The organism is Myxococcus sp. CA051A (genome assembly GCF_013336705.1).
Classification (GTDB): Bacteria; Myxococcota; Myxococcia; order Myxococcales; family Myxococcaceae; genus Myxococcus; species Myxococcus llanfairpwllgwyngyllgogerychwyrndrobwllllantysiliogogogochensis.
Window position 1 is genome coordinate 436606 of the sequence record NZ_JABUMS010000005.1, and the last position, 115343, is coordinate 551948.

Consider the following 115343-nt stretch of genomic DNA (forward strand, 5'->3'; position numbering starts at 1 on the left):
CGCTCGCCGCCGGTTGCGGGGCATCCCACTCCCACGTCACGTGGGCGGACTCCCAGCCTCGCGAGGATGCCCCACTCACCCCGAAGGCCGCGGAGGCGCCGCCGCCCAGCGCGTCCGCCGACCCCAAGGCCTTCGCCGCGCGCTACCCCAATCCGGCGCTGTGTGAAGCCGCCGCGCGCAGGCTCCAGGCGGAGTCGCGGGACGAAGGCTGGGCGGGTCTCAAGGCCTGCATCGAGCTGACGCCCTTCACCCAGATTCGCGCGCTGCTGAGCGGCGCCTGGTCGGAGGACCTGCGCGTGCGTCCCGAGGCCGCCTCGCTCATCGCCCGGGTCGTGGCCCAGCGCGGAGGCAGCGTGTCCGGCGAGCTCCAGTACCTCCAGGAGCGGAAGATCCCCATCTTCTCGCTCGCGTCCGCGGTCGAGCGTCCCGACACGTACAAGGGTCGCTACGTGCTGCTGCGCGCCCGCGTGGCGGACCAGCGCTCCGAAGGGGAGAAGCCCACCGTGTGGCTCGTGGAGCACACGCTGGCCTCGGTGGAGACGAATGCGCCGGTGGGTTATGGCGAGAGCTACGACACCACCACCACGACGTCGGGAGACCTGGGCGGGCAGACGCAGCTCACCGGGCCGGGCCGGCTGGGCGGCAGCGTGAGCACGCGGGAGCGCGGCAACAGCTCCACGACGCGCAAGCACTACGACAACATCTCCGACGAGACGGGCCAGGAGGCCCTGGGGCGGCTGCAGGGCGCGGATCCATTCCTGGAGGCCCGCCGCGACTACGTGTTCCTGGCGCGGTTCGACGGTGTGAGGCTCACGTCGGGAGGCACCGATGACGATGCCGAGGCGCCCCGCATCCCGGTGCTGACCATCGTCAGCTACCACTCGCCCCAGCCGCTCGTCGTCTACTGAGCCGCTGTCGCTTCGAGCGCGGATAAAAAACGAGGCGCCGGGAACATGTCCCGACGCCTCGCCTGGGGAGCTGGCCCCGCGCCAACCCCACCTGATTCGAAAACCCTCGGAGAAAATCTGGGCCTTCAGGCGGGAGACCTCCGCCCCCGGGGAACGGCCACGCTGCACGTGGATTTTTCCTTCCCACGTGAGGGCCGTGCCCGGAGTCCCTGTGGGCAGGGGTAGGCGCGGGAGTGTTCGCGGGGCCTACTGGGGCTGGGCGCCACTCACGACGAAGGCCTGGGTGCTGTCGCGGCCGGAGGCGAGCTGCACCGTCACCGGGTCACCGGGCGTGGTGGAGATGCTCACGCTCGCCGGGGACTCCACGTCCACCTGGAACGTGCCCGGGATGAGGAACTTGAAGGTGGCCTCGAAGGTGCCGTCCGCGTTTTCATCGGTCAGCGGAAGCGTCTCGCGGCTGCCCGCGTCGTTGATGAGCACCGCGTGGAAGTCCGCGAGCGTCACCGCGGTTCCTTCCACCGTGGGGAGCACCACGCCGGCGCCGAGCTTCACCTCGACGGTGATGCTCGCGGACGCCGTCACCTCGGCCGCCTTGATGACGGGGCTCATCACCCAGCGGCCGGAGTTGCCCGCCTCCTTGCCAAAGCTCTGCGCCACGTCGAAGTCGACCAGGAGGATCTTCTGCTCGCCCTCGATGGTCAGCTTCTCGTCGAACTTCACCTTCAGCCCGGACGAGCCGTAGCTCGGCATGTGGAGCTGGCCGGCGACGACGGCGCCCTCGGGAAGTCCCGCGTAGTTGTTGGAGGTGGCGAAGATGGACGTGGAGCCATCCGCGTTCTTCGTCTCCAGGTAGCCGCCGGTGATGACGAAGCGGAGCTGGGAGTAGTCCCCGTCGGGAACGACGGCCTCGGAGACGAGCTCGGAGGTCGAGTTGGCCAGGTCCAACAGGCTGACGGTGACGGGCTCGTCGCGCAGGACAACGCGGCCGCCTTCCTCGTCGCCACCCTGGAGATAGATCTGCGAGATGGTGACCACCGCGGTCTCCACGCCGTCGCCGGGTGCATCGGTCAGCAGGATGGAGACTTTTCCGTCTCCGTCACCACAGCCCATCAGTGGCAGCAGCAATGCGATGGCGAACCCCGCGATGAGGTTCGCACGGCGAGCATGAGTCAACATGGGGGGCTTGCTCCGGCAGGGGGCCGTGAAGACAACGGGCCGTTTCGACCGAAAATGACTCACGCCGGCGCCCATCGGCCACACGCGGAATTTCAGCCTTGGCTGCCCGCAGGGGCTGTAGGTGGAGAATTCCGGGATGTCCTGGGCAGGCGAGTCCTCAGGCTCACCCACCGTGGAGCCAGGGCTCACGGTGGGCGAGAGTCGCCCGTCGACTCAGGGGCCGCCCGATTCGAGCCCGTGCTTGCGGAGCAGCTTGCGCAGATAGACGCGATCAATCCCCGCCTCGCGTGCGGCGCGCGACACGTTGCCCTCGCAGCGCTCGACGAGGTTGCGCAGGTAGTCGCGCTCGAAGCCCTCGATGAGCCGCTCCTTGGCTTCCTTGAACGGCAGGTCGAGCGCCAACGACTGGGTCGACTCGGAGTCGTCCTCCGGAGGTGGCACGGGCGCGGGCACGTCCGGAATGTCCGGCAGGGCCTCTTCACCCAGGCTCACCACGCGGTCCACCACGTTGCGCAGCTCGCGCACGTTGCCGGGCCACGGGTACTGCGTCAGCAGCGCGCGGGTGACGTCCGACAGCGCGCTGGGAGGCTTGCCCAGTCGCGCCAGCACGGTGTCGATGAGGAGCGGGATGTCGTCGGGCCGCTCGCGCAGGGGCGGCAGGACGACGCGCAGCACCGCGAGCCGGTGGAACAAGTCGCCGCGAAAGCGGCCCTGCTTCACCGCGCCCTCCAGGTCCTGATGCGTGGCGGCCACGACGCGCACGTGGAAGGTGCGGTAGTCATTGGCGCCCACGCGCTTCACCTGTCGGCGCTCCAGCACGCGCAGGAGGCGAGGCTGGACTTCCAGCGGAAGCTCTCCGACTTCGTCCAGGAAGAGGGTGCCGCCGTGGGCCCGCTCGAAGGCGCCGGCGCGATCACCGTGCGCCCCCGTGAAGGCTCCCTTCACATGGCCAAACAGTTCGCTTTCGAGCAGCTGCGGTGGAATCCCCGCCAGGTCGGCGATGACGAAGGGGCCCTTGCTGCGCATGCCATGTGTGTGGATGGCCTCCGCGCACAGCTCCTTGCCAGTGCCCGTTTCGCCCTGGATGAGCACGTCCGACTCGCCCTGGGCCAGCCGCTCCAGCAGCGTGAAGACCTCCCGCATGCGTCGGCTGTTGCCCACCAGCCCCCCGAAGCTGCTGCGGGAGGAGAGGGGGAGGGCTCTCGTCTTCTCTCCCTCCGGAACCAGCTTCAGCTCGGTGGTACCCAGGGTCAGAGTTGCCCCTGGACGAACCTCCAACTCGGAGAAGCGCATGCCCTCGCAGAAGGAGCCGTTGCGTGATCCAGGGTCCACCGCGCGCACGCCATCCTCGCGGACCTCCAGGACGAGGTGCTGCCTGGACACGGAGCGATCCGGCAGGACGATGTCCGACGTCGCTTCGGAGCCCACGCGATAGCGCCCGGGCGCCAGCGGGTACGTCTTTCCTGCGTCCGGCCCCGACAGCACCGCCAGTTTCACCCTGAAGCGGGGGCTCCTGAGTGCCGGTAGGGCATCGGTTCGAACCAGCGCGTCATCCCCGTCCTCGTCTCCCAGACTTGCCACGGTGCACAACATAGCACGGGGAGACCCAGGAAGTTCGGGCTCCCAGGATTCTGCGGTAGGTTCCGGATTGATATGGCCTTGCAGCCCGGCGACAGGTTCGGCCGATACGAGCTGGTGTCATGGCTTGGTCGGGGGGGAATGGCGGAGACGTGGCGGGCCCGGTGGATGGGCGACGCTGGCGTCACCAAGTCCGTCCTCATCAAGAAAGTGCTTCCGGAGTTCGTGGCGGACGACGCCTTCGTGTCGATGTTCATCAACGAGGCGCGCATCTCCGCCACGCTGTCCCATGGCTGCATTGCCCAGGTCTTCGACTTTGGTCGGGTGGAAGGCCAGTACTATCTGGCCATGGAGTTGGTGGATGGGCAGCCGCTCCACCACGTCCTGAAGCGCGCGCTGAAGACGGGCCTGTCGCGGATGCCCATTCCCCTGGCGACGTACATCACGTTGGAGATGTGCCGGGGGTTGCACTACGCGCACACGCGCACGGATGACAAGGGCAAGCCCCTGGGCATCGTCCATCGCGACATCTCTCCGGACAATGTCCTCATCAGCTACGAGGGTCAGGTCAAGATCGTCGACTTCGGCATCGCCAAGGCGCAGCTGGCGCGCAACTTCATGACGGAGCCCGGGGTGGTGAAGGGCAAGTACCTGTACTTCTCTCCCGAGCAGGCGAGGGGATACGAGGTGGACGCCCGCTCCGATGTCTGGTCGACGGGCCTGGTGCTGTACGAGATGTTGTGCGGGCAGCCCCCCGTCAGCGGCACACCGGCGGCGGTGATGATGCGCATGGCGCATGGGGAGTTTCCCTCGCCACGGGAGGTGCGCGAGGACCTGCCTGTCGAACTGGATGAGCTTGTCATGAGGGCGCTGTCGGTGGACCTGTCGGCCCGGTATGAGTCCGCGAATGCGTTCGCGGATGCGCTGGCGGCGTTCCTCTATTCCCACGCCCCGCGGTTCTCGACGATGAATCTGGCGTACCTGGTCCGGGTGCTGTTCCGGGGAGACATGGCGGTGGAGGGGAGGGAGCTGTCCGTTCCGGCCTCGTTCATCGATGAGCTGACCTTGTGGCGGGCGAGTGGGGCGCCGCCGGAGGTGCCGCCGAAGAAGGAGCGAGGGAAGAAGACCGCGTCGCGGGCCGAGACGGAGATGGACCTGGACCTGCGGTCCAATCAGCAACGGACGACGCGAAGGCTGTTGCCCGCCATGGGAGTGGGCTCCACCCATGCCACGGAGGAGACTCCGGAGACCCATGTGCCGGAGGTGCCCGCCCCGTCCAGCGGAGGCCTTTGGGGTTGGGGGCTGATGCTGGGAATCGCAGCGGTGCTGGTGGTCGGGACCGTGGCGTTTCCCGAGTACTACATCGCGGCCCGGTCGACGGTGATGCCGAATTCGAACCCAATGTCTGACCCCGGAACATTGGCTCCGTACCGCCCCCTTGAGGTGTATCCCCCGGGCGCGACGAAGGCTGACGTGCTCCACGCAGGAGTCCTGCTCGACAGGGGGGATTTTCCGAAGGCGTCCTCCCTGGCGGAGAAGTGCCTGGAGGTCGCGCCGAATCATCCAGACTGTCTGTGGATCGCGGGGGCCAGCATGGCCCGCCTCAAGCAATTGCCCGAGGCCGAGGTGTACTTCAAACGCCTTCTCACGGAGCACCGCGACCACTCTCGAGCCGAGACGGCACGCGCGATGATGTCGGAGATGAAGTCCGAGCGGAAAGACAAAGCTCCGTCTGCCCCGACACCCGGCCCGTCCTCCGAGAGCACCCGAGTGACTTCAGTGAGTGCCATGCGCGCCGAGGAGTGGGCCAAGAAGTCGGCGGCGCTCATCAAGCAACAGAGGTTCCGAGAGGCGCTGGCGGCGGCCCAGCGCTGTATCGCCATCGCGCCCGAGGATCCCGACTGCCATTTGATGATGGGCATCACCCTGGCTCGCTTGGATGAGTTTGACACCGGGGCCGCGCACTATCGACGTTTTCTCAAGCTGGCACCTTCGGATCATCCGTACCGGAGAGGTGTCGAGTCCCAACTCCAGGACTACGACAGCCGATCCGGTTCCCGATGACCTGATTCCCACCGTCTGCCGTCAGGACATCCGACGACTCCAGTCATGGCCCAGGACCGCAACGCACGCTTCGGTCGGTACGAGCTCCTGGCCCTGCTGGGGCGTGGAGGCATGGCCGAGACGTGGCGCGCGAGGCTGGTCGGCGCGGCGGGCGTCACCAAGCCCGTCCTCATCAAGAAGGTCCTCCTCGAGCACGTGAACAACGAGGACTTCATCTCGATGTTCGTCCGCGAGGCCCGCATCTCCTCCACGCTGTCCCACGGCATCATCGCCCAGGTCTTCGAGTTCGGCCGGGTGGACGGCCAGTACTTCCTCGCCATGGAACTGGTGGATGGCCAGCCCCTCCACCGCGTCCAGAAGCGCGCGGCGAAGCTGGGCCTGTCCCAGTTGCCGGTGCCCCTGGCCACGTACATCGCCCTGGAGATGTGCCGGGGGCTGCACTACGCGCACACGCGCACGGACGACAAGGGCGCGCCGCTGAACATCGTCCACCGGGACATCTCCCCCGACAACGTCCTCATCAGCTACGAGGGCCAGGTCAAGATCGTCGACTTCGGCATCGCCAAGGCGCGCATGTCGCGCAGCTTCAAGACCGAGCCCGGCATCGTGAGAGGGAAGTACCTGTACTTCTCCCCGGAGCAGGCGAAGGGGCGCGAGGTGGACGCCCGCTCCGATGTCTGGTCCACCGGCCTCGTGCTGTACGAGATGCTCTGTGGACAGCCGCCCATCACCGGCACGCAGGCCTCGGTGATGCTGCGCATGGCCTATGGCGAGTTCCCCTCCCCACGGCAGGTGCGCGGAGATCTTCCCGTCGCGCTGGATGAGCTGATCATGAAGGCGCTGTCGGTGGAGCTGTCGACCCGCTACGAGTCCGCGAATGCCTTCGCCGACGCGCTGGCTGGCTTCCTGTATTCGGTCTCTCCACCGTTCTCGACCATGGACCTGGCGCAGTTGGTCCGGGTGCTGTTCCAGGAAGACCTCGCCGAAGAGGGCCGCGCGCTGTCCGTGACAAGCGCCTTCCACGAGGAACTCGAGGTCTGGCGCTCCCACGCCGCCAGGGTCCGCCCACCCCCGAAGCCGCCCCCCGTTCAAACCGAGGAGCTTCCTTCGGCCCGAGACGCCACGCCTCAGGATCCGGCTCGCAAGCGGAGGCGCTCCGAGGTCGTGATTCCCCTGTCGGAGCGGCCCACCCAGTTGCTCGACAGCGCCACGGAGCTCTTCCTCCCCAGCATCCCCCAGCAGCGAAACTGGAAGCGGGTCGCGGGCATCGCCGGCGGCGTCGTGGTCGTCGCGGCCTGCGTGGGGCTCGCCCTTTCCACGCGGCGCCCGGCCACGTCCGGTGCCATGCCCGCGCCCGAAGCCCGACCCCGGCTTGACTCCGGCACCCTGCGTCCGCCCACCTTCGTCCAGTACCCCGTGACGGAGTTCCTGCTCGAGGCAGACCGCGACGTCATCATCGTCCCCCGGACCTTCAAGGCGTTTGGACCGCTCGCCCCGGAGCGCTCCTTCGTGCTCGTCGACACGACCTCTCCCGGCCGGGGTGCGCCCTTCATCCTCAGTCCGTCCCAGGGCCTCCCTCCAACGGTCTTCTTCCTGTTGTCCGGCGACGCCTCGCTCCTCCCCGAGACGGCCCGTCTGGGGGAACTCGCGGGCGAGCCCCAAGCCATCGAGAAGGCCCGCGATATCTCGCTCTTCCGTCTCGGACCTGGCAGCAAGGAGTCGATCCCCGAGCGGCTCATCCAGCTGTCCGGTGCGAGCGTCGCGGCATCGAAGCCCTTCGTCTTCCGCCCTGACGCGGAGGGGCTGCTGCTGAAGCGCGGACTCGTCCTCAAGGGGCTCGATCCGATGACGACCTACGCGCTGAACCTGGAGGCGACGCCCCAGGGCGCATTCCTTCATGGTCGCGGCGCGGGCCCCGCCACCACGGTCATCTGTGCCCAGTGGGTGCCACCGCCCGAAGAGAACCCCTCGCCGCGCGGAGTCTCCCGGGACAAGGAGGTCTTGCCCCTCCAGTTCCTGCTCCGACAAGGCGAGGAGCGCCGCGTGCGAGGCGTCCTCGGACTGGTGTGTGGCTTCGTCGATGACGGCGCCGACGGCAACGAGGGGGCGCTCCGGATGCGCATCGACGCGGAGGCCGCCCTCAAGCGTCCGCCCGCCAAGAAGCCTCGCACCCCGGACGTCACTCAGCTGCTCAAGGACCTGAAGCAACACCTTCGCGAGAAGAAGTACGAGGAGGCCGTGGCCGTGGGGGAGAAATGCCTGGCCTTGATTCCCAGCCACCCCGAATGCCTGCTCCTGTCAGGCACGGCGCTGGGCTACGCGGGCCGGACGGAAGAGGGCGCGCGACTGTACCAACGCTTTCACCAGCTCTATCCGGAACACACACAAGCGAACATCGTGGAGGGGCTCCTGATGGAAATCGAGGGCGCCTCGGCCCCGAAATGACGGCGCCACCGCGACATGATTTGCGCGCCCGCCACGGGTTACCCCCATGACCCACGATCCGCATGAGCACCTTGGACGCTACGAGCTCCTCACCCAGTTGGGTCGAGGAGGCATGGCGGAGACGTGGCGCGCGCGGTTGGTCGGCGCCGCGGGCGTCACCAAGCCGGTCCTCATCAAGAAGGTGTTGCCGGAGTTCGCCAACGACGAGGCATTCGTCTCCATGTTCATCAGCGAGGCGCGCATCTCCGCCACGCTGTCGCACGGGAACATCGCCCAGGTCTTCGACTTTGGACGGATGGATGGACAGTACTTCCTGGCCATGGAGCTGGTGGATGGTCAGCCGCTCCACCGACTCCTGAGGCGCGCGGCGAAGACGGGCCTGCAGCAGATGCCCATTCCCCTGGCGACGTACATCGCCTTGGAGATGTGCCGGGGGCTTCACTATGCCCACACGCGCACGGACGAGAAGGGCGCGCCCCTGCACATCGTCCACCGGGACATCTCTCCGGACAATGTCCTCATCAGCTACGAGGGTCAGGTCAAGATCGTCGACTTCGGCATCGCCAAGGCGCGCATGCTGCGCAACTTCAACACCGAACCCGGCGTCGTGAGAGGGAAGTACCTGTATTTCTCTCCCGAGCAGGCCCGAGGCCGCGAGGTGGATGCCCGCACGGATGTCTGGGCAACGGGCCTGGTGCTCTACGAGATGCTGTGTGGACAGCTCCCCGTCACCGGCACGCAGGCGGCGGTGATGTCTCGGATGGTGCATGGGGAGTTCTCCTCGCCCCGGGAGGTGCGCAAGGAGCTGCCGTCCGCGCTGAATGAGATTGTGATGCGAGCGCTGTCCGTGGATGCCTCGATTCGCTACGAGTCGGCGAATGCGTTTGGCGACGCGCTGGCCTCGTTCCTCTATCCGTTCGCGCCTCGGTTCTCGACCATGAACCTGGCGTATCTCGTCCGGGAGCTGTTCAAGCCGGACCTGCTCCAGGAGGGCCGCGAGCTGACCGTGCCGCCCTCGTTCCTCGAGGAGCTGGCCGCCTGGCGTGGAACGGACGCACCTCCGCCCCGTCCCCAAGCACGGCCACCGACGCCAGGGCCCGCGCCCGTGTCCAAGGTGTCTTCCCCGAGGCGCGGCGCACACAATGCCCCCACCGTGCGCACGCCTTCGGTCGCGGGTCCCTCGAAGTTCCCCAAGTGGGGTCGACTGGGGCTGGTCGCGGGCACAGGACTCCTCGCGCTCTGGGGGACCCTTCACTGGCTGCGGCCGGCGAGGGAACTCGAGGTAGCGGACGTCCCTTCCCATTCGTCGCGGCTCGCGCACTACCCGGAGCCCGGCGACGCGGGGGGCGCGGTGTCGCGCTCCGCTCCAGATGCCTCGACCCCGCGGGCCGCCCAGCAGGTGGCGCTGGACGCGTCCAGTCCGGAGACCGGCTCCGAGGACTCCGTCGAGTCCGAGCCCGTCCCGGAGTATCCCGCCGCGACGGCCTTCCGTCTGGACTCCCGACGACATGTCCTGCGCGTACCGCTGGACCTGGTCGCCTTCCCTCGTCTGGATTCGACCGTCACCTACCGCCTCTGGGGCTCGAGCCCGTCTGATGGGTTTGCCCACCCGGCCGTCCTGGAACCCGCGCCGCGCCGGGAGCCTCCCGTCTTCTTCCTGCTCTCGGGCGAGGCGGTCAGACCGGAGGTTCGCGAGGGCGTCGTCGGTCGCCGTCCCATCTCGATAGAGGGCGTCCGAGCCGTCGCGCTGTTCACGCTGGGAGAGCCGACCCAGGATGACCTCGCCTACCAGTCGGTGTACCTCAAGCAAGAGGATGCGGCCGTCGAGCAGCGCTTCACCTTCCACCCCGAGCCCATGCGCGTCTCCGCCAGCAAGGGGCTTCTGATTCGAGGCCTGGATGCCCGGCAGACCTATACCCTGTCGCTGAATCCGGTCGGGGAGGGTGTCTTCCTGAGAGGAAGGGCCTACGCGCCGATGAGCCAGGTGGCCTGCATCGAGTGGTCCGAGCTTCCCTCCACCCTCGAGCCCGTCCGGAAGGTCGACGGGTATGCCGAGCAGCCGCTGCAGTTCCTCCTGCCGGAGTGGCGCGAGGTGAGGGTCCGCGGCATCCAGGGCCTGCGCTGTGGCTTCATCGACGATGCCGTCTTCGACAACGAAGGCGAGGCCGAGGTGCGCATCTCGCAGTGGGACCCCAAGCGCCCCAAGGCTCCCCCGGTGGAGGATGCCCGCGTGGGGGAGGCCACGAGGCTGGCCACACAAGGGCAGCGGCTGGCGCGTGCCGGACAGTTCTACGATGCCTTCCTGCTGGCCGAGGATTGCCTCTCCACCGTCCCGGAACAGCCGGACTGCCTGGTCCTCTCGGGGGTCATGCAGGCGCGGCTCGGTCGGATGGACGGCGCCCTCGAGCGCTATCGGACCTTCCTCCGGCGCTACCCGAGCCACCCCAAGGCCGCCACCGTGAAGGAACTCCTCTCGGGCCATGGGCAGACCCGACCCGCGTCCACCCCCTAGCGGCGGGAATCCTGACATTGAGACCCGCATTCACTGACGACCCTTTTTGATCGGAATCCCTCGCGATACCCTACGGCCCAATGGCGAATGAGCAGCACGAACAGTTTGGCCGGTACGAACTCCAATCCCGAATTGGCCGGGGAGGGATGGCGGAGACGTGGCGGGCGCAGCTTCTGGGGGCCGCGGGCGTCACCAAGCCAGTCCTCATCAAGAAGGTGTTGCCAGAGTTCGCCAACGACGAGGCGTTCGTCTCCATGTTCATCAGCGAGGCGCGCATCTCCGCCACGCTGTCGCATGGGGCCATCGCGCAGGTCTTCGACTTCGGGCAGGTGGATGGCGAGTACTTCCTGGCCATGGAGTACGTGGACGGGCAGCCGCTCAACCGCATCATGAAGCGGGCGCTGCGCTCCAACTTCGCCAGCCTTCCGGTGCCCATCGCCACGTACATCGCCCTGGAGATGTGCCGGGGGCTGCACTACGCGCACACGCGCGCGGACGACAAGGGCGAGCCGCTGAACATCGTCCACCGGGACATCTCCCCCGACAACGTCCTCATCAGCTACGAGGGCCAGGTCAAGATCGTCGACTTCGGCATCGCGAAGGCACGCTCGCTGCGCAGCTTCGACACCGCGCCGGGCGTCGTGAAGGGCAAGTACCTCTTCTTCTCTCCGGAGCAGGCGCGGGGCGAGGACGTGGATGCGCGCACGGACGTCTGGGCCACGGCCGTGGTGCTCTTCGAGATGGTGTGTGGCCGGCTCCCGTTGGAGGGGCCGGAGTACGTGGTGATGCACAAGCTGCACACGCGTCAGCCGTTGCCGCGTCCGCGCGACATCAAGCCGGACCTGCCGGTGCGACTGGAGGCCATCCTCCAGAAGGCGCTCGCGGTGAAGAAGGAGGACCGCTTCGAGTCCGCGCATGCCTTCGGGGATGCGCTGGCGGGGTTTCTCTTCAAGGCCGCGCCGCGCTTCTCCGCGATGTCGGCGGCCTATCTCCTGAGGGAGCTGTTCCGCCCCGACCTGACGGAGATGGGCAAGGACACCAAGGTTCCGCCCTCGTTCGTGGAGGAGCTGTCCGTCTGGCGTGCCACCAACAGCCTCCTGCCCAAGCCGACGGAGCTCTCGGCGATGGAGCTGCGCACGGAGCCGCAGACCATCGAGAGCCATCCAGGAGAGCTGCCGGATGGAGGGGAGGGGCTGGACGGCGAAGACGAGGATGAGGACGGCAACTCTCCGGACCGGGGAGGCTTCTTCGAGAACGGCTTCCGCATCTCCACGCACCACGTCGTGGTGGCCGTGGGACTGCTTGTGCTCGCGGGGTTCATGTGGTCGGCGTTCGACAAGCTCAAGTCGGACTGGGTCCCGCCGAAGACCTCGTCGAGCGGGCCGGCCCGGCCACCGCTGCCCACGCCTCCGCTCAAGGACGCGGATGCCCGCCGACCAACGGACGCACCTCCGCGGCAGCAGCCCTCGCAGGTGGCCGCGGGCAAGCCGCCCGAGGCGATGGACACCGTGCACATGCCCATGGAGTCTTTCCGGCTGGATGCACGGCGGCACCTGTTCGGCGTCTCGTCCGGGCGTGCGGCGCTGGGGACGCTGAACCCGGATGTGACCTATCGCATCTCCGAGTCGGGGGTCTTGTCCCCGGCGGATCGCGGCAAGCCCATGCCGAGCATCTTCTTCCTGCTGTCGGGGAAGAACGTCGCGGCGGACGCGGCGGTGGGCCTCGTGACGCGCAAGCCGGAGCCGTTCCGGGGCGCATCGGCGGTGATGTTCTTCACGGTGGGGGCGCCCACGCCCCAGGATGACCTGCCCGAGCGCATCGTCACGGTGACGAACACTCGGACGAACGAGGAGCGCCGCCACACCATCCATCTGGAGTGGATGACCACGGACCTGAGCAGGAGCCTCTTCGTGGACGGCCTGGACCCCATGGAGGTGTACACGCTGTTGCTGGAGCCGGTGGAGGGTGGAGCCTTCACGCGAGGAAGAGATCAAGGGCCGGTGGTGACGGTGGCGTGCGTGCAGCAGGTGTCGGTGGAGCGTGATGGTCCGAGCACGCCTCCGGCCCGGGCGCAGCGCTTCCTCCTGTCGCGGGGCGAGGACGTGAAGCTCAGCGGCGTCCACGGGTTGTACTGCGGCTTCATCGACGATGACCCGACGGACAACCAGGGCGCGGTGTCGGTCCGCATCGAAACGGCCCGAGCCACCGCGGAGCGCGCCGCCGCGGCCGCCGAGCGTGCCGAGGCCGAAAACGTCGAGGTCGAGGTCGAGTCCGCCAACATCGGGCACGAGGATGCGGGAGCGCGTCCTGGGGGACATGTGTCGACGGGGACGCGTACGACCACGAGCAAGCCGGCGACATCCGGCAAGCAGCAGGAAATCGTGGTGGAGCCGGAGGAGTCGCCGGAAGCGAGTCGAGGCGAGCTGGCGCTCGAACAGGCCAAGGCCCTGTTCAAGTCAAAGCAGTTCGAGTCCGCGAGGACCCGGGCGCGCGAGTGCGTCGCGATGGAGCCGGAGAACTTCGAGTGCCACCTGTTCCTGGGCTCGGTGGCGGCGCGGCTCGGCCGCAAGGAGGAGGGTGCGAAGCACTACCGCCTCTTCCTCGACCTGGCCCCGTCATCTCATGCGCAGGCGAGCAAGGTGCTGCGCGTGCTGGAGGAGTACGAGTCCATGCAGGGCTCACCTTCCGAGCCGTAGCGCGACTGGCTCGGACGTTCGAGGGCCAGGGGGCTTGCTCCGAGCCGTAGCGCGACTGGCTCGGACGTTCGAGGGCCAGGGGGCTTGCTCCGAGCCGTCGCGACACCGGCTCGGAGATGCACGGCCTCACTTCGTCGGCTGGCCAAGGGCCTGGGCGCTGACATTCGGCGAAGGGGAAGCGAGGGCCCCGAGCAGCGCACGCGCCCGCTCCAACTGTCTCGGTGGAAGCGGTGGGAAACCTCGCAGCGCCGCGTCCAGGTGAAGCCGGGCCTCATCCCGGGCCCCGTCCGCCGAGGCCACGAGTCCCGCGACATACTCCAGCCTCGCGTTGCGAGTCCCCAGCCGCAGCGCGGCCTCCGCCAGGGGGCGCGCCTCGTCCAGCTTGCCGGCGCTGACGAGCGCATAGGCCAGCACCGCCTGCGTGAAGACGTCCTGACGGCGTGTCAGCTCACGCCGCGCGAGCACCTCCGCCTGGGCCACGTCTCGTCCCAGGTCCAGGAGCAGCCGCGCCTGCTCCCTCGCGTCCTGGGCCGTGTCCTGGAACGCCTGGGTGTATTCGGCCTGGGCCTCCTGCTCGCGCCCCGCGGCCATGAGCGCGTCGGCCAGAAAGGCCCGATGTCCCGACTTGGGACGAGCGGTCATCGCCGCCCGGTATTCCACCGCCGCCGCGTCGGGGAGTCCTCGCATGCGCAGCACATGCCCCCGTCCCGCGTGCGCGCGGTCCAGGCCGGGCGCATGTGAGAGCGCCACGGTGAAGTACTCGATGGCCGTGTCCGGCTCGCCGCGCGCGAGGTACGCATCGCCCAGCTCACACAAGGCCCGAGCCACCGTGTCGCCATCCCGAGGGTCCGCCGACGTCGCCGCCAGCTTGAGGACGGAGATGGCCCCATCCACGTCTCCGCGCATGAGGCGCAAATAGCCCACGCGGGTGTACGTCGCATGCGAGGGCTTCAAGTCCATCATCCGCGCGTAGGCCGTCTCCGCCTCGTCGTAGCGCCCCAGCTCCAGCTCCGCATCTCCAAGCAGCCCCTGGAAGAAGGCGTCGTGGGGAAACAACTCCGTCAGTCGTCGCGAGGCGTCGCGAAGATCCTGGAACTGATGGTCGTGGTGGAGCAGGAGCAGCTCCACCTTGAGGGCATCCACGCGCTCGGGGTCCACCAGCAACGCGCGTCGTGCGGCGACACGCGCATGCAGGAGGTGTTGCTCATCCCCCGAGCGGAGCCCCTCCCGCATCCACTCCGTGGCGAGTCGGGCCTGGGCCGGGGCATCGTCCAGCGAGGCTTCGCGCTGCATCCGAGCCAGTCGCTCCCCCGTGGATTCGGACGCCCGCGAGCCCGGGGGCGTCTGCCGTGCGGGCGCGAGCCACCACCGCGTGAGCCCGCCCGCGGAGATCGCCACCACCGCGACACCGAGGGCGAGCAGTTGTCGAGAGGCCATGGCGCGCGGGCTCAGGGGGTCGGGTCGCCGGAGTGGGGAGGCGCCAGGTACGGGAAGGTCGTGAGGAAGGCCTTGTCGTTGGCCGCCACGCCATCACTGAGCCCGGCGGCCGCCGCGGCGAAGGTGCCGCCTCCGTCGGGAAGAATGGCGGGACCGCCGTCCGCGAAGGTCGTGAAGAAGGCGCCGCCCACCGCCTTGAGCGCCACGTCCGTCACGTCGTCGGTCAGCAGCCGCCCGTTGGGGAACGTGGAGTCCGTGCCCGTGTTGATGTGGAGCATCTCGCCCGTGGGCTTGCCCTGGGTGTTGCGAGTGAAGATGGTGGCCAGGTCCGTGCGCGGCGCGGGCGGGGCCAGGGGAATGAAGCCCTTGGCCTGGAGGAGCTGCGGCAGCTCCGGGTTGGAGATGATGGCGACGATGGCCGGCGTGGACAGGTCGTTCTGCGGCTTGGAGGCGTTGAAGAAGTCCTTGAACTTCATCGGGACGACCACCTCGTTCACCAGCGGATTGCCCAGGCGGGACACCTGGACCCACGAGCCGCTCGTGTCCACACCGCCATCCGTGCGGCGCGTCGTGACCTTCGGCCGGCTGGACGTGGTCCAGATTCCGAGGTGCGGTGAGCTGAACTCCGTCAGCGGCAGCTCGATGACGAGCGACAGCACGTTGAGCCCCGCCAGGTCATCGCGGTTCGGCTTGCCGTCGTAGTTGAGGAAGTCGAACGTCTTCGAGAGGTTGACGAAGAACGGGTCGTCCCGAGGGCCCGCGAAGATCTTGTACTTGGCCGCGGTGCCCAGCCCCGTCTGGATGGCGCTCTGGGTGATGGGGTCCAGCACGGAGGCCCCCGCGGTCTGCGGATAGGCGGGCGTCGTCAGTCGCCCCACGTTGTTGGGGGCCACCGGTGCGTCCCGGATGATGACCTGCTGCGAGCCGCCCACGACCTTGGTGAGCGTGTACGTCTGGTAGCGGAGGATCTCCGGGGCCGTGGCCGTCTTCACGCCCGCGAAGGCATAGAGGAAGGAGTCCTTGTACGCGTTATAGCCCGCCACCACGCCCACGGAGGGCAGGGGGCTGGGACGAATCTGCGTGCGGAAGCGGAACTGGAAGCGCACGTCGGGCGCGCCGTCTCCCGACTGGTCGACCTGGATTTCGTAGAGGACGTTGTCGTCGAACAGGTAGTAGTTGGGGCCGCCGTAGGGAATGCCAATGGGGTAGTAGTTGGCGACCAGCACCAGGTTGCCGCCCTGCTTCCAGGCGTACATGTCCGTCCCGTCCGCCGCCGGGTCGTTGCTGATGAGCGGGGCCTCGCGATGGCTGGACGCCACCGCGACGCTGGCTGCGAGGAACAGCGGAACCGCGAGGAGATGCCACGCCGGATTGGGAGCTCTCATTCGTTTTCCTGTGAGGGGGAAACCACGAGGGCGGGCGCGGGACGAAGCTGCGGGCTCGTTCGCCAGGGCCCCCTCCGTACCCGGCAGGTTGGGTCCCTGGCTCCTGTCCCAAGGTGCCGAATGGCCTCCAGTGTCCGGTGGGCATCAGCCCTGTGTGTCGCGGTGAGTCAAAAAGCTGGCGGAGGGGGGCTTGGAAAAGCGAGGGGCCCTCCCGTAGAAAGGCAGCCGCATGACGCACTCCCGCATCGTCCGTTCGCTCGCGCTTCCGGTGTTGCTCCTCTCCGCGGCTTGCGGTGACTCCGAGGACTCGATTCCCGTCCGGACCTGCGAGGTGGCGCTGACGTACGCGCCCCAGCAGTCACTCCAGGGCGCGGTGTCCGTCACGGGCGAATGGAATGGCTTCTCCGCCACGTCCGCGCGCATGGCGGACCGGGGTGACGGCGTGTTCACCGCGCGCCTGGAAGGACTGGAGCCGCGCGACTACGGCTACCGCTTCGTGGTGGGCAAGCAGGAGCTGTTGGACCCGCAGAATCCGTACTCCCGCTGGGTGCGCACGGAGGAGTACTCGCGCCTGACGGTGCCGGACTGCCGCGAGCCCGTGCTGGAGCTGCGGCGCTTCGTGTCGACGCCAGAAGGCTCGCTCGACGTGGACGTCGCGTACGTCGACGGAACCGACGAGGTGGGGCCAGCCACCGACAAGGTGATGCTGTCCCTCGACGGGGAGGAGAAGCCCGGCACCTTCGACGCGGGAACGGGGCGCTTCCGCTTGCAGGTCCAGGGACTGGCCCAGGGCAAGCACCACGTGAAGGTGGTGGCCGTGGACGCGTCCGGCCGCGCGGCGCCGCCGCTCTACCTGCCGTTCTGGGTGGAGCCCCAGAAGTTCCGGTGGGAGTCGGGGCTGATGTACTTCGCCTTCACGGACCGCTTCCTCAACGCGCGCTCGGAGAATGACGGGGCCGTGGCGGACGTGGACCCCATCGCCAACTACCAGGGCGGCGACTTCGCCGGCATCACCCAGAAGATAGAGGACGGCTACTTCGACGCGCTCGGCGTGCGCACGCTGTGGATCTCCCCGGTGGACCAGAACCCCGAGGGGCGCTTCATCGGCACGGGCGGCAAGTACTACGCCGGCTACCACGGCTACTGGCCCTCCCAGCCGCGCGCGACGCAGCACCGCTTCGGTTCCATCGAGGACCTGCGCGCCCTCACCGCCGCGGCCCATCGCAAGGGCATCCGCGTCATCGCCGACCTGGTGCTCAACCACGTCCATGAGGAGCACCCGTACTGGGTGAGCCACCGGAACGACGACTGGTTCAACACCTCCGCCAGCTGCGTGTGCGGCACCCAGGACTGTGACTGGGAAGAGAAGCGGCTGACGTGCAAGTTCACCAACTACCTGCCGGACTTCAACTGGCGCTCGTCGAACATGGTGGACCAGTTCATCGACGACACGCTGTGGTGGCTGGAGGCGGCGGACTTCGACGGCTTCCGCATGGACGCCGTGAAGCACATGGACCAGGTGGCGGGCCGCACCCTGCGCGGTCGCCTGCGGGACATCACCGCGATGACGGGCACCGAGTTCTACCTGGTGGGTGAGACCTTCGTCGGCGCGGATGGCCGCTCGCAGATCGCCCGCTACATCAGCCCCCGCGAGTTGGATGGTCAGTTCGACTTCCCCCTGTACTGGCCGGTGCGCGAGGCCTTCGCGGACGGCCAGGGCCTGGAGCGCGTGGACCAGGCGGTGCGGGAGAACGAGGTCTTCTACGCGCCGGGCACCATCAACTCGCCCTTCATCGGCAACCACGACGTGGCGCGCTTCATCTCCCAGGCGGCGAAGCAGCTGGACGGGGAGGGGGGAGACCCCTGGAGCAGCTCGCGCCCCTCGGCCTCGGTGACGGACGCGGCGGCCTTCGAGAAGGCGAAGTTCGCCTTCACCTTCGTGCTGACGCAGCCGGGCGTGCCGCTCGTCTATTACGGGGACGAGGTGGGCCTGCCGGGCGCGGGGGATCCGGACAACCGCCGGCTGATGCGCTTTGGCTCCACGCTCACCCCGCTGGAGGCGGAGCTGCTCGCCGTCGTCCAGAAGCTGGGGCAGACGCGCCTGGCCCATCCCGCGCTCCAGACCGGAGCCCGGCACACGCTGCGAATTGAGAGGGACTTGTACATCTTCCAGCGCTCGCTGCCGGACGGGCAGGGCGCGGTGATCGCCATCAACCGGAGCGACGTGGAGCGCCCGCTGGTGGTGGAGCCCCTGGGAAGCCTCGCGGCGAGCAGTGCCACGTACGAGGACGTCTTCAGTGGGCGGACGCTCCAGCTCGCCGGGACGGAGACCGTGATGGTGGTCCCGCCGCGCAGCGTCGCCGTGTACGTGCCTCGCACCGAGTAGTGCTTCCGCGGGATTGAGGGAAGGGGAGAGGCCGCCCCCTTCCCACCGCGGCCCCGCGAACTACGGCTGCTGCGGAGGGGGCTGCTGCGCCGTCTTGTGCTTGTAGAAGAGCACGAGGGTGTAGCAGTGGAATTCGTTATCGGACGACTGGGCCACCACGCGATCCACGATCTCCAGATCGGAGTTGCTCTTCATCCAACGGGTGACGTTCTCACCCAGCTCCTCGCGCTCCTTCGCCTTGGTGGCGGAGAAGACCTTCACGCCCGTGAACATCGCCAGCCACTCCTTGTGCGGTCCCGACACAGGACAAGGGGGCGTTATCGCACGGGGTGTTCAGAGGTGTCAAAAACCCGGCTTCCTGGAGGGTAGGGCGTTGCTGGCCTCGTGACGGGGGTTTGCACGCGAAAGCGCGTGCTTAGTTTGCCCAAGTCGCACCCGTTTGGGGGCGCTCGAGGCAGGGGGCCACGAGTGGCGGCGTGTTGGGGAAGGGGGCAGGCCCGTGGACGTGAAGACCAAGAAGGATCTGGCGGTTGATTTCATCAACACCATCCGGACGATGGAGCCCACCGCGCTGAATGCGCTCATCGTCAAGGAGGCGGGGGAGGAATTGGCGCAGTTCTTCCTGAACTACAGCGCCAATCTCATCTCCAAGGACCCGTCCCGGGTGCTGGAGAACACGTCCTCGCTGATGCTGATGGGGTACCTCATCCGCACCTACGAGGAGAAGAACACGCAGGCCAAGCAGGGGACCTTCCAGTCCTACGCCTTCGCCTGAGGGACGCAGGGGGGCAGCGCGGGCTCGACAGGCCCAGGGGAGCCTGTTAGGGAGTGGCGCCCATGCTCATCGACCTGCACGCCCATTCCCACCTGTCCAAGGGGTGCGAGTTGGACCCTCGCGCCGTGTTGGAACGGGCCGCGCTGTTCGGCCTGGACGGGGTGGCCTTCACGGAAACCAATACCCAGGACGGCTGTGACGAGCTGTTCGAGATTGGCGCCAAGTCGAAGGTGAAGGTGTTCGTCGGGTTGGAGCTGGTGACGGACCGTGGCCAATACCTGTGCTTCTTCCCGAAGCCGGAGCTTGCCCCCGAGCCCGTGCAGATGTGGGGCAGCAACCGCGAGAAGCCCTGGAGCGCCGCGGAGTGTCTGCCCAAGGTGAAGGCGATGGGCGCCGCCATCATCGCGGCGCGGCCCTTCGACAGGGACTCTCCCAACCCGGCCATGGACTACGTGCGCTCGCTCAACGTGCTGAGCGCGGTGGAGGGCTACAACGCCCGGGTGAAGCAGACCGCCAACGACCTGGCCGTGGAGGCCGCGGAGGCGCTCAAGCTGCCGTGCACCGGTGGCAGCGACGTGCGCGGCTCCCTGGACGAGATGGGCCGGGGCGCCACGTTCTTCAAGCGCCCCGTGGCGACGCAGGCCCAACTGGTGGCCGAGCTGCTCAAGGGCGAGTTCTGGCCGGTGATGGCCGGGGAGCTGCCCCGCCTCACGCGCCCGGGCGAGGCCCAGGCGGCTCGCAAGCAGGGCGGTGGCGGTGGCGGCGGTGGGAAGCGCCGCCGCGGCGGTGGCGGCGGCGGGCGTCGGTAGTCCGCCGAGCGGTCAAGGCAGGACGGAAGCGCCTGCCTCTTCAGCGCGAGCGAGCCGGCCATCCGTGATGAAGGCCTTGCGGCGGCCTCCCGGATACGTCCACTCCTCGTTCTTCGCGGTGCCCTCCAGCGTGCGCCGCACCAGCTCCGGCGGCCCCCAGGCCATGCGCACCGCGTCCGCGGACATGTTGGCCACCAGACGCTTCTCGCGCACGGCATCGCGCACGGGCGGCGCCAGGGCCTCCAGCTGGGACTTGGGATTCTGGGCGGAGAGGTACTTCTCCACCTCCGCGCGGAAGTCGTTGGGCTGCTCCAGGTTGGGCGGGAGCACCAGCACGAGCGGCGGCGCGTCCGGCTTGCCTTCCTCGGCCAGGTAGACCCACGGCCAGGTGCGCGGCGTGTAGAGGACGCGCTCGGCGACGACCCAGGCGGTGGGGAACTCCACCTTGGTGATGCGCAGCTTCGTGCCCACGGGGAGCGTGCGCTCCACGGCGCCGGGGTTGATGGGCTTGCCGTTGCTGTCGTCCAGGAGGCGCACGTCGTCCGGCGCGTAGGGCGTGAGCAGCCGCTTGGAGCCGTCCCCGAAGAAGGGGATGACGTTGCCGGAGATGCGCAGGTACTGCTCCGCGTCCGGCCCCGTGAGGGTGCGCTGGAGCGACGTGCGGGCCTCCGGCGCCATGCGGGTGTAGTTGCCACAGCCGACCGCGAACGCGGCCAGCACGAGGAGGGACAGCGAGGGAAGGGGGCGTCGAGCGAGCATCGGGGCACCTCCGCGACAGGCACGCGCGGGAGCTCCCTGCTTAGCTCAGCGCGATGCCTGCGTCAGCGTTGACGGGGAGGAGGCTTCCCGCTTGCCGCCACGGCAGCCTCGCTGCGACGGACACACCGGCCCCCGTCCAGCCGGGTCCGGCACGAGCAGGAAGCGGCCGAGCCCGCGCGCATCCGTGAGCTCCGGGTGACCGCACAGAGCACATTGGCGGGGAGGACGCTTGGAGGGAGGGAAGGGCACGGGGAGCGAGTGTGCGTCGCTCCCGGACCCCGCGCGAATTTTCCGCCCCCTCCGCGTCCGACTACTTCTTGTCGCCCGACGCCGCGGCCGGCGCGGGGGCGCTGCTCGTCGAGGCCGCGGCGGGCGTCGACGGAGTGGACGACGTGCTGCTCGAGGAGGAGCTGCTGCTCGACGACGAACCCGAGGAGGAGGACGACGAGCCGTCCTTCTTCGTGGAGCTGTACAGGTCGGAGTACCAGCCGCCGCCCTTGAGGACGAAGCTGGAGCGGCTGAGCATCTTGGTCAGCGGGCCCTCCGCGCCACACGTGGCGCACGTGGCGGGCGGAGGATCCGAGAACTTCTGCAGCACGTCGATGATCTTTCCACAGCTCTGACAGGCGTACTCGTAGATGGGCATGGGTGCGGTGCCTTTTCAGGGAGTTGAGGGAGGGACGCCGGGGTGCAGCTGCTTGCGCAGCCCCTCGGCGAGCCCCAGGCGCTCGATGGCGCGGAAGACCAGCTCGCTGGGCGAGCCATACTTGCGGCCCACGGCATCACTGAGTCCGTGAAGATCCGTGGCGCCGGGGAGTTCATCGCGCAGCAGCCGCTCCAGGTCCTTGCGGAGCGACTCGTTGAACTTGCGCTGGATGCCCAGGTCCGCGAGGTACTTCTCACGGCCCAGCAGATCCAACCGGTGCGTCAGGTGCGAGGTGGCCAGCGCCTCGCGACGGAAGCGCTCGCGCAGGGCCTCCACGTCCTCGGTCAATCCGCAGGAGGCCACCAGCCGCTGCAGCTCCGGAGGACTCACGCCCAGCGCCCAGCCGACCCGGCCCGTCGCACCACGCTGCTGGGTGTAGGCGTCCAGGAGCTGGAGTCGCTCCTTCTCCTTCAGCGCGTCGAGCAGGCCGTGATCGCGCAGCACCGTCTCCAGGTCCACCAGGGTCAAATCCCCGCGCGAGCCGTTGAACCGGTGCGACATGTTGCGCAGCAGGGCGAAGCGGTGCTCGGAGCCCTCCAGCAACGCCTCCAGGACTTCCTTGCCCGAGGCCCGTGTCAGCTCCACGAAGGGTGTGCGGGGCGCTTCCACGCGGGTGAAGCGGCCCCGGGGACGGGGCAGGTCGCGGCGCAGGAAGCTCGGCCCGTCATCCAGGGCCGCCAGCTCCTGCTCGGAGGGAGAGGTCGTCTCCTCGTCCACCAGGGTGGAGCGCTTCTTCGGGGCGATGCGCTCCAGGACGGTGGCCTCATCCGCCTTGGCGCCCTTCTTCGCCTTGCCGGAGGATTCTCCAGCGGGCTTGGCGGCGGGCAGGGCGAAGGAGGGGATGGACGGGTCCGCGGCCACGGCGCGGGGAGGCGTCTTCTCCTCCCGCACGTAGGCCAATTCGCGGGCCACGTCGTAGTAGCCGCAGCTCTGACGCTGGGCGGCAACGGCGGGGGCGGTACCTCGGAGGATGTCCACGACGGCGAAGGGCCCCAGGGGGGTGGTCTCCGGCTCCGCGTCGGTGAGTGCCCGGACCCGGAAGTCGTCGTCCTCGAGCAGCAGGGCGAGCGCTTCACGGACCTCGGGAGCGGGTGCCGGCGACTTCGCGCGCCGGCAGAAATCCGAGACGGCAACCGCCACGGGGGTGGGGACGTCGTCGGGCTGTCGTCTTCTCTGCCAGGGGCTGGTCATGGAAAGGTGCGGAAAAATGCTCGTTTACGAGGGCGGATGCCTCTATCTTCGCGGCCAGACAAGTGTCAATGAGCCAGTCCGCCTCCAATCTAAACAGCCAGCGGCTGTTGCAAGCCAGGATACGGGCCGGCCAAGGGAAGGAGCGATCCTTGACGCCGGCTGCCGGACGTTGCGGGCCGAGGAGGCAGGGGGTATCAGAGGCCCCGCTTCCGGAGACCAACAGAGGTCGCTGACAGTTTACTTCGAAGAGGACCGGAGCTGGGGGGAAGGGCGGGGCGCGCGCGGTTCCGGGGCGCGGTTACACAAGGATGAGAGGGCCAACGCAGGGTCGGCCCCCTACCGAGGGATTTCATGCAGGGCCACGACCACGACCACGACGACATCAAGGACAAGGACGAGGTGCTCGCCCGCTACATGGCCCAGCATGGCCTGAAGAGCACGCGGCAGCGCAGCCTCATCATCGACACCTTCTTCGCCGTTGGCGGCCACCTGTCGGTGGAAGAGCTGTGGAACAAGGTGCGGTCCCAGGACGCGAAGGTCTCCGTCGCGACGGTGTACCGGACCATGAAGCTGCTCAACGAGTGCGGCCTGGCCCACGCCCGCAACTTCGGCGATGGCCAGACGCGCTACGAGGCCGCGGCGGGACGAGACCACCACGACCACCTCATCTGTACCCGGTGCGGCACGATCATCGAGTTCGAGAATGATCGCATCGAGACGCTCCAGGACGCGGTGGCCAGGAAGCACGGCTTCGCGGTGACGTCGCACAAGATGGAGCTGTACGGCCTGTGTCGGGACTGCCAGCGCGGGGCCCCCCTGCCCACGGAAGCGTGAGATGAGCGCCGCCGCGCGAGCCCTGGCCTGCATCGCCCTGCTGTCACTGGCGGGGTGTCGTGGCTCGCGGCCGGTGGATGCCGGACCGGCCTTCCTCCAGTCGCTGGCCCTGCCGTCGGTGGGCCCCACCCGCCACGACGTGCGCAAGCTGCAGGGTAAGGTCGTCCTGGTCTCCTTCTTCGCGACCTGGTGCTTCCCGTGCCTGGCGGAGATGCCAACGTTGGAGGCGCTCCAGCGCGACTATGGCGCGCAGGGACTGCAGGTCGTGTCGGTGGGGATGGACCTGGAAGGCACGAAGGTGCTCCAACCCTTCGCCGAGCACTACGCGCCCCGCTACCCGGTGCTGGTGGCCTCGGAGTGGATGATCGAGGGCCGCAGCCCGTTTGGCCCCATCAAGGGGCTGCCCACCACCGTCCTGCTGGACCGGCGGGGCCGCGCGGTGGCTGGCTGGCAGGGCGTGGAAGGCCACGGCGACGTGGCGAAGGCGATTGAAAAGCTGCTGAAGCAGGACTGAGCGCGCAAAGTCGACGGGTGCTACAGGTCTGGAGCGGATTTCTTGCGGGGGCGAGGCTCGCTGGTACCGTCGACGGCGTTCATGACGGCTCGCGGAAAGCTCCTGGTGGTGGCGGTGGGTGTGGCGGGGGCCTTGAGCCTGCTGTCAGTGGCGGATGCCAAGGGCTTCCGCCGTTACCTCTCCTTGAAACAGGACGTGGGTGCGCTCCAGCAGCGCAACACCTCCCTGTCCGAGCAGAACGAGGCGCTGCGCCAGGAGATCGCCGCCCTGCGCAAGGACCCCGCCGCGCTGGAGCGGGCCGTCCGTGAAGAGCTCGGCTACGTGAAGCCGGGCGAGCTCGTCTTTCATCTGGAGTCACCATGACGTCGCTGAGCGCGTTTCCGTCGCCCGGAAGGTTGCTGCGTCATGTCGTGCGGCTGCTTCCCACCGTGGCGGGGCTGTCCACGTTCCTCCACCTGGCGCGCGGCGGCTTCCGAGGCCTGCACACGCTGGGCTGGACGGAGGCCGGGCTGGTGCTGTTCCTGCTGGTCGGCATCGCCGTGGCGGCGTGGCGCCGGGCCATGCGCGGCTCGGTGGGCGCGGTCATCGACCTGCGTGATGACCTGGAGCTGGGCGGCGGGCTGGTCGCCGCGGGCTTCATCGTCGTGGCCATCGGCGGCGGGGAGCTGTTCCCCATCGTCTATCTCTTGATGGCGTTCCTGGTCGCCTTCCTGCCGCGCAACGCGGGGCTGACGCTGCTGGGCGTGGCGCTGGTGTTCGACGCGCTGGTGACGCTGGGCGGCCCGGTGCCCAACGCGGCGAGCTTCGCGACGCACTCGGCGTTCCTCGTGCTGTTCGCCGGTCTGTACCACCTGGTGCTGGCCTCGCGCATCGCAGTGGCCCGCCGCGCGGAGAACGACGCGGTGCAGAAGCGCATCCGCGAGGTGGAGGAGCGCGCGCGCACCTTCCGCCTGGTGAGCTCCGGCACGGCGGACAGCTTCAGCGGCATGAGCTCCGACGAGAAGTGGCTCGTCGCCTCGGTGAAGGAGATTGAAGGCGCGGTGCACGCGGCGCTGGAGATCGCCGAGACGGGCCTGCGCACCCACACCTGCGCGGCCTTCCTCCTGGCCTCCGATGACCGCAGCCTCAAGCTCTACGACTGCCGCTCCGGCTCCGAGCGCGTGCAGCGCGAGCGCTTCGGCGCGGGCGAGGGCATCATCGGCGGCGTGCTCAAGCGCCGCGCGCCGGTGCGGATGAACTCCGCCCAGGGCCTCAAGGGCGTGACGTACTACGAGGGCGGCGGCCCCAATGTGCAGGCCCTGCTGGCGGTGCCCATCATCGAGGGCAGCGGCCTGGTGCGCGGCGTGCTCGTGGCGGACCGCCTGAGCCATGAGCCGTTCAGCGACCAGGACGAGAAGCTCCTGAGCACCATCGCTGGTGAGGTGCTGCGCTCCATCGAGGTCGAGCGGGTGATGAGCTACATCCGCAAGACGCGCGACGAGAAGGACCGGTTCTTCAAGGCCATCGAGGAGCTGAACCGCGCGGGCAGCCCGGAGCAGGTCTTCGTGGCGGTGCTGGAGAGCACCCGGCAGTTGGCGAGCCTGGACTTCTGCGCGGTGACGCTGGTGTCGGAAGTGGACGGCAAGCGGATGCACCGCGTGGCGCGGATGACGGGCGTGACGGCGCACGGCAAGGCTTTGGAGGGGCGCTCCTTCGCGGACAACAACGGGCTGGTCGCCAACGTGGTGCGCTACGGCGCGCCGCTGCCGGGAAGAGATCTCAAGGCCATGGACCGGCAGGTCATCTTCGACGACGAGACGCAGATTCGCGGCCTGGGCGCGCTGAAGATCTTCCCGCTGGTGGCGGGGGACCGCATCCTGGGCACGCTGGTGGCGGGCTCGCGCAAGAAGGCGAACTTCGAGCAGGACGTGCTGCGGATGATCGAGGTCATCGCCATTCAAGCCGCGCAGGCCGTGCTCCGCGCGCAGCTCTACGAGCAGATGGAGCGGATGGCGACGACGGACGGCCTCACCGGCCTGTTCAACCACCGCACCTTCCAGGCGAAGGCGGACGAGATTCTCGCGCAGGCGCGGCGCTACCAGCGCAAGTGCTCCGTCGTCCTCACGGACGTGGACCACTTCAAGAGCGTCAACGACACCTATGGCCACCCGACGGGCGACCAGGTGCTCAAGGGCGTGGCGCGCATCATCAAGTCCATGGCGCGCGACACGGACGTGGTGGCGCGCTACGGCGGCGAGGAGTTCGTCATCATCATGCCGGAGACGGACGCGAAGGGTGCGTTCACCATTTCCGAGCGGATTCGCGAGGCGGTGAAGGCGGAGGTCTTCCAGACGGAGATGGGGCCGCTGCGCATCACCATGTCGCTGGGCATCGCCACCTTCCCCGACCACGGGATGGAGAAGCAGCAGCTCATCGACCTGGCGGACCAGTGCCTCTACCACTCCAAGCGCAACGGCCGGAATCAGTCCGTCACCGTGGCGCAGATGCAGGGTGGCCGGAAGCTCCAGGCCGTGGAGGCCTCGTAGTCTCCCGGCTCGGAGAGCCCCTGTCTTCGGGACTCCCCGAGCCGAGTGGAACCCGGCGGGTCCGACGGCCTACAGCGACTGGAGGAACCTCACCAGCGCGGCGCGGTCCGAGGCGTTCATCGCGACGAAGGCGTTCTTCGAGGCGTTGCCCTCGCCTCCGTGCCAGAGGATGGCCTCGGTGAGGCTGCGCGCGCGACCGTCATGCAGGTACGCCTCGCCGCCGCTGACGCCCGCCGTCAGGCCGATGCCCCACAAGGGGGGCGTGCGCCACTCGGAGCCGGAGGCGATTCCTTCGGGCAGGTTGTCGGCCAGGCCCGTGCCCATGTCGTGCAGGAGCAGGTCGGTGTACGGGCGGATGGTCTGTCCGCGCAGCTCCGCGTTCGGGTGCCAGGCGCTGGTGGTGAGCGAAGCCGCGTGGCACTTCGCGCAGCCCGCGTTCGCGAAGAGCGTCTCTCCGCGCAGCGCCGTGGCATCGCGCAAGTCGCGCCGCGCGGGCACGCCGAGCAGCGCCACGTAGCGCACCATCTTGTCCAGGTCCGCGTTGTTCAGCTCCTGGCTTGCGCCCGCGCACCCCTGCTGCGACGGACCGCAGTCACCCGTGGGGAACACGGCGTTGGTGACGCCAATGTCCCGGTTGAGGGCCTCGGCCACCTGGTGCTTCAGCCGGGCGATGCCGGCCTTCCACCCGAAGCGGCCCAGCCGCGTCTGGCCCGTCTCCGGGTCGACGACGGCCTGCATGCGGCCGGAGATACCGTCCCCGTTGCTGTCATTCGGGTCGGCGAGCCCCGCGACGGCCGTCTCCGGAACGGCCTCCAACAAGCCCAACCCCACGAGCTGCGGCGTGATTCGCGCCGAGTGGTTCGTGGGGATGACGTTGAGGAAGGTGTAGTTGGGCCTGCGCAGCTCGTAGCCCGAGCCATCCGCGAACTGACCGGTGCTCGTCGTCCAACTGGCGATGCGCACGTCCGCCTCGGGCGTGCCGCTGGTGCTGCGCGGCTGGAGGCGGAAGCCCAGGAACGGGTCCGCCGTCACCGTGGAGCCATTCACCCGGCCCACCTTGACGACGTAGTTGCCCAGGGTGGTGTTGACCGCGGGCGGGAGGCCTCGGCCGTTCTGCACGTGGCAGGAGATGCACGAGCGGGAGATGTAGTGGGGCCCCAGCTTGTTCACCTGCGACGACATGACGGGGTTGCCTGGCTCCGAGTGGCTGCCGTCGCTGAAGTCGGTGTGGTGCAGGCGGCGGCCCTCGACGAAGGGCTGCGCGTTCACCGGCGCCATGTTCAGCGCCATCTGCAGGAACCGGTTCCTCGGCTCGTTGGAGTAGGGGTAGTTCAGCGTCGTGCGTCCCCCTGACCAGCCCGCCGCGGGGAGGGCGAAGGAGTCGAGGATGGCGCCCTGGCCCTCGAACGGGACGATTCCCGCGCTGCCCACGAGGTAGAGCAGGGCGCGGCCGTAGTAGTTGAACCGACCTTCCACCGGTTGCCGAAGGAAGACGCCGGCCTCGATTTCCATGCGGTCTCCCACGCGGATGGCCCGGCCCTCCTTGGCGTTGAAGTTCACGCTCGCGGTGTAGAGGAAGTCGTTCACCCGCTCGAAGGTGCCGTTGTGGAAGTACTCCGCCACGGTGTTGAGGCCGCGGAAGAAGGCGCGGAAGTTCGTGCCGTCGTGCGGATAGACCGTGTGCAGGTTCACCTTGATTTGACTGCCGCCCTTGGCCACCTCGTCGATGATTTCGAGCCAGAAGGTGCGGTTCTCGAAGTAGCGCGCCAGGTAGTGGTCATAGGCCTGGTACTGAGACTCGCGCGCGTGCCTGTCACGGACGCGGTCTCCCACGCGGGTGATGAGCGCGGTCGACGTGTCCTGCGTCGTCGCGGGTTCCAGCGCGGTACCGCTGTTGAAGAGGGGAATGATGTTCCCCACGTCGGGCGGGGGCCCGGCGTCGGGGGTGCCCGTACCGGCATCCGGAGTCCCGGTGCCGGCGTCGGGTTGCGAGGTGCCCGAGTGCGTGTAGCGTGCCCACGCCGTGTCAAAGGCGCAGTTACAGGCCACGTCCCAATACGTGAACGAGTAGTCGACGAAGTCACCGGTGTTGAGACCGCTCACCGTGAACTCGTTGCGGCCGTTGGTGACGGCCATCCTCACGTTGAGCTGCAAACCGTTGTTCACCTTGTAGTGGATGTCTGCCCACGACGTGGTGTCGATGAAGAAGATGGCGGACGAGCCAGACGGCTGAGCGCCAGAGGTGGCGGCGCTCGCGGAACTGGCCGCGCATGCCGCCATCAACAATGCCACGGCCACTCCTGTTGCTCTCTTACTCATGCGTGTTCTCCAGGGGGATCCTCCGCATGGTGGCTTCGGCTTTATCCACCATCCGAAGGAAGTGGAGTGTTAGGCCGAGAAGCCAAGAATTCCTATGATGTTCGGAAAATTTATCTACTAGGGTTATTTTCCGGACATCCCCGACAGCTCGGACTTGCGTCCTGATGCGTTGCGTTGAGGGGCGACTGGGGCAGGATGCGCGCCGCTCATGCCCCCCGTACCCCTGGCGGTGACGACCAGCACCAAGGTGGATGCCGCGCAGCTCCAGGAGGCGAGAGCCGTCGCGGCGCGGTGGGGCCTGCCGTTCCTTCCGCGTCGTTCGAAGGAGGGCATCGCCCCCTGGCTTGGGACGAAGGTGGAGGCGCTGCTGGTGGTGGGCGGAGATGGGGTGACGCTGTGGGAGCCGGAGGGTTCCTTCGGGTTCCATGCGGGCATGGCGCACCTGCGACTCATGCGCCTGCGCGCGGGGGAGCCCGACACGTTCGTCCGGGTGGCGGAGCTCGGGGCTGGAGACTCGGTGCTGGATTGCACGCTGGGCCTTGCGCAGGACGCGCTGGTGGCCTCGCTGGCGGTGGGCCCCTCCGGACGCGTCGTCGGACTGGAGAAGAGCCTCGCGCTGTGCGCCGTGGCGGGGGAGGGGCTGCGTCGCTACGAGCGGGGGGCCGACGCGTGCGCCGTCGAGGTGGTCCATGCGGACGCGCGCGAGTACCTCACGACGCTGCCGTCCGCGTCTTTCGACGTGGTGTTCTTCGACCCGATGTTCGCGAAGCCGAAGAAGGCACAGCCCGCCTTCGAGGTGCTGCGCCGCTTCGCGGAGCATGCGCCCCTCACGGCGGAGACACTCGAAGAAGCCAGGCGCGTGGCACGCCGGTGGGTGGTGGTGAAGGGCGCGCGCTACACGGATGACCTGCGAAAGCTCGGGCTCACACCGGAGCCGCTCTCCCGCTTCTCAGACGTCGCCTGGGGGCGCGTGGCCGCCCACGTCCCGGCGAAGTCGTCCTCGTGAATCGCGACGGTGCACATCGCGGTGACTGGGATGGGTTGGAACCGTCGGCGGGACAGGGGCGTCTGCAGGGAGCCCCTTCCTTCCCCCGGACTCCTCCGTGATGCGTCATCGCTGGCTGTTCGCCATGAGCCTCCTGGCCATCGCCGCGCCTGGCCCGCAGTCACCGGAGCCGAGGGCCGTGGCCGCAGTGACGAACGCACGTGCCTGGATGCCCGGCATCGAGCGTACCTACAACCTCTTCTATTACGAGGAGCGAGGGGCCCGCGGTCCGGGGGAGGATATCGCGCGACCGGCTCGGATCAGCTCCCTGCAGGGTGAGCTGCGCGTCGCGGTGGTGGGCCTTCGGGAAGGGGAAGTCGACCTGCGGGCCTCGGTCCGCGCGCAGGCGTACTTCGAGTCGAGTCGTGGCTCGGGTCTGCATTCCGAGTCCTCCATCACGCAACTTCAGGCCACCGTCTACGTGCTGCTCGATGCGCGAGGCGCGGCGCTCGTGACGTACTTCGAGCCCGGGTTGGAGCCCTGGAAGCGGGACATCCTGTGGTCGATTGTCGCGACCTCACAGTTCGTGAGGCCAGAGGTCCAGGGAGAGACCTGGCGGACGCAGGAGCTGGATGTCACCGGGGTGTATGCGGCCCGCTATCAGCACCACCCCAGTGATCACCCGTATCGCAAGTACCAACGGACGAAGGAGCACTACCTCCGACTCTCCAGGCCGGACGGACTGCATCCCCTCGCGGCCTCCGTGCAGGTCTCCCTGAACGCCCGGACCGACTTCTACCTGGGTGAGGACACCTGGCCCGAGTTGGTGGAGGCGCGTGAGTACCGGGCGATGACGTCGACCGTGGGGGAGGTGCCGCCCTCCGCACAGAAGCTCTCGATGACCTTGTCGCGAGTGTCTTCGCGTCGCGCTCCCGAGCTCATCGGCGCGCTGGAGCTTCAGCGTCCCCGCCTGGACGCCGTGCCCCTGTCCACCCGGGTGCTTGTCCCAGGTGGATGACACCGGGGCACGCGGGCGGAATCAGGAGTCAGCGCCACGCGAGTGGCCCTTCCCTGGCGCGGACCAAGGAAGGGGAGGGCGCCGTCAGTCCTTGCCAGCACCCTTGGGCGGACCCTCGCCACCCATGGGGGACAGCCGCGCGGACAGCGCTCCGGCCTGCTCATGCGGCATCTGATCTCGCGGTGAGCGGTAGTACTGCATGGGCGAGTGGTGCAGGAAGTTGGAGACGCGGCTCGTGTAGAGGCACGCGTACTGCTCCACCTGGTAGCCGAAGCGGCTGTTCTCGTTGCCCTCCTTGAACAGCAGGCCCCAGTACGGGTTGAAGCCCTCCTCGACGTCTTCCTCCAGCGTGTCCGCGATGCCCGTCGCGTCCTTCAGCGCGCGACGCATCTTGTCCAGCTCCGACTTCAGCTGACGGCGCTGCTCCTCCACGGACTCGCGCTCGGAGGGCGTCAGCGGCTCGCGCTCCAGCCGCCGCTCCAGCAGGTTCAGCAGCGTCTTGTGGTGGTTGACCTCGTCATCCAGGCGCTCGCGGAGGATCTCCATCTGGGTGAGGGTGCCAATCTCCTCGCGCCGCGTGGCGGTGTAGGTGATCTCATCCTCGATCTCCTGCACCACCATGCACGTGCGCCACAGCGACGACTTCTTCGACTTCAGGATGTCGCCGTAGATGTGGTCGCCGACGTACAGGATGTTCTCACCCCGGTAGCCCGTGAGCTCCTCGAAGCGCGCCAGGTTGCCGCCCGAGTACGCCTTCCCCCGGTCCAACGACGTGGCCTCGCCCACGGGGCGGCCTTCCTCCGTCGACGTGTCCAGCTCCAGGAACGGCCGCGCGTCCGTGAAGAAGCCCGGCTTGCCCGCGGCGGTCACGACCACGTCGAAGTAGTTCCGCCAGCTCGGGTACTCCGGCAGCTGCCCGTCCAGCAGGTACTTCATCACCGCGTCCGTGTAGTCCCACGCGGAGTTCGTCAGGAGGAACAGCCGCTTGCCGCCCGAGCGCAGCTTGTGCAACGCGGGCCCCAGCTCCGGGTCCAGGAACACGTACCGGCCCAGGTCCTTGCGAACCTCGCGCTTGAGCGAGTTGTCCCGGTGCACCGCGTCGATGGCCTCGCGGATGTCGTCGTAGAGCTTGCCGTAGTCCACGCTCTGGCCCAGCGACTCCAGCAGTTCGATGATGCCCGCGAACAGGCACGTCTCCGGCAGCGCGAACAGCGTGTCGTTCCAGGCGAACTGGGGGTTGCGCAGCCGCACGCGCTTGTTGCGATACAACTCTCGCGACACCTCCGGCTTCAGCGGACGCAGCCCGTGGTACGCGCGGCCCACGTGGCCGAACCGGTCCATCTTGAGGATGTTCCCGTTCAGGCGATCCACCGCGAGCCCACGCATCACGAAGTGGTGGTCGTAGAGCAGGTGCCCCACCAGCGGAGGGTAGTGGTACTCGCTGATGAGCTTGGCCAGCGTCATGTCGAACGACAGCTGCTCCAGCCGGCGCATGTGGTAGATGGCCAGCGTGTAGTCCATGTCGAAGCCGATGAGCTCCAGCCCAGACATGCGCAGGTTGCGGTTGACGAAGACCTCCCGCGCCCTCGGAACGGTGTCCCTGGGGGCTCGCGGGGTGGAGAGCAGCCGCGCCAGCGTCTCATCCTCGAGGAGCTGCTGGGCGTGCTGAGCCGCCGCCTCCGAGCGCGCGCGGTTGAGAGGTGAACGGAAGCTCCCGTGAAGCGGGTCCGGGGAGGGCCCGCCCGGGATGGGACGGAAGGGGGACAGGGTTGGAGCCACGGGACGTCCACACATAACACGCGTGCTGGTTCGCGGCTCGGTCCTTGAGGGCACTGGACGGGCGTGGCACGCTCAAAGGCCGCGATGCGTTCGCCTGTCCGACGTCAGCCCTCGGAGACCGCCGAGGAACTCCATGCGCGCCTGTCCACCCGGGTCGCCGCGCTCGAGGACCGGGTGCGCCGTCTGGAGGCCCGGCTGCGCGCGGCGTCGCCTCGTCCCGTCGCCACCCCTCGGAGCACCTCCGGGCGAGCGGCCGAGCCCTCGAAACCGGAGTCCCGGCGAGCGCGCCCGCGCTGCCCCGGCTGTACCTTGGAGCTCCCCCCAGGCCGACGCGGCGAGTCGTGCGTCTGGTGTGGCTTCGTCTTTTCCGCAGTGACTCGCCGTCGCCCGGCGCGAAAGAAGCGATGAGCGCCACGTATCGTCTGACGGGTCGAATCGAGTCCGGAGAGCTGGCGGAGCTATACGAGGCCGTCCAGGCTCCGTCGGGCGAGGTGGTGGTGAAGCTCTTCCACCCCAAGACGTCGGACCCCGCCTACGCGCTGGACCTGGCGGAGACGACGCGGCTGCTCCAGTCCGTGCGCCACCCGGGCATCCTCCATGTCGTGGACATGGGCGTCGTGCGTCAGCGGCTCGCCGTGGTCCGCCAGGACGTGGATGGCGCCCTGTTGGGGACCGCCCTCCAGCGTCTGCACACCAAGGAGGTCCTCCTCCCCTCGGCGGTGGCGCTCTACATCGTCATCCAGTTGCTGGACGCCGTGCAGCACGCGCACGACGCGGGCGTCATCCACGGAGCGCTCACGCCCGGCAACGTGGTGCTGGGCCGGGCTGGCACGCCCGCGGTCTGCGACTTCGGCGCGATGCGCGCGCTCCTGGCCGTGCCCCAGCTGCGCAAGTCCTTCGCGGGGCGGGGCCGCGGCACATACCGCGCGCCCGAAGTCACCCGGGGAGAGGCCGCCACGGAGGCGTCCGACGTGTACTCGCTGGGCGCCATCGCCTACGAGCTGCTCACGCAGCGCGAGCCGGTGATTCCCGGCAGCGGCGGTGTCTCCACGCGCCGCAGCGAGGGGCTGCCTCCGCCCAGCCGGTTGGATCGCCGCATCAACGCGCGGTTGGATCCGCTCGTGCTTCGCGCGCTGGAGCCCACCGCCGCACGGCGCTTCCGCTCGTGCGCGGAGTTCTCGAACGCGCTGCGCAACTTCCTTTCGGCCAGCGGAGGCATGCCGGGCGCGGACGACGTGCGCCGCTTCGTCACCGAGCTGTTCCCCAACGAGGTCAGCATCGCGAGCCTCACGGCCCCACCGTTCAAGGAGCCCTTCTCCCTGGAGCCCATCTCCGGCGCGGAGATGGACGACCTGGGCGCCGAGGAGCCCGAGGCCTCCATCGTCCAGCGCGCCCCCTACACCCGCGCGCTCTCGGAGACGGAGGCCCGCGCGGAGACGCTGGAGTCCGTGCCCGGCTTCGAGGAATACCGTCCCGAGGACTACGAGCCGGACATCGCCGCCGCGCCCGCCCCGAGCGCTCCGGAGCCCGAGCAGCGCCTGCCCGACGGGGATTGGACGGAGGGGACGCAGGCCCCCGGTGTCGAGCAGGGCTGGGATGCGCCTCCGGGCGCCGCGCCGCCCAAGCCGCGTCGGCAACTGGGGGCGAAGGGTGGGGGAGCCGACCAGGGGGCCGCGCGCGCACAGGTTCGCAATCCGCGCATGCGCGTCTTCGAGGACTTCTCCTCGCCGAGCCCGCCTCCCGACGATGACGAGGAGTTCTCCGTCGTCGGCCGTCGCGCCGCGGCTCGGGCCAAGCGCGCGCCGCCGCCCGTGGAGAAGGGGCCTCGCACGCTGCCGGACCCATTCCCCGCGGTGGCGCACCCGGGCCGGCGCGACGACATCGCGATGCCACCGCCTTCCGCGCCCGCGCTTCCCGCGCAGCCCTCCCCGCGGATGAACACCGACGAGCGGAGCATCCGCGATACGCAGCACCGTCGCGGTCGACTGGTCGCCATCGCCGGAGTGCTGGCCCTCGTCGGCCTGTCGACGTTCGTCATCGCCGCCTGGCGCCTGGGAGGGGACGGCCCTCCGGTGCAGGAGCCCGGGGATGCCCCCGTGCTTCCTCCCGACCCGACGCCGATTCCCCGGCCCGCGCCGCCCCCGAAGGCCGCCGCCGTCCGCGCGCCCGAGCCCCGGGAGGAAGTGGAGGAGCAGGTCGTCGCGCTGAACAAGCCACCCGTCAGGGTGCGCGGCTTCCTCTCCATCGAGACGAACATCCCCGCGAAGGTGTTCCTCGACGGAGACCTCATCAGCCGCTCGACGCCCGTGAGGCGCTACCCCGTGCGTGTCGGCTCGTACGAGGTCATGATGATCGCCCTGTCGACCGGTGAGATGAAGAAGATGTCGGTCCGCATATTGAAGGGCAAAGAGAATCAAGTAACCGTGTTGAACTTCAGCGTGCCCCCCCGACGGTGACCATGGACCGCACTCGCATCTTCGTCGTCGAGGACCAGCCGCAGCTGCTCAAGAACCTGCTCAAGGTGCTGAGCACGTTCGAGGAGCTGGAGGTCGTGGGCAGCAGTCAGGAGGGCGAGGCCGCGGTGGAGGACATCGTCCGCGTCCGGCCGCAGCTCGTGCTGCTGGACCTGGAGCTGCCCGGCATCAACGGCATCCAGGTGACGCAGAAGGTGAAGCGTCAGGCGCCGGAGGTGGAGATCCTCATCCTCACCTCGTTCGACGACGAGCAGAAGGTCTACGAGGCCATCCAGGCCGGCGCGTCCGGCTACCTGGTGAAGCGCGTGGGCCCGGAGAAGATTCGCGCCGGCATCCACGAGGTGATGGCGGGCGGCACCGTCCTGGAAGCCATCATCGCCCGTCGCTTCTGGAACTACTTCCAGTCCATCCAGGGCAAGCCCGCCACCCCGGAGAAGAAGGCGGACAACCCCTGGAAGCTGACGCCCACGGAGTTCGAGGTGCTGGGCTACGTGGCCAAGGGGCTGTCCAACGCGGAGGTGGGGCACGTGATGACGCTGGAGCGCCGCACCGTCCGCACGCACCTGTCACATATCTACCGGAAGATGGGCGTCAACTCTCATGTGGAGGCCGTGGTGTTGGCCCTGCGTGAAGGTGTCGTGGACCTGTAGCCTCGCCCTGTATACGTTGGGGGCCTATGCGCAAGGCTTCCACGAAGTCCGCTCCCGCCCGCGCCGCGGACCCCGCCCTCCAGTCCCTGTTCGACGTGCACGAGGCCACGCTGCCCAATGGCCTCCAGGTCCGCCTGCTGGCCAACCACCTGGCCCCCGTCGTCAGCCTCTACACCTTCTTCAACGTGGGCAGCCGCAATGAGCGCCCCGGCATCACCGGCATCAGCCACCTGTTCGAGCACATGATGTTCAACGGGGCCAAGAAGTACGGCCCCAAGATGTTCGACAAGACGCTGGAGTCCAACGGCGGCAGCTCCAACGCGTACACGTCCCACGATGCGACGGTGTACTACGACGACTTCTCCTCCGACGCGCTGGAGACGGTACTGGATTTGGAGTCGGACCGGATGCGCTCGCTGCGCATCTCCCAGGACATGCTCACCAGCGAGCGCGAGGTGGTGAAGGAAGAGCGCAGCGTCCGCATGGACAACGACATCGGCGGGATGATGGGCGAGGAGCTGGATTCGCTCATCTACAAGGCGCACGCGTATCGCTGGCCGGTGATTGGCTGGTTGGCGGATATCGAAGCCATCAGTCGCGAAGACTGCCAGGCGTTCTTCCGCACCTACTACGCCCCCAACAACGCGATGCTCTACATCGCGGGCGACATCGACCCGAAGAAGACGATGGCCCTGGTGCGCCGCTACTACGGCGACATTCCCCGAGGCCCCGCGCCGCTGCCCGTCATCAACGCGGAGCCCGAGCAGCGCGGTGAGCGCCGCGCCACCGTGCGCCACCCCGCGCAGTCCCCGGCGGTGATGATTGGCTACCGTGGGCCCGCCGCGCGCAACGAGGAGACCCTGGCCCTGGACGTGGCGCAGTACGTGCTCACGAAGGGGGAGGGGAGCCGGCTGGTGCGCTCCATGGTGTACGAGCAGAAGGTGGTGGTGGGCGTGGGGCTCGACTGGAGCTGGCGCATCGACCCCGGCACCATCCTCTTCTTCCTGGAGCTGAAGCCCGGCGCGGACCCGCAGAAGGCCGAGGCGTCGCTGTACGCGGAGCTGGAGAAGCTGGCGCGCGACGGCATCACCGAACGCGAGCTCCAGAAGGCGCTCAACAACCTGCGCTCGGACCACCTGCGCGAGCTGGGCACCAACAATGGCCGTGCCCACGCGATGGGCAACTACGAGGCGCTGCTGGGCGACTGGCGCCACGTCCTCACGCTGCCTTCCGCCTATGCCGCCGTGACGAGCGAGCAGGTGAAGGCCGCCGCCGCGAAATACCTCCTCCCCGAGCGCCGCTCCGTCGTGACGCTGGTGCCCGCGCCTTCTGAAGAAAGCTGATTGCCTCCATGGCCTCCCGCAAGAGCCGAACCCCGAAGTCCGCCCCCCGCGGCGCCGCGAAGAAGAAGACGCCGGCCCGGGCGACGAAGTCCGCACCTCGCAAGGCCGCGCCCGTGAAGAGCTCGGCCAGTCGCGCCCTGGTGTTCCCCACGCTGCACGAGAGCACCACGTCCAGCGGGCTGCGCGTGGTCGCCGCCGAGCGCGGCCCCTTGCCCATGGTCTCCATGCGGCTGGTGATTCGCGCCGGCAGCTCCACCGACCCCGCGGGCAAGCATGGCATCGCGGACTTCGCGGCCCGGTTGCTGCGCCGGGGCACCCGCCGCCTGAACGCGGAGGCCATCGACGAGGCCGTGGAGTTCGTCGGCGCGAGCCTGGGCGTGGGCGTGGGCGAGGACACGCTGTCCGTCGCCATCACCACCCCGGCCGAGCACTTCGCGCAGATGCTGGGCATCATGGGCCAGCTCGTGCAGGAGCCCAGCTTCCCCGAGTCGGAGGTCGTGGACGCGCGAGACAGGGCGCTGGCCCAGTTCGCCAATGACCTGGACGAGCCGTCCGTCATCGCCGACCGCGCCATGGTCCAGGCCCTGTGGGGGAATCATCCCTATGGGCACGACGTGAGCGGCTCGGTGAAGACGGTGAGCACCTTCACGCGTGAAGACGCGGTGCGCTTCCACCAGGAGCGCATGGGGCCGAAGATCGCCATGCTCGTGGTGGTGGGCTCGGTGGACCCCAAGCGCGTGGCCGCGGCGGCCGAGGAGTCCTTCGCCGGTTGGACGGGCGGACCCGACGCGCCCATGGTCATCCCGCCGCTGACCAAGGTGGCGAAGGCCGGCAAGGTCATCGTGGTGGACAAGCCGGACCAGACGCAGTCGCAGGTGCGCATGGGCGGCCCGGGCTACCGCATGGGCCACGAGGACTACTTCCCGGCCACGTCGATGAACGTGGCCCTGGGCGGCGGCTTCACCTCGCGCCTGATGAACGAGGTCCGAGTCAACCGGGGCCTCACGTACGGCATCGGCTGCTGGTTCGACGCGATGAACGCGGCGGGCATCTTCGCCCTTTCGACGTTCACCAAGACGGAGTCGACGCGGGAGATCATCGACGTGTCGCTGGCGGAGATCGCCAAGATGCGCGACTCCGGAATCAAACCGGGCGAACTGCGCGACGCGCAGGCGTACATGGGCGGCCTCTACCCGCTGCGCACGGAGACGAACGAGTCCATCGCCAGCAGCATCGCCGACATGCGCCTGCACGGGCTGGGGGACGACTGGGTGATGAACTTCCGCGACAGGCTGCGCGCGGTGACGCCGAAGCAGGTGGCCGTGGTGGCGAAGAAGTACTGCTTCGCGGAGCCGCCCACCATCGTCGTGCTGGGCAAGGCCGATGCGGTGAAGAAGCAACTGCGCGGACTGGGGCCCATCTCCGTGGTGCAGGCTTCGGAGTACGAGTGACCGAGGTTCGCATCCTCTTCGAAGGAGGAGGACTGCTGGTGGTGGACAAGCCGCCCGGGGTGCCTGTCATCCCCGGGCGTGATGGCGGTCCATCCCTGCGCGATGCGCTGGAGGCACAGCGGGGCCAGAAGATCTTCGTGGTGCACCGGTTGGATCGCGACACCTCCGGTGCGCTCGTCTTCGCGCTCGACGCCCAGGTGCACCGCTCGCTCTCCGTGGCCTTCGAGGCGGGCAAGGTGCGCAAGCGCTATGTCGCGCTGGTGGAAGGGCGCATCGATGCGCCGAGCCTCGTGGACGCGCCGCTGGTCGCCGCGCGCAAGGGCCGCATGCGCGTGGCCCGTCCGGGAGAAGCGGAGGCGAAGCCCTCGCGCACGCGCGTGAGACCGGTGGAGAGCTTCGACCGCGCCACGCTGGTGGAAGCCGAACCCCTCACCGGACGCACGCACCAGATTCGCGTGCACCTGCTCTCGCTGGGGCACCCGCTGCTGCTGGACCACCAGTACGGCCGCGACACGCCCTGGCTGGAGAAGGAGCTGGGAGGGCAGGGGGAAGCCGTGGCGCTCGCGCGCACTCCCCTGCACGCGGCGCGGGTGGAGTGGCCCGCGCTACCCGGAGTGGAGGCTCGGGCGGTGGAGGCTCCGCTGCCTCCGGACATGGCGCGCGTTCGAGAGCTGCTGCGCCTCACGCTGGCCTGACGCGGCGGACTACTTCACCTTGAAGCTGTTGGAGTTGCCCTCGACTCCGAAGCGGTCCGTCACCGTCAGCGTCACGTTGTCGCCCTGGACGTCCAGGGTGATGGACTGAGTGCAGACCCCCGCGACGAACTGATCCAGCGACGTGGGGCTGACGCCCCCGTTGGACTTGTTCACGGTGAGGTCCAGCTTGTCCTCGAACTCCGCCGCGCGAGGGCCCAGGGCTCGGACCGTGATGACGAAGGGCTGGCCCCGGGTCTGCTCCTGCACCGACTCGAACTCGAAGCCGGTGATGTCCCCTGGCTGCATCGGCGTCCCCGGAGTCGGCCCTCCATCCTGCTCCGGACCTCCATCCGCGACGAAGATGCCTCCGTCGGGGACCTCCTCCACACCGCCGTCCTCGTCGGTGCCGTCCCCGTCGAGCAGGGTGAAGCCTCGTTCACGGCGGGCCTCCCGACCGTCTGCGAGGACGACGCGGACATCGTGTTCTCCCGGGGGCAGCAGCTCCGGCACATCCGCCGAGAGCGTGCCGCTCTCGTCGATGTCGTGCAGGGGCGCTTCCACGGAGCCGAACCACAGTCGCGTCCCGGTCCCCGCGCGCGCCTCCTGGCGGGAGTAGTCCACGCGGATGGGGAACACCGCGTCGAGCGTTACGCGGATGGTGCCGGGATAGCCGACCTGCGCCTCTCTCGGACTCACGGCGATGATGGTCGGAGCCGGGAGCACCGCGCTCGAGCCGCAAGCCGCCAACAGCAGCGCGAGGAGCACGGTGACGCGAGTCATGGCTCGAACCTCATCCCCAGCAGCGCGGCCACACCGCCGAGCTGCGCGTCCAGCAGGGGCGTGCTCGCTGGCGCCCACGCGCCACGAAGCTCTCCCAGCGCGCTCCAGCGCCCGAACCGGTACGCGCCCTGGACGGCCAGGAACCCCATGCCGGAAAGCTTGCTCTCTTTCACTTCCGCCTGGAAGTCGCTGCGGAGTCGATGACGGAAAGGCGCCAGTCCACCTCCTGCTCGGCCGTACAGGGTGAACGCGGCGAACTGGAGCACCTCCGCGCGCACCGACGCGAGGACGGGCACCGCCAGCACCTGGGAACGCACCGCGCCAAGCGTGCCCACCGTCCCGTTGAACGTGGCGCCCCGCATGCCCACCTCCAGCTCCGCCGCGAACCGTCCGTTCCACCACGGCGCGGTGAGCGACACACCCAGCGCGCCGAAAGGACCCGTGTTGTCTCCGCTGGCGAATGAGCCCCCCGCAAGCACCTGCAGCGCAGGACGCCACGTTCCCTGTGCATCCTTCGCGAGGGGAGTCACGGGCACGAGGTCCTTCGGCGAGGGCGTGCGTGTCACGTCGGCCCGGGTCCGAGCCACTTCCGCCCCCGGCGATTGCACGCTCACGGTGACGGAGGTGGCCTCGGGCGCAGGCACTACACGGAAGCGCGCGACGTTGGCTCCTCCCCGCACGGGCTCATACCGGGCACCCTCGACGGACAACTTCAGCGCCTCCGTGTCGAGCGGTCCCTCACCCGCGACGAACAACCAGCCTCCCTCGGCGGGGAGGGGAGAGGGCGTGAGCACCGCGACGCGTGGGCTCGCGCGGGGCGCATCCAGGGGCGTGGCCGCATCGGTGCGCAGCTCACCTCGAGTGGCGAGCACGCGCGCGGACACGACACCGGGAGGCACCTCCACGGGGACGCGGGCCTTGCCTCGGGCATCCGCCTGGATGGGGCCGAAGCGCTTGTCGCCGAGCAACACCTCGACGGTGGCGCCAGCCGCGGTGGCCACGTCGAGCGTCGTCTGTCCGAGCAACCCGAGCCGGAACAGCGTCACCCGGGGAGGGCCGTCACCGGCCTCGACCCAGAACGCGAACACCGCCACCAGGGGGTGCCGCACGGGAGGGGGCGTCCAACGGAAGGTGCGCCGGGCACCGCCGTCCAGTCGCTCCTCCGCGAACCGCCCCGACGACGCCGCAGCCCGCACCGGCCCCGCGCCTGGAGGAACGCGGACCTCCAATGCGACGGCCAGGTCCCGCCCCAGGACGACCCGAGCGGGAGCGGCGCGCACCTCCAGGCCGGAGTCCGGAGGAGCCGCCGCCAGGGCCACCGAAGCGGCCAGGGCCAGCACGAGGAACGGCAGGAAGGGCGGCGAGCGGGTGCGCACGAGCGTGCCGCCCAACTTCGCCCTCCCGCCTCGCCTCGGTCAATCCCCGGTTGCGGGGGATTCCTCGACGGGCGCTTCCGCCGGGACTTCTTCAGCGGCGACCTGCGGCTTGTCCGCGGGGCCGGTCGCCTGCCGGACGGGCGGGCTGAAGGCGGGCTTCTCCGAGGGCGCGCCGCCGCGGCCATGCACCAGCGTCTTGGTGTCGGTGCGGAAGGTGAGGTCCACCTTGTCGCCCCGCACCGCCGTCACCAGTCCCACGCCGAACGTCGGGTGCTGGATGACCTGATCCACGCTGTACGTGTCCTTCGGGCTGTAGCGGGGCGCGTTGGCGACGTCCCTGCCAGCCAGCTGCTCCTCGAAGGAGATGATGATCTTCTCCGCCCTGGTCAGGCCACCCGAGGCCCGGCTCGCGCGCGGGGTGGGAGCAGGGCGGTCCGTCGTGCCCGGGGCGCCTCGGTAGGCGTGGTCCCCGTTGCAGGTGTTACAGCGCACCCGAGCGATCTTCGTTCCCACTATCGCCAGGATGGTGTGCGCGAGGGTGAGCTTGCAGCGGGTGCAGTATGCGTCCACCTCGCCGCCGACCTTATGAGTTGCCATGTTCGTCTGAGTTCTCGGCCCGGTGCGCCTCGCGGGCACCGGGCTTGGAAAGAAAGGGGCGCGGAACATAAACGCATCGCTCCGAAGTGAGGTAGTCCCTTCGTCGCCCGCCCGCCTGGTGGTATCGCTCCCAGGCCTGGGAGGGAACACTTCGCTTGTGCCCCCCGTCGTGGCACGTAAGAGTAGGCGCCTGACCGCATGACCACGCAGACCCCCAGCAAGCCGGCCCGCGAGCCAGGGATTTTCACCCAGACGGTGGCCGGCTTCGGCAAGGGCCTCATCGACGTCGTCAGCACCATTGGCGGCGTCGTGACGCTGGCCATCGACGTGGCCCGCTGGAGCGTCCGGCGCCCCTTCCGCCTCCACAACCTGTTCGCCCAGCTGGACTTCGTGGGGGTGGGCTCCATCTTCATCGTCGGACTGACGGGGTTGTTCACCGGCATGGTGTTCGCCCTCCAGACGTCCGAGGCCTTCGCGCTCTTCGACGCGGAGAGCCTCGTCGGCCCCACGGTGGCGCTGACGCTGACGCGCGAACTGGCGGCGGTGTTCTCCGCGCTGATGGTCACCATGCGCGCCGGCTCCGCCATGTGCACGGAGCTGGGCACCATGCGCGTCACCGAGCAGGTGGACGCGCTGGAGACCATGGCCGTCAACCCGGTGCAGTACCTGCTGGTGCCCCGAATCCTGGCGGGCCTGTTCATGGTCCCCATGCTGACCATCCTGTTCAGCACCGCGGGCATGACGGGTGCCTACTTCGTCGCGGTGGGAGGCCTGGGAATCTCCCCGGGCACCTTCCTGACGCGCACCCAGCAGTGGCTGGAGCCGGTGGACATCTACGAGGGCGTCATCAAGGGGGCCGTGTTCGGCGTCTCCGTGGCGCTCATCTGTTGCTACAAGGGCTTCAACGCGTCGGGCGGCGCCAAGGGCGTGGGCCAGGCGACGACCGAGGCGATGGTGGCCAGCGCCCTGTCCATCTTCATCCTCGATTTCCTCGTGGGCATCGTGATGCACTGATGGCTGCCTCCGGTCCTCCGTCCGAAGACAACGCCGGCACGTCCACGAAGCCGATGATCGAGATCGTGGACCTGCACAAGACGTTCGGTGAGAACAAGGTCCTCACCGGCATCAACCTCAGCGTGCCCGCGGGCAGCACGTGCGTCATCCTCGGCGGCTCCGGCTCCGGGAAGACGGTGCTGATGAAGCACATGATTGGCCTGCTCCGCCCCGACAGCGGCCAGGTCATCATCGACGGCGAGGACATCATCCCCATGGGGGTGCAAAGCCTCCAGCGCGTCCGAAACAAGTTCGGCATGGTGTTCCAGGCCGCGGCCCTCTTCGACTCCATGACGGTGTTCGAGAACGTCGCCTTCCCCCTGCGCGAGCACACCCACCTGTCCGAGGACGAGCTGTACGCCAAGGTCCGCTCCAAGCTGGACTTGATGGGGCTCAAACGGGAGGTGGAGTCGAAGTTCCCGTCGGACCTGTCGGGCGGCATGCGCAAGCGCGTGGGCCTGGCGCGCGCCGTCGTGTTGGACCCGAAGATCGTCCTCTACGACGAGCCGACCACGGGGTTGGACCCCATCACCACGGACTACGTGGATGAGATGATCCTGGCGGCGCAGAAGGGGCTGGGCGTGACGAGCGTGGTCATCAGCCACGACATCTCCTCGGCGTTCAACGTGGGGGACCAGATCGCGTTCCTCTCCAAGGGCGTCATCGTGGCGCACGGCCCTCCGGAGCAGTTGCGCGAGTCCCAGCACCCGGCGGTGAAGGTGTTCCTGGAGACGTGGTTCGGGAAGAACTGAGGGCAGGGGCCCCGGGAGGCTCCGCTTTCAGGAAAATGTGGCACTCCAGATGCAAAACGTTAGAGTCGCGCCCGGCCGGTAGCCCTCGGAGTCACATCAGGTGAAGAAGCTCGTTACGCCCTTCCGTGTTGGCCTGCTGGTCATCGCCGCGGGGGCCTTTTTCGTCACCTTCGTGCTGTTCGCACGCGAAGGCGGCCTGAGCGACAGCGACTCCACGCGCGTGTGGGCCTATTTCCGGGACGCGTCTGGCCTCGCGGTGCGCGGCCGGGTGCAGATCGCCGGCATCCGGGTGGGAGAGATTGACGACATCATCCTGGAGGGCACGCGGGCGCGCGTCGTCCTGAAGATCCGCGAAGACGTGGACCTGCGCGAGGACGCGGTCGTCACCAAGCGCTCGGAGTCGCTCCTGGGCGACTACCTGCTGGACTTGAATCCCGGCACGGAGAACGCCCCCAAGCTGGAGAACGGCGGGCAGATCCGCCGGGTCATCGACACGCAGGGCATGGAGGCCATCTTCGAGTCGCTGTCGCAGATCACCTCCGACATCCAGCAGGTGACGGGCGCGCTGCGCGAGGTGCTGGGCGGAGAGCGCGGCGCCGGCTCGCTCCAGCGCATCGTCGAGAACCTCGTCCGTCTGTCGGACTCCGTGGACGCGACGGTGCGCCGCAACGCGGACCGGCTGGACGTCATCCTCGCGAACTTCGAGGGGGTGTCGACCGACGTGCGGACCATCACCCAGAACAACCAGGCCGACGTCGGCCGCATCGTCGACAACATCGAGTTCATCACCCGCGACGTGCGCGAGGTGCTCGCCAGCGTCAAGAACATCGTCGGGAGCGGGGAGGGTGACTTCAAGGAGAGCGTCGCCAGCCTGAAGCAGACGCTGACCAAGCTGGACAGCACGCTGGGCAACCTGGAGGAGATCACCCGCAAGGTGAAGGACGGGGAGGGCGCCGCGGGTGTGCTGCTCACCGACGAGAGCGTGGGCCGCGAGGTCCGCGAGACGGTGCAGGACGTGGCCCGCTTCGCCGCCAAGCTCACCGACCTCCAGACGGAGGTCGGCATCCAGAGCAGCTACCTGGCCGCCCAGGGCCGCTCCAAGAACGTCTTCTCCGTGCGGCTCATCCCCAAGCCGGACAAGTACTACCTGCTGGAGCTGGTGGACGACCCGCGCGGCACCGTGACGACGGAGACCGTGCAGACCAATCCGCCGTCCGAGGGCGACCCCGTCATCCAGACCCGCAAGGTGACGAAGGAGAGCCTGAGGTTCAGCGCGCAGTTCGCCAAGCGCTGGTACTTCACCACCCTGCGCGTGGGCCTCATCGAGTCCACCGGCGGCGTGGGCGCGGACCTGCACCTGTTCGACGACGCCCTCACGCTGAAGATGGACGCCTTCAACTTCGCGGCGGACGAGCTGCGTTATCCCCGGCTGCGCGCCACGCTGCGGGCTCAAGCGTTCGACCACCTGTTCGTCGTCGCGGGCATGGACGACATGCTCAACGCCCAGCAGCGGGACACGGCGACGCAGCGCCTCATCGCCGGCCGCGATTTCTTCGTGGGCGGCGGCCTGTTCTTCACCGATGATGACCTGAAGGCCATCCTCACGGCCACGGGCATCCCCACCCCCTGATCGGGGTTTTCACGGCTGCGCGGCTTGACGCCAGCCGTGAAACCGCGTACCCGGCACGGGCACGGGGTTCCTGGCAGGGCACCGTGCCCCCCTCTGTATTTCCAGGAAGCTCGCAATGTCCCTCCTTGTCGTCGGCTCCGTCGCATTGGACTCGGTGGAAACCCCCTTCGGACAGAAGGAGGACGTCCTCGGCGGGTCCGCCACCTACTTCTCCACGTCGGCGTCGTTCTTCACTCCCGCGCGCATCGTCGCCGTGGTGGGCGAGGACTTCCCTGAAGCTCACGTGAGCTTCCTCAAGGGGCGAGGCATCGACCTGGAGGGCCTCACCCGCGTGCCCGGCCGCACCTTCCGCTGGAAGGGCCGCTATGGCTACGAGCTGAACGAGGCGAAGACGCTGGACACCCAGCTCAACGTCTTCCAGACCTTCTCGCCCGAGCTGCCCGCGGCCTACCGCGACACGCCCTACGTCTTCCTGGGCAACATCCACCCGGAGCTGCAGGCGCGCGTGGTGGATCAGGTGCGCTCGCCCAAGCTGGTGGCCGCCGACACGATGAACTTCTGGATCCAGGGCAGCCGCGAGGCCCTGCTCAAGACGCTCCAGCGCGTCAACCTGCTCTTCGTCAACGACGCGGAGGCGCGCCAGCTGGCCGGTGAGCACAACGTCGTGAAGGCCGCGCGCGCCATCCTTGGCATGGGTCCGCAGCGCGTCGTCATCAAGCGCGGCGAGTACGGCGCGCTCCTCTTCGAGAAGGACCACGTCTTCGCCTGCCCGGCCTTCCCGCTGGCGGAGGTCTTCGACCCCACCGGCGCCGGTGACACCTTCGCGGGTGGCTTCATGGGCGCGCTGGCCACGGCGACGTCGGACATCGACTCGACGGTGCTGCGCCGGGCCATGGTGATGGGCAGCGTCATGGCCTCCTTCACCGTGGAGAAGTTCAGCCTGGAGCGCCTGCGCGAGGTGACGCATCCGGAGATTCGCGCTCGTTTCGCGGAATTCAGGAAGCTGACCCATTTCGACGACCTGGGCCCGCTGGAGCGTTGAGCGCCTGGAGGGTGAGGTGGGGTCCCAGCTCACCCACGAACTTGACGGTGGATTCAGGCCGTCTCTAGGCTTCCATCCTTTGGTGCTCGGGAAGGAAGAGGGTTGAGCGATAACCGAAAGTCCGCACGGGTACCCACCTTGCTGCGCTGCTGGTGCGAGGGAGACAACGTCACCCTGTATGCCCGCATCACGAACCTGAGCGAGGGAGGTCTGTTTCTCCGGACGAGCACTCCGCTGGCGCGAGGTGCGCGAGCGGTCCTCCGGCTGACGCCCGCGGAGGATCCCGAAGTACAGGCGGCGGCCACGGTGGTATGGCTGAGGGAAGAGGAGGACCGGGCCTACCCGCCGGGGATGGGGCTCCAGTTCGAATCGCTGGATGCGGAAACCTTGGGGCGGCTCCGGCGGATTATCTCGCAGCAGCAGAAGAACCCCGTGAAGGCGGTCTGGGCCGGCTGAACGCGGCGCCACCGACCGAGGCATCCATGCGCATCGCCGTCATCTCCGACATCCACTCCAACATCGAAGCGCTCACCGAGGTGCTCCGGGTCTCCGAGCATCAGAAGGTCGACCGCATCGTGTCCCTGGGGGACATCGTCGGTTACGGCGCGTCTCCCAACCCGTGCTGCGAGCTGGTGCGCTCGGTGGCGGAAGTCACGCTGCTGGGCAACCACGACGCCGCGGTGGCGGGGCGGATGGACTACTCGTACTACTACGACGCCGCCCGGCACGCGCTGGACTGGTCCGCCAACGTCCTCACCGACGAGAACATGGCGTGGCTGCGCAGCCTTCCGTACACGTACCGCATCGGCGAGGTGGGCTTCTGTCACGGCTCGCCCATCGACCCGAAGGCATACGAGTACATCTTCGCGCTGGAGCAGGCGCGGGAGCTGACGCCCTACGTGGAGGAGCTGCCGGAGGTGACGTTCATCGGCCACAGCCACCTGTGCCGGGCGTTCGCCATCGGCAATGGCGAGGTGAACGACGTGGTGGCCCAGAAGTTCGGCATCCGCAAGGGCTACAAGTACATCATCTCCGTGGGCAGCGTGGGCCAGCCGCGCGACTACGACAACCGCGCCTGCTTCGTCATCTGCGACACGGATGCGCGCACGGTGGAGTACGTCCGGGTGGAGTACGACATCGAGACGTCCGCCCAGAAGATCTTCGACGCCGACCTGGCGCTCAACTTCGGCAAGCGCCTGTTCCTCGGCGTTTGACGCGGCGCCTTCTGAAAACTGGGCACGGCGTGGGGAAATGAAATAAACCGGGTGCGTGCGCCCCCAGGTCCTCCGAGCATCCCTCCGGCCCTTCGCGGCCCTTGTTTCCGCCCTCCTGCTGGTGTTGTCGGCCTGCCGTCGCGAGCCACCACCGCCGTCCGCTGAGTACGAGCAGGCCACCCGCCAGTTCCGCGAGCTGTATGCGCAGAAGCTGGATGACGCCTATCTGGACCCGCAGATGGGGTCCATCGAGGCGAAGCTCCAGCGCGTGCCCCAGGACAGCCTGGATGCGCCCTCCGCGCAGGAGCTGCTCCAGCGCATCCAGAAGAACCGGGCGCGCATGCAGGAGTCCCTCGTCGCGAGGCAGAAGGCCGTGGCCAGCGCCCACGAGGTCGTCCCGAACGCGCCCTCCACCACGCTGGCACCGCCGCCGCCTCCTCCTCCCGCCGAGGCCGTGGACGCCGGTCCTCCAGACGCCGGCCCGGTGAACGGCCCCCAGACTGGCACCCCGGCGAACGAGCTGGTCGCCGGCTTCCGTGGCTGCTTCAAGCGTGGCACCCCCATCAACGTGGAGGGGCGCGGCATCCGGGACGCGTGGGAGCTGACTGACAGCACGGCCTGCCGCCTGGAGTACCCCGGACATCCCGACACGGTGCTGATCGTCGAAGAAGGCCGGGTGTTGATGTTGTTGCCCAAGAGTTCCGTGCGGACGGTGACGCGGACGCTGGATGCCGGGACGGAGCCCCCCGCGGGGACCGACGCCGGCCGTTAGTCAAAGACGCCCCATGAACGAACAGACCTTCATGAAGTTGATGCGCGTGTTGCCCAAGTCCGCCCTGTCGACGGCGGTGGGCATGGCCACGCGAGTGCCCATTCCCGCGCCCGTCCACCAGGCGGCCATGCGGGCGTTCGCCAAGTCCTACAACGTGGACATGGCGGAGGCCGAGCACCCCATCGAGCACTACCCCACGTTCGCGCAGTTCTTCACGCGCGCCCTCAAGCCGGGCCTGCGCCCCATCGACCCGGACGAGAAGGCCGTGGTGTCCCCGGTGGACGGCCGCGTGTCGCAGGTGGGCTATTCCGAGCACGGCCGGTGCCTGCAGGCCAAGGGCATCGAGTACACGGTGGACGAGCTGCTGGGTGACGCGGAGGCGGCGAAGCCCTTCCACGGTGGAGCCTGGACGACCATCTACCTGTCGCCGCGCGACTACCACCGCATCCACTCGCCGCTGGCGGGCACCATCACCGGCTATGCGTACATCCCCGGTGAGTTCTGGCCGGTGAATCCGGCGTCGGTGAAGAACAAGCAGTCCCTGTTCTGCGTCAACGAGCGGCTGGTGACCTACCTCCAGACGGCGGCGGGGCAGTGCGCCGTGGTGAAGGTGGGCGCCACCTGTGTGTCGCGCATCAAGGCGTCCTACGAGGACATCACCACGCACACGGGCCAGCCGGGCAAGGTGCACCGGTATCAAGAGGGCTACAAGGTGGAGAAGGCCGGCGAGCTGGGTCGGTTCGAGATGGGCTCCACCGTCATCCTGTTGTTCGAGCCCGGCCGCGTGAAGTGGGAAGCGAGCCTCCAGGAAGAGGCGGTGCTTCGGCTGGGGCAGCGCATTGGAGTCATCCCGTGAGTCAGACGCTCAGCGCCGTCAAGGGTATGAACGACCTGCTGCCAGGCGAGATTGAGATCTGGCAGCACGTGGAGGGCCTGGCGCGAGAGCTGTTCGGTCGCTTCGGTTATGGGGAGATCCGCACGCCCATGCTGGAGGACACGGCGCTGTTCGTGCGCAGCGTGGGCGAGGAGACGGACATCGTCGGCAAGGAGATGTACACCTTCACCGACAAGAATGACCGCAGCCTGTCCCTGAGACCCGAGGGCACGGCCCCGGCGGCGCGCGCGTACATCGAGCACTCCATTGTGAACAAGGAGCCGCTGACGCGCTGGTTCTACACGGGGCCGATGTTCCGGTACGAGCGGATGAAGACGGGCCGCTACCGGCAGTTCTATCAAATCGGCGCGGAGGCCTACGGTTCGAAGGAGGCCGCCCAGGACGTCGAGGTGATGGACATGGTGGCCCAGTTCCTCCAGAAGCTGGGGCTCCAGGACATCACGCTCAACCTCAACTCGCTGGGCGACGAGACGTGCCGGCCCGCGTATCACGCGAAGCTGGTGGAGTACCTGCAGGCCCACCGCGAGGAGCTGTGCTCCGACTGTCACCGGCGCATGGAGAAGAACCCGCTGCGGGTGCTCGACTGCAAGAACCCGACGTGTCAGGCGGTGGCCGCCAAGGGCCCCAACGTGCTCGAGTTCCTGTGCGAGCCGTGCCGCGCGCACTTCGATGACGTGCAGCGCAAGCTGACGGCGCTGGACATCAAGTTCGTCGTCAATCCGCGCATGGTTCGTGGCCTGGACTACTACACGCGCACCGTCTTCGAGTTCATCGCCTCGCACCCCGCGCTGGGCACCGCCAGCACGGTGGGCGCCGGTGGCCGCTACGACAAGCTGGTGAAGAGCCTGGGGGGGCCGGACGTGCCCGCCGTCGGCTTCGCGTGCGGCCTGGACCGCCTCGTGCTCCTGCTCAAGGAGAGCCAGCAGAAGTTCGGCGCGACGCCAGACCTGTTCATCGCGGTGGCGGATGAGGGCTCGCATGACGCGGCCTTCACCCTGGCGAGCCGGCTGCGGCGCGACGGCCTTCGCGTGGACTTCGACACGCGCGGCGGCAGCCTCAAGAGCCAGATGAAGCGCTCGGACAAGAGCGGGGCGCGTTTCACGCTCGTGCTCGGGGAGTTGGAGCGCACCAGCGGGCAGGCGAAGCTCAAGCAGATGGCCGGAGGGGAGCCCATCCCCGTGGCCCTGGATGACATCGCGCGGACGGTGCGGGCCCACTCGGCCGCCCCCCGGGCGGACGCCTCCAGCGCCTCCTGAGTTTGTAGTCGAGGGAATTCAGGACTCCCCGTGATTCAGTCCAGCCCGGAGGGGTCTTGTAACCTCCGGGAAATTCAAGGGGAATCCAAAGGGACTCATTCGCGCCGCCCTGGCCGGTGGAGTAGACTGGCTCGGAAATGTCGGGTGAGTCCCCCACCTCCGCTTCGCCTTCGGCCTTTCGCTGGATTCCCGTACGGGGAGACAGCATGTGGCCATCGTTGCGGGCAGGGGACTTCGCCGGTGTGGAGCCGTTGTCTGGCGAAGCTCGGCCGGGTGAGGTGGTGCTGGCGCGGTTCGACGACGCGCTCGTCCTGCATCGGGTCCGCGCGGCGGGGAAGGGCGTGCTGTCGCTGCGCGGGGACAATGCGCCGGCGGAGGACCCTCCGATTCCCGCATCGCGCATCCTCGGGCGCGTGACGTGTGTCCGGCGAGGCGCGGTGGAGCTGGGCGCGGAGTGGGACCGGGGGCCGTCGCGGCTCGGTCGGGTGCGCGCGGTGGTGCGGGGCAGGGTGGCGCGGTGGCTGGGACGGGGAGGGCGCTCATGAGCGGCGACTTCTCGGCGGACCATCTTCCGCGGCGACGGGTGGGGGCGGAGGGACAGCGCTTCGGCGCGGACTTTCTCCTGCTGGACGCGGAGGGGCGCACGTTGCGTGGCCTCAACGCGACGGCGGTGCGAATCTGGGAGCTCAGTGACGGGACGCGCTCCGCGCGCTCGGTGGCCGACGTCGTGGCCCGCGAGTTCTCCATGGACGTGGGGCAGGTGCTCACGGACACGTTGCGGTTTCTCACGGACCTGGCCCGACTGGGCCTGGTCGACGAGCTTCAGGAGGTACGGTGATGCGAGCGCGCATTGCGGCGGGCTGCTCGGCGGCGGCGCTGCTGCTGACGGCCTGTACGGAGAGCGGAATCTCTCCCCGGGTGTTCGACTGGACGGATGCACCCGCGGAGGGCACGCCGCCCGCCGTGGAGCCCGTTGCCCCCACGGACGTGCTGGGCGAGGAGAGCGAGGCCGCCCGGCCTCCGACGGCTGAAGCCGCGGAGGGAGAGCCGATGCCGACGCCCGTCTCAGGACACGCGGAGGTGGTGGGGCTGGACGCGCATGGCCTGTCGGACGTGTCCCAGGTGGACGTGGACCTGACGGTGAGCGGCGTGCGTGGCAAGGGCCGCGTGGAGGTCGAGTTCGTGTCGCCCTCCGGCCATCCGTACGAGCGTCGCACCTCCGTGGTGGAGGCGAAGCCGGACGTGACTCGTACCGTGCGCTTCTCGCTGCCCGTGGCCGGAACGACGGTGGCCACCTCCGGCATGAGCGGGACGTGGCAGGTTCGCTTCTTTCTCGACGGCGCGCCGCTGACCACGGCCGCCTTCACCCTGGAGCCGTGACGTGAGGCCTTCCGCCATGATTCCCACGCTGAACGCCCGCCTCGCCGTGCTCGTCGCGGTGCTCGTCCTTCCTTCCGCCGCACTGGCCCAGAGCACGACCCGCGCCGCCGTCTTCACGACGCTCGCGGAGCCCGGGGAGACCCAGGCGACCGTGGTGATGGATGAGGTCGCCGAGTTGCGCGTCCAGGTGCGCAACAACACCCGGAGTACATCGCCGCAGTTCCGGCCCATCAACCAGGTGTCGTTCACCCTGCCCACCGGATACACGCTGCTGGAGAGCCCGGCGCCCGCGGGTTGGGTCGCGGACCACTTCATCACGACGCGACAGGTGACGTACAACATCCCGGTCAACTGCGCGCTGGCGGACGCCGGCCTGATGCAGAACGAGACGGCGACCTTCACCCTGCGGATGATTCCGCTGGTGGGCACCACGAACGCCGCGGACCAGCGGTTCACGGCGCTGACGGCCCACGAGTCCTGTGCAGGCTCAGCCGGGTCCTTCGGCACGAACCGGACGGCGGACGCAGCGGAGTGGCGGCGCGTGGGGCTGTCCACGCGGGTCGACATCCAGCCACGAGTTCTTCCCGTGGGCGACGACCTCACCGCGCGCCTCGTCATCGAGAACCGGACCAGCCAGACGGCCGCCCAGAACAACATCACGGCGGAAGGCCCCAGCACCGGCGTGGGCGGTGTCTCGTTCGAGGTCGTCGAGGTCCAGCCCGCCAACTTCCAGGTGAACATTCCCCTGCGCGGCGCGGGCATCCTCTCCGCGCGGGCCACGACGCAGACGGGTGGGACGATGGTGGCCAGCGTCCGCGCCACCAGCGGGAGCGGCTCGGTCACCTCGGCCGTGGCCGACACGCCCATGGCCAATGTGGGTGTGCTCGCGGCCTCCGGTGACGTGGACAACGTCCAGGCCTTCGTGGGCGAGACGGTGAAAGTGCGGCTCAGCGTCACCAACACGTCCACCACCGCGTCCTATCTGAACGTGACGCCCCGTGCCCCCGTCTTTGTGGGCACTGCCGTGGCGGCCCTCGCCTCCGGCCCCAATCCCGCGAGCGTGTCGCGCCTGGCCCCCGGCGCTTCCGCGCACTTCATCTGGAGCTACACCCTCACCGGCGCCGAGTTCTCCGACTTCGCCTTCGATGTGCAGGCGGATGCGACGTTGAACGGGAGCGCCGCGACGACCCAGGTCGTGCGTTCGGGACAGGGGCGCATCGTGACGCATCGCCTGAAGGCGAGTCCGTCCGTGCTCGTTCCGGGCGTGCCGAACCAGGCGGTGGTCTACACGGTGCAGAACCGGGGGACGCTGCCGCTCGAGCAGGTCACGTTGCTCCGGCCCGCCGCGAACTTCTTCGCTTTCGTCAGCGGCAATCCGGCGGCCCCGACGGGGTGGTCCATCTCGAGCAATGCGGCGAGCTTCACCTGGACTGCGAACAACAATGCCGCGCGCATCATGCCCAACCAGGAGCGCGCCTTCACCGTGACGTACGCGACCGTCGGAAACGTCACCGCGCCCACGGCGTTCCGCCACCGGATGCATCTGCCTCTCGCGTACGCGTCCGAATCGGCCGCGCGCATCGAGGCCCCGGTGACCATCGCCACGGGCACTGCGCCGGAAGTCGAGCGGCTCACCGCGGTGGCTCGGGATGCGAGCGTGACGGTGACGTGGGACAACCCCGCGGTTCACAACGGCGTGCTGGTGCTTCGCTCCGCGGGGGCCGCACCCAACACTCTGCCGGTCGCCGGTCGGACCTACGCCGCCGGCTCGACCCTGGGCAACGCCACCGTCGTCGCCTCCGAGAGCTTCACTTCGACGTCGTCCATCACCGACACCACCGTCGTCAACGGCACCACGTACCACTACCGGGTGTTCAACACGGATGACGTGGGGCGGTACTCGGCGGGCAGCCGGCCCACGGCCTCGGCGGCGCTCATCGCGACGCCCCAGGCTCGCGTCGGCGCGGCGCCGTTGTGGTGCTACTCGGTGGGCCTCGATGCTCGCCTCCAGCCCATCACCGAGCTGGGCGTGGGCATCTTCAGCTCCTTCAACGACTCGGTCGTCGCCAACCTCACCAATGTCACCACGCCCTCGGCCGACGGTGCCGAGCGCTGGCGTCCGCTTCCGCTGTCGGGCCTCATCGGCAGCCGTTTCCCGGTGGTGCCGCTCAATGGCCTGGCAGGCCAGTACATCCTCACCGCCGACCAGTCAGGTGTCGCCTACGCGCTCAACGCCACCACCGGCACGGAGCTGTGGCGCTGGGACAACACCGGCGCACCCATTGGCACCATCCAGTCCTTCCCCGTGACGCAGCTCCACGACTACGCGAACGCCGCATACAAGGCCGCGCGGCCGAACCTGGACCTGGCGTTCTTCGCGACGCGACTGGCGAACCCGGCCCTGAATCGCGTGGTGGCGCTCAACGCGCGCACGGGCACTCCGGTCTTCACCTACCAGCCCGGAGACCTGGGCATGGTGAGTGGCGGCATGGTGGTCGACTACACCACCAACCGCCTCTTCATCGGCTCGAAGACGCATGGTGGATCGACGGCCTCGCTCCGCGTCCTGGACACGCTGACCGGCACCGAGGTGACGCGCCTCTCCCTGGGCGACCTGGAGCACAGCCTGGTGCGCAACGCCGTGGCGAATCAGATCTTCGCGACCAACAGCGACGGCGTCGTCCACGCCATCGACGCGGGCACCCTGACGTCTGTGTGGAGCGCGAATGTGGCGACGCGCCCCTCGCCGAGCACGCCCGCGTTCACCAGCTTCGTGCGGCCCCTGGGCGGAGGCTTCGTGGCCAGCCTCGCGAGTGGCAGCGTGGAGTTCTGGGACCACGTGACGGCTGGGGAGACAGCACCCTCTCAGGTGTGGACCACGCCCATCGCGAATCCCTCCGGCACCTTCACCCTCAACTCCAACGGCGTCGTCCGCATCTACGTGGGCAGCTCCGACGGGAAGGTGCATCAGCTCGAGATGATTGGCGGCGTGGACTCGCAGCAGGTGTCCATCGGCGACACGCAGCTCATCGGCACTCCGACCATCGACACCACCGTTTCCCGACTGCATGTGGGCTCTCAGGACGGCCGCATCTGCGCCTTCCCGGTACCGTTCCCGTGAAAAATCCCTCGACTCCTTCGTCCTCTCCGTCGCCGTCGACGGAGGTTCCTCGGACTGCTTCCACCGAGACCGTTTCGCGCTACGAGGCTCCCGCCATCCTGTGGGAGCAGCCCTTCGTCGCGCTCGCGGCCATGTCCCAGTGCAACATCCCCGGCGAGTCGGAGTGCACGCCCTGAACGCATCGGGAGCCGGCCCGTCCGGTCCCCAGCGCTCCGGCGGTTCCGACGAAGACGGCCTGGAGACGTCAGGCCCATGGCTCTCCATCGCTGGATGGACCGTGGGCCTCCAGGTGCCAGACTCCCGTGTCCGGGAGCTGCTGCACCGCTCCCTGGCGGGCTTCGTCATTGCTCCACCCTTGGCCGGTGTCCGAGTCTGCCGGCTGCGCGTCGCGGCCCCCTCCGTGGCCCGCCCCGAGCCGACGACCCGCGAGCTGCCCCGACCCTGGCGCGAGCAGGATGGCTCTCTCCGACTGGAAGGGGAGGACTACTCGGCGAGACTCGACGCGGACGGCCTCCGTGGTGAGGTGGTCGGCGCGGGTCGCTTCCCCGTGGAGGTGGTGCTGCGGGTGATGCTGGCGGCGGACCTGGCGCGTCGCGGTGGCCTGTTGGTGCATGGCGTGGCGCTCGTGCATGGCGACGGGGCGGCGCTCTTCACGGGGCACTCGGGCGCGGGCAAGAGCACCCTGGGTGGGCTGTGGATGGACGCGGGCGAGGCGCTGCTCTCGGATGAGCTGGTGGCGGTCTGGCCCGATGCGATGGAGGGCTCATGGCGGGCCGCGGGGACGCCGTGGAACCTCGGGTTCCCACGTGTGGCCCGGCTTCGCGCAGTGGGGACGTTGGCCTGGGATTCGAGCTCGCGCTGGGAGCGCCAGCGTGCTGGGGACGTGGGCCGGGTGCTGGTGCACAATGCGCTGTTGTCGGAGGCCTCCTCCGAGGGACGCGGTGCGCTGCTCGCCTCGGCGGGGAGGTTGCTGACGGACGTGGAGCCGGTGCGTCTGGTGTTCTCGCGAGATGCGTCCGCCGCCACCGTGGTGCGTGAGGCCCTGGGAGTGTCGGGACATGGGTGAGGCACAGGAGGGGAGACCGACGTTGACGGTGCTGGCCGGGCCGACGGCGTCGGGGAAGACGTCGCTGGCCATCGAGGTGGCGCGTCGCCTGGGTGGGGAGATCGTCAGCGCGGACTCGCAACAGGTGTACCGGCACTTCGACGTCGGCACGGCGAAGCCTTCGACGGAGGAGCTGGCCGCGGTGCCGCATCACCTCGTGTCCGTGGTGGACCCGATGGAGACGTTTTCCGCCGCCGAGTACCAGCGCCGAGCGGACGCGGCCATCGCCGACATCACCGGACGCGGTCGGCCCGTGGTCGTCGTGGGAGGCACGGGGCTGTATCTGCGCATCCTGCTTCACGGCGTGGTGGACGCCCCGGGAGCGCTCCCGGAGCTGCGCGCGGAGATGGATGCGCTCGCGGCGGAACAGGGGCGCGAGGCCGTCCATCGCCGGCTGGCGGAAGTGGACCCGGAGACCGCGGCGAAGCTGCCCATTCAAGACCTGGTGCGAGTGGTCCGCGCGCTGGAGATCCACGCGCAAACGGGCGTGCCCGCCTCCGAGTTCCGCAAGGCCCATGCGTTCGCTCCGGACCGGTATCCCTTCCGGTTCTACGTGTTGGACCCGCCGCGAGAGGAGCTGTACGGCCGCATCAACGCGCGCACGGAGGCCATGTTCGCGTCCGGGCTCGTGGAGGAAACCCGGGCACATCTGGAGCGAGGCCTGGGTGATGCCGCCCCGATGAGAAGCGTGGGCTACGTGCAGGCACGTGCGGTGGTGGAGGGCCGCCTGTCCGTGGACGAGGCGATTCGAGACACCGCGCAGGAGACGCGGCGGTACGCCAAACGCCAGCTCACCTGGTTCCGCAAGGAGCCGGGCGCCGTCTTCATCCAGCCCCCGTATGCCTCCCTGCGCGAGAGCACGCCGAGCGCACCGGGCTGAAGTCACCCTCCAGGGAGGGGCGGGGAGGGGAGGAGCGGGAAGTGAGGCCGTTGTCCCCGTGCTCCGAGGCACCCATGTTCGCCGCTGAATCTTTCCTCCAAGGGAGGCGGACCGACATGGACACCAGTTACAAACGTGAACCCGCGACAGGTGACAGAAGCAAGGCCGCCTCGGCGGCCTGGGGACCGCCATTCGTCCTGGGGCTCTTGATGGCCGTCCTCGGCTTCGTCGCGCTGGGGGCCTCGTTCCTCACGAGCCTGGTCTCCGTCATCCTCTTTGGCGCGTTGCTGGCCGGAACGGGCATCGCGGAGATTGTCTCCTCGTTCCGTGTCCGCAAGGCCGGCGGGCCCTTCTGGCTCTACCTGCTGAGCGGCGTGCTCTCCACCGTGGTGGGCTTCTTCGTGCTCGTGTATCCGGCGGCGGGCCTGGGGGCGCTGACACTCCTGCTTGCTGGCTACTTCTTCGCCAGCGGCCTCTTCCACGTGGTGACCTCGCTGATGGACCGGTATCCGCAGTGGGGCTGGGACTGCGCCTATGGCGCCATCTCCATCGCCCTGGGTGTCATTGTCATGGCGCAGTGGCCGGTCTCCGCCGTGTGGTTGGTGGGTACCCTGGTGGGTATCTCCATCCTCATGCGTGGCATCGCGCTCATGGCCGGCTCGCTGGAGCTGCGCCGAGGCCTGCGTCGCATCGCCACGTAAGCGGGCGCTCGCGGAACGAACGAGGGGCACGGCGGCCAGGAGGCCCCGTGCCCTTCCTCGTGGGCAGGCGGCGTCGAGCACGCGTCACCCCGTCACGCCTCGGTGCGGGCACGGTGAACTGAAAGGCACCGTGCCGAGCGCAGCTCCCTAGGAAGCGGCGTAGCGGTCCGAACCACCCGCATCGGTCGGCTGTCGCGTCGTCGCGTCAGCCGTGGTGCTGGGCGAGGCCAACCGGCCGGTGAGGATGCGCAGCAGTCGCTCCGGATCCACGGGCTTGGGCAGGAACGCCTCGGCCCCCGCGTCGAGCGCTCTCTGGCGGACGTGCGGACGATTCAAGCCGCTCATCACCACCACGCGCGTGCTTCGCGTGAGGGGGTGTTGCTTCAGGCCTTCGCACAAGCGCAGCCCGTCCACCCAGTGCAGCACGACATCGAGGATGATGGCCGTGGGCGGCCGTCGCGCCACGGCGCAGAACAGCGCCAGCTCGTCCGCGAACGACACCACCTTGGCGCCCGTGCTCTCCAGCAGCGCCGTCAGCGCCTCACGCGCGTCGGGGTCATCGTCCACGACGTAGTACAAGTCGGGCTCCAACTCCGGCACCGCCATGGGCACGGGCTCCATCGTCGTGCGCAGCCAGGAGCCCACCACCTCACGCAGGCCCGCCCAGCGCATCGCCCCCAACAGGGCCAGCGGCGTGGGAGCACTCAGGCCCAGCACTCCACCCCCGTAGACACCGGACGACGTGCGCCGTCCCTTCGCCGCGACGAAGGCCCCAGGCGCTCGCTTCCCGGCGCGCCGCAGCCACGACGCCGCGCGGGCTCCGGCCGCCGCGTCCTCCATCAGCTCGCACAGGCCCTCGCGGACGTAGCGACGCTCCAGGGCCGAGCCATCCAGCCCACCATCCAGCAGCGCCACCGCCGCCCGGCTGCATGAGGCCAGCGTCTCCGACAGCCCCACCTGGAGCGGATGTCCGAACGCGGCGGGGCCCACGGCGATCTGTCCCGGCGCCACCAGCGTGCGCCCCGGCCCGTAGGGCAACCGGGTCGGCTCCAGCGCGGCCAGCTCGAACCCTTCCTCCAGCAGTCCATCGCGCGCGGCCATCATCAGCGCCTGGCACAGGTCGGCCGGCGTCACCGAGGGGCCAAAGGCCAGCGCATAGACGGAGTCCGCGCCCGGCAGGAGGAACAGCCCATCCACCGTGGGAAGCGGCGCCACCCACAGCCGTGCGACGGGGGCGATCTCCAGCCGCGGCGAGGCATGCCGCAGCCGTGCCTGCACGGCCGCCACCGTGGGCGCGGGGCGGAAGCCCGGGAAGAACGCGTCACCCATCATCGGCCCCGCGCCACCGGCCAGGGCCACCGCATGGAAGCGCTCTCCGCCTCCCTGCGCTCGGACCACCAGCGGCCCGGCGCCTCGCACGGACGCGGGCGCATCCGGGGCCGCGGGTTGACGCTCCACCCGGTCCACGTGCCGCTCGAGGAAACGTGCGCCCTGGGCGCTGGCCGCCGTGGCCAGCACATCACGCACCTGGGCCAGTCCTCCTTCTCCCTGGGGCCAGCCGTCCACCACCCAGAGGCCACCGGGGGAGGCGGTCAGCAGCTCGCGACGTCCCTCGGCGATGATCTCCACGCCCCGCAGTTCGTGGGCGCGCCACTCGGTGGGGATGCGACAGCCCAGCGCGGCCAGGCGAGAGCGACACTCGGGTGTCAGCACCGCGGGAGGCGCGGTGCGCTCGGACAGTCCCCCGGAGTAGACGCGCACATCGAGCGTCAGCCCCCGTGCCCTGCCGTTGAAGAGCAGCGAGGCCGCCAGCCCCGCCCCCGCGATACCGCCCCCGACGACCGCCACCCTCGAACCGCTCGTCAGCCTGTTGCCCAGAATCATCCGCGCCCTCTAGCTTCCCGCCGTCGCCTGCTTCGTCCCGCCCCGCGCTCAGTGTCGTTGCACGGGCGGCGCGAGCGCCGGACGGCCGAACACCACGACCCGGTCACGCCCTTCGCGCTTGGCCTCGTAGAGGGCCGCGTCCGCCGCCTTCATCAGCGCATCCGTATCGTCCCGGGGTGTTTCCAATGTGTGGTCGGCGATGCCGACACTCACGCTCAACCCGAAGGAAGCAGGGCGGCCGTCGCTCTTCTGCACGCCGACGGAATGCAGCCCGGTGCGGATGCGCTCGGCGAACACCGCCGCTTCCAGCGCCGTCTGGTGGGGAAGGAGCGCCACGAACTCGTCGCCGCCGAAGCGCGCCGCGAAGTCCGACTCGCGCAGATTGCCCTTGAGCTGGTTGGCCAGCGCGAGGATGGCCCGGTTGCCCACGTCGTGCCCCATCCCGTCGTTGATGGCCTTGAGGTGGTCCAGGTCGATGACCACCACGCTGAGCGGGTAGCCGTAGCGCTGGGCCCGGCGCAGCTCCTCTTCGAGCCGCACGGTGAGGGCCCGGAAGTTCGCCAGCCCCGTGAGGGCATCCGTCTGGGCGAGGATCTGAAGCCGCCGCTGCTGTTCGCTCTGCCGCAGCGCCCGGTCGATCCGTGCCATCAGCTCCCTCGCGCTCGCCGGCTTGTGGATGAAGTCCACCGCCCCCATCTCCAGGCAGCGCTCCAGGGTGGCCTCGTCCGCGTCCCCGGTCAGGAAGATGACCGGCGTCGACTCCGTGCGGGAGTCCCGCTGCAGCGCCTCCAACACCGCCAGCCCATCCCCGCTGGGCAGGAATCTGTCCAGGAGCACCAGGTCGGGACGATGTTCGCTCGCCAACTCCAGCCCCACGCCCGCATCCGCCGCGCCCAGGACATCGAAGCGCGAGGCGAGCAGGTCCGACAGGCTCTCCAACACGCTCGCGTCATCCTCGATGACCAGGAGGAGGGACCGCTCCGAGGTGCGCCCTCGCCGTTGCATGAACCTCTCCGCTTCGTTGATCTCCCGATGATTCGCGGTCCAGAGGTCTCGGATGCCACGCCCCACCAGGTGCTCTCGCCGCCCCTGCGCCCCACGCGCATCCGCCACCGCCCGGTCCTGCGAGCACCCATCCCCACCCGCAACCTTCACCCGAGACCTCCGGCCGCCAGGCCCGACTGCTGTGCGCGGCGGGTGTCATCCCCGTCGGCGCGCGTGGGCGAAGAGCAAGCAGCATGCCCTTGGAGCAGGCATGCGGCCGGGAGTCATTTCAGGGGGTTGCGATGCGAACGCTTCCTCGCGACAAAGGCGGATCGGAAGTCGTTCCAGCGTCAGGGCAGGGGAGGCGGTAGGAATTCCCGGGCGAAGGAGGGCGCGCACGCCCCCCTCGCTCCTGGGATCAACGTCGGGTAACGAACTGCATGCGGCGTCCACCACCGCCCATGGGCGGCATCGTCGGCGGGGCCTCGAGCCCGAACTGCCACCACAGCGGCTCGTAGGGCTTCATCTTCAGCCGCTTGTCGTTCTGGAGCTGGGCGAGGCTGGCCTTGAGCTTCTCGTCCTTCGGGTTCTCCTCCACGCCGCGGCCGAGCACCTTGAGGGCCTCGTCCTTCTCCTTGTTCTGCAGGAGGCACCAGGCGTAGACGGCCCAGACGATGGCTTCCTTCTTCCCGCTCTTGGTGGCGGACTCGAAGGCGGTCTTCATCCCCGCGAAGTCCTTGCGCTGGTAGCGCAGGGCACCCTCCATGGCCTTCGCCATGTAGTTGCGGGAGCTGCCCTTGCTGAAGGCCGCCTGCGCCCCGTCATGGTCCTTCACCATGTACTTCAGCATCCCGATCTGCGCGTGAATCTCCGGACCCACCATGAACTGCCACTTGTCATAGACGAGTCCCTTCTCGAGCGTCTTCACGGCCCGGTCGACCCGGCCCTGCGCGTCCTTCTGACTGGTGGGCTGGGACTGGAGGTCCTGTTGCACCGTCGTCATGAGTGCCTGGATGCGGGTGGCGACCCGCCGGGCCAGGAAGATGAAGGTACCGAGTGCGGCGATGAGGCCGGGCACCAGGCCCGCCCAGATGGAGAAGCCGGCGAACTTCACCAGCAGCGCGACCACGATTCCCACTGCCAGCGAGATGAGCAGGTTGTACATGCGGGGGCCCTCATAGCGATGTGCGTCCGGCACCGCAATCTTCGGATGCATACGGGCGACCGTCGCGGTATACGTCTGGCCGCTTCCGTAACAAACGGCCCTCTGTCGAAATTGGTAGACGAGGCGGACTCAAAATCCGCTGCGGCTGACCCCGCGTCCCGGTTCGAGTCCGGGGAGGGCCACTTCCCGAAAGGGGTGGGTGACTGGCAGGGCATCGCCGGTTCCCCCGCCTGGGACCGTGGAGGACGTGCTCCGGTCAGGGGCGTTGGAGATACCCCGAGATGAAGGTTCTGCTGGTCGAGGACGACGCGAGCCTCCGGGAAGGCATGGGTGAGCTGATCTCCGACCTGGCGGAGGTGCGCTCGGTCGGCGAAGTGAGCTCGGCGCTGGCGGCCCTCGGCCAGGAGCGCTTCGACCTCGTCGTCACGGACCTGCGCATCGGCGGCGGAGAGTCGGGCGGGCGCTCGGTGCTGGAGGCGGCCCGGAAGGGGCGCCAGGCGGTGGCCATCGTCAGCGCGGCGTCTCCGGAGGAAGTGGCGCGGGCCCTGAGGCCCTTCGTCCCGGATGGCGTCCTGGTGAAGCCCTTCCAGATCGAGGACATCCTCGGGTTGGTGGAGCGCTTCCTGGCCGTGCACCGGAACGTGGAGCTGGCGTCGAGGGGACAGGTTCCCTCCGAGAGTGACTGGGTGGAGTGCGCGCCGGGTGTGCACCTGGCCTCGCCGGGCGGCAAGGCGGCGGGTGCCATCTGGGTGCGGCTGGCGGCGGCGGGGCAGTGGGCCTGGTCGGCCCGGCCTCGTGGGCGGGAGGCGGCCCTGTTGCTGGAGGGCGAGCTGGAGATCGAGGGGACACGCTTCGTGGCCCCGGCGACGTTCTTCGTGGGTGCGGACGAAACGCCCGAGGTGCGCACGCCCACCGGGTGTCTCGTCATCACGCTCGGCCTGGACGGTTGAAAGGGCAGGTTGGCACCCGTGGACACTGTTTGGCCTACAACTCCGCATGATGCGGCACGTCTCGGTCGTCCCTCGCGGAGGGCGGCGACGGCGGCGTTGGAAGCGCACATCGCGGTGCTGCGGGGAGATCCGCTGAAGGCCGCGCTGGCCAATGCGCTGAGGGACGCGGATGGGCTCGGAGGCCAGGAGCGGCGCTTCGCCGCGCTCGTCGTTCGCGAGCTGTCCCGTCATCAGCGCCTCTTGGATCTGGCGGCGAAGCTTTTGGGCCACCCGCCGGGCAAACTGGTGATGGTGGAGGATCAGGCCCTGGTGCGGTACGCGCTGTGGCGGCGCATCTTCTGTGGTGAGACCTGGGCGCGCATCGGCCCGGAGGTGCGACTGCCGGGCCCCATGAGGCCGCGCACCCTGAAGGACGAGGTGCTCCAGAAGGTGGTGGAGTCGGAGCTGCCCGAGGCGCCGCTGCCGGACTCCCACGCGGAGCGGCTCGCCATGCGGTACTCGTTCCCCAACTGGCTGGTGCAGAAGCTGGCGCAGGCGTACCCGGACGAAGCCACGCTGGAGGGACTGCTGTCGTCGCTCGACGAGGAGCCCGGCCTGCACTTCCGCGTCAGGCCTCCGGGCACGCGGGATGAAGTCCTGGCGGCGCTGGTGGAGGAGGGCGTCGCGGCGGAGGCGGTGCTCGCCGCTCCGGACGCGGTGCGCGTGGTGGATGCGAGCCATCGCGTCTTCGAGACGCGGATGATGAAGACGGGGCGACTGCAAGTTCAGGACGTGGGCAGCCAGCTCATCTCAGAGGTCTGCCGTCCGGTGGGCGGCTCGCTGACGGGCCTCACCGTCGCGGATGTCTGTGCGGGCGCGGGCGGCAAGACGCTGGCGCTGGCGGACTTTGTCGGTCCCTCGGGACGGGTGCTCGCGGGAGACCGCTCCCGACGCCGGCTGGCCGAGGCGCGTGAGCGGGTGCGTCACTTCTCGCTGCGGCAGGTGGCCTTCCCGCATCCCTTGCCCCTGTCCGACGCGGACGTGTTGCTCATCGACGCGCCGTGCAGCGGCACGGGCTCACTGGCGCGCGAGCCGGATCAGAAGTGGAAGCTCACCGCGCAGGAGATCGCCAAGTACCAGACGACGCAGTCCGAGCTGCTGGAGGAGGTCTCCCGGCAGGCGAAGCACGGAGCGCTCATCGTCTACGCCACCTGCTCGGTGTTGCCGGACGAGGACGAGGCCGTGGTCGAGGGCTTCCTGGCGAAGCATCCGGAGTTCACCCTGGAGCCTGTCTCAGACGTGCTCGGAGCGGAACGGGCTGCGCTGGCGGCCCACGGGCCGTACCTCAAGTCCCTGCCGCCCAAGGTGCCAGGGGGCGGATTCTTCGCCGCGAGGCTGCGCCGGACGACGGGGCAGGGTTGACAGTCCACGAGCCCACACGCTACGCCAGTATTGGTTCTTCAAGGGGTGTCACCCACGTGGCGGCCGACGCGAAGCAGTCCGAGGTGGTGAAGCAGATCAACGAGGCCTTCCAGGCGGCGCAGGCCCGTCTGGCGCAGCTGCGCGAGGCGGTGGAGCGCAACACCGACCTGGCCCGCGCGAACGCCAGGGCCACCGTGCTGAAGGACCAGAAGGACCGTGCTCTCAAGGAGCTCGGTGACCTGGTCTACCGGCAGATCCAGAAGGGCAGGCTGGAGCTTCCCGCGGGCTTCGCGTCCGCGCTCAAGGCCATCGAGGCGGCCGAGCAGGCAGCCGAGGCGCATGCTCGCGAGCTCACCGATATCCTTCGGGAAGGTGAGGAAGTCGCCGAGCGGTTGAAGGTTGGAAAAAACGCACCGAAGCCTCAAACAGTTCTTGGCCCTGGGAACAAGAAACGGTAGAAGGCACGCACTTTCGACGTCGGGCCGCAACCCAAGGCGGCCAGCAGCAAAAGACGGGGCTATAGCTCAGCTGGGAGAGCGCTTGAATGGCATTCAAGAGGTCACCGGTTCGATCCCGGTTAGCTCCACTCTGAAGTAGAAAGGCCCGCCCGGGAAACCTGGCGGGCCTTTTTCATTTCCGATGGGCGGTCGCGAGCGATGGCCCCGGTTTCGCGCCGGGCCTCACGCGGCTTCCTTGAGTGCGTGACCGACGACTCCCCGGAGCTGCTCCGCGCTGGCGTCCCGTCCTCCGCATTCTTCCAAGCACGATTCGAGGTCTCGGCGATGTCGCGACGTGGTGAACGTGGCCCCTTCGACGCTACTCACTGTGGCGCGGCACGGGGACATGGGGACGCGATGGACGAGGACTCTCGACAGCGGACGAAGTTGGTCGGTGACTGTGCCCTGGCGAAGGAAGATGCTGCGACGTCGCGGGCTTCTCGGATATGGGGGCCCGCGAGAGGCCGAGCAATGCGCAGACACCTGGATCGAGGCGTGGCAGTGGCGCTGGTGCTCGCGGGTGGGCTGTCGGCCGCCCAGCTCACCCCAGGCTCGGCGGGGCAGGGCGGTGGCTCGACGCCGGGAACGACGGGGACCTCGGGCAGCTCGACGCCGGGGACGACGGGAACCACCGGCAGCGGTCAGTCCGGGACGGGAACCGGGACGACGGGAAGCCCCACGCCCACGCCCACGCCCACTCCCACTCCGAGCACGGGGACGCCGACGCCTGGCGCCGCCGCGCCGCAGGCTCCCGCCACGTCGACGGGCTCGACGGGAGGCACCACGCTTCCTCCAGGTCCGCCGACGATTGCGCCCGAGACGGTGGACAGCTCCACGAACCCTTCCGGGGGCCGCACGGTGTCTCCGGCGCCCATGCGAGAGACCGCGCGCGAGGCGCAGCAGGCCAAGGAGGGCGTGGCGCAGGTACCGGATGCGGACGCCCCGCCCGCCAAGGCCGCGCCCCTGACGTTGGCGCAGTTGGTGGAACGGGCGCGCGCGACGGACTCCCGCGTGGAGGAGGCGAGCGCGGAGCTGCGCAAGTTCCAGGCGCTCTACAAACAGGCGAAGTGGGCCTGGTTCCCCAAGTTCGAGATCTCCGTGGGCGCGGGAGGCCCGGTGCCCGAGGCGCGCAATGACGGCGTCGGCGGCCCGCCCACCACCGAGGCGTCCTACGAAGGAGACTGGAACCTCGGCAGGGTCGGCATGACGGTGTTCTCCTCTGGAAACGCGGTGCTGCCGCTCTACACGTTCGGCAAGCTGACCGCGCTGGAGAAGGCGGGCGCGCAGGGTCCCATCCTCGGCGCGGCGCTGCGCGAGCGGGCCCAGGACGAGGCGGGCTTCCAGGCCGCTCAGGCGTACTTCAGCTACCAGCTGGCGCGCTCCGGGGTGCAGCAACTCGAGGAGGTCTCCAAGCGACTGGAGGACGCCGCCGAGCGCATCGCCGCGCTCCTGAAGGAGGAGTCACCCCAGGTGACCCAGGTGGACACGTACAAGGTCCGCTTCTTCCGGCAGATCGTCGAGGCCAAGAAGGCCGAGGCGATTCAAGGGCGCGCGCTCGCGCTGACCGCCATCGGCGTGCTGGCAAACGCCACTCCCGGCGCGTCGGTCGACGTCGTGGAGGAAGAGCTGGCGCCCGAAGCGGAGGTGCAGCCCCCCTCGCTGGAGCGGGCGGTGGCGTTGGCCGAGCAGTACCGGCCGGAGTTCACCGCCATCGCCGCGGGCATCGTCGCGCGTGAGTCCGAAGTGCTCATCCGTGAACGGAGCTACTTCCCGGACCTCGGGCTCGCGGGATTCTACGACGTGCGATTCACCACCAGCGCCACGCGGCAGCGCAGCCCCTTCGCGTATGACCCGTACAATGATCGCACCGCGGGCCTCGGCCTGGTGATGCGGGGGACGTTCGACATCCCCATCAAGGACGCGCAGTTGGATCAGGCGCGGGCGGAGCTCGACAAGCTGCGCGCCCAGGAGAAGCAGATTCGCGCCGGCATCCGCCTGGAAGTGGCGAAGGTGCATGGCGAGCTGGTGGCCGCATGGTCTCGGGCCCGGGCGTATACGGACGCGGAGAAGAGCGCGCGTCGCTGGGTCACCTCCGCGTTCGCCGCCTTCGACCTGGGGACGGGCGAAACGCGCGATTTGGTGGACGCCTTCACGGCCTATGCGCAGGTTACAGGCGACCGGTCGAAGAGCTGGTTCGACGTCCGGTTGGGAATGGCGGCCCTCGCCCGAGTCACGGGGACGCCACCCGCCCCGGGTGAATAATCGGGGCGCCGCGTCTGTCCGCTGTACCGTCCTCCTTCACGGAGTCGAAAAGCCATGATTGCTTCCCTGCTTGCCGCCACCCTGATCGCCGCGGCGCCTGGTCCCCTCTCCGTCGTCAAGTCTGGGAACGCGGATGTCCAGAAGGCCGCCAACGCTCCCGGCGCCACCGTTGAATCCCTCGCCAGCGTCGTCGAGAAGTTCGTCGACTTCCAGGAGCTGGCGAAGCGCGCCCTCGGAGACAAGACGTGGGCCACGCTCACGCCCGCCCAGCGCAAGGACTTCTCCGAGACGATGACGGGGCTCCTGCGCGCCTCCTATGCCCAGAAGGCCATTGGCCAGGCCCAGGCCGAAGTGAAGTACGGCAAGGAGTCCATTGAGGGCACCGAGGCCACCGTCAACACGACGCTCACCCTCAAGAAGGACCAGATTCCCGTCGACTACCGCCTGTACAAGCCCAGCGCCAAGAGCGACTGGCGCATCTACGACGTCGTCACCGACGAGGTGTCCCTCGTGGACACGTACAAGGGCCAGTTCCAGAAGCTGCTGAGCACCAAGGGCTTCGACGGCCTGCTCTCCACCTTGAAGACCAAGCGGGCGCAGCTCGAGAAGGAGAACGCGGCCAACTCGGCCAAGGGTTCCACGGGCGCAACGGGCTCGGCGACGGGCGGCTCGGCGGGTCCGACGAAGTGAGCTGACGCGAACCCCGCGTCACCGAAGCACTCCAGGCCGGGGCTCCCACGCGAGGGGCCTCGGCCTTCGTCTTTTCAGGTGCGCGCGAGCTGCTGGTACGACGCGAGGGTGCCGACGAGCCCCTCGGCCAGGGCAATGGTGGGCAGGAAGCCCAGCTCACGCGAGGCGCGCTCGGTGGTGCAGGTCCATGCCGCGGCGGTCATCTCCCGCACCTTGTCGCGGTTGAGGATGGGGGTGATTCCGCGCAGTCGGGCGATGACCTCGGACCCCAGGCCAATCATGTAGCCCACGCTGTCGGGCACGGGCAGCACGGTGGGGGCCTTGAGGCCCAGCGCATGGGCCACCGCCGCGCACAGCTCTTCCCAGGTGTACTCACGTCCATCGGAGACGGTGTACACGCCGCGCGCCGGGTCGGCCTTGTCCAGCGTGGGGCCTCGCTCGGCGGCCGCGAGCAGCGCGGTGTTCAGGTCATCGACGTGGATGAGCGAGTAGCGCTTGGGCCCGAAGCCGCTCTTGAGCGCCAGCCCTCGCTCCGCCATGGGAATCACGGAGGGGATGAACTCCACGTCGCCAGGGCCATAGACCATGGGGGGCCGGACGATGACGGAGGGAACCCGGTCCGCGAGTTCGCGCACGGCCTCCTCGCCCCCCAGCTTGCTGCGGCCGTAGACGGAGACGGGCGCCGGAGGGTCCTCTTCCCGGCGTGGACGCTCTGGAGTGGACGGCCCCGCGGCGGCCAGCGACGAGCAGTAGACGAGCCGGGGAGGGCGGGACAGTGACGCCATGGCCTCCGCGACGCGGCGGGTGCCATTCGCATTGCCCTCGAAGTAGCCCGCGGGCTCCCGGGCCTTGGTGACGCCGGCCAGGTGCAGGACACAGTCGACGTCGCGCACGGCCTCCGCCAGCCCTTCGCCCGTCGTCAGGTCTCCCACGGCGAACCGGGCACCGAGCGCCGCGAGCGCGTCGCGACGAGAGCTGGAGCGCACGAGCGCCGTGAGCGAGTCACCCCGCTCGACAATGCGGCTCGCGAGCCGATGGCCGATGAAACCAGTGCCACCGGTGAGGAGGAAGCGCACGAGGAGACTCCAGGAGGATTACAGCGGGCGCTGGTAGATGCGGTACGCCTTGGAGCGCTGGCCACCCATCGACTCGATGGCGCGGTTGACGAGGTGGTTGTCCTCGAGCGTCCAGGAGATCTCTCCACCGGAGTACCCGAGGCGGTGCGCGGTGCGCAGCGTGTCCAGGTACAGGATGGCGTCCAGCCCTCGGCGCCGGTAGCCCTCCTTGATTCCGAGGGTGATGAGGCGCAGGCGACGGATGCTTCGCGAAGCGAGCGCCAGCTTCACCAGGCCGATGGGCAGGCCGAACGTCGTCAGGCGCCCGTTGGCGGCCTTGAGCGCGTGGTTGGCGTCCGGCAGCGTCATGGAGAAGGCGACAGGCTCACCCTTCACCTCGGCGATGAGCACCAGCTCCGGCCGGACGATGGTCTTCATGTCCTTGGCCAGGTGGTCGAACTCCCGGTCCGTGAAGGGCACGAAGCCCCAGTTCTTCTCCCAGGCCGAGTTGTAGATGTCGCGGATGCGCTCGACCTCGTTGGCGAAGTCCTTGAGGTTCACCGCGCGCACGGTGATGCCCTCGCGCTGGCGCATCTTCTCCGCGATGCGCACCACCTTCTCCGGCGGCTCCGCGGACGAGGACAGCTCGTAGGCGAACAGGTCCTTGGCCTTCACCAGCCCGCACGCCTCGATGAGCGACGCGTAGTAGGGCGGGTTGTACGGCATCATCACGGCCGGCGGCGAGTCGTGCCCCTCGATGAGCAGGCCCCAGTCCTGGTTGGACGAGAAGTTGGCCGGCCCGAGCATGGCGTCCAGCCCGCGCTGCTTCAGCCACGCCCCCGCCGCGTCGAGCAGCAGTCGCGCGACGCCCGCGTCATTCACGCACTCGAAGAGGCCGAAGAAGCCCTCCTTGGTGCCGTGAATCTCCTGGTGACGTGGGTTGCGGATGGCGGCGATGCGGCCCACCACCTCCTGGCCCCTCCGGGCGAGGAACAGCTCCACCTCGCCATACTCGAAGAAGGGGTTCTTCTTCGGGTCCAGGAAATCCTTGCGCTCCATCTCCAGCGGGGGGACCCAGTTGGGATCTCCCGCGTACAGCGAGGCAGGGAAGCGGATGAACGTCATCTGCGCCGCGGCGCCCCGCACGGGCGTCACCAGGACGTCGAAGGGGAGGGGAGGAAGGGCGGGCTGTGTCGCGGGTGGCTCGGCGGGCAGGGCCATGGGGGATCAGGTCCTCTCGGCGGGGTTGCCGTCGGTGCCGTTGCGCATGAAGAAGTGCGCGCCCTTCTCCAGGAGGAGGCCGGGCAGCGTGCCGCGCTTCTCCCACAGCTTCATGGGCGCGGAGCGCAGCTGACGCAGGTCCTCCGGTTGGAGGTTGGCCGCGCGCCAGGTGAGCTGCTCCACCGCGTCGAAGATCTTCCCGGCCACCTCGCGCGACGACATGCGCTGCAGCTGCTCCAGGGTGATGCCGCCCTTGTCCGCGAGCAGACCGGCGGAGCCCGCCGCCCACTTCTCGCTCGCCTTGTTGGAGCGCACGGACGTGCCCGGGCGGGCGATCTGCACCGGCTCGTACACCGTGGGGCGCGTCTCCGGAATCACGCCCAGCTTGCGGCCGATGGTCTCGAAGGTGTCCAGCACCCGGTCCAGCTGCGCGTCGGTGTGCGTGGCCATGTACGAGGTGCGGATGAGCGCGTGGCCCGCCTCCACCGCCGGCGGAATCACCGGGTTGGCGAAGACGCCCGCCTCATGCAGCGCGCGCCAGAAGCGGAAGCACTTCACCTGGTCGCCGATGTGCACCGGAACCACGGGCGACACCGACACGCCGGTGTCGAAGCCCATGGCGCGGAAGCCGTTGTGCATCTTCTCCGCGATGTCCAACAGGCGCGCGCGGCGCTGCGGCTCCGCCTCGATGATCTCCAGCGCCTTGAGCGCCGAGGCGATGGACGCCGGCGTCATGGACGCGGAGAAGATGACCGAGCGGGACTTATGGCGGATGTAGTTGATGACGTCGAACGGACCGGACAGCACGCCGCCCAGCGACGCGAAGCTCTTGGAGAACGTCCCCATGACGAGGTCCGTCTCCTTCTCCAGGCCGAAGTACTCCGAGGTGCCCCGGCCCTTCTCACCCAGCACGCCCATCGCGTGCGCGTCATCCGTCATCACCCGGGCGTTGTACTGCTTCGCCAGCTCCACGATGCGCGGCAGGTTGCAGACGTCTCCCTCCATGGAGAAGACGCCGTCGGTGATGATGATCTTCCCCGCGTTCGGATCCGCCTGGGACAAGAGCTGCTCCAGGTGGTCCATGTCGTTGTGGCGGAACTTGCGCTCGGTGGCGAAGGACAGGCGGATGCCGTCCACCAGCGACGCGTGGTTCTGGCGGTCGCTGAAGACGATGTCGTGGCGGCCGAGAATCGACGCCAGCGCCAGGTTCGTCTGGAAGCCGGTGGAGATGACCAGCGCCGACTCGCGGTTGAGGAACTTGGCCAGCCGTCCCTCCAACTCCTCATGCAGCGCCAGCGTGCCGTTCAACAACCGCGAGCCCGAGCACGTCGTCCCGAACTTCTCCGTCGCCTTGATCGCCGCTTCCTTCACGCGCGGATCCGCCGACAGGCCGAGGTAGTTGTTGGAACCAACCATGATCACCCGCTTCCCCTCGATCTCCACTTCCGTGGCGCCGTGCGACGCCTCGATGACGCGGAAGTAAGGGTAGAGGCCGGTGGCCTTCGCGATGCGGTAGTCCTTCCAATTGCTGCACTTGTCGAAGACGTCGCTCATGGTGTTCTGTGGTCTTTCTGTATGTCTGCGTCGGGGGAGGGTTTGTCGCCTGTCAGGCGGATGCATCGCTCCGGTCGCCACTCACCATGCAGGGCTCGTTCCCGAGCCGGGGGCAACCTTGCGTCCGTCGACCTCCCTCGGGGGACGCGGGGCGGTGAATAAAGAGGCCGAGAGGCAGTGTCAAGGCGCGGACTGTCGCTTGAGTCCCATGCGAGAGGCCCTTTGACGCCCGTGCCTTGACAGCACTGGCTCTTTGGTGGCACCCCGCCGCATCGCACCGTCTTCCAGTGGATACTGGAAAGTACCGTGTGTACTCGGCTGCACGTCCGGCGGCACCTGAATGACCGGCGGAAGGCTTTCCAGCCGCCCGTTGTTTGGGGGGGCTACGAATGGCCGGGAATTTGCTATGCCCGGCGTTCATCGAGGAGTGGACGGTGGCCAGGTCTCTGCGGGAACGGTGGTTCGAGGGGTTCATCCAGACGGCGGTCTCCCGGCCCTGGTACGTGCTGCTGATCTGCGCATTGCTCGCCGCGGGCGGTATGGCACTGGCGTCGCGGTTGGAGTTTCGTGGTTCATTCGTGGAACTACTTCCCCAGGGAGCCCGTGAAGTCCAGGACCTGACACGCGTGTCGCAGAAGGCCGGCGGGGATGGGTACCTGGTCATCGTCGCGAAGGGGGACACGCCGGAGCGGCTGAAGGCTTACGCGAGCGAGCTGAAATCGCGACTGGAGGCCCTGCCGGAGGTCCGCTACGTCGAGCACAGCTACGACGTGGAGTTCTTCCGCCGTCACGGGCTGTTGCTGCTGCCGGCGGAGAAGCTGGTGGAGTTGCGCACGGAGCTGGCGGCGCGGGTGCGCTACGAGCGGCAGCAGGCCAACCCCTTCTACATCGACCTGGGGGCCACGCCTCCGCCGCCCACGTTCGAGGAGATTGCCCGCAAGCACTCGCCCAACGCGCCGGTGCACGAGTACCTGGCCAACGCGGATGGCACCGAGGTGTACCTCATGCTCAAGCCCATGGGGACGGCGGGAGACCTCTCCTTCGCGCGCCGCTTCGTGGAGCTGGCCATGGGCACGGGCCGGACGCTGGCCTCGGAGCGCTTTCCCGCGGTGAAGCTGGAGGCCACGGGCAACTTCCAGAACCGCATCGAGGAAGACGCGGTGATGCGGGGCGACCTGTCGCGCGCCGGCATGCTGTCCGCGCTCATCGCGGTGGGGCTCATCCTGCTGGCCACGCGACGCATCGCGGCGCTGGCCGTCGTCGGTGTGCCCGTCGTCGTGGGCTTGCTGGTGACGTTCGGTGTGGCGCAGCTCGCCATTGGCCACCTCAACGTGGTGACGGGCTTCCTGGTCGCCATCCTCATCGGCCTGGGCATCGAGTACGGCGTGCACCTGTGCATGCGCTACTGGGAGGAGCGGCGGACGCGCTCGTCCCGCGACGCGCTGGCCACGGCGGTGCGCGGCACGTTCAGCGGCGCGCTCACCTCGGCGGTGACGAACGCGGCGGCCTTCTTCGTGCTGCTCCTGGCGCAGTTCCACGCCTTCAACCAGTTCGGATTCCTGGCGGGCCTGGGCGTGCTGCTCGCCGTCATCGCGGCCTATGCGCTGGGACCGTCACTGCTCGCCATCGCGGAGCGGCTGCGCCCCGCGCGCAAGGACGGCGCGCCCGCGTCGGCGGAGACCGCCACGTCGTCGGCGACCCCGGCTCCGGCGCGGGAGTGGAAGCGCTGGCCCACGCCCGTCATCGCGCTGCTGGCTCTCTTGGTGGTGGGCTTCGCCGCGTTCTCCGTCTCCATCGCCCCGCGACTGGGGTTCGAGACGGACATGCGCAAGCTGAAGGGTGACTCGCCGGCCTCGCGGCTGGATGACCATGTCACCGAGCAACTGGGACAGCCGCTCAACCCGGCCATCTTCCTGGTCGACGACCTGACCCAGGCGGCGAAGGTGGAGCAGGTCATCGCGGAGGTGAAGCAGCGCAACGGCGCCGACTCCGTGTTCCTGCGCACCACCTCCCTGAACGACCTGGTGCCGGGAGACCTGGAGCGACGGGAGAAGGAGATCGCCGGCATCCGGGCGCTGCTGCAGGGGCTGCCCGAGGCGGCGCACGAGGACCCGCGCCTGAAGGACTTCGAGCAGATGGTGGAAGCGAAGCCCTACGGCCTGGACTCGCTGCCCGTGGAGGTGCGCCGTCGCTTCCTGGCCACCGACGGCCAGGGCACCTTCCTGCTGCTGTTCCCCTCCGTTTCCAACTACGACACCGACGACCTGAAGCGCTGGGCCGCGCAGATTGACCAGGTGGTGGAGACAGCGACGGCGCGGGGCGTGGAGATGTCCGTCCTGGACAGCAACCGCATCGCCGCGCGCATCTTCGCGCTGGTGCGCGGAGACGGACTGCTCATTCTGTGCTCCGCGGCGGCGGTGGTGTTTGTCGTCATCCTGCTGAGCCTGCGCAGCCTGAAGCGCGCGCTGCTGGTGACGGGGCCGCTGTTCCTGGGCATGACGTGCCTGGCGGGCGGCATGTACCTGTTCGACGTGCAGCTCAACTTCATCAACGCCGTGGTGCTGCCGAATCTCCTGGCCATCGCCGTGGACAACTCCATCCACCTGTATCACCGGTACGAGGAGGAGGGCCCCGGCTCGCTCGGCAAGGTGGTGCGGCACACGGGGCTGGCGGCCGTGGTGGCCACGCTGTCGAACGCGGCGGGCTACGGCGCGCTGCTCGTGGCCAACCACCAGGGGTTGCGCAGCATCGGACAGATTGCGCTACTTGGGGTCGTGTGCACCTTCTTGGGGACCACGGTCTTCTTCCCCGCGCTGCTCGCCCTCCTGGAGCGCTGGAAGGAGAGGCAGGGCTCGGTCGCCCGGGAGGGTGCTGTCGTCCGGAGCCTGGAGCTCGACATGGCCGGTCAGGACACCGCGCCATCGGGGGAGCGGAAATCGGCGTGAGTCTCGTGACCTTCCAGAGCTTTCGTGGCTCCGTCCCCATGAATGGCCCTCGTGATGCGCAGGTCCGGCTGGGGGCGGTGGACCTCATCATCGTCATTGCGTGCTCGCTCGGGGCCTTTGTCCTGCTCGGGCCGGGACGCTGGGCGCCGCAGGCCATCCCCAACGCGGGGCTGTTCGCCTCCATGGCCGCCGGTCCGCTGGTGCTGCGGACGTTGGAGTCCTGGTTCCCTCGCCAGCGCTGGTTGACGGTCATCGCCGACTTCTGGTTGCTGCCCGTGGCGGTGCTGACGCACTCGTGGCTGTCGCCGGTGGTGGACACGCTCAACCCGTTCCTGCGCGACGCGCAGCTCGTGGCGGCGGACCAGCGCATCTTCGGGTTCCAGGCGGCGGTGGTGCTCGCGCACGTCGTGCCGCCGTGGCTCAACGACGTGTTGATGGTCTGCTACTACGGCCACTTCGTCTGGCCGTTGGTGCTGGGCATCGGCCTGTACTACCGGGCGCGGGGCGCCTCGGCGGAGTTCGACGAGTACCTGCTGGGACTGGGCCTGCTGTTCATCCTCAACTACTCGGCCTACTCGCTGGTGCCCGCCGTGGGGCCGCGCTACTTCCTGGTCGACGCGTTCAGCGGGCCGCTGCAGGGCACGTGGACGCCGATGCTGGACTCCATCATGCGCAGGCCCCTCTTCGGTCGGGACTGCTTCCCGTCGGGCCACACCGGCACCACGCTGGTGGTGCTGTTCTACTCGTGGCGGTTCTCCCGGAAGCTGTTCTGGGTGATGTTGCTGCCGGGCCTGGGGCTCATCGTCGCGACGCTGGCCGGGCGCTTCCACTACGCCACGGACCTCTTGTGCGCCGTGCCGCTGGTGATGGTGGTGGTGGGCATGTCCGCGGCCCTGTCCCGAGCGGCCCGCCAGCGCGAGAGCGAGAGAGCCGCGCGTTCCGTCCCGGTGGACGCTATCTTGCGCCCCTGAGCCCGGTCCGGCGACTGACGCCGGCCGCCAGGAGCCCCCATGTCCAGGCCCGTGTTGTCGCAGCGCGTGTCCCGGTTCGGCACCACCGTCTTCTCGGAGTTCAGCGCCCTGGCGCAGAAGCATGGCGCCGTGAATCTGGGGCAGGGGTTCCCCGACTTCGACGGACCTGACGCCGTGAAGGAGGCTGCTCAGCGGGCCATCCGCGAGGGCGTCAACCAGTACGCCATGAGCTCGGGCGCCCGGGACTTGCGGGTCGCCATCGCCGAACACGCCGCGCGCTTCTATGGGCAGACGGTGGACCCGGACACCATGGTGACGGTGACCAGCGGCGCCACCGAGGCCATCCTCGATGTGCTGCTGGGACTCGTGGACCCGGGCGACGAGGTGGTGGCCTTCGAGCCGTTCTACGACTCGTACGACGCCAACATCACCTTCGTCGGCGCCACCGCGCGCTGGGTGCCCTTGCGTCCACCGGACGCGGCGCATGCGCAGTGGTGGTTCGACTGGGACGAGCTGCGCGCGGCCTTCGGTCCGCGCACGCGGCTGCTCATCCTCAACACACCCCACAACCCCACGGGCAAGGTCTTCACTCGCGAGGAGCTGGAGCGCATCGGCGCGCTGTGCGCCGAGCATGACGTGAAGGTGCTGTCCGACGAAGTCTACGAGCACATCACCTTCGCGCCCGCCCGCCACGTGCGCCCGGCCACGGTGCCGTCGCTCGCGGACCGGACGGTGACGGTGAGCAGCGGCGGCAAGACGTTCAGCCTCACGGGCTGGAAGGTGGGCTGGGTCATCGCGCCGCCCCCGCTGCGCGATGCGATTCAGCGCGCGCACCAGTTCGTCACCTTCGCGACGGCGTCTCCCTTCCAGGCGGCCATGGCGGCGGCGCTCCGGCTGCCGGATGCGTACTTCGCGGAGCTGGCGGCGACCTACCTGTCGAGACGGGAGCGGCTGCTCGCCGGGCTGCGCGAGGCGGGACTGCCGGCGTACACCCCGGATGGCAGCTACTTCATCCTCGCGGACATCCGGGGCTTCGGCTTCCCGGACGACGTGGCCTTCTGCCGGCACCTGGTGTCGGAGGTCGGCGTGGCGGCCATTCCCCCGAGTGTCTTCTATGGGCCCGAGCATCGGCACCTGGGGCACGGGCTCGCCCGCTTCGCGTTCTGCAAGACGGACGCGGTGCTGGATGAGGCCGTGCTCCGACTGCGCGCGAAGCTGTCGACCCGACGCTGACGGCGCCGCTCCCGCGCGCGCATTGCGAGCCCCGGACGCGGTTGCTACATCCACTCGCAGGAGGGCGGCCCGGCACTTCCCGGCCGCCACGGGCGCGCGTGGACTTCTTCGGCGAGCTGTACCTGCGCAGCACGCTGCCGTTCCTCTCCGAGTCCGTCACGGCGAGGGAGGTGGACTATCTCGCGCGCGCATTCGCCGACCTCCCCGGCCCGGGGCCCGTGGTGGACCTGGGCTGCGGACATGGGCGTCATGCCGCGCGGCTCCAGGCCTCGGGGCCCTTGGCCGGTCGCGTCATCGGCCTGGAGAAGGACGCGCTCTCGCTGTCGATGCGACGCCCGGGCTTCCCCGTGGTGCGCGGAGACTTGAGGGCCTTGCCCTTTCGGGAGGGGAGCCTGTCCGGTGCGTACGCGTGGTATTCCACGCTGTTCGCCTTCACGGACGAGGAGCACGTACACATCCTCCGTGAGCTGGCGCGCGCCATGAGACGGGGAGGGCGGCTGGTGTTCCAGACGGTGCCACACGAACGACTGGCCGCGTCACCCGACGCCGCGTTCCAGCGCGGGCTTCCCGGTGGTGGCGTGCTGGATGAGGAGAGTCACTTCGACGCGGCGACGGGACGTGACGTGGGACGACGAACGCTCACCCTCGTGGACGGGCGCGTCCTGCATGCGTCCTACGCCATTCGTTACTATCCCCTTGCGGATCTCGCCGGGCTGTTGGAAAGCACGGGGTTTTCAATCTCCTGGGTGCATGGCGGGCTCGATGGCGAGCCGCTGACGCATCTGTCGGCCGACCTGATTGTGGGAGCGGTGCTGCGAGATGGCTGAGAATTCACGAGCGCGTGGAACCCTGCTGAGCCAGCTGCCGAAGCGGGTGGACGTGTACGAAGTCGGCCCTCGGGACGGACTCCAGAACGAGCTGCGCACGCTGTCCACGCGCGACAAGGCGCGGCTCATCGACGCCCTCGTGACGGCCGGCGAGAAGCGCATCGAGGTGACGTCGTTCGTGTCGCCCAAGTGGATTCCCCAGCTCGCGGACGCGGAGGAGTTGCTGCGGCTGGTGGGGCGCCGCGAGGGCGTGGTGTTCTCCGCGCTGGTTCCCAACCTCAAGGGGCTGGAGCGCGCGAAGGAGGCGGGGTTGCAGGAAGCGGCGGTGTTCATCTCCGCGTCCGAGGCCCACTCCAAGAAGAACATCAACAAGAGCATCGCCGAGGCCATGGCGGGCGCTCGCGAGGTGACGTCCGCCGCGCTCCAGGCCGGAATGCGCGTGCGCGGCTACCTGTCCACCGTGTGGGGCTGTCCCTACGAGGGCCACGTCCCGGTGGAGCGCGTGGTGGACATCTGCCGCTACCTGGTGGACGCGGGCATCTACCAGCTCAGCCTCGGCGACACGATTGGCGTGGGCACGCCCCGGCAGACGGAAGAGATTCTGGAGGCGCTCCTCCAGCACATTCCGGTGGAGAAGCTGGCGCTGCACCTCCACGACACCCGAGGCACCGCGCTGGCCAACTCGCTGGTGGGCCTGTCCGCGGGCGTGACGACGTTCGACGCGAGCATCGGCGGGCTGGGCGGCTGCCCCTATGCGCCCGGGGCCGCGGGCAACCTGGCCACCGAGGACGCCGTCTTCATGTTCCACGGCATGGGCGTGGACACCGGCATCAACCTGGACCGGCTGGTGGAGGCCGGGGAGATTGCCCAGGAGCTCATCGGCCGGAAGCTGGCGGGCAAGTACCTCCAGGCCGCCCTGGGCGAGCGCGAGAAGAAGGCCTCTCGCCGCGCGCAGACCTGAGCCATTCCCACGGATTTCGCCTGGAGCGGCTCCGTGGGTCACTCCCTCCGTGAGGGGTGGCAAGTCTGTAAAATTTCGACGGTGGTTCCGATACGAGGGCACCACTGCTAGCCTGGGTGGGAGTCGACCCTGTACCCCCCACCTGGACTTGCTTCATGACCCACACGGTCGACGCGACGGCCCTCGCGAACCGCTCGTCGGACATCTTTGACGCGCATCAATCTGCCCTCCACCGCCGCACGGACCGGATGTTCGCCGTGCTGATGGGACTTCAATGGTTGGGGGCGCTCCTCACCGCGCTCGTCTTGTCGCCACGGACGTGGGCGGGGACCTCGAGTGAAGTGCACCCTCATGTCTGGGCGGCGGGCGTGCTCGGACTCGTGGTGGCAAGCCTCCCCGTGTCACTGAGCCTGCTGCGTCCTGGGGGCGTGTCCACGCGCTTCTCCATCGCGGTGGCGCAAGCGCTGACGTCGGGGCTGTTGATCCACATCACCGATGGCCGCATCGAGACGCACTTCCACATCTTCGGCTCGCTGGCCTTCCTGGCCGTCTACCGAGACCTGCGCGTGCTGTTCATCTATTCGGGCGTGGTGGTGGTGGACCACCTGGCGCGCGGGCTGTTCTGGCCACAGTCGGTGTTCGGCACGGACCTGGTGAGCCTGTGGCGTCCGCTGGAGCACGCGGGCTGGGTGGTGTTCGAGAACGTGTTCCTCATCCTGACGTGCCTGAGCGGACGAAGGGACTTGCGGGAGCTGGCGTCGCGGCAGGCGCGGCTGGAACTGGCGCAGGGGGAAATCCAGGCGAGGGTGGTGGAGCCCCTGATGGACTCCGCTCGGGAGCTGACCGAGGCGATGCTCTCCCTGACCATCACCACCGAGGACCAGCGCCGGATGCTGTCGCGGCAGGCGCAGGCGCTGTCCGAGACACAGGTGACGGCGACGGAGATTCAGCGCACGTCGGAGGAGACCTCACGGCAGGCGGAGGTCATCATGGAGTCCACCACCCAGGCGGGCGATGCGGGCACCACGGCCCAGGCGATGATTGGCAAGAGCATGCTGGGACTGGAGGGCATCCGGTCGCAGGCGTCGGAGCTGTCCGGTCAGCTCGAGAAACTGGGCGCGCGGGCCCGCAAGCTCAACGACATCGCCGCCACGGTGAAGGACCTGGCGGACCAGTCCAACATGGTGGCCGTCAACGCCGCGATTGAGGCCGCGCGCTCGGGGGAGACGGGCCGGGGGTTCGCGGTGGTCGCCACCGAGATGCGTCGGCTGGCGCGCCAGTCCCAGCAGGCCACGGGCGAGGTGCGCGTCATCCTCGACGAAACGATGAAGTCCATCCAGGCGGTGATGACCGCGAGCAAGCGGGGCTCCGAGCGGATGTCGATGGACCTGGAAGTGGTGCGCGAGTCCGGCGAGAGCCTTCGTGGCCTCACCTCGATGATGGAGAACAGCACCGACAGCGTGCGCCGCATCTCAGCGGCGGTGGGGCAGCAGGCGGCGGGCGTCTCGCAGCTCTTCAGCGCCGTGAATGACCTGTCCGCGATGATGACGGAGACCCTGGGCCGCTTGGATTCCGCCGCCTCAGCCACCGTTGCCCTCCAGTCCGTCACCGACCGGGTGCAGCGGGTCATCCAGACCTATCAGCCCGAGTCACACCGCCCCTCCTGAGCCCTCGGGCCCAGGGCTGGATTTCACTCCCAGTAATCATACTCGGAGTGTGTCTCGCCGGATTCCCGGAGGGGCGGGCTCGGTGGCCCGCCCCCTGCCGTTTCAACGGTCGCTGATCATCGACGCCAGCTTCTCCTGGAGGCCCAGGTGGCCCGCCGCGGACTCCAGCATGCGGCGCTCCTTGCGGTCGATGCGGCCATCCACCAGGGCAATCTCGACGATGTTGCGCAGGAAGACCTCCGCCTCGGGGCTGCCCCGGGCAACCAGTCGCTCGAAGAGCTGCGGCCCCGCGTTGAGGGCCATCTCCACCTGAGACCACTCGACGTCCCAGCGTTCGGCGCACAGCTTCAGTAGCCGGCGTTCGGCGGGAGTCACGGTGCCGTCGGAGGCGGCGATGGCGGCCATCATGTAGAGCAGCCGATGCCGTTCCTGGACATCCAGCACCGCGTCCGTGCCGTTCCCCGACGAGGCCACCGCGGGCGCACCGTTTGACGGCCGAGCCACCGGCGCGCGGGCAGGCGGCGCCCGGTAGCTGCTCGCTCCCTCGCGGACATTCCACGCCTCGAAGGGCAGCGCGGACGCGAGCACCCAGTCCCGCTCACCATTGGCGAGCTGAGTGCCGCAGAACTCGCACGCCGTGGCGGCGCTGTCGGTGAGCGGCGCGTTGCACTGAGGGCAGCGGTCCGTGGACACGCCGTTCGCGGTGTTCGTCCGCGCGCCATGCTTGCGCACCAGCGTGAAGACGAAGCGCTGGGGCAGGGTGGGGATCTGCGGAGGACGCTCGTTGACGGGGCCCACACCCATGCGCGCGCTCCAGCGGATCTCCACGTGCGCGCGGTCATACCCTCGCGGGTCCACCTCCAGCAGCCGCACATCCACCGAGCCCACCGCGCACTCCAGGAACACCCTCCGCCGGCCCTGGCGACGCAAAGCGTCCAGGTCGGAGTTCAGCGTCCCGAGTGCATCCGGCGTGGCCACCTTGGACAGGCCGTTCGTGTCGCCCCGGCTCTGTGCGTCGATCCACTTCCAGAACAGCAGCGACGCGCGATCCTCCAGGACCTCCAGGTTGAGTGCAGGGTCGTCCTGCCGCGCCTGCATCAGCCCGTCCACCGTCCGGTGGTAGCGCGAGTGCTCCACGCCCTGCGTTATCTCCGTGAGCGTCCAGTCGTAGTTGCCGGAGTTCACCACCGCGTTGCAGAACTCGCAGCGGTTGGCCGCACCGCCCTTGTACGGGGCGCCGCAGTTGGGGCACTTGCCCTGGAACAGGTCCGCGCCGATGCGCGTCTGCACGCCCGGCTTGCGCACGAAGGTCCACACCTCCGTGAAGGTCTCCATCCGAGCCCTGCGCGCGGCTTCGACCGCCTGCGCATCCGTGTCGTTCGCGGACACGTCCGTGTCCCGCATCCGCGCCTGGACGCGGACCTGGATGCTGTCGAACCACTCGCTCTGCTCCAGACCGATGAGCTGGACGTCGAGCACCTCGATGTCGGTGATGGCATCGCGCATGCCCTGCGCATCCAGCAGCTTGAGCTGCACGCCGAAGCGCTGCCACGTCGCGTCCGAAAGGAAGGGCCGCACCGGCGTCATGTCGCGGCGGAACCAGGCCTGCTGCAGGTCCATGAACAGCCGGCGCACCTTGCCGAGCACGGGCTCCAGTTCGAACGCGGGGTCCTTCAGCTTGAGCGCGTTGACCCAGCCGGACACGTCGCGCGAAGTCACCTGGGTGCGCTGGTCCGCCTCGTACTGGTCCAACGCCTTGCGCGTGGTGGCCGTCGGGTGGAGGTTGCGCTTGTAGAGCCAGTACCCGACGCCGCAGATGACCAGCAGCGGAATCATCACCTTCGGGTAGCGGAACACCAGCCGGAACGCCTCGAAGAGGATCCAGATGGGAATCCCATCGCCACCGCCGTCGCGGTCCGAGGAGGGACGCGTGTAGTGCTCGCCACCACCGCCCCGGGCCAGGGCGTCCAGGGGAACGAGGGCCAGGGCCACCAGGGCGAGGGCCGAGGGCCACCAGGAGGCCCACGGGGCGAGCTGTCGGAGCACGGTGCGCGGCGAAGGCATGAGGGGATGCTAACCGTTTCCGCCTTGCCAGACCCGCCTTCCCGCCGCACTCTGCCGCGTCCCAGAGCGGCCCGCCGGGCGGGCCCTGGAAGGGGAGCGGATATGCCGGAATTCAAGGTCGACGCACGCGGTGCCATCGAGATCTGGACCATCGACGGCGAGGGCCGCCGCAACGCCATCAGCCGCGCCATGCTCCAGGAGCTGGGCGCGCTCGTCGCTCGGGTTTCCTCGGGGCACCAGGTTCGCGCGGTCGTCATCACCGGCGCGGGCGACAAGGCCTTCTGCGCGGGCGCGGACCTCAAGGAGCGCGCGGGCATGGCCGAGGACGAGGTGCGCGCGTTCCTCGACGGGCTGCGCAAGACGTTCCGCGCGATTGAAAAGAGCGACTGCGTCTTCATCGCCGCCATCAACGGCGCGGCCTTCGGTGGAGGCACCGAGCTGGCGCTCGCCTGTGATTTGCGCGTGGCGGCCCCGGCGGCCGAGCTGGGGCTCACCGAGGTGAAGCTGGGAATCATCCCCGGAGGCGGCGGCACGCAGCGGCTGGCGCGACTGGTGGGCCCGGGGCGCGCCAAGGACCTCATCCTCACCGCCCGGCGCCTCAACGCGGCGGAGGCCTTCGCCGTGGGGCTGGTGAACCGGCTCGCGCCCGAAGGGCACCTCCTGGAGGTCGCGCACGGCCTCGCGGAGTCGGTGGTGGACAACGCCCCCATCGCGGTGGCCACGGCCAAACACGCCATCGACGAGGGCATGGGCCTGGAGCTGGACGACGCGCTCGCGCTGGAGCTGCGCAAGTACGAAGAGGTCCTCAAGACGGAGGACCGGCTCGAGGGCCTGCGTGCCTTCGCGGAGAAGCGTCCCCCCGTCTTCAAGGGGCGCTGAGAAACACACGAAGGGCGGCGGCCCGCGACTCGCGGACCCCGCCCTCGTGACCCTGGTCGGGTCGGACCCTCGCGAACGAGTGGCCCGCGCGACGAGGCAGTCTCACTCGCTAGGCGCTGGCGCTCTTCTCCGGCGCCAGTCCGATGTTCTGCTTGTTCATGTAGCCCATGGCCTTGTCCTTCACCTGGCTGCGCAGGTCGTCGCCCGTCTTCGGGGTGAGCAGCAGGGCCGCCACGCCGCCCGCCACCGCGCCGATGAGGAACAGACCCAGGCTGCCCAGCCCGGCGCGGCCCGGCTTGTAGGTCGTCAGACCCACGTGCCGCAGCGCATCATCCGGCTCGAAGTCGTCCCAGCGATTCCGGGCGACGCGGGGAAGCTCGTCGAGGAGCTTGTGCGCCATCCACTTGCGGTACAGCTCGCTCTTGGCCAAACCCTTCGCCGTCCACTTCGCCTTCTTCTTCGCGAACATGCATCCCTCCTGGGCCAGTGTTGGTCGGGGACGCGCCGCGCCGCGGAGCGTCTCCTTCGAGCGTTGAAGGTAGGCAGGGGAGCCCGCGCCGCCACCCCCCGGACCCTGGGGTTCGCTCGGCGCGTCATCGGCTGGACGACAGGGTGCGTCGAGCCCTCGGTGAGAGAGCAGCCAGCCGTGGACCTTTCTGCTATGTCGCCCGGGCCATGTCCCAAGACACGAAACTGCTCGAGAAGATCGCCCAGGTGGAGAAGGGTGGCGCGCCGAAGTACCACGCGAAGAACCAGGAGGCCGGCAAGCTGTTCGCGCGGGAGCGCATCCGCCTGCTGGTCGACGAAGGCTCCTTCGTCGAGGACGCGAAGCTCGCCAACAACCTGGACGGGGAGCTGCCCTCGGATGGCGTCGTCATCGGCCTGGGCAAGGTGGCCGGACGCACGGTGGCCATCATGGCCAACGACTCCACGGTGAAGGCCGGCAGCTGGGGTGCCCGCACGGTGGAGAAGATCCTCCGCATCCAGGAGACCGCCCGCTCGCTGCGCTGCCCGCTGCTCTACCTGGTGGACTCCGCGGGAGCCCGCATCACCGATCAGGTGGAGATGTTCCCCGGTCGCCGGGGCGCCGGACGCATCTTCTACAACGAGGTGCACATGTCCGGGGACGTGCCCCAGGTGTGCCTGCTCTTCGGACCTTCCGCCGCCGGTGGCGCGTACATCCCCGCGTTCTGCGACCTGGTCATCATGGTGGACGGCAACGCCTCCATGTACCTGGGCAGCCCGCGCATGGCGGAGATGGTGATTGGCGAGAAGGTGACGCTCGAGGAGATGGGCGGCGCGAAGATGCACTGCTCCATCTCCGGCTGTGGCGACGTGCTGGTGAAGACGGAGCAGGAGGCCATCGCCGCGGCGAAGAACTACCTGAGCTACTTTCCGGAGAACTGCAGCCAGCTGCCGCCGCGCGCGGAGTCCAAGGCGCCCAAGGCCAGCGGGAAGAAGGTCGAGGAGATCGTCCCCGTCGACCAGAACAAGCCCTTCGACATGCACGCCCTCATCACCGAGCTCATCGACGAGGGGAGCTGGTTCGAGGTGAAGAAGCTCTTCGCCCAGGAACTCATCACCGGCCTTGCCCGCATCGACGGTCGTCCGGTGGGCATCATCGCCAACCAGCCCAAGTACAAGGGCGGCGTGCTCTTCGTGGACAGCGCGGACAAGGCGGCCCGGTTCATCTGGCTGTGTGACGCCTTCAACATTCCGCTGCTCTACATGGCGGACGTGCCGGGCTTCATGATTGGCACCAAGGTGGAGCGCGCGGGCATCATCCGCTCCGGCGCGAAGATGATCTCCGCGGTGTCCGAGGCCAGCGTGCCCCGCATCTGCCTCGTCGTGCGCAAGGCGTACGGCGCCGGCCTCTACGCCATGAGCGGCCCGGGCTTCGCGCCGGAGGCCACCCTGGCCCTGCCCGGGGCGATGATCGCCGTCATGGGCCCGGAGGCGGCCGTCAACGCCGTCTACTACAACAAGATTCAAGAGCTGCCCGAGGCCGAGCGCCCCGCCTACGTCCAGAAGCTGCGCGACGAGTACAAGGCGGACGTGGACATCTACAAGCTGGCCAGCGAACTGGTCATCGATGACATCGTCCCCGGTGAGCGCCTGCGTCACGAGCTGACCCAGCGCTACGGGCTGTACGCCTCGCGCCAGACGCCTCGTGCCGAAAAGAAGCACGGCGTCTATCCCGTTTGAGTAGAGAATCTTGCCCTACCCGGAAGGCCCGCTGCCTTCCGGGACCCTTTGCTATAGATCCTCCCGACCATGGACTTTGAACTCCCCGAAAGTCATCGCGCCCTCCAGTCCTCCCTCCGCGACTTCTGCGAGCGCCAGGTGAAGCCCTTCGCCGGCCAATGGGACAAGGAGGAGAAGTTCCCGATGGAAGTCGTCCGGGAGCTGGGCCAGCTCGGCGTCATGGGCATCCTCGTCTCGGAGAAGTACGGCGGGGCGGACATGGACTCGCTCGCCGTGGCCGTGGCCGTGGAGGAGATCGCCCGCTACGACGGCTCGCTCGCCCTCACGGTGGCCAGCCACAACGGCCTGGGCACCAGCCACCTGCGCGTCTTCGGCAACGAGACGCAGCACGCGAAGTACCTGCCCAAGCTCGCCTCCGCGGAGGCCCTGGGTGCGTGGGGCCTGACGGAGCCCGGGTCCGGCTCGGACGCGTCCGGCATGAAGACGACCGCGGTGCGCCAGGGCAAGAACTGGGTGCTCAACGGCACCAAGATGTTCATCACCCAGGGCACCGTGGGCGACGTTTTCGTCGTGCTCGCGGTGACCTCCCCGGAAAAGCGCCAGAAGGGCGTCACCGCGTTCCTCCTGGAGAAGGGGATGCCCGGGTTCAGCCAGCGCGCCATCCACGGCAAGCTGGGCATGCGCTCGTCGGACACGGCGGAGCTGGTGCTGGAGAACGTGGAGGTCCCCGACGAGAACCGCGTCGGCGAGGTCGACCACGGCTTCATCGACACGATGAAGATTCTCGACAAGGGCCGCATCACCATCGGCGCGCTGGCGGTGGGCCTGGCCCGGGGCGCGCTGGAGGAATCGGTGCGCTACTCCAAGGATCGCACCGCCTTCGGCCAGCCCATCTCCGAGTTCCAGGCCCTGCGCTGGATGATGGCGGACATGAAGACGGAGACGGACGCGGCGCGGCTGCTCGTCCACCGCGCGGCGCGAATGGCCGATGCGGGCCAGCCGTACTCCAAGGAAGCCTCCATGGCGAAGCTGTTCGCCTCCGAGGTCGCCATGCGCGCGGCCTCCAAGGCGGTGCAGATCCACGGAGGCTATGGCTACACCCGCGAATTCCCCGTCGAGCGCTACCTCCGCGACGCCAAATTGTGTGAAATTGGAGAGGGAACGAGCGAGATCCAACGCACCATCATCGCGAGAGAGACCTTCAAAGGGGCTTGATGGACACGGCACGGCTGGAGGGACTCGGGCTTCAAGTACGTGAGGATGTGGCCGGCATCGAAGCGGTGCTGGACCTGGAGTCGTCTCCTCTCGTCAATCCCGTGACCAAGGCGTTCATCGCCGAGGTGACCTTCCAGGTGATGGGGGACCGGCTCATCCCCATCTCCCCGGCGGCGGTGGTGGGACTCGCGCCCATCCTCGTCGGCGCCCTCAGCGACGTGGCGGATATCGAAGCGCTGCTGTCGGACGCCTTCAACGAGCACATCTTCCATGTCCAGCGTCGTTCGGCGGAGCTCCAGGTGCTGGGGCTGGTGCCGCGCGTGGACCAGGACACCCTGGAGCTGACCACCGAGGTGGTGGAGGGCGACCTCTCCGTCCTGCTCGCGGCGGACCGGCTGGGCAACTTCCGCATTGCCCGCGCCCAGCGGGACGCGGGTGAGGTCTCCGGGGGGGCGGGGCACACGCTGGAGCTGTCGGAGTTCCGCGAGCGCGCCGCGCTGACGGGGTATCTGGCGGCGCTGCTGGGTGAGCCGGCGAGCCGTCCACAGCCTTCGCCCGCGGGCGCGGGGCTGGTGCGTTTTTCAGACATCGTGGAGAAGTTTGGCGCGGAGTCGTTGGTTCCGCCCCGGAGCAGCCTGGAGCTGCTGGCGCAGTTGCAGGTGGAGGGCCGGCCGTATCGCTTCGCCGCCGCGAGGGTGGCGGGACGCACCTTCCGGGGCCTGCTGGCGGGGGCTCAGGGCAAGGTGTGGGCGGGCCGGTTCGAGCTGGATGAATTCCCGGGCATTGTCCGGATGGTGGCGGCGCTGCTGAAAGTTCGTCCCGAAGCCGTGAGGCTGGTCGGACCGGACGCGCCTCAGGAGTGAAAGACGTCCGTGGAGAAGCTGACTGTGTCGGAGCGGGTGGAGGCCCTGGAGAAGCGCCTGGGCCTGGGGTTCTCGCGCAGGGAGATCGCGCTCGAGGCCCTGACCCACAAGACCTACGTCAATGAGACGCGGGACAAGGACCTCAAGGACAACCAGCGGTTGGAGTTCCTGGGCGATTCGGTGGTGAACCTGGCCGTCAGCCACCGGCTGATGGAGCGCTTCCCAGGCATGCCCGAAGGCGACCTCACCAAGATGCGCGCCCGCATCGTCAACGAGGACGGCCTGGCCCGGGTGGCCCGCACCATCCCCCTGGGGGACCTGCTGCTGCTGGGCCGGGGCGAGCTCCTGTCGGGCGGCCGCGAGAAGAACTCCGTGCTGGCGGACGCGCTCGAGGCCGTCTTCGGCGCCGTCTACCTCTGCGCGGGCCTGGAGCCCGCCGTGGCCCTGGTGGACCGGTGCTTCGCGGAGCTGCTGGATGAGGTCTCCAGCGGCCAGGGGAGGCTGGACTACAAGACGCTCCTCCAGGAGATGGCCCACGAGAAGCTCAAGCTGTCGCCCCGCTACCGCGTGATTTCGGAGGCGGGCCCGGAGCACTCGAAGGTGTTCGAGGTGGAGGTGACGCTGGGCGACGCGCCCTTCGCCCGGGCCTCCGGCCGCAGCAAGAAGGAAGCGGAGCAGTGCGCGGCGCAGGCCACCCTGGAGCGCATCAAGCAGGACGCCGCCACCGCCGCGAGCGCCGCCCCTCCGCCCCCCGAGGGAGGGCCGCCCCCGGTGGAGGCGCCCACCCCGGAAGTGCCACCGGACGACACCTCGGCGTGAAACCCCTTGGTGGGGAAGGGGGTGGGGAATAAGGTGCCGCGCCCATGCGCCCCTCCTCCCCCCTCCGTTTGACGTTCGCGCTGGTGGCCTGCCTGGTGGCGGGTACCGCTGTCGCCGCGGCTCCCGGCAAGTGGACGAAGAAGGTGACGGCCGGCAAGGACCTCTACGCCACGCTGAAGACGAGCGAGGGCGACATCACCGTCCGCCTCTTCTCCAAGGACGCCCCGAAGACGGTGGCGAACTTCGTGGGGCTGGCCACGGGTGAGAAGGAGTGGAGGGACCCCAAGTCCGGGGAGATGTCGAAGAAGCCGCTGTACAACGGGACGGTGTTCCACCGAGTCATCCCGGGCTTCATGATTCAGGCAGGGGACCCGACGGGGACGGGCTCGGGCGACCCGGGCTATCGCTTCGAGGACGAGTTCAACAATGGCCACGTCTTCGACAAGCCGGGTCAGCTGGCCATGGCCAACCGGGGACCGGGCACCAACGGCAGCCAGTTCTTCATCACCACCAGCGCGCCTGACCACCTGACGAACAGGCACACCCTCTTCGGTGAGGTGGTGAAGGGCTACGACGTCGTGGAGAAGATTGGCGCGGTGCCTCGGGACAACCGCGACCGGCCGCAGACGCCGGTGGTGCTCACCCGGGTGGAGCTGAGCGACAAGGCGCCCGCGGGCGTCGTCATCCGGAAGGGACCGGCGGCGGATGCCCCGGTGAAGCCCCCGGTGACGCCGAAGCCCCAGGGCGCTCGGCCCGAGTCCTCCCGGTAGGTTGGCGGGACTTTAGGGCAGTGGACGTGAAACGGACCCGCTGCTTCGGCGGGTCCATCAAGCAAGACGGGAGGGCAGCATGGGAATGACGGACGAGGCCCGCGCGGGCAATGACCTTTACGCCACCTTCGACACCACGCAGGGGCAGATTGTCGTGAAGCTGTTCCCGAAGGACGCCCCGGATTCGGTGGCGAGCTTCGTGGGCCTGGCGACGGGGGAACTGGAGTTCACGGACCCCAAGACGCAGGAGAAGACGAAGCGCCCGTTCTATGACGGCACCGTGTTCCACCGCGTCATCGACAACTTCATGATTCAGGGTGGCTGTCCGCTCGGCTCCGGCCGCGGCAACCCCGGCTTCAACGTGAAGGACGAGTTCCAGTCCGGCCGCACGTTCGACAAGGTGGGCCTGCTGGCGATGGCGAACATCGGCCGGCCGCACACCAACGGCAGCCAGTTCTTCCTGACGACGTCGAAGCCGACGTACCTCAACAACAAGCACACCATCTTCGGCGAGGTCGTGAAGGGCTACGACATCGTGGAGAAGATCAGCAAGGTGGCCCGGGATGGTGATGACCGTCCCCGCACGCCCGTGACGGTCAACAAGCTGACCATCTCGACGACCCAGCCGTAGGCCGCCCGCCTGACCACCGCCCCGGGCAGATGCCGGGGGTGGTGGTCTGTTATAGGGCGCTGTTGGAAGTTCCCCCTCAGGGGCTCCCAGCCACACAGGGACTCCCAGACCACCTTCGAAGCAATGGCCTCTCCCAAGAACCACCGCAGCGGCTTCGCCGCGCTCATCGGACGCCCCAATGTGGGCAAGAGCACCCTGCTCAACGCGCTCACCGGTGAGAAGATCGCCATCGTCTCCGGCAAGCCGCAGACGACGCGCAACCGCATCCTCGGAGTCGTGACTCGCCCTGAAGGGCAGGTCGCATTCCTCGACACCCCCGGCATCCACCAGGCCAAGGGGGAGCTCAACCGCTACATGGTGGAGACGGCGATCCAGGCCGCGGAGGAGGTGGACCTGGTCCTCTTCCTGATTGAACCGCCCGCCGGCGAGAAGCCCGAGGTCAGCCCGGGCAACCGCATCATCCTCGAGCGGCTCCAGAAGCTGGGCAAGCCCACCTTCCTGGTCATCAACAAGATCGACTCCATCCCCAAGGGAGCCATCCTTCCGCTCATCGACCTGTACCGCCAGGAGTTCCCCTTCGCGGAGGTGGTCCCCATCTCCGCGCGCGAGAAGGACGGCGTGGAGCGCCTGTTCACCACGGTGCTGAGCCACCTGCCGGAAGGCGAGAACCTCTTCGACGAGGACATGCTCACCGACCAGCAGGAGCGGACGCTGGTGAGCGAGTACATCCGCGAGCAGGTGCTGCGGCACTGCCGCCAGGAAATTCCGTACTCCACCGCGGTGATGGTGGACATCTTCGACGAGTCCGAGCGCGAGCCCCGGCCGGGAACTCCTCCGGGCCAGCTGGGCGGACTCATCCGCATCGCCGCCTCCATCTTCGTGGAGCGCGACAGCCAGAAGGCCATCATCATTGGAAAACAGGGGCAGATGCTGAAGACGATTGGCACGGACGCGCGCAAGTCCGTGCAACGCCTGCTGGGCGCGCATGTGTACCTGGACCTGCGTGTCCGGGTGGAGCCGCGCTGGAGCGAGCGCCCCGAAGGCCTCAAGAAGCTGGGATACGACTGAGATGAAGCCCCTGGTAGCCATTGTCGGACGCCCCAACGTGGGCAAGAGCACGCTGTTCAACCGCCTCATCGGTCGCCGCATCGCGTTGGTGGAGGACCAGCCGGGCGTGACGCGGGATCGCCACTACGCGGACGCGCAGTGGGGTGGACGGGCGTTCACCTTCATCGACACCGGCGGCTTCGTCCCCGGCGAGAAGGACTCGCTGCTCAAGCAGGTGCGCGAGCAGGCCCAGCTGGCCGTGGAGGAGTGTGACGTCATCATCTTCGTCACCGACGGCCGGGAGGGCGTGACGGGCGCTGACGAAGCGGTGGCGAAGTACCTGCGCAAGAGCGGCAAGCCGGTGATTGTCGCGGTGAACAAGCTGGACACCACCAGCGGGCAGATGCAGTCGCTGACCGCGGACTTCTACAAGATGGGCCTGGGCGAGGTGCATGCCATGTCCGCGGAGCACGGCCTGGGCGTGCCCGGGCTGTTCGACGAAGTCGTCGAGAAGCTGCCGCCCAAGGAAGAGGGCGAGGACGCCGAGGCCCCGCCGGACGACGGCATCATCCGCGTGGCCATCATCGGCCGGCCCAACGTGGGCAAGAGCACCCTGGTCAACGCCATCCTGAAGGAGAAGCGGGTGGTGGCCAGCGAGATTCCGGGGACGACGCGGGACCCCATCGACTCGCCGCTGACGTACAAGGACCGCAAGCTGCTCCTCACGGACACCGCGGGCATCCGGCGCAAGAAGACGATTGCCCACCAGATCGAGAAGTACTCGGTCATCGCGGCGCTCAAGGTGATGGAGCGCAGCGACGTGGCGGTGCTGCTGATGGACGCCACGGAGCCCGCGGTGGACCAGGACGCGAAGCTGGCGGGCCTGGCCGAGGAGCGCGGCCGGGCGCTGGTCATCGTGGTGAACAAGTGGGACCTGATCGACGCGGATCAGCGCCGCCAGGAGGCGTTCCGGGAGTCGCTCCGGCACTCGCTGAAGTTCGTGGGCTACGCGCCCATCATCTTCACGTCCGCGCTGACGGGCTCCAAGGTGGAGAAGGTCATGGACGCGGCGGTGGAGCTGGCCGAGCAGTTCCGGTTCCGGGCCCCCACGCCCCAGCTCAACCGGCTCCTGGAGTACATGGTGGACAACCACCCGGCGCCCATCGTCCGGAGCAAGCCGCTGCGCCTGTACTACATCACCCAGGTGACGTCGGCGCCGCCGACGTTCGCCCTCACGTGCAACCATCCGGAGGGCGTGCCGGACATGTACAAGCGGTACATCACCAATCAGCTCCGGAAGACCTTCGACCTGCGCGTGCCCATCCGGCTGGTGTTCCGGGAGCGGCCCGGACAGGCGAAGCGGGCGGCTCGAAAGAGGCCGAGCCATCAGGGGAAGCACTGAAGCGTCCGTGCGTTGACACTCGCGGCGCGCGCTCCGTACAGTGCGCCGCTCTTCCGCTCTCCGACAGGGTAGAGCACCGAAGCGCAGAGAGAGGTTGACCGACGTGGCTGGAACCAAGACCGAGAAGATTCGCCAGCAGGAGCTTCGTCAGCCGGACACCTTCCAAAAGGTCGGCGCTGACGCGCGTGACTGGCTCATCCAGCGGCAGAAGCTCATCGGCATCGCCGTGGCCGTCATCATCCTGGGCGGCGTGGGTGTGGCCATCGCCAGCGAGGTGTCCAAGCGCGGCGAGGCGCAGGCCGGCCAGGCGTTGGGCCAGGCGCTCGCCGTGCTGGATCGTCCCGTGGAGGGCGTGCAGCCCGCGCAGCCCGGCGACACCGAGACGCCTTTCAAGAACGTGAAGGAGCGCGACGAGGCGCTGGTGACGGCGCTGTCGGACTTCCGCAAGGAGCACGGTGGGACGCGGTCGGCGACGACTGCGGCGCTGTCGCTCGGCGAGGCGCAGTTCCGCCTGGGCCGCTTCGCGGACGCGCAGACCGCGTTCAGCGACTTCCTGAAGGGCGCCGCCCAGAACGACCCGCTCCGCGCGGGCGCGCTGGAGGGACAGGGCTACGCCTTCGAGGCGGAGAAGAAGTACGACGAGGCCATCAAGTCCTTCGAGCAGATGGGCGCGGCGGGCGGCGGTGAGTTCCTGGCCGGCATGGGCGACTACCACAAGGGTCGGATGCTCATCGCGCAGGACAAGAAGGACGAGGCCGCGGCCGTGCTGTCCAAGGTGTCCACGGACCACGCGAACACCACGGCGGCGCGACTGTCCAGCGAGCGGCTGGCGGTGCTGGCCTCGCAGGGCGTGAAGATCCCGGCCCCGGCGCCCGCGCCGGCCGCCGTCACTGACGCGGGGTAGCGCGCACGTTATGAAGAAGCAGCTCGTGAGCTGGAGGCGTTGGCTGGGGAGTGCCGTGGCGGTCGGTCTCCTGGGCGGTTGCAGTACCCTGCCGCGCTACGGCAATCCGGAGCTGCCCCGCACGGAGCTGGCGCCTCCGGTGGACTACTTCTCGGTGGACTGGTGGGCGCCACTGGTGGCGCCCACCCTGCTGGAGTACGCGCCGCGCGAGGTCGCCTCGCCAGCGTACGACGCGAAGAGCAAGACGGTCATCGCGCTCACGCGGGATGGCGTCATCCGCGGCGTGGGTCCGGACGGTCAGATCAAGTGGTCCAAGCGGACGACGACCCGCTTCGCGGCGGGGGCCCAGGTGAGCGACGGCGTGGCCTTCGTTCCCGGGGGTGACGGCACCCTGTACGCGCTGGACGCGGCCACTGGAGATCAGAAGTGGCAGTACGCGGCGGGTGAGTCGCTGGCCACGGTGCCGGTGATTGCCGAGGGCCTGGTGTTGGTGGCCTCGGAGAGCGACACCCTGTTCGCGGTGAAGGTCGAGGACGGGGTCTGGGCCTGGCAGTACCGCAGGGACCCGCCGTCGGGCTTCACGGTGCGAGGCGCGTCGACGCCGCTGGTTCGCGGCGGCAATGTCTACGTGGGCTTCTCCGACGGCTACATCGTGTCGCTGAACATGAAGGACGGCGGCGCCAACTGGGAGAAGTCGCTGTCGGGAAGCGGCTCCGAGTTCCTGGACGTGGACACCACGCCCGCGCTGGATGACCACGGGCAGCTCTACGTGGCGTCGTACAAGAATGGCCTCTTCGCCCTCGAGGCGGAGTCCGGAGAGCTGGTCTGGACCAGCTCGGTGTCCGGCATGACGGGGCTGCTGGCGAAGGGGCAGATGCTCTTCACCGTGGGCGACGGCCGCGTGGACGCCTACCTGGCGGAAGACGGACGGCTCCTCTGGTCGCACCCCCTGGGCGAAAGGTCGGGCCAGACGCCCGTGTTCTCCAAGGGAATGCTGATTGTTCCCATCCAGCGGTCGCTGCTGTTCCTGGACCCGAAGACGGGCCAGGCGCGCGTGTCGTGGAACCCCGGTGACGGCGTCTCCGCGACGCCGTTCGTGGCGGGCTCGAAGCTGTTCGTGCTCTCCAACAACGGATGGCTCTACTCGCTGGACTTCAACGGGCTGAAGGGGTGACCACGGTGGCGACCCGGACGGTCCGCGTGGTGGCGGCGCTGATTCCAGGTCGCCTCGACGCCCAGCGCTTCCTGGTGCAGCAGCGGCTTCCGGGTGGAAGCCGCGCGCTCCTGTGGGAGTTTCCCGGTGGCAAGGTGGAGGCTGGCGAGACGGACGAAGCCGCGCTCGCCCGGGAGTGTCGCGAGGAGCTGGATGTGGAGCTCTCCGTGGGCCGGCGGCTGTGGGAAGGCCGCCACGAGTACCCGGACCTGACGGTGGAGCTGGTGCTCTACGCGGCGCGGATGCTCTCCGGTGAGCCGAAGCCGTTGGGCGCGCATGCGCTCGAGTTCCGGACGCCCGGGGAGATGCAGTCCCTGCCTTTCTGCGAAGCGGACATTCCGCTCCTGGAGGAGCTGGTGGCGGGAAGGTTGGGCGCGCTCGATTGATGCTCCAGCGGACGTTCCAGCACATCCCCGGCGTGGGCCCCTGGCGCGAGAAGGACCTCTGGGCGCGCGGCTTCAAGACGTGGGACGACTATCCGGCGGCCGGCGAGGGTGTGGCCATCACCCGGAAGACGGACGACATCGCGCGGGAGCGACTCGCGCTGGGTCGTGAGGCGCTGGAGCGGAGGGATTTGCGCCGGCTGGCGGAGCTGATTCCGCCCCGTGAGCACTGGCGGCTGTACCCCGAGTTCCACCAGGACGCCGTCTACTTCGACATCGAGACGGATGGCCGCGAGGCCCAGGCACCCACGGTGGTGAGTCTGTTCGATGCCACGGGCCTGCACGTGTTCATCCAGGGCCGGAACATGGACGCGCTGCCGGAGGCCATGGCGGCGCGGCGGCTGTGGGTGACCTTCAACGGGTCCACGTTCGATGTGCCGGTGCTGCGCAACTACTTTGGCGCGGGGCGGTTTCCGGTACCGGACGCGCATATCGATCTGCGCTTCGTCACGCGTCGGCTCGGACTGGGCGGCGGGCTGAAGGAGATCGAAGGAAAGATTGGCGCCGAGCGTCCGCCGCACATGAAGGGCGTCAACGGCTACGACGCCGTGCTGCTGTGGCGTGCGTATACGCGGCGCGGTGACGTGGAGGCGTTGCGGTTCCTGGTGGAATACAACCTCTACGACTCCTTCCAGCTCCGGACGCTGATGGACGTGGCCTACAACCGCGGCGCCGATGACTTGAATCAGGACGTGCCCCGGCTGCCCGTGTTCGAGCGCGGCGAAGTGCTGTACGACGTGAGCCGGATCATCCTGGAGCTGGGCCCCACGGAGCGGGACCTTCAGACGCTCGAGCGCGTCCGGGCCGAAGAGCAGTTTCCCTGAGTTCCTGAGCAGGGCGGGCAGGGTGCCTCGGCGATTCGCCCCCCTGGGACTCTCTTCCGGTGAACAACCGGCCTCATGGGTTGCACCGCGCCCGTGGAATGCGTCCAGGAGTCGTTTGTAGGGTGAACCGAACCCGAGACGGAGGACCGCAACCCATGAGCGACCCGATTGACCCGACAGAAAGCTCCGAGGTTCCCCAGCGCGGCTCGGCTGGAAAGAAGGCCGCGCTGGTTGGCGGCGCGCTGGTGGCGGTGGGCGTTGGGGCCGCCGTCGCGCTGGGCCTCTTCGAGAAGGAGCCGCCGCCCGTGGTCGCGGTGGCTCCGATCATCGAGGACGCAGGTGTGGCCGCGCCGGTAGCACCGACGGCTTCGCTTCCGGAGAGTGACGGCCGGGTCCGGGAGATGGCGAGCCGGATGTCGGAGGAAGCGGAGCTCCAGCGCTGGCTCCAAGAGAAGGATCTGGTGCGCCGGGTGACGGCGGCCGTGAACAACATCGCGGAGGGCGTGAGCCCCCGGATGGTGCTGGGTTTCCTGGGCCCGGCGGATGGATTCCAGGTCGTCGAGGGCAAGGACAAGTCGGTGACCATCGACCCGCGAAGCCATGCTCGCTACGACCTGGTGGCGCGAGTGTTCGGCACCTTCGACGCGCAGGTCGCCAAGAGCATGTACCGCGACTTGAAGCCGCTCATCGACCAGGCGCATGGCGAGATTGCTCCGCCGGGACAGACGTTCGATTCGACGCTGAGCCGAGCCTTCCAGCATCTGCTCGCGGTTCCGGTTCCGGAGGGCGCCGCGCTGGAGGTCCAGCCGCAAGGAGCGCTCTATGTCTATGCCTCGCCGGAGCTGGAGGGCCTGAGCCGGGCGCAGAAGCACTTGCTGCGGATGGGGCCCCAGAACATTCGGGTCATCCAGGCGAAGCTCCGGGAGCTTCAGGGCGCGCTGGGACTGCCTCCGGTGGCCGCCGAGGGCCCGTAGCGAGCCCGAATGTTGATGGGCGGCCGGGCTCTCTGGATGGAGCCCGAATATTCGCGGTAGCGATCCCGAATGTTCAGGGGCGACCCGGGCAAACCGGGGCCCGAATGTTCGCGGCCAGGCTGGAATGTTCATGCCGGCCCAGGGCGTGGCCAGGAGCATTCGAGGCGGCACCGGGAACATTCGGGGCCGCCATGAGGCCCAGGACTAGCGGCGCTTTTTCTTCTTGGCCGGCGCTGGAGGCGGTGCCGGCTTTTCCTTTTCGCCGGCGATCAGGAACGTGGTGCGGAGTTCCTCGACGTCGCGGCCCAAGGTGTCCGTGAACGCGGTGCCGGTCTGGGCATCGACGACCAGGGTGTACTCGAAGCCGGTCTTCAGGGGCTGGGGCAGGACGATGCGGTAGACGAGCCCGGTGTCGGATTCCTCGGCGACGTCGTCGGAGACCATGGCTCGCTCAGCGGCGTCGAAGAGCCTGACCCGGTAGTTCCGGAGGCCTCGTGACGCGGTCAGCTCCAGCGTCGAGGTCTGCTCGATGACCGGCTTCTCGCCAGGGTCCAGGGAGATCTCCGCGAGGCCCGCATCGGGAACCTGGGAGCGAAGCGCGAACGTGGTCGGCGGCGGGGCCTTGGGCGCCTCGGGAACTTCGGCGACGCCAGAATCCGGCGACGGACCCGAGGTCTTGTCCGGGCATCCCGTCAGCGCCAGCAGGCCGCAGCAAAACGCGGTGGTGACCGCGGTTCGTTGGAGGAAACGCATGCCGGGCACGGTACGCGGCCACGGTGGCCACGAGAAGCGAGGACTCGATGCGGGCATCCAGGCAGCCAGGCCCATGGTTCACCCCTGTCCTCCCTCTATCGGAACGTCCGATAACGGTTGCCTTATGGCAACTGGCCACGCTAAAAATCCGGGACAGCGCGAAAGCCACGACGCACGTACCGTCCGCCGAAGCGGACGCCCATCCACGCCGTGACGAGGCGAGCGCACATCTTCCGGTTCCGGGGCCTGAGTGACGGCCCGCGTTGGTAGCGCAGAACCATCGACATGCCGCAGGAGTTGGTAGCTCCTGTCGTGCCTAGGGCCCGGGCGGGGACGTCTATCCCCACCGGGCCCGCCCTTTTTGCGGGGCGGGTGTTGCAAGTTACGCCTGCCCAATGGGGATATTCAAGGGGAGCATGCCCCGCCGGCCGTACTCGGCTCGGCGGTGTCGTTTTGACTCATGCGGGGACAGGGCGTGGCGACACTGCACGATTTGTCAGCGTCCAGTTTGCCGGGCCCACCGTCTCGGAGCTGGACACGTCTGGCGATGCCTCGCGTGTCCCGCCGAGCTGCTCGCGGAGCTACTGCGCGCTGCGCATGATGCGGACCGCGAGGAGCGGCGCGCGACGGGCCTCCAGGTCATGGTCACATTGGTCTGCCGTCATTGCTCCACGCCCATGCTGCGCAATCCTGGGAGTGTCGTGCAGTGGGCCGCGTGCCCCTGCCCGCCGTAGCGAATTACCGGTCAACGCTCGTGGGTGGACGACGTCCTCGCGGGAGCGGCGTGTAGCAGCGTCCGGTGTGCTCGTAGCTCGCTGGTGGGCAGGGGGGAGACGATGCCGCGAGCAGCCAGCACGCGCCGTTGCGCTCCAGGTGGCTCGGGGGGCAGGGCGGGGGCGCCCACTCCGGGTCGGGCCGCGACGGGATGGTCAGCCCTACGCGCAGCTCGCCCGGCGCGGCTTGATGCACGTCCACCAAGTTACTCCCCCCGTCCACCAGCTCGGCCAGGTCAACGGGAGCGGCACGCGGCGCGGGCACAACGGCCCCCAGCGCCAACACCAGGGCCAGGAGTGCCACCAGGGCCAGGATGACGGCTTGGCGCCGCACGCGAGCTGGTGGAGCTGGTGGGCGGCGACGCGGGGCAGGTGCTTGGGGACAGGCCATGTGGCTCGTGCGAGTCGTACCACGCGTGGCCCACGCCACACACGAGCGCTACCCAGCAGGGCGGCAAATCCAGTCGTGACTTATGCAGCCGGCGTTGCGGTGCTATCCGGTTTTGCGTGTTTACCTTAACGCCCCCCTGGAGCCTCGGACTGGCCGCATCCCTCGCGCTGATGGGGTGCGGCTCCGCGACGATTGGTGCCGTGGGGCCGCAAGCAGCGTCCGCCAAGTGGGAGGGGCCACCCGTCACGACGCCTGATGGGGGCACGGTCCGGTATGCCATCTACTACGGCCCCTGGCTGTGCTCGGCGCGGTGGATGACTCAGTGCGAGCGCCGCTGCGCCTCCGAGGGCCACGTGCTCGTCGGCTGCATCTGGCTCGCGGACCTCAAAGGCGACTGGGCCGGACGGTGGGCATACCTGCCCGCAGAGGCAGGCACGCGCTACGCAATCACGCACTGTTGCTGCGACTACCCGGTGACGGACCCCACGCTCACGCGGCGCCAGTGGGACAACGCGCGCGACAACTACCGCCGTGACTGGATAGCCGAGTTTGGCGGGTGGCCGCAGTCCGGCGGACGCAACTGGCCCGGCCACCACGTCCGCGACCTTGGGCACGGCGGACACCCGACTGACCCGCGCAACGTGTTCCCGGTCCCGGACGCGGTGCACACCATCATCAACAGCGCCTATCCCCAGTGCTACGCACGAGGCAGTCGGTGGAGCACCGTTGGTCCAGACCGGCCCTACCTCGATTGAAGCCATGACGCCGACACTCGCCCAGCTCATCGACACCGTGGTGCGCGAGCACTACCCGCACCCGCCCGCGACGGAGCACGAGATTGCGGAGTTTGAGGCCCGCGCCGGCTGGCAGCTCGGGCCCGAGCTGCGCGCCCTCTACACGCGCACCAACGGCGCGGAGCTGTTTGTGCCGCTCCCGGACGCCCGCTACTCCATCCTGCCGCTTGCCGAGCTACAGCGCGCCCGCGTGCGCATGCGCGGCATCGACGACGACACCATGGGCGCTGCATCCTGGTGGACGCTCGTGGACTGCCAGGACTCGGACTTTGTCCTCGTCGACGTAGCGGGGCCCGCGCCGTACCCGATGCTCGACGCGTACCACGGCACGTATCCTGAGGTGCGGCAGGTCGCGGCCTCGCTGCGTGAGTTTTTGACGCGCGCGCTGGCCAGCAACAACCGCCTTTACTGGCTCCAGGACGACTAGGGCCGCAGCTCGCGCCACGGCCCCGTCACTACTGCATCTGCGTATTGATTTGTCGTGCCGTCTCAGAGGGGGGCGGGGCAGAAATGGTGCTCGGCCTGGCCAAGCTCGAGGAGCCGGCAACGCTGTTACTGGTGCTGCCCGCGGGCGTCCGCCGGGCCCACGTCTTCCACCGTGGAGCTCGCCGCCAGCGACGGCAGCGCAACGGGCACCCACGTGTTGCCCTGGCGCATCAGGCCCACGCTCCGCTCCTGCTGCGCGTCGGCGGGGCGCGGCACCACGTCCCCATTACTGTCACGCGGGTAGGCCGGCAGCCCGGCCGCCTCGCACACCTGCGCGGCACTGTCCGTCGCTCGCTGCACGCCGCCGTCAGGCAGGTACGTCGCGAGCGCGCCGACCACAGCGCACACCCCACTCAACACCCAGGCCACGACTCCATAGCGCTTCGTCATGTTGTCACCTCGTGGGGCTCGTGGAACTCCACCGCCGCGCCCCGCGCCGGCAGGTGGGGTGCAGCGATACTTACGGGTCCGTCCGAGGCAACCGGCCGAAAGGGAGACCCAACGCGGTGCCGCAGAGGTGGACCGCGCCGCGCAGCCACGTAATCGCGGCGTGCTGCTCCTCGTGGCGCTGCGTGGCCTCCTGGGCGCTCGCGGCATGGGCCGCCTTGAGCGTGGCGTGCTCGGCGCGCAGCTCGCGCAGCTCGCGGGCATGCGCCTTGAGCTTGCGCGCCACGAGGCGACGGTTTGAGACGATGACGGACAGCGGTCCGATGGCGCACGACACGGCGAGCTGCACCAACTCACGGGTTTCGGGGCTCATGCCTTGTTCCCTCTCTTGTTGAGGAGCGCCACCACCTGGGCCGTGTACTTCTCTCTGTCCGCCAGCCCGTTGGTGCCTCCGTTTATCTTCTTCGTCACCGCCGCGATGTCTGCGACAGAGGTCCCCTTGTCCGCGATGGGAGCAATGTCGCCGTTGCCCTCGCGGAAGTACCAACCCGCGATGCGAAAGCCGTGCTTCGGGTCGGCGGCCAGCTCGGGCACGTTGACCAGGTCAAGCCCCAGTGCCTTGCCCGCCCGCGTGTAGTTGGCGAGGCCCGTCAACTGCGTCGGCCCCCGGCCGATGTACGAGAGCGCCCGTGCCACGTCGCCGCCGTTGCCGAGGTTGGGGTTGTTGGCGTAGCGCTGCACGTCCGGGCCAATCTCCTTGAACGCGGAGAACTGCCAGGACTCATGGAGCCACTGCCCGAGCGCATGCGCGATGCGGTTGGGCGTAGTGATGCCCCACTCCCGCAGGGCCTCGTTGAGCAGGGGTAGGTACTGCCGGCGCTGCTCGTCGGTCAGGCGCGTTGTCGGCGTGAGCGCCGTCAGTTCGGCCAGCGTGATGAGCGGCGTGGGCTTGCGCATGACCGCAGCCGTGGCGGCGGTGCCGACCGCAGCCGCGACGGCCAGCAGCACGGGGAAAAGCTCTTTCGGCGTCATGGCTACCTCTCCACGTTGATGGTGATGGTCCGTTGCTTCGGCGCGGCACGGGGCCGCGTCGCACCACCTCGGCGCGCAGCAGGGCGCACGTTGGAGAGTCGCGGCTTGGGCGCCGGCTGCGCCTCCGTGCGCTCGATGGCCGCGCGTGTGGCCGTGCCAGCCGCGCGCGCAGCGGTGCCCAACGGGCTCGCCTTGGCCACGGCAGCCGCCCCGCGCAGCGCGAGGCCCAGCGGCGTGTTGCGCAGCCCCTGCCACGCAACCGCAGCTCCGCCCGTCACGACCACCGCGCCACCCACCACGAGCGCCGCCTTGACCCACCAGGGCCAGGGGCCCACGACGGCGCGGCCGAGTTCCGCCGCCGTCTCCACCACCGCAGCGCCCGCGTCCGCCACCGTCTCCACGGTTTCCGTTGCCGTCTGCCGCGTCACCTCCCACGTACTCGCGGCATGAATCTCACCCATCGCGGTGGCGAGGGTGCTCGCGAGGCTGTCGCCCTCGCCAATCCACTGGGCGAACGCGTAGGGCTTGCCATCCGTGGCACGCACGCCCGATTGCGCCCACTGCCAGCGCTCACCACGCCAGCTCGGCACACGGTCCTTCACTTCGGACAGCGCCCCGATGATTTGCTTCTGCACGTCGTTGACGAAGAGGTCTCGCGCGACGCCGAGCGGTGTCCAACTCGGCACCCAATCCAGGAGGTTGCTGGCCAACTCCCGTGGGCTCGCCGCCTCCTCGGCCCGCTTGAGGAGGTCCGCCACCTTCGCCAGGAGCGCCTCCGCCGTCGTCCGTTGTGCCTGGGTGAGCATGGCTAGTAGCCCGTCACGCGGATGCGCATGGTCAACTGCCCGGACGCGAACTCCGACGCCATCCACTCGTTGCCCGTGCATGCGAGCCGCACAGCGATGCCCACGGGGAGCATCGGGGACACCACCGTGTCCGGCTCCACGCTGTTCGCACCGCCAGCACCGCCCAACAGCAGGGTGTGCACCGCAGTCAGCGCGAAGCCGTCGGACTCGTTGCGGTACGTGGTGCTGGCAACGCCAACGTCAGGCGCTGAGCCAAGCTCGATGGACGCGTATGGCCGCGTCGTACTGAGCTGCGCGAACAGGTCCACGGTTGGCTTGATGATGCAGTCAGGGAGAGCGACTGAGGAAAGCGCCACCAGCTCGACAGCCACGGCAACGCGCGAGTAGCCGCTGACATCAAGCGGCAGGTAGGGGCATTGCGTGTAGAAGCCGGGCTCTCGCGCCTGCGCGAGAAACGGCGCCACATCGTCACCGGTCACCCACAGGTCCGTGTCCAGGCCGTCCCACCACTGCGCGGTGAGTTCCGTCGTCAGTTCGGTCAGCGTGGGCCCCGCCGATTCAACAACGACGTCGACCAGCACATGGGTCGGGTGCCGAACCATCATCGAGCGGCGGTTGTCGAGCGCGGGAAACGAGCGCGGCGCCGAGTACTCGGCCGTCTCTGCCCACAGGTCGAACTTGTCGCCGTCCTGCAACCCCACGAGCTGCACGGACCAGATGCGTCCGCCAATCCGCTCCAGCGCGCCTGCGTGCAGGAGGCGAGGGTGGACGGCGTCATCGTTGATGATGGCCTTCACTGGGAATTGCGTCCGGACGGTCCCAACGGCCGCGATGAGGATGGCGTCGCAATCGAGGTTCAGCCACGTCGCTTTCCCGCCGCCGTACTCGATGGCCTCCGACTTACCGATGTGCTGGAGCATTTGAGAGTCTCAGGGTGAAGTAGTGAGGTCAGGGGAAAAGGTCGAAAGCTTGGTCAGCCAGGCCGAGGATGGTCGACAGCGCACCGGTGCCCGCCGCGATGTGCCCCCAGATGCCTCCCGAGGGCGTGGCGGGTTTCGGCGCCGTCTGCGCGGGCGGCGCCGTCTGGGCCTGGGGCCGCGTGGCAGCGGCGGCCTGCTGCGCGAGCTGGGCCTGGAGCAGCGCGATTGCCTGCGCAGCCTGCTCGGCCTGCGCCTTGGCATCGGCGGCCTGCGCCGCCTGCGTCGCCTGGGCCTGGGCCGCCTGCGCGGCCTGCATCTGGGCCTGCGCCGCCTGCAGCGCCTGCTGGAGCTGGGCCGCCGTGGCATCGGCCTGTCTCGTGTCCGGCTGTCGCGTCAGCGCGTACGCGACGGCCCCGCCCACCCCCAGGGTCGCGAGCCCCAGGACGATGGGGAGAGTGTTGTTGGTGGTCTGGTTGGCCGGCATGTCAGTACTCCTCCAGGCCCGCCCAGAGTGCGGAGGGGCTCACGGTGTTGCGGGGGTTGATGGGCGTGGGCTCGACACCATCGCCGCCACGCGGCGGCGCGGGGAACTTGTAGACCTTGGCGGGTGGCGTGCGTCCGTCCACCGGCGCGAACATGTCCGGGGGCAGCGGCCCAGGGCGGCCCGGCGCGAAGGATTGAGGCGTGGGGGCACTCCACTGCGCCGTGTCCGTGCCACCGGCCCACAGTCCGCTGCTCGCGGGCTGCTGGAGCGGGCCCGGCAGCGTGAGCGGTGCAGTCGTGACTTGCATCGGCACCACGGTGCCCTGCTTGCCTGCGGCAACGCCCACGACCTGCGCGCCGTGCTTCCGGCGAGACTCGACCGCGAGCGCCAGGCCAAAGCCCAGGACGATGCTGCTCGCGCTCGCGATGATGAGGGTGTGTCTCATAGTTCGGCCTCGTCAGTGCGGCCCTTTCGGCCGGGCGGCACATCGGGTGGGAGTGGTTTGGGCTTCGGCGGGGGAGGGACGGGCTTCGGTGGCGGCGGAGGAGGGGCGGGCTTCGCAGGAGGAGGAGGGGGCGGCGGTGGGGGTGGCGGCGGGGGAGGAGGCGGCGGCGCGGGTGGCGGCAGAGGCTCCTCCAGCTCCCGGTCGCGCGGGTCTTCGTAGGTGCCGTTGCGCCTGTCCTGCTTTACGCCCGTGATGTAGCCGCCGACGCCCAGGCCCGTGTCGCGCTCAATCTGCGCACGGTTGCGCTTCTCCTCGCGCACGCGCCGGTACTCCTCTGCAACCTCGGGCGGCAGCAATGGCTGCACCGTCCCGTGGTAGTCAGGGTGCGCTGGGTCAGCGTGGTAGTTGCGCGACTGGTTATCGGCGTAGGCGAGATAACTCCACCCGCCCTTGTAGCCACGATTCATTTCCTCGGTGTTCGGGAAGCCCGTGAAACCACCGTCTCCGAGCAGGTAGCCATCCCAGAGGCGATTGCTGTCATTGGGCGTGGCACCCATCCACTGGCGGAACGAATTGACGTTGAGTTCATCGAGACGGACCGCCACTTCATGCCGTGCGGCTTTTCCCGCGCCCCGCGCCGCGTTGAAGTGCTCGAAGGCTTGGGTATACAGACCCACGTTGTAGAGGGTCACTCCTGCGTTGTATTGATACGTATAAGCCTCGTAGTCGGCCTGCTCCATCGCAGACATGGCCATCTGTCGCAGGTAAATCTGCGCGTACTTGGCCTTTGCGTGGTTCTCCATCGCGGTGCCGAACAGGCCGGCCGCCATACCAACAAAGGGAGACAGCGGCGCGAGAGGCGTAGCCAACATGACCGTAGCCAGCAGCCGGCCGCCGTTGACGACCGCGCTCACGGCAGCCGTGGGCATCGGAGGAGGGGGCGGGGGCGGCGGGGGCGGGGGCGGCGGTGGGGGCACCGGGGGAGGCTCGTACGGGGGCGCCGGGGGGGGAGCGGGAGGCGGGTCCGGTGGCAGCACCGGCACGACGGGAGGCGCCTCCCACTTCTCCGGCTCCTCCTGCTGCGCTGGAGCTGGTGGAGCTGGTGCCGCGTCGGCAGGCGCCGACACCTGGCCAACCATGGCGGCGCCGCGCCGGGGCGCGAGCGCTCCAGCGGCGCCCCGCGCTCCATCCACGAGGTAGCGCACGACACGCGTCAGCAGTGAGTCAGCCACAGGGCCACCAGGAGGTGAGGCGGAATGAGGGAGAGGCCGGGCGCGTGAGACTCACCACGCCCGACCAGGAGTCACCGCGCTAGATGACGGCGAGGCTCGACGCCTCGTCGTGCCGCGCAGTGGCGGCGCGAATCTGCATCGCCACTTCCTCGCGGACCGCGCTCATCTCGTCGAACCCTCGCGTGCTCGTGACGGCGGCCGGCACCCACCGGGCCTCGTCGAGCACGATGGCCCGAGCCATCCGCGTATCACCGGCCGGGTGCGAGTCCGAGCGGCGCATGACGCTGACCACCTTCAGCGCGGCGGCCCGCAGGCGATGGTCGGGCACGTACACGTACGGCGTGCCGCCCTTCTCGCACCTGATTCCCGCGTAGCTGGGGAAGTCGGGCTCGTTGTCCAAAAACAGGGTCATGCCCGTGTACGGCAGGGCCTTGTCGTCCACCTCCAGGCCCTCATACATGCCCGTGCTCACGGCATGGAGCACGCGACCATCCGGGATGTGCCGCGAGTATCCCTTGATGAGGGCCATCGTCTGGGCGTGGGAGAGAAGCGGGAGGTAGAGCGCGCGGCCCTCCCACTCCTTGTTCTTGACGATTTGACGCGCCTCAACGACGCCCGTGTAGATGCGCGTCAGCGCGTTGGGGCTCACTCCGTACACGAGAGTGCGCCGCGCGTTGATGCCCAGCTCCTTCGCGTCCATGGCCCGGCCCGCGCTGGCGTAGTCGCGCACGAGGTCCGCGAAGATTTCCACCTTCGTGCTCGGGTCGTTCGTCACCGTCACACCACCGGCCGTGACGCGCAGCGCACCGAGCGTCGTCGACGCATAGGGCGTCATGTCCTCCAGGGAGAGGCACAGCCCGGGCTCCGTCTTGATTTCGTACCCGTTCGCATTCACGACGCGACGGGCGAAGACGGGCACGCCGATGCGGCGCGCCTCGGACTTCTTCGTGCCCGGACTCATGATGACCTTTACGGCCGTCAGCGTGAGCGTCGACTTGGCAGTCTTGAAGGGGTCCCCGTCCTTCGTGATGTTGAAGGTGCAGTCCTTCAACTGCTCCGGACTCAGGCCGGTGAACTTGTGGCTTTCCGCGATGACGGCCGCATGTCCAGTCGGAATGTAGCAGGTGAAATTCACCTGCTGCGAGCCGGACGCGTACGCCCGCGCGAGGCCATCGGTTGCGCCCTCGAAGTTGTCCACGTCCTGCTTCAGCCACCGCACGCTGTCGTCCCTCACGCGGTCCAGCGGCTCCATCTGCCAGGGCTCCAGCGTGCTGCCATCCGGCAGGAACTGCTTGAGGCTCACCTTGAAGCCGCTCAACACCTGGAGTCGCTCGGGTTCGGTGAGCGCCGCCACCACGCCGCCGGCGCTCACGTCGCAGAGGAAGCGCACCACGATGGCATCCGTGACGGTCCCGTCCGGAGCCTCCATCTCCTTCTGTTTGAAGCCCACATCGCGGGTCAGGATTTGCTCCCCTTTTTCGAAGGGAACGGTCGTCGTCATCGGCATGGATTTGTCTCGTCTCGTGTGGAGAGGGTTGGCCGCGGGCTCGCGCTACTTCGAGGTGGTCTTGAGCGGCTCGGGGACGGGCACGGCGCCGTTGGTGAGGTGGCCCGCGATGACGGTGCCGCCCGCGCCGACGACCAGCCCCAAGCCGAAGAAGCCGAGGTCACGGCCCCAGCTCTTGTTGGACTTCTTCTCGCCGCTGTTGTTGGTGTCGCTCATCTGCGTTGCTCCTTTGTGCGCTGCTCGCGCTCGCGCTGGTGGTGCTCGGCCGCGTACTGCGACCGGGTGAATGCCAGCCGGAATGTCCGAGGCGGGCAGGGGTGGAGCGAGTCAGCGAAGGCGCGGCCGAAATCGCGCGTCAGGTAGTCGCGGTCACTCGCCTTGAATTGCTCGCCGCTGATGCAGCAGGACACCTGCCCGCGCACGGGCGCTGGGATGCCGGTCGCGTACTGCGAGACGAACCACGGGCGCACGCCGTCCTTGCCCCACGTCGCTGCACAGTCGAACAGCTCCAACGCGGCATGCGCGCCCCACACGCCCACTTCTTCCAGGAAGAGGCAGAGGTTGCCGCGCACGCGCAGCGCCGGCAGCACCGCCTTTACCTCGCCGGCCAGGTCAGGCCCCAGCAACCCCGGCGTGGGCACCAACGCGAGCGCCAACCGAGGATTGAGCAAGAACGCCGTGTCGTGCCGCAGCGCCGCCCGAAACTCGGGGATGGTCATGCGCTGCGTGAGCGGCCCGCGTACGAAGGTGGGCTGACCTGGCCGTGCCTTGCCTGCGCGGCTGTACTCGTCAGCTACATCGATGACGACAACCGCCTGCTGCTGCCCCATGAGGTACGCCACCCATTGCTTGAGCAGGTACGACTTGCCGGAGCCGGTCATCCCCAGAACGGCAAATCGTTCGTATGCGTCCGGCACCCACGGCCCGGTGTAAATGGGCACGTCCGAGGCCATCGGCCGCGCGCACGTCGTGCACGTGAGCCCCATCAGCGGCGCCCTCGGGTGAACAGCCTCCCCACGCCCGCCGCCGCGCCGCGCGCGCCGCGCATGAAGACCTTCCCGCCGGCCACCGCGATGCCCGTTGCCGCGCCGGCAAACGGCAGCGCGAGCGCGAGGCCAAGCGGCACCAGCTCCCACGCGATGCCCGGCTTACCGGGCGGCCCGTCCACCGCATCCACCGCAGCCTGGGCCCTGCGCGCGAGGCCCACGCCACACAGCTCCGTGATGCGCACCACAGGGTCGCCGCGCACGGTGCGCTCCACGGGAGTGCCCCGAAAGAGTACGCGCTCCACGGGCCGCGTCAGGTCCACGAGGGGATGCCCGCGTGTCAGCTCCGCGAGGCTCCCCAGGAGGAAGAGGACGGACTGTGAGCACGCCTCCACCAAATCCGCCGGTTCGCCCATGTACGTTGTGTCTGGGTCGGATGGCTCCTCGGCCGCTTCGGCGGCCGGCTCCTGCACCGGTTCCTCCTCGCCCAGCGCCGCGAACCCGGCCGGGTCGGCGGGCTGCACCAGCTCGGGTTCCGACGCGGGCGGGGCCTCGGGCGTCACCACCTGATACGGGACCTCCAGCACGGGCCCGGTCGGCGTGGCCTCGTACGGTGGCGCGGGCTGTCGCGCCGGCTCGACAGGCTCCAGCTCCGGCTGTACGTGCTCGGGTTGCGCCGTGGCTGTCGCGTGGCGCTCCACCAGCTCCGCCGCGTTGTCGAGCGCTACGCGGTGGTCCCTCGCCCACGCGTTTGCTGCGCAGATGGCGGCCACGTCCGCACCTGCCGCGCGCAGCTTGTCCCGGTACGTCCGAGCCTGCCGCTGGGGATTGGTGGCGGGCCGTCCAGCTCGGCGGCCGCGCGGAGGACTCCGCTTGGCGCGCGATGACTCCGCACGACGGGGCTCTGCCGCAGCGGACGCGGTGCCAGGGGTGACGGCCGCCTGCTCGCTGCGCGTCGCGCCGTCCTGCTGGAGCTGGTCGGCCTGGCTGTCGTCCATGGCGCCTCGCGCATGAGTGGGTGACGGGGAGCGGCCCGGGTCCGCCCCGGCCTCCAGGGCGCGCACTCCCGTCCGGAGAGGGGAGAGGTTGGGGACTCGGCGCACCGAGCCGCCCCCGTCGATGGGCAACGTGTCTCGCAATCGGCGCGGCCAAAACAGCCGGGTCGGCGGCCAGGACCGGCCACCTGCGACACCGGAGCCGGGAGTCTCGCCATGAGTGACACGTCACCCGGTGAGATCGCCACGCACCCCGGGGTCTTGGCCAAATTGGCCACGGCGTGCGCGGCGTCGGCTCCGTGCTCTAGGCTTGTCGTGTCTCACCGCTGGAGCACCACGCCCAATGCCTAACGCCTGCAACACCTACGAGATGCCCACCGCTGGCCAACCTGCGCGATGGCTCCCGCTCAAAGTCGCGGCAGCCGACACGGGCATAAGCCGTCGCACTCTCAATCGCTGGGCTCGTCAGGGCCTCATTGTCGCGGACCGCCTCGGGAGCGGCCACGGAGAGTGGCTCGTCGCACTCAACGCGCTGGGATACCCCATCAGCATCAAGCCGTTTCGCGCGGGCACCAGCACGTCAGGCGAAACCTCGGCGTAGCACCCATTTAGGTTTCGCGACTGTCGCCTCTGGGTCCTCTCCTCGCCCCAACGCCTCGCTCACGTCCTGGGCGTAGTTGAAAAATCCGGAGAGGAGCCGCGAAAACCGCACGTCTCCCTCGTCTCGCTTGCGCCGCTCAGGCTCGCGCAGCTCGTACGGACGGGTCCCCTCGTCTACCTCGGGCTCCGCCTCGCGCCCCGCTGTAGCCTCCGCAGCCTCCGAGCGCATGTGCCATGCCTCCAGCACATCCTCACTGGGGCGCAGACGCTTCGCGTGCTCCAGCTCCCCGAGGTTTTGCGCGCGCCGCGTGGCCTGCCGATATGCCCCGATGCTTAGCACGTCCGCCAGCCCCAGGACGGGCAGCGGCGGGGGCGGGGGCTCGCGCGGTGCCATCCGCTGCGCCTCCAGCCACGGCGGCACCGGCACTCGCACCGGGGCACCGCGAGCGGCGGCGCGGAACGCGTCGCGCTCGGCATCAACCGGAGTACGCCACCACGCGCCGAGCTGCGCGCCGGACAACACGGGCTCCACGTCGCGCAGTCCGAGGATGCGCACGTGCCCCAACCGCGCCGCGCGCCACCAGCCGCGCACCGCTGGGCGCCAGCCCAGCACCGTGCCCCACGTTGCTTCCAGCGCCGCGCGCGCCTCCTCCTGGCGCTGGCGCATTACCTCGGGCGTAGGGTGGAGCATCAGGCCGCCCTCGCGCTCCGGGTCCGGTGGCTTTCGCGCGGGCGGCAAAAAGCCCTTGCTGGAGCGCACGCGCCGCATTCGCGGCGGCGCCGCGACTGGGAGCTGCGCGAGCTTGACGACTTCGCCCACCATCGTCGGGTGCGGCACCGCGCCCTTGGACACCTTGACGCTGTAGCTCGCCACGTCCTCCTTGCTGCGCGCATGGCCGATGGACGACAGCGGGCCCCAGCCGCAGTGCGCCACCAGGGAGCGCCACCAGCGCGGCCCCCGTTTCGCCGCCACGTCCCCGTCGGTTGGCCCGTGCTCCCGGAGGTGAGCGGCCAGCTCGGGCGAGTGGATGATGACGTTTACGTGCGGCTGGCCGCTCCTGTGTTGCTCCACGACACTCACAAAGTCGAACCGCCCCATGGCGGGGATGGCGCCCTCCAGCCAGCCGCGCGTCAGGTACTTTTGCAGCATCGCCCAGCGCGGCTGGAGCCCCTGGTATTGCCCGGCCAGGGTGGGTTCCGCGCGCGTCGGGTCGAGCGTGAGCACCACGAGCACCAGGTCCGCCACCGCCACCGGCTCCAGCGCGGCCATGATTCGCGCGTAGTCGCGCTGGGAGACCCACCGGGCGCAGTCCCCCTCGTGGCGCCAGCTCCTGCATTGGTAGGTCCACCATTTGCGCTTGCTGGGGTCGGTTTCGCCGCGCGGCCAGGTCGCCACACTCCACGCCTTGGCCGCGCACGCGTGGCACCCGCCAGGGACATAAAGGCCAGGGGGGGCTTTTGCCGGCCCCGTCCGAGGGGCCGTGTCCGACTTAACGTGACTACGGACAAGCCCGGGGACTTCGCCCCCGGGGACCCCCGCGCCGTTGCCAGCAACGGGCGCACGCGCCAAGGGCGCCACGTCGGCCGCAGCCGCACGTTTCGCCGCCGCGCGCACTACCGCAGCCCTCCAGCGCCAGCACGCCCACGGGCCGCCCCAGGCGTCCGCAGCGCAGCACCGACGGGGCAACCGTGGGGGCGGGGTTGCGCACATCCACCGACAGCGCAGGTGGACGCGGGGCGCCCCGCGTCCCACGCCGAGCACACCAGCTCCGGACACACGCTCTGCTGCTGCCGCCAGCCGGCCGCGACGCGGGTGCCACGCATCGGCCCGTGCGCGCGCAGCTCCGCTGCACGGCCGGGCCTCTGGCGACGTACCGCAGTGCTCACCGGACCGTGGGGGGCTCCTGGTTTCGCGCGCACAGCACGGCACCGCCCCCGCCCAGCGCTGGTGATGCCAGCGGGGCAGGGGAGGCGCGTCGTGCAGCACAACGGGCAGCGGCCATTGCGCCGCGCCGGGCTCACGGACCCATGGCAAGGGTCCGTGCACCGAGCACAGACAAGTTGGTGCTACAGCATGAGCGGCAACGCATTAGAGCGCGTCTCCGTCCATGTACTCCGCCCACGTCCTGGCGAGAGGTTCAGGCGGCGCTGGCGCCACCGGTTCCCGCGAGTACAGCTGTGATGCCACTTCGGCCGCCCACGCATCAGCCGCGCGCATGACGCGCAACGAAGCGGCCTCCAACTTCGCCGCACCCGCGAGCGTGAGCACGCGCGCAGCGTCCCACCGCATGCGTGCCGTGTTGGCCGACGACGAGCACGGGCCGTGCTCCGCTATCGCTGCGACGTACGCCTTTCGCGCCTCACCTTCGGCCGTAGCAGCGGCGACCATCTGCTGGCGCTTCGTCGCGTGGTGAGCGATGGCGACCGCATAGTGCTGCTCGCAGGTTGTCTCGGGGCAGCGCCCTCCCCAGCGCGTCACCTTGCCACCAGGGAGGATGACGAGGCTCGGGTCCAGAGGCTTCCGGCTCATTGCCGCGCCTCAATGTGCACGGCAGTCATCGCCGCCGATAGCGACTCGGCCGCCGCGTCGAGATCGAGCGCGAGCTGCGCGCGCCGGGCCCTCGCGTGGTCGAACGCCAGCCGCGCCTCATCAACCAGTCGCGCTCCGGGGCCGTAGTTGAGCAGCGCATCCGCCCATCGCGTGCTCGCCGTCAGCTCGGCCCGCTGCGCCGCGTGCAGCGATATGCCGGCCGTGGCATGCCTCACCTGGGCCTTGCTCGCCTCTGTTTGCAGGCTCACGCGGCACCTCCCATCACGACGTGCAACCGCACTTCGCCAGGGCACGTGGGGCGCGGCAGGTAGAGCACCCGCGCGCCCTCTGGCACCTCCACAACGTCCTCGGGGGCCGCGTCGGGTGCCTCGTCAGCGTCAGGCGCGAACAGCGCGAGCTGGACCGCAGCCGGGCGCACAACCCGTGGTCGGCGGATGCTCTCGATACGCGCGTTGACGGCCCGGAGGCGCAGCGCGCGCAACACCAGCTCCGCGCGTGCCAACATCGTGCGCAGCCATGCTGCGCGGTGCTCGTTCGGTGGCACCGTCGCAACGGAGTGCCGCCGGCCGCCGCGTGAGCGCGACAGCTCGGCCTCCAGCAGCTCCAGGTCCTCGCGCAACACAGCGACTCGGTGGCGTGCCAAGGTGATGGGGTCGGGCGACCTACCCATTGCGCACCTCGGCGTCCAGGTCGACGGACTCAATGACGGGCCGCGAGCGCAGCAGCGCAACGGTGTCGTCAACCTGGGCGCGCAGCGCGTAGTTCGCCCGGCGGATGACATCCAGGTCCACACCACCGTCGGTGCAGCGGCGCAGCTCCAGGCCCGCCGCACGGAGTTCGTCCAGCGCCCGCTCGTAACGCGTGGCAGCCATCACCAGGAGAGCCCGCGCCTCTGCTCGCGATTCAGCCGACATGGTGGCCACCTCGCGCGATTTGCTGGCTCAGGTGCCGCATGAGGCTGGCCGCGTCCTCGGGCATGCGCGTGTATCCGGACGCCACCAGCACGCCCTGGGCGTCGTGGAGAGCGATGCCGTAGCCCTGCCGGCGTCCGTGGCCGATGCGGCCCAACCAGCGCCAGCCCGCTGCCAGCACCGCAGCTTTTGCGGGCCCCTCCGTCCGGTCCGCGATTTCGCCCATCCTCACGGACAGGGCGCGGCGATAGAGCGTTTCAGCGTCAAGCGAGAGGCCGCGCACGTCGTCGTGCAGCTCGGCGCCATGCTCCGAGTCCCAGTCACGGCACGAGCCAGTCACCCGCGCGGCCAGCGCGAATTGCGCCCGGGCGCGGTCGAGCAGCGCCAGCCCCTCGTGTAAGGCACTGCGACGTTGCGCCTCGGGCGTCACCAGCGGTGGCACCGTGGGAATAGGAGTGAGCTGCCGCGCTGGCCGGGCCTCGCTCGTGGCGGTCGGCGCCGACAGAATCCACTTCATGGCGCCCAGTGCATCCCAAACGCCCTCCACGGCTTGGGCCGCATCGCTGAAGATGCCACTTACGCGCGGGCAGCGGTCCATGGCCGACCTCAACGCCCGCGTCAGGTCTGCATGGGTGGCGTCGCGACTCGACAGGAGGCGGTGTATTTCCTCCAGCGCTTCACGGGTGCCAATCAGCGACAGGCGCAGGTCTAGCGGATAGTGCGGGTGTGCCGACGGGAGGCAGGACCGTGCAGCGTCCAGCTCCAGTTGGAGCGCCGCGTTCGGCACGGGTGGCTCGTCGACGGCAGGGCCCACCGCGCCGGGCTGCTCGGGCTTGTAGGTAACAGCGGCCCGCATGAGTGCTCGGCACTCGCTGCACGTCACCTCCGCCTCCTGGCTGTTCCAACTCACATCTGCGAGGCCGAGGCCGCAGGCGGTGGAGTCGTCGCGGGAGAGGTTGCGTACCCAGTGCATCGGGCGGCCATGACTCGCGGCGCGCACCACCATGGCAACCGGGGCTAGGGCCGCGAAGGCCTGCTGAAACGCGACGGTGCGCCTGCACCGCGCGCAGGTAACGACCGTCGCATCGGTGGATGCGGGCGCGGCACCGCCTCGGCCGCAGGCGGCGCGATTGCCTCGGCTACGCATGTGGACAACGGGTTGGGGCTTGGCGGCGTCCTGGTGGACGGGCCGTGGGGTATTGCTGGTCATGGGTTGGGCTCGGATGCCGCGCGATGGGGCAAACGCCGTGCCGGCCACGAGGGCACCGTGAATGGACGGTGGCACCTCGTGGGGGCACGACAGGTCCGAGCGACCCGCGCGGGATTGTCGCTTGGACTCAGCTGGGAGGCGAGGCGCGCGAGCCCGAGGGCTCCAGCGGCAGCCTGTGCAATACCTCGTAGGTGGTATCCAAATGACCCAACCTTGAGGCCAAAGTCATGAACTTGCGTGCAGGACGGAGAAGCTGCGAAGCCCTTGAAATCACTAGTGAATGCCCGGCCAGTAGGTCCGATAACATGCGTTATGTAAACTAAGCGAAGGGGAAACCAGGGGTCGTTTTTCCAGGGTTCTTCCCCGCTGTTCCCGGGCCATCGGCGCGCGGCGGTCGGCCAAGATGCGGGCCTTCCAAACCTCCACCACGGCGTTCCCGGACCGGCCCCTATGAGATTCCTCGACGACCTGCTCGCGGATGCGCGCTTCGCGTTCCGCACGTTCCGACGTGCGCCCGGCTTCGCGGCCGCCGCCATCCTCTGCCTCGCCCTGGGCATCGGCGCCAACGCCGTCATCTTCAGCGTGGTCCACGGCGTGCTGCTCCGGCCTCTCCCGTACGCCGAACCCGAGCGGCTCGTGTCGCTCGTCGAACTGCGCGCCCAAGGCTCCGGCGGCCCGGTCTCCTGGCTCACGTTCTTTGACTGGCGCGATCAAGCCCGGGCCTTCGAGCACATGGCGGCATTCACCGTGGGCGGCTCGATTCTCCGCGCGGACGACGATTCCGAGCGCCTGGAAACAACCCGAGGCACCGCCGACTACTTCACCGTGCACGGCGTCCCCCCGTTGCTCGGCCGGACTTTCGCGCCCGGCGACGACCAGCCCGGCCATGAGCCCGTCGCGGTGCTCAACGAGGCGCTCTGGCGACGCCGTTTTGGCGCGAATCCCGCCGTCCTTGGCCGCACGGTGCTCCTGGACAATGTCCCGCATACCGTCGTCGGCGTCATTCCCGAGTCGTTCGCCCCGGACATGGACGTCTGGCTGCCGCTGGTGGCTCCGCCCGATGCCCGTGGCGGTCGCTATTCCACGGTGCTCTCCGTGCGCGCCCGGCTGGCGCCCGGAATCACCCTGGACTCGGCCAACGAGCAGCTCAAGGCCGTCACCGCCGGAATCGCGGCCGCGGGCCCGGATGCCCTCAAGGAACGCACCGCCCGGGTCGACTCGCTCGCCGAGGCCCAGACACGGCTCTGGAGCGGCCCACTGAAGCTGCTGCTGGGCGCCGTGGCCCTGGTCCTCCTCATCGCCTGTGCCAATGTCGCGAACATCCTGCTCGCGCGCGCCGGTGCCCGCCGGCAGGAACTCGCCGTCCGCGTGGCGCTCGGCGCGACCCGCGCCCGCGTCATCCAGCAACTCCTCGTCGAAAGCCTCCTGCTCGCGCTCACGGGCGGCGCCCTGGGCGGACTGCTCGCGCACTGGGGCCTGGACGCGCTGCTCGCCGTGGTCCCCGAGTCGATGCCACACCGGGCCGCGGTCTCCCTCGATGGGACGACCTTCCTGTTCCTCGCCGCCATCTCCATCGGGAGCGGCCTGGCCTT

103 protein-coding genes and 2 tRNA genes (2 of these 105 only partly in view) are annotated in these 115343 nt (G+C 68.9%); 65 read left to right on the forward strand and 40 right to left on the reverse strand.

The genetic code is table 11. From position 1 onward, the window contains the following. Positions 1-908, forward strand: the 3' portion of a protein-coding gene (locus tag HUA74_RS17910; protein WP_141642340.1) for a hypothetical protein. 46 nt of this gene lie to the left of the window's left edge; the window shows 908 of its 954 coding nt (coding positions 47-954); its start codon lies beyond the left edge, outside the window; the stop codon is at positions 906-908. Between the two features lie 246 nt (positions 909-1154). Here the strand turns inward: HUA74_RS17910 and HUA74_RS17915 are convergent, their stop codons facing one another. Next, entirely contained in the window at positions 1155-2084 is a 930-nt protein-coding gene (locus tag HUA74_RS17915) for a DUF4382 domain-containing protein (protein WP_174455460.1), read from the reverse strand. 213 nt (positions 2085-2297) lie between these two features. Beyond that, complete coding sequence (locus tag HUA74_RS17920) at positions 2298-3677, reverse strand: sigma 54-interacting transcriptional regulator (protein ID WP_141642342.1); 1380 nt, start codon at positions 3675-3677, stop codon at positions 2298-2300. Between the two features lie 60 nt (positions 3678-3737). On the opposite strand from HUA74_RS17920, the gene HUA74_RS17925 reads away from it, so the two are divergent. From HUA74_RS17925 to HUA74_RS46835, 4 genes are all read left to right on the forward strand, one after another. Then, positions 3738-5726: a protein kinase gene (locus HUA74_RS17925; protein WP_174455461.1), complete on the forward strand. Its 1989-nt coding sequence runs from the start codon at positions 3738-3740 to the stop codon at positions 5724-5726. 45 nt (positions 5727-5771) lie between these two features. Beyond that, positions 5772-8171 (forward strand): serine/threonine-protein kinase, encoded by a 2400-nt coding sequence (locus tag HUA74_RS17930; protein WP_174455462.1) that lies wholly within the window; start codon positions 5772-5774, stop codon positions 8169-8171. Positions 8172-8217: 46 nt separating this feature from the next. Next, positions 8218-10683: a serine/threonine-protein kinase gene (locus tag HUA74_RS17935; protein ID WP_174455463.1), complete on the forward strand. Its 2466-nt coding sequence runs from the start codon at positions 8218-8220 to the stop codon at positions 10681-10683. 80 nt (positions 10684-10763) lie between these two features. After that, on the forward strand, positions 10764-13379 hold the full coding sequence (locus tag HUA74_RS46835; RefSeq protein ID WP_174455464.1) for a protein kinase: 2616 nt from the start codon (positions 10764-10766) through the stop codon (positions 13377-13379). Positions 13380-13505: 126 nt separating this feature from the next. On the opposite strand, the gene HUA74_RS17945 is transcribed toward HUA74_RS46835, so the two are convergent. Both HUA74_RS17945 and HUA74_RS17950 read right to left on the reverse strand, forming a co-directional pair. Continuing rightward, positions 13506-14816, reverse strand: coding sequence for a tetratricopeptide repeat protein (locus HUA74_RS17945; RefSeq protein ID WP_174455465.1), 1311 nt, complete (start codon positions 14814-14816; stop codon positions 13506-13508). Positions 14817-14827: 11 nt separating this feature from the next. After that, a complete protein-coding gene (locus HUA74_RS17950) occupies positions 14828-16201 on the reverse strand; it encodes a DUF4331 domain-containing protein (protein ID WP_174455466.1) in 1374 nt (457 codons plus the stop codon). A gap of 229 nt (positions 16202-16430) precedes the next feature. On the opposite strand from HUA74_RS17950, the gene HUA74_RS17955 reads away from it, so the two are divergent. Further along, entirely contained in the window at positions 16431-18587 is a 2157-nt protein-coding gene (locus tag HUA74_RS17955) for an alpha-amylase family glycosyl hydrolase (protein WP_174455467.1), read from the forward strand. A 60-nt stretch (positions 18588-18647) separates the two neighbouring features. Here HUA74_RS17955 and HUA74_RS17960 read toward each other — a convergent pair whose 3' ends face one another. Continuing rightward, positions 18648-18860 (reverse strand): hypothetical protein, encoded by a 213-nt coding sequence (locus HUA74_RS17960; protein ID WP_141648720.1) that lies wholly within the window; start codon positions 18858-18860, stop codon positions 18648-18650. A gap of 226 nt (positions 18861-19086) precedes the next feature. On the opposite strand from HUA74_RS17960, the gene HUA74_RS17965 reads away from it, so the two are divergent. Both HUA74_RS17965 and HUA74_RS17970 read left to right on the forward strand, forming a co-directional pair. Continuing rightward, complete coding sequence (locus HUA74_RS17965; RefSeq protein WP_046713894.1) at positions 19087-19362, forward strand: hypothetical protein; 276 nt, start codon at positions 19087-19089, stop codon at positions 19360-19362. 62 nt (positions 19363-19424) lie between these two features. After that, positions 19425-20171, forward strand: a complete 747-nt coding sequence (locus HUA74_RS17970; RefSeq protein ID WP_141648719.1) for a PHP domain-containing protein — start codon at positions 19425-19427, stop codon at positions 20169-20171. Between the two features lie 12 nt (positions 20172-20183). Here HUA74_RS17970 and HUA74_RS17975 read toward each other — a convergent pair whose 3' ends face one another. The 3 genes from HUA74_RS17975 to HUA74_RS17985 form a co-directional block, all read right to left on the reverse strand. Further along, a complete protein-coding gene (locus HUA74_RS17975) occupies positions 20184-20930 on the reverse strand; it encodes a hypothetical protein (RefSeq protein WP_174455468.1) in 747 nt (248 codons plus the stop codon). Positions 20931-21240: 310 nt separating this feature from the next. Next, complete coding sequence (locus HUA74_RS17980; protein ID WP_174455469.1) at positions 21241-21576, reverse strand: FmdB family zinc ribbon protein; 336 nt, start codon at positions 21574-21576, stop codon at positions 21241-21243. A gap of 15 nt (positions 21577-21591) precedes the next feature. Further along, positions 21592-22776, reverse strand: coding sequence for a hypothetical protein (locus tag HUA74_RS17985; protein WP_371817255.1), 1185 nt, complete (start codon positions 22774-22776; stop codon positions 21592-21594). Between the two features lie 402 nt (positions 22777-23178). Here HUA74_RS17985 and HUA74_RS17990 point away from each other — a divergent pair, with 402 nt between their 5' ends. From HUA74_RS17990 to HUA74_RS18005, 4 genes are all read left to right on the forward strand, one after another. Further along, on the forward strand, positions 23179-23661 hold the full coding sequence (locus tag HUA74_RS17990; RefSeq protein WP_174455471.1) for a Fur family transcriptional regulator: 483 nt from the start codon (positions 23179-23181) through the stop codon (positions 23659-23661). Position 23662: 1 nt separating this feature from the next. Beyond that, positions 23663-24175, forward strand: coding sequence for a TlpA disulfide reductase family protein (locus HUA74_RS17995; RefSeq protein WP_174455472.1), 513 nt, complete (start codon positions 23663-23665; stop codon positions 24173-24175). 81 nt (positions 24176-24256) lie between these two features. After that, positions 24257-24538: a septum formation initiator family protein gene (locus HUA74_RS18000; protein WP_141648665.1), complete on the forward strand. Its 282-nt coding sequence runs from the start codon at positions 24257-24259 to the stop codon at positions 24536-24538. Continuing rightward, positions 24535-26700, forward strand: coding sequence for a diguanylate cyclase (locus HUA74_RS18005; RefSeq protein ID WP_141648664.1), 2166 nt, complete (start codon positions 24535-24537; stop codon positions 26698-26700). The genes HUA74_RS18000 and HUA74_RS18005 overlap by 4 nt, the downstream gene beginning before the upstream one ends. 69 nt (positions 26701-26769) lie before the next feature. On the opposite strand, the gene HUA74_RS18010 is transcribed toward HUA74_RS18005, so the two are convergent. Beyond that, positions 26770-29019, reverse strand: a complete 2250-nt coding sequence (locus tag HUA74_RS18010; protein WP_174455473.1) for a di-heme oxidoredictase family protein — start codon at positions 29017-29019, stop codon at positions 26770-26772. Between the two features lie 208 nt (positions 29020-29227). Between HUA74_RS18010 and HUA74_RS18015 the strand changes: the two genes are divergently transcribed. Together HUA74_RS18015 and HUA74_RS18020 are read left to right on the forward strand one after the other, a co-directional pair. Then, positions 29228-30025: a class I SAM-dependent methyltransferase gene (locus HUA74_RS18015; RefSeq protein ID WP_174455474.1), complete on the forward strand. Its 798-nt coding sequence runs from the start codon at positions 29228-29230 to the stop codon at positions 30023-30025. Between the two features lie 97 nt (positions 30026-30122). After that, a complete protein-coding gene (locus HUA74_RS18020) occupies positions 30123-31022 on the forward strand; it encodes a hypothetical protein (protein WP_217443483.1) in 900 nt (299 codons plus the stop codon). A gap of 84 nt (positions 31023-31106) precedes the next feature. On the opposite strand, the gene HUA74_RS18025 is transcribed toward HUA74_RS18020, so the two are convergent. After that, complete coding sequence (locus HUA74_RS18025) at positions 31107-32816, reverse strand: HAD-IG family 5'-nucleotidase (protein WP_141648660.1); 1710 nt, start codon at positions 32814-32816, stop codon at positions 31107-31109. A gap of 389 nt (positions 32817-33205) precedes the next feature. On the opposite strand from HUA74_RS18025, the gene HUA74_RS18030 reads away from it, so the two are divergent. Genes HUA74_RS18030 through HUA74_RS18050 form a run of 5 tightly spaced genes read left to right on the forward strand, consistent with a single transcriptional unit; the run spans position 33206 to position 39414 of the window. Beyond that, entirely contained in the window at positions 33206-35257 is a 2052-nt protein-coding gene (locus tag HUA74_RS18030) for a serine/threonine-protein kinase (protein ID WP_174455476.1), read from the forward strand. A 2-nt stretch (positions 35258-35259) separates the two neighbouring features. Then, a complete protein-coding gene (locus tag HUA74_RS18035; protein ID WP_174455477.1) occupies positions 35260-35925 on the forward strand; it encodes a response regulator transcription factor in 666 nt (221 codons plus the stop codon). Positions 35926-35951: 26 nt separating this feature from the next. After that, positions 35952-37268, forward strand: coding sequence for a pitrilysin family protein (locus tag HUA74_RS18040; protein WP_141646480.1), 1317 nt, complete (start codon positions 35952-35954; stop codon positions 37266-37268). Positions 37269-37276: 8 nt separating this feature from the next. Further along, positions 37277-38719 carry a pitrilysin family protein gene (locus HUA74_RS18045; RefSeq protein ID WP_174455478.1) on the forward strand — a complete coding sequence of 481 codons (1443 nt, stop codon included), beginning with the start codon at positions 37277-37279 and terminating at the stop codon, positions 38717-38719. Continuing rightward, positions 38716-39414, forward strand: coding sequence for an RluA family pseudouridine synthase (locus tag HUA74_RS18050; protein ID WP_174455479.1), 699 nt, complete (start codon positions 38716-38718; stop codon positions 39412-39414). Before HUA74_RS18045 ends, HUA74_RS18050 begins: the two co-directional genes overlap by 4 nt. A gap of 9 nt (positions 39415-39423) precedes the next feature. Here HUA74_RS18050 and HUA74_RS18055 read toward each other — a convergent pair whose 3' ends face one another. The 3 genes from HUA74_RS18055 to HUA74_RS18065 are packed head-to-tail and all read right to left on the reverse strand — an operon-like array spanning position 39424 to position 42167. Then, on the reverse strand, positions 39424-40194 hold the full coding sequence (locus tag HUA74_RS18055) for a hypothetical protein (RefSeq protein WP_174455480.1): 771 nt from the start codon (positions 40192-40194) through the stop codon (positions 39424-39426). Further along, entirely contained in the window at positions 40191-41585 is a 1395-nt protein-coding gene (locus HUA74_RS18060) for a hypothetical protein (protein ID WP_217443484.1), read from the reverse strand. The genes HUA74_RS18055 and HUA74_RS18060 overlap by 4 nt, the downstream gene beginning before the upstream one ends. 24 nt (positions 41586-41609) lie before the next feature. Next, entirely contained in the window at positions 41610-42167 is a 558-nt protein-coding gene (locus HUA74_RS18065; RefSeq protein WP_141646475.1) for a hypothetical protein, read from the reverse strand. 198 nt (positions 42168-42365) lie between these two features. Here HUA74_RS18065 and HUA74_RS18070 point away from each other — a divergent pair, with 198 nt between their 5' ends. From HUA74_RS18070 to HUA74_RS18145, 16 genes are all read left to right on the forward strand, one after another. Then, entirely contained in the window at positions 42366-43181 is an 816-nt protein-coding gene (locus tag HUA74_RS18070) for an ABC transporter permease (protein WP_141646474.1), read from the forward strand. 53 nt (positions 43182-43234) lie between these two features. Further along, positions 43235-43972 (forward strand): ABC transporter ATP-binding protein, encoded by a 738-nt coding sequence (locus tag HUA74_RS18075; RefSeq protein WP_141646485.1) that lies wholly within the window; start codon positions 43235-43237, stop codon positions 43970-43972. A gap of 100 nt (positions 43973-44072) precedes the next feature. After that, complete coding sequence (locus HUA74_RS18080; protein ID WP_174455481.1) at positions 44073-45602, forward strand: MlaD family protein; 1530 nt, start codon at positions 44073-44075, stop codon at positions 45600-45602. A 115-nt stretch (positions 45603-45717) separates the two neighbouring features. After that, a complete protein-coding gene (locus HUA74_RS18085; RefSeq protein ID WP_141646472.1) occupies positions 45718-46644 on the forward strand; it encodes a PfkB family carbohydrate kinase in 927 nt (308 codons plus the stop codon). 102 nt (positions 46645-46746) lie between these two features. After that, a complete protein-coding gene (locus HUA74_RS18090) occupies positions 46747-47100 on the forward strand; it encodes a TIGR02266 family protein (RefSeq protein WP_141646471.1) in 354 nt (117 codons plus the stop codon). A 26-nt stretch (positions 47101-47126) separates the two neighbouring features. Continuing rightward, positions 47127-47858: a metallophosphoesterase gene (locus HUA74_RS18095; protein ID WP_141646470.1), complete on the forward strand. Its 732-nt coding sequence runs from the start codon at positions 47127-47129 to the stop codon at positions 47856-47858. Between the two features lie 55 nt (positions 47859-47913). Continuing rightward, on the forward strand, positions 47914-48630 hold the full coding sequence (locus tag HUA74_RS18100) for a hypothetical protein (protein WP_174455482.1): 717 nt from the start codon (positions 47914-47916) through the stop codon (positions 48628-48630). A 13-nt stretch (positions 48631-48643) separates the two neighbouring features. Beyond that, on the forward strand, positions 48644-49486 hold the full coding sequence (gene asd, locus HUA74_RS18105) for an archaetidylserine decarboxylase (protein WP_141646468.1): 843 nt from the start codon (positions 48644-48646) through the stop codon (positions 49484-49486). Between the two features lie 26 nt (positions 49487-49512). Further along, positions 49513-50781 carry a histidine--tRNA ligase gene (hisS, locus tag HUA74_RS18110; protein ID WP_217443502.1) on the forward strand — a complete coding sequence of 423 codons (1269 nt, stop codon included), beginning with the start codon at positions 49513-49515 and terminating at the stop codon, positions 50779-50781. Positions 50782-50918: 137 nt separating this feature from the next. Beyond that, positions 50919-51326, forward strand: coding sequence for a S24/S26 family peptidase (locus tag HUA74_RS18115; RefSeq protein WP_256434689.1), 408 nt, complete (start codon positions 50919-50921; stop codon positions 51324-51326). Beyond that, positions 51323-51619, forward strand: coding sequence for a PqqD family protein (locus tag HUA74_RS18120; RefSeq protein ID WP_141646465.1), 297 nt, complete (start codon positions 51323-51325; stop codon positions 51617-51619). The genes HUA74_RS18115 and HUA74_RS18120 overlap by 4 nt, the downstream gene beginning before the upstream one ends. After that, positions 51619-52161 carry a hypothetical protein gene (locus HUA74_RS18125; protein WP_174455485.1) on the forward strand — a complete coding sequence of 181 codons (543 nt, stop codon included), beginning with the start codon at positions 51619-51621 and terminating at the stop codon, positions 52159-52161. Before HUA74_RS18120 ends, HUA74_RS18125 begins: the two co-directional genes overlap by 1 nt. A gap of 1 nt (position 52162) precedes the next feature. Next, a complete protein-coding gene (locus tag HUA74_RS18130) occupies positions 52163-55282 on the forward strand; it encodes a dehydrogenase (RefSeq protein WP_371817256.1) in 3120 nt (1039 codons plus the stop codon). Between the two features lie 163 nt (positions 55283-55445). Continuing rightward, entirely contained in the window at positions 55446-56348 is a 903-nt protein-coding gene (locus HUA74_RS18135) for a hypothetical protein (RefSeq protein ID WP_174455486.1), read from the forward strand. Further along, the gene (gene miaA / locus HUA74_RS18140; RefSeq protein WP_174455487.1) at positions 56341-57267 is read left to right on the forward strand and encodes a tRNA (adenosine(37)-N6)-dimethylallyltransferase MiaA; all 927 of its coding nucleotides are present in this window, start codon (positions 56341-56343) and stop codon (positions 57265-57267) included. Before HUA74_RS18135 ends, miaA begins: the two co-directional genes overlap by 8 nt. 116 nt (positions 57268-57383) lie before the next feature. Then, positions 57384-57968 (forward strand): HdeD family acid-resistance protein, encoded by a 585-nt coding sequence (locus HUA74_RS18145; protein WP_174455488.1) that lies wholly within the window; start codon positions 57384-57386, stop codon positions 57966-57968. A 147-nt stretch (positions 57969-58115) separates the two neighbouring features. Here the strand turns inward: HUA74_RS18145 and HUA74_RS18150 are convergent, their stop codons facing one another. The 3 genes from HUA74_RS18150 to HUA74_RS18160 form a co-directional block, all read right to left on the reverse strand. Further along, complete coding sequence (locus HUA74_RS18150; RefSeq protein ID WP_174455489.1) at positions 58116-59852, reverse strand: response regulator; 1737 nt, start codon at positions 59850-59852, stop codon at positions 58116-58118. Between the two features lie 48 nt (positions 59853-59900). Continuing rightward, on the reverse strand, positions 59901-60857 hold the full coding sequence (locus HUA74_RS18155) for a diguanylate cyclase (protein ID WP_141645883.1): 957 nt from the start codon (positions 60855-60857) through the stop codon (positions 59901-59903). Positions 60858-61254: 397 nt separating this feature from the next. Then, positions 61255-62001, reverse strand: coding sequence for a lipopolysaccharide assembly protein LapB (locus tag HUA74_RS18160; RefSeq protein WP_141645884.1), 747 nt, complete (start codon positions 61999-62001; stop codon positions 61255-61257). 96 nt (positions 62002-62097) lie between these two features. Here HUA74_RS18160 and HUA74_RS18165 point away from each other — a divergent pair. From HUA74_RS18165 to HUA74_RS18195, 7 genes are all read left to right on the forward strand, one after another. Next, a tRNA-Leu gene (locus tag HUA74_RS18165) sits at positions 62098-62183 on the forward strand. Between the two features lie 99 nt (positions 62184-62282). Next, positions 62283-62951: a response regulator gene (locus tag HUA74_RS46635; RefSeq protein ID WP_141645863.1), complete on the forward strand. Its 669-nt coding sequence runs from the start codon at positions 62283-62285 to the stop codon at positions 62949-62951. A gap of 96 nt (positions 62952-63047) precedes the next feature. After that, on the forward strand, positions 63048-64352 hold the full coding sequence (locus HUA74_RS18175; RefSeq protein WP_217442134.1) for an RsmB/NOP family class I SAM-dependent RNA methyltransferase: 1305 nt from the start codon (positions 63048-63050) through the stop codon (positions 64350-64352). A 56-nt stretch (positions 64353-64408) separates the two neighbouring features. After that, positions 64409-64810 carry a hypothetical protein gene (locus HUA74_RS18180; protein WP_174455490.1) on the forward strand — a complete coding sequence of 134 codons (402 nt, stop codon included), beginning with the start codon at positions 64409-64411 and terminating at the stop codon, positions 64808-64810. A gap of 55 nt (positions 64811-64865) precedes the next feature. Further along, positions 64866-64938: transfer RNA gene (locus HUA74_RS18185), tRNA-Ala, on the forward strand. Positions 64939-65320: 382 nt separating this feature from the next. Further along, complete coding sequence (locus tag HUA74_RS18190) at positions 65321-67111, forward strand: TolC family protein (protein WP_174455491.1); 1791 nt, start codon at positions 65321-65323, stop codon at positions 67109-67111. A 54-nt stretch (positions 67112-67165) separates the two neighbouring features. Next, complete coding sequence (locus HUA74_RS18195) at positions 67166-67801, forward strand: phospholipid-binding protein MlaC (RefSeq protein ID WP_141645866.1); 636 nt, start codon at positions 67166-67168, stop codon at positions 67799-67801. Positions 67802-67875: 74 nt separating this feature from the next. Here the strand turns inward: HUA74_RS18195 and HUA74_RS18200 are convergent, their stop codons facing one another. Genes HUA74_RS18200 through HUA74_RS18210 form a run of 3 tightly spaced genes read right to left on the reverse strand, consistent with a single transcriptional unit; the run spans position 67876 to position 71631 of the window. After that, positions 67876-68877: an NAD(P)-dependent oxidoreductase gene (locus tag HUA74_RS18200; RefSeq protein WP_174455492.1), complete on the reverse strand. Its 1002-nt coding sequence runs from the start codon at positions 68875-68877 to the stop codon at positions 67876-67878. Positions 68878-68895: 18 nt separating this feature from the next. After that, positions 68896-70077 (reverse strand): N-acetyltransferase, encoded by a 1182-nt coding sequence (locus HUA74_RS18205; protein WP_141645868.1) that lies wholly within the window; start codon positions 70075-70077, stop codon positions 68896-68898. A 6-nt stretch (positions 70078-70083) separates the two neighbouring features. After that, positions 70084-71631: an aminotransferase class I/II-fold pyridoxal phosphate-dependent enzyme gene (locus HUA74_RS18210; protein ID WP_141645869.1), complete on the reverse strand. Its 1548-nt coding sequence runs from the start codon at positions 71629-71631 to the stop codon at positions 70084-70086. 434 nt (positions 71632-72065) lie between these two features. Here HUA74_RS18210 and HUA74_RS18215 point away from each other — a divergent pair, with 434 nt between their 5' ends. The 6 genes from HUA74_RS18215 (at position 72066) to HUA74_RS18240 (ending at position 80235) form a co-directional block, all read left to right on the forward strand. Beyond that, positions 72066-74576: an MMPL family transporter gene (locus HUA74_RS18215; RefSeq protein WP_174455493.1), complete on the forward strand. Its 2511-nt coding sequence runs from the start codon at positions 72066-72068 to the stop codon at positions 74574-74576. Next, positions 74573-75547, forward strand: coding sequence for a phosphatase PAP2 family protein (locus tag HUA74_RS18220; protein ID WP_371817257.1), 975 nt, complete (start codon positions 74573-74575; stop codon positions 75545-75547). Before HUA74_RS18215 ends, HUA74_RS18220 begins: the two co-directional genes overlap by 4 nt. A 39-nt stretch (positions 75548-75586) precedes the next feature. Next, positions 75587-76780 carry an aminotransferase class I/II-fold pyridoxal phosphate-dependent enzyme gene (locus HUA74_RS18225; protein WP_174455494.1) on the forward strand — a complete coding sequence of 398 codons (1194 nt, stop codon included), beginning with the start codon at positions 75587-75589 and terminating at the stop codon, positions 76778-76780. A gap of 98 nt (positions 76781-76878) precedes the next feature. Further along, positions 76879-77607, forward strand: coding sequence for a class I SAM-dependent methyltransferase (locus HUA74_RS18230; protein ID WP_141645873.1), 729 nt, complete (start codon positions 76879-76881; stop codon positions 77605-77607). Next, positions 77600-78568, forward strand: a complete 969-nt coding sequence (locus tag HUA74_RS18235) for a hydroxymethylglutaryl-CoA lyase (protein WP_174455495.1) — start codon at positions 77600-77602, stop codon at positions 78566-78568. The genes HUA74_RS18230 and HUA74_RS18235 overlap by 8 nt, the downstream gene beginning before the upstream one ends. 155 nt (positions 78569-78723) lie before the next feature. Continuing rightward, entirely contained in the window at positions 78724-80235 is a 1512-nt protein-coding gene (locus HUA74_RS18240; RefSeq protein WP_174455496.1) for a methyl-accepting chemotaxis protein, read from the forward strand. Between the two features lie 102 nt (positions 80236-80337). Here HUA74_RS18240 and HUA74_RS18245 read toward each other — a convergent pair whose 3' ends face one another. Next, positions 80338-82299, reverse strand: coding sequence for a TIM44-like domain-containing protein (locus tag HUA74_RS18245; protein WP_174455497.1), 1962 nt, complete (start codon positions 82297-82299; stop codon positions 80338-80340). A 102-nt stretch (positions 82300-82401) separates the two neighbouring features. Between HUA74_RS18245 and HUA74_RS18250 the strand changes: the two genes are divergently transcribed. Further along, a complete protein-coding gene (locus tag HUA74_RS18250) occupies positions 82402-83178 on the forward strand; it encodes an enoyl-CoA hydratase-related protein (RefSeq protein ID WP_174455498.1) in 777 nt (258 codons plus the stop codon). A gap of 109 nt (positions 83179-83287) precedes the next feature. Here HUA74_RS18250 and HUA74_RS18255 read toward each other — a convergent pair whose 3' ends face one another. Further along, a complete protein-coding gene (locus HUA74_RS18255; RefSeq protein ID WP_141645878.1) occupies positions 83288-83647 on the reverse strand; it encodes a YtxH domain-containing protein in 360 nt (119 codons plus the stop codon). Positions 83648-83853: 206 nt separating this feature from the next. Between HUA74_RS18255 and HUA74_RS18260 the strand changes: the two genes are divergently transcribed. The 13 genes from HUA74_RS18260 to HUA74_RS18320 all read left to right on the forward strand — a co-directional run bounded on the left by HUA74_RS18260 (position 83854) and on the right by HUA74_RS18320 (position 96488). After that, entirely contained in the window at positions 83854-85383 is a 1530-nt protein-coding gene (locus HUA74_RS18260) for an acyl-CoA carboxylase subunit beta (RefSeq protein ID WP_141645879.1), read from the forward strand. 69 nt (positions 85384-85452) lie between these two features. Further along, on the forward strand, positions 85453-86598 hold the full coding sequence (locus HUA74_RS18265) for an acyl-CoA dehydrogenase family protein (protein WP_141645880.1): 1146 nt from the start codon (positions 85453-85455) through the stop codon (positions 86596-86598). Then, the gene (locus tag HUA74_RS18270; protein ID WP_174455499.1) at positions 86598-87461 is read left to right on the forward strand and encodes a hypothetical protein; all 864 of its coding nucleotides are present in this window, start codon (positions 86598-86600) and stop codon (positions 87459-87461) included. The genes HUA74_RS18265 and HUA74_RS18270 overlap by 1 nt, the downstream gene beginning before the upstream one ends. Positions 87462-87470: 9 nt before the next feature. Continuing rightward, the gene (gene rnc, locus HUA74_RS18275; RefSeq protein ID WP_174455500.1) at positions 87471-88280 is read left to right on the forward strand and encodes a ribonuclease III; all 810 of its coding nucleotides are present in this window, start codon (positions 87471-87473) and stop codon (positions 88278-88280) included. A gap of 44 nt (positions 88281-88324) precedes the next feature. Beyond that, positions 88325-89050 carry a peptidylprolyl isomerase gene (locus tag HUA74_RS18280; RefSeq protein WP_174455501.1) on the forward strand — a complete coding sequence of 242 codons (726 nt, stop codon included), beginning with the start codon at positions 88325-88327 and terminating at the stop codon, positions 89048-89050. 79 nt (positions 89051-89129) lie between these two features. Beyond that, a complete protein-coding gene (locus HUA74_RS18285; RefSeq protein ID WP_174455502.1) occupies positions 89130-89681 on the forward strand; it encodes a peptidylprolyl isomerase in 552 nt (183 codons plus the stop codon). A 123-nt stretch (positions 89682-89804) separates the two neighbouring features. Next, the gene (gene era / locus HUA74_RS18290; protein ID WP_174455503.1) at positions 89805-90749 is read left to right on the forward strand and encodes a GTPase Era; all 945 of its coding nucleotides are present in this window, start codon (positions 89805-89807) and stop codon (positions 90747-90749) included. Position 90750: 1 nt separating this feature from the next. Further along, positions 90751-92130 (forward strand): ribosome biogenesis GTPase Der, encoded by a 1380-nt coding sequence (gene der, locus HUA74_RS18295; protein WP_174455504.1) that lies wholly within the window; start codon positions 90751-90753, stop codon positions 92128-92130. Positions 92131-92233: 103 nt separating this feature from the next. Beyond that, complete coding sequence (locus HUA74_RS18300) at positions 92234-93034, forward strand: tetratricopeptide repeat protein (protein ID WP_174455505.1); 801 nt, start codon at positions 92234-92236, stop codon at positions 93032-93034. Between the two features lie 10 nt (positions 93035-93044). Then, positions 93045-94208, forward strand: a complete 1164-nt coding sequence (locus tag HUA74_RS18305; RefSeq protein WP_174455506.1) for a PQQ-binding-like beta-propeller repeat protein — start codon at positions 93045-93047, stop codon at positions 94206-94208. Beyond that, a complete protein-coding gene (locus HUA74_RS18310) occupies positions 94169-94633 on the forward strand; it encodes a (deoxy)nucleoside triphosphate pyrophosphohydrolase (RefSeq protein WP_174455507.1) in 465 nt (154 codons plus the stop codon). Before HUA74_RS18305 ends, HUA74_RS18310 begins: the two co-directional genes overlap by 40 nt. Beyond that, entirely contained in the window at positions 94633-95514 is an 882-nt protein-coding gene (locus HUA74_RS18315; protein WP_141648043.1) for a ribonuclease H-like domain-containing protein, read from the forward strand. Before HUA74_RS18310 ends, HUA74_RS18315 begins: the two co-directional genes overlap by 1 nt. A gap of 155 nt (positions 95515-95669) precedes the next feature. Then, the gene (locus HUA74_RS18320; RefSeq protein WP_174455508.1) at positions 95670-96488 is read left to right on the forward strand and encodes a DUF3014 domain-containing protein; all 819 of its coding nucleotides are present in this window, start codon (positions 95670-95672) and stop codon (positions 96486-96488) included. A gap of 204 nt (positions 96489-96692) precedes the next feature. On the opposite strand, the gene HUA74_RS18325 is transcribed toward HUA74_RS18320, so the two are convergent. Beyond that, a complete protein-coding gene (locus HUA74_RS18325) occupies positions 96693-97241 on the reverse strand; it encodes a hypothetical protein (RefSeq protein WP_141648045.1) in 549 nt (182 codons plus the stop codon). Positions 97242-98605: 1364 nt separating this feature from the next. Here HUA74_RS18325 and HUA74_RS18330 point away from each other — a divergent pair. Both HUA74_RS18330 and HUA74_RS18335 read left to right on the forward strand, forming a co-directional pair. After that, positions 98606-99160, forward strand: coding sequence for a hypothetical protein (locus tag HUA74_RS18330; RefSeq protein ID WP_371817258.1), 555 nt, complete (start codon positions 98606-98608; stop codon positions 99158-99160). Positions 99161-99164: 4 nt separating this feature from the next. Then, positions 99165-99626 (forward strand): SMI1/KNR4 family protein, encoded by a 462-nt coding sequence (locus HUA74_RS18335; RefSeq protein WP_174455509.1) that lies wholly within the window; start codon positions 99165-99167, stop codon positions 99624-99626. 125 nt (positions 99627-99751) lie between these two features. On the opposite strand, the gene HUA74_RS18340 is transcribed toward HUA74_RS18335, so the two are convergent. From HUA74_RS18340 to HUA74_RS18430, 18 genes are all read right to left on the reverse strand, one after another. Continuing rightward, the gene (locus HUA74_RS18340; RefSeq protein ID WP_174455510.1) at positions 99752-100075 is read right to left on the reverse strand and encodes a hypothetical protein; all 324 of its coding nucleotides are present in this window, start codon (positions 100073-100075) and stop codon (positions 99752-99754) included. Positions 100076-100145: 70 nt separating this feature from the next. Beyond that, complete coding sequence (locus tag HUA74_RS18345; RefSeq protein WP_174455511.1) at positions 100146-100445, reverse strand: hypothetical protein; 300 nt, start codon at positions 100443-100445, stop codon at positions 100146-100148. Next, complete coding sequence (locus tag HUA74_RS18350) at positions 100442-101104, reverse strand: glycoside hydrolase family 19 protein (protein WP_174455512.1); 663 nt, start codon at positions 101102-101104, stop codon at positions 100442-100444. Before HUA74_RS18350 ends, HUA74_RS18345 begins: the two co-directional genes overlap by 4 nt. 2 nt (positions 101105-101106) lie before the next feature. Next, positions 101107-101910: a hypothetical protein gene (locus tag HUA74_RS18355; RefSeq protein WP_174455513.1), complete on the reverse strand. Its 804-nt coding sequence runs from the start codon at positions 101908-101910 to the stop codon at positions 101107-101109. 2 nt (positions 101911-101912) lie between these two features. Further along, a complete protein-coding gene (locus HUA74_RS18360) occupies positions 101913-102830 on the reverse strand; it encodes a hypothetical protein (RefSeq protein ID WP_174455514.1) in 918 nt (305 codons plus the stop codon). A gap of 28 nt (positions 102831-102858) precedes the next feature. Beyond that, positions 102859-103314: a hypothetical protein gene (locus tag HUA74_RS18365; RefSeq protein WP_174455515.1), complete on the reverse strand. Its 456-nt coding sequence runs from the start codon at positions 103312-103314 to the stop codon at positions 102859-102861. Between the two features lies 1 nt (position 103315). After that, positions 103316-103759, reverse strand: a complete 444-nt coding sequence (locus tag HUA74_RS18370; protein WP_174455516.1) for a hypothetical protein — start codon at positions 103757-103759, stop codon at positions 103316-103318. Then, entirely contained in the window at positions 103756-104673 is a 918-nt protein-coding gene (locus tag HUA74_RS45675; RefSeq protein ID WP_254625109.1) for a hypothetical protein, read from the reverse strand. The genes HUA74_RS18370 and HUA74_RS45675 overlap by 4 nt, the downstream gene beginning before the upstream one ends. Positions 104674-105070: 397 nt before the next feature. Then, positions 105071-106498 (reverse strand): hypothetical protein, encoded by a 1428-nt coding sequence (locus HUA74_RS18385; protein ID WP_174455517.1) that lies wholly within the window; start codon positions 106496-106498, stop codon positions 105071-105073. A 45-nt stretch (positions 106499-106543) separates the two neighbouring features. After that, positions 106544-106714 carry a hypothetical protein gene (locus HUA74_RS18390; RefSeq protein ID WP_174455518.1) on the reverse strand — a complete coding sequence of 57 codons (171 nt, stop codon included), beginning with the start codon at positions 106712-106714 and terminating at the stop codon, positions 106544-106546. Next, the gene (locus HUA74_RS18395; protein ID WP_217443486.1) at positions 106711-107484 is read right to left on the reverse strand and encodes a helicase HerA domain-containing protein; all 774 of its coding nucleotides are present in this window, start codon (positions 107482-107484) and stop codon (positions 106711-106713) included. The genes HUA74_RS18390 and HUA74_RS18395 overlap by 4 nt, the downstream gene beginning before the upstream one ends. Further along, positions 107484-108482, reverse strand: coding sequence for a hypothetical protein (locus HUA74_RS18400; protein ID WP_174455520.1), 999 nt, complete (start codon positions 108480-108482; stop codon positions 107484-107486). Before HUA74_RS18400 ends, HUA74_RS18395 begins: the two co-directional genes overlap by 1 nt. A 577-nt stretch (positions 108483-109059) precedes the next feature. Then, a complete protein-coding gene (locus HUA74_RS18405) occupies positions 109060-110475 on the reverse strand; it encodes a hypothetical protein (RefSeq protein WP_174455521.1) in 1416 nt (471 codons plus the stop codon). Between the two features lie 693 nt (positions 110476-111168). Beyond that, positions 111169-111609: a hypothetical protein gene (locus HUA74_RS18410; protein ID WP_141641081.1), complete on the reverse strand. Its 441-nt coding sequence runs from the start codon at positions 111607-111609 to the stop codon at positions 111169-111171. Further along, positions 111606-111878 carry a hypothetical protein gene (locus tag HUA74_RS18415; RefSeq protein WP_141641082.1) on the reverse strand — a complete coding sequence of 91 codons (273 nt, stop codon included), beginning with the start codon at positions 111876-111878 and terminating at the stop codon, positions 111606-111608. The genes HUA74_RS18410 and HUA74_RS18415 overlap by 4 nt, the downstream gene beginning before the upstream one ends. Then, positions 111875-112300: a hypothetical protein gene (locus HUA74_RS18420; protein ID WP_174455522.1), complete on the reverse strand. Its 426-nt coding sequence runs from the start codon at positions 112298-112300 to the stop codon at positions 111875-111877. The genes HUA74_RS18415 and HUA74_RS18420 overlap by 4 nt, the downstream gene beginning before the upstream one ends. Beyond that, positions 112293-112544, reverse strand: a complete 252-nt coding sequence (locus HUA74_RS18425; protein ID WP_141641084.1) for a hypothetical protein — start codon at positions 112542-112544, stop codon at positions 112293-112295. Before HUA74_RS18425 ends, HUA74_RS18420 begins: the two co-directional genes overlap by 8 nt. Beyond that, a complete protein-coding gene (locus HUA74_RS18430) occupies positions 112534-113397 on the reverse strand; it encodes a hypothetical protein (RefSeq protein WP_217443487.1) in 864 nt (287 codons plus the stop codon). The genes HUA74_RS18425 and HUA74_RS18430 overlap by 11 nt, the downstream gene beginning before the upstream one ends. A gap of 804 nt (positions 113398-114201) precedes the next feature. Here HUA74_RS18430 and HUA74_RS18435 point away from each other — a divergent pair. Next, positions 114202-115343, forward strand: the beginning of a protein-coding gene (locus tag HUA74_RS18435; protein ID WP_174455524.1) for an ABC transporter permease. Its footprint extends 1249 nt past the window's final position; only the first 1142 of its 2391 coding nucleotides appear in the window; the start codon lies at positions 114202-114204; its stop codon lies off the right edge, out of view.

Coding starts and splice junctions, on each gene's coding strand:
- HUA74_RS17915 (WP_174455460.1), bottom strand. CDS start 2,084: ATGTTGACTCATGCTCGCCGTGCGAACCTCATCGCGGGGTTCGCCATC.
- HUA74_RS17920 (WP_141642342.1), bottom strand. CDS start 3,677: ATGTTGTGCACCGTGGCAAGTCTGGGAGACGAGGACGGGGATGACGCG.
- HUA74_RS17925 (WP_174455461.1), top strand. CDS start 3,738: ATGGCCTTGCAGCCCGGCGACAGGTTCGGCCGATACGAGCTGGTGTCA.
- HUA74_RS17930 (WP_174455462.1), top strand. CDS start 5,772: ATGGCCCAGGACCGCAACGCACGCTTCGGTCGGTACGAGCTCCTGGCC.
- HUA74_RS17935 (WP_174455463.1), top strand. CDS start 8,218: ATGACCCACGATCCGCATGAGCACCTTGGACGCTACGAGCTCCTCACC.
- HUA74_RS46835 (WP_174455464.1), top strand. CDS start 10,764: ATGGCGAATGAGCAGCACGAACAGTTTGGCCGGTACGAACTCCAATCC.
- HUA74_RS17945 (WP_174455465.1), bottom strand. CDS start 14,816: ATGGCCTCTCGACAACTGCTCGCCCTCGGTGTCGCGGTGGTGGCGATC.
- HUA74_RS17950 (WP_174455466.1), bottom strand. CDS start 16,201: ATGAGAGCTCCCAATCCGGCGTGGCATCTCCTCGCGGTTCCGCTGTTC.
- HUA74_RS17955 (WP_174455467.1), top strand. CDS start 16,431: ATGACGCACTCCCGCATCGTCCGTTCGCTCGCGCTTCCGGTGTTGCTC.
- HUA74_RS17960 (WP_141648720.1), bottom strand. CDS start 18,860: ATGTTCACGGGCGTGAAGGTCTTCTCCGCCACCAAGGCGAAGGAGCGC.
- HUA74_RS17970 (WP_141648719.1), top strand. CDS start 19,425: ATGCTCATCGACCTGCACGCCCATTCCCACCTGTCCAAGGGGTGCGAG.
- HUA74_RS17975 (WP_174455468.1), bottom strand. CDS start 20,930: ATGCTCGCTCGACGCCCCCTTCCCTCGCTGTCCCTCCTCGTGCTGGCC.
- HUA74_RS17980 (WP_174455469.1), bottom strand. CDS start 21,576: ATGCCCATCTACGAGTACGCCTGTCAGAGCTGTGGAAAGATCATCGAC.
- HUA74_RS17990 (WP_174455471.1), top strand. CDS start 23,179: ATGCAGGGCCACGACCACGACCACGACGACATCAAGGACAAGGACGAG.
- HUA74_RS17995 (WP_174455472.1), top strand. CDS start 23,663: ATGAGCGCCGCCGCGCGAGCCCTGGCCTGCATCGCCCTGCTGTCACTG.
- HUA74_RS18000 (WP_141648665.1), top strand. CDS start 24,257: ATGACGGCTCGCGGAAAGCTCCTGGTGGTGGCGGTGGGTGTGGCGGGG.
- HUA74_RS18005 (WP_141648664.1), top strand. CDS start 24,535: ATGACGTCGCTGAGCGCGTTTCCGTCGCCCGGAAGGTTGCTGCGTCAT.
- HUA74_RS18010 (WP_174455473.1), bottom strand. CDS start 29,019: ATGAGTAAGAGAGCAACAGGAGTGGCCGTGGCATTGTTGATGGCGGCA.
- HUA74_RS18015 (WP_174455474.1), top strand. CDS start 29,228: ATGCCCCCCGTACCCCTGGCGGTGACGACCAGCACCAAGGTGGATGCC.
- HUA74_RS18025 (WP_141648660.1), bottom strand. CDS start 32,816: ATGTGTGGACGTCCCGTGGCTCCAACCCTGTCCCCCTTCCGTCCCATC.
- HUA74_RS18030 (WP_174455476.1), top strand. CDS start 33,206: ATGAGCGCCACGTATCGTCTGACGGGTCGAATCGAGTCCGGAGAGCTG.
- HUA74_RS18035 (WP_174455477.1), top strand. CDS start 35,260: ATGGACCGCACTCGCATCTTCGTCGTCGAGGACCAGCCGCAGCTGCTC.
- HUA74_RS18040 (WP_141646480.1), top strand. CDS start 35,952: ATGCGCAAGGCTTCCACGAAGTCCGCTCCCGCCCGCGCCGCGGACCCC.
- HUA74_RS18045 (WP_174455478.1), top strand. CDS start 37,277: ATGGCCTCCCGCAAGAGCCGAACCCCGAAGTCCGCCCCCCGCGGCGCC.
- HUA74_RS18055 (WP_174455480.1), bottom strand. CDS start 40,194: ATGACTCGCGTCACCGTGCTCCTCGCGCTGCTGTTGGCGGCTTGCGGC.
- HUA74_RS18065 (WP_141646475.1), bottom strand. CDS start 42,167: ATGGCAACTCATAAGGTCGGCGGCGAGGTGGACGCATACTGCACCCGC.
- HUA74_RS18070 (WP_141646474.1), top strand. CDS start 42,366: ATGACCACGCAGACCCCCAGCAAGCCGGCCCGCGAGCCAGGGATTTTC.
- HUA74_RS18075 (WP_141646485.1), top strand. CDS start 43,235: ATGATCGAGATCGTGGACCTGCACAAGACGTTCGGTGAGAACAAGGTC.
- HUA74_RS18085 (WP_141646472.1), top strand. CDS start 45,718: ATGTCCCTCCTTGTCGTCGGCTCCGTCGCATTGGACTCGGTGGAAACC.
- HUA74_RS18095 (WP_141646470.1), top strand. CDS start 47,127: ATGCGCATCGCCGTCATCTCCGACATCCACTCCAACATCGAAGCGCTC.
- asd (WP_141646468.1), top strand. CDS start 48,644: ATGAACGAACAGACCTTCATGAAGTTGATGCGCGTGTTGCCCAAGTCC.
- hisS (WP_217443502.1), top strand. CDS start 49,513: ATGAACGACCTGCTGCCAGGCGAGATTGAGATCTGGCAGCACGTGGAG.
- HUA74_RS18115 (WP_256434689.1), top strand. CDS start 50,919: ATGTCGGGTGAGTCCCCCACCTCCGCTTCGCCTTCGGCCTTTCGCTGG.
- HUA74_RS18120 (WP_141646465.1), top strand. CDS start 51,323: ATGAGCGGCGACTTCTCGGCGGACCATCTTCCGCGGCGACGGGTGGGG.
- HUA74_RS18125 (WP_174455485.1), top strand. CDS start 51,619: ATGCGAGCGCGCATTGCGGCGGGCTGCTCGGCGGCGGCGCTGCTGCTG.
- miaA (WP_174455487.1), top strand. CDS start 56,341: ATGGGTGAGGCACAGGAGGGGAGACCGACGTTGACGGTGCTGGCCGGG.
- HUA74_RS18145 (WP_174455488.1), top strand. CDS start 57,384: ATGGACACCAGTTACAAACGTGAACCCGCGACAGGTGACAGAAGCAAG.
- HUA74_RS18150 (WP_174455489.1), bottom strand. CDS start 59,852: ATGATTCTGGGCAACAGGCTGACGAGCGGTTCGAGGGTGGCGGTCGTC.
- HUA74_RS18155 (WP_141645883.1), bottom strand. CDS start 60,857: ATGCAACGGCGAGGGCGCACCTCGGAGCGGTCCCTCCTCCTGGTCATC.
- HUA74_RS18160 (WP_141645884.1), bottom strand. CDS start 62,001: ATGTACAACCTGCTCATCTCGCTGGCAGTGGGAATCGTGGTCGCGCTG.
- HUA74_RS46635 (WP_141645863.1), top strand. CDS start 62,283: ATGAAGGTTCTGCTGGTCGAGGACGACGCGAGCCTCCGGGAAGGCATG.
- HUA74_RS18190 (WP_174455491.1), top strand. CDS start 65,321: ATGCGCAGACACCTGGATCGAGGCGTGGCAGTGGCGCTGGTGCTCGCG.
- HUA74_RS18195 (WP_141645866.1), top strand. CDS start 67,166: ATGATTGCTTCCCTGCTTGCCGCCACCCTGATCGCCGCGGCGCCTGGT.
- HUA74_RS18205 (WP_141645868.1), bottom strand. CDS start 70,077: ATGGCCCTGCCCGCCGAGCCACCCGCGACACAGCCCGCCCTTCCTCCC.
- HUA74_RS18210 (WP_141645869.1), bottom strand. CDS start 71,631: ATGAGCGACGTCTTCGACAAGTGCAGCAATTGGAAGGACTACCGCATC.
- HUA74_RS18225 (WP_174455494.1), top strand. CDS start 75,587: ATGTCCAGGCCCGTGTTGTCGCAGCGCGTGTCCCGGTTCGGCACCACC.
- HUA74_RS18235 (WP_174455495.1), top strand. CDS start 77,600: ATGGCTGAGAATTCACGAGCGCGTGGAACCCTGCTGAGCCAGCTGCCG.
- HUA74_RS18240 (WP_174455496.1), top strand. CDS start 78,724: ATGACCCACACGGTCGACGCGACGGCCCTCGCGAACCGCTCGTCGGAC.
- HUA74_RS18245 (WP_174455497.1), bottom strand. CDS start 82,299: ATGCCTTCGCCGCGCACCGTGCTCCGACAGCTCGCCCCGTGGGCCTCC.
- HUA74_RS18250 (WP_174455498.1), top strand. CDS start 82,402: ATGCCGGAATTCAAGGTCGACGCACGCGGTGCCATCGAGATCTGGACC.
- HUA74_RS18255 (WP_141645878.1), bottom strand. CDS start 83,647: ATGTTCGCGAAGAAGAAGGCGAAGTGGACGGCGAAGGGTTTGGCCAAG.
- HUA74_RS18260 (WP_141645879.1), top strand. CDS start 83,854: ATGTCCCAAGACACGAAACTGCTCGAGAAGATCGCCCAGGTGGAGAAG.
- HUA74_RS18265 (WP_141645880.1), top strand. CDS start 85,453: ATGGACTTTGAACTCCCCGAAAGTCATCGCGCCCTCCAGTCCTCCCTC.
- HUA74_RS18270 (WP_174455499.1), top strand. CDS start 86,598: ATGGACACGGCACGGCTGGAGGGACTCGGGCTTCAAGTACGTGAGGAT.
- HUA74_RS18280 (WP_174455501.1), top strand. CDS start 88,325: ATGCGCCCCTCCTCCCCCCTCCGTTTGACGTTCGCGCTGGTGGCCTGC.
- HUA74_RS18285 (WP_174455502.1), top strand. CDS start 89,130: ATGGGAATGACGGACGAGGCCCGCGCGGGCAATGACCTTTACGCCACC.
- era (WP_174455503.1), top strand. CDS start 89,805: ATGGCCTCTCCCAAGAACCACCGCAGCGGCTTCGCCGCGCTCATCGGA.
- der (WP_174455504.1), top strand. CDS start 90,751: ATGAAGCCCCTGGTAGCCATTGTCGGACGCCCCAACGTGGGCAAGAGC.
- HUA74_RS18305 (WP_174455506.1), top strand. CDS start 93,045: ATGAAGAAGCAGCTCGTGAGCTGGAGGCGTTGGCTGGGGAGTGCCGTG.
- HUA74_RS18310 (WP_174455507.1), top strand. CDS start 94,169: ATGGCTCTACTCGCTGGACTTCAACGGGCTGAAGGGGTGACCACGGTG.
- HUA74_RS18315 (WP_141648043.1), top strand. CDS start 94,633: ATGCTCCAGCGGACGTTCCAGCACATCCCCGGCGTGGGCCCCTGGCGC.
- HUA74_RS18320 (WP_174455508.1), top strand. CDS start 95,670: ATGAGCGACCCGATTGACCCGACAGAAAGCTCCGAGGTTCCCCAGCGC.
- HUA74_RS18325 (WP_141648045.1), bottom strand. CDS start 97,241: ATGCGTTTCCTCCAACGAACCGCGGTCACCACCGCGTTTTGCTGCGGC.
- HUA74_RS18335 (WP_174455509.1), top strand. CDS start 99,165: ATGACGCCGACACTCGCCCAGCTCATCGACACCGTGGTGCGCGAGCAC.
- HUA74_RS18340 (WP_174455510.1), bottom strand. CDS start 100,075: ATGACGAAGCGCTATGGAGTCGTGGCCTGGGTGTTGAGTGGGGTGTGC.
- HUA74_RS18345 (WP_174455511.1), bottom strand. CDS start 100,445: ATGAGCCCCGAAACCCGTGAGTTGGTGCAGCTCGCCGTGTCGTGCGCC.
- HUA74_RS18350 (WP_174455512.1), bottom strand. CDS start 101,104: ATGACGCCGAAAGAGCTTTTCCCCGTGCTGCTGGCCGTCGCGGCTGCG.
- HUA74_RS18355 (WP_174455513.1), bottom strand. CDS start 101,910: ATGCTCACCCAGGCACAACGGACGACGGCGGAGGCGCTCCTGGCGAAG.
- HUA74_RS18360 (WP_174455514.1), bottom strand. CDS start 102,830: ATGCTCCAGCACATCGGTAAGTCGGAGGCCATCGAGTACGGCGGCGGG.
- HUA74_RS18365 (WP_174455515.1), bottom strand. CDS start 103,314: ATGCCGGCCAACCAGACCACCAACAACACTCTCCCCATCGTCCTGGGG.
- HUA74_RS18370 (WP_174455516.1), bottom strand. CDS start 103,759: ATGAGACACACCCTCATCATCGCGAGCGCGAGCAGCATCGTCCTGGGC.
- HUA74_RS18385 (WP_174455517.1), bottom strand. CDS start 106,498: ATGCCGATGACGACGACCGTTCCCTTCGAAAAAGGGGAGCAAATCCTG.
- HUA74_RS18390 (WP_174455518.1), bottom strand. CDS start 106,714: ATGAGCGACACCAACAACAGCGGCGAGAAGAAGTCCAACAAGAGCTGG.
- HUA74_RS18395 (WP_217443486.1), bottom strand. CDS start 107,484: ATGGGGCTCACGTGCACGACGTGCGCGCGGCCGATGGCCTCGGACGTG.
- HUA74_RS18400 (WP_174455520.1), bottom strand. CDS start 108,482: ATGGACGACAGCCAGGCCGACCAGCTCCAGCAGGACGGCGCGACGCGC.
- HUA74_RS18410 (WP_141641081.1), bottom strand. CDS start 111,609: ATGAGCCGGAAGCCTCTGGACCCGAGCCTCGTCATCCTCCCTGGTGGC.
- HUA74_RS18420 (WP_174455522.1), bottom strand. CDS start 112,300: ATGGGTAGGTCGCCCGACCCCATCACCTTGGCACGCCACCGAGTCGCT.
- HUA74_RS18425 (WP_141641084.1), bottom strand. CDS start 112,544: ATGTCGGCTGAATCGCGAGCAGAGGCGCGGGCTCTCCTGGTGATGGCT.
- HUA74_RS18430 (WP_217443487.1), bottom strand. CDS start 113,397: ATGCGGGCCGCTGTTACCTACAAGCCCGAGCAGCCCGGCGCGGTGGGC.